This window comes from Streptacidiphilus sp. PB12-B1b, from assembly GCF_014084125.1.
Lineage (GTDB): Bacteria > Actinomycetota > Actinomycetes > Streptomycetales > Streptomycetaceae > Streptacidiphilus.
Genome location: NZ_CP048405.1, coordinates 400,962 through 510,692, shown reverse-complemented (window position 1 = coordinate 510,692; position 109,731 = coordinate 400,962). Strand labels below are relative to the sequence as shown.

The 109,731-nt window shown below is 69.8% G+C and carries 121 protein-coding genes, 1 tRNA gene and 7 pseudogenes (1 of these 129 cut by a window edge); 58 read left to right on the top strand and 71 right to left on the bottom strand.

What is annotated here, in order from left to right; genetic code table 11:
* From GXW83_RS02440 to GXW83_RS02430, 3 genes are all read right to left on the bottom strand, one after another.
* On the bottom strand, positions 1–431 hold the 5' portion of the coding sequence (locus tag GXW83_RS02440; RefSeq protein ID WP_225446703.1) for a copper chaperone PCu(A)C. The gene continues 43 nt to the left of window position 1, outside the view; only the first 431 of its 474 coding nucleotides appear in the window; its start codon is at positions 429–431; the stop codon falls past the left edge of the window.
* Complete coding sequence (locus tag GXW83_RS02435) at positions 428–1,096, bottom strand: SCO family protein (RefSeq protein ID WP_182441218.1); 669 nt, start codon at positions 1,094–1,096, stop codon at positions 428–430. The genes GXW83_RS02440 and GXW83_RS02435 overlap by 4 nt, the downstream gene beginning before the upstream one ends.
* 256 nt (positions 1,097–1,352) lie before the next feature.
* Complete coding sequence (locus tag GXW83_RS02430) at positions 1,353–2,006, bottom strand: hypothetical protein (RefSeq protein WP_182441217.1); 654 nt, start codon at positions 2,004–2,006, stop codon at positions 1,353–1,355.
* 326 nt (positions 2,007–2,332) lie between these two features.
* On the opposite strand from GXW83_RS02430, the gene GXW83_RS02425 reads away from it, so the two are divergent.
* The 3 genes and pseudogenes from GXW83_RS02425 to GXW83_RS02415 all read left to right on the top strand — a co-directional run.
* The gene (locus GXW83_RS02425; protein ID WP_182441216.1) at positions 2,333–2,848 is read left to right on the top strand and encodes a nitroreductase family deazaflavin-dependent oxidoreductase; all 516 of its coding nucleotides are present in this window, start codon (positions 2,333–2,335) and stop codon (positions 2,846–2,848) included.
* A gap of 180 nt (positions 2,849–3,028) precedes the next feature.
* On the top strand, positions 3,029–5,266 hold the full coding sequence (locus GXW83_RS02420) for a (Fe-S)-binding protein (protein ID WP_182441215.1): 2,238 nt from the start codon (positions 3,029–3,031) through the stop codon (positions 5,264–5,266).
* A 366-nt stretch (positions 5,267–5,632) separates the two neighbouring features.
* Positions 5,633–5,821 (top strand): annotated as a pseudogene (locus tag GXW83_RS02415) (IS982 family transposase); the annotation flags it as partial.
* 79 nt (positions 5,822–5,900) lie between these two features.
* Here GXW83_RS02415 and GXW83_RS02410 read toward each other — a convergent pair.
* The 4 genes and pseudogenes from GXW83_RS02410 to GXW83_RS33695 form a co-directional block, all read right to left on the bottom strand.
* Positions 5,901–6,416: pseudogene (locus tag GXW83_RS02410) on the bottom strand (transposase); the annotation flags it as partial.
* Entirely contained in the window at positions 6,370–8,721 is a 2,352-nt protein-coding gene (locus GXW83_RS02405; RefSeq protein WP_225446702.1) for a site-specific integrase, read from the bottom strand. The pseudogene GXW83_RS02410 and the gene GXW83_RS02405, both read right to left, overlap by 47 nt.
* A complete protein-coding gene (locus GXW83_RS02400; RefSeq protein WP_182441214.1) occupies positions 8,718–9,776 on the bottom strand; it encodes a site-specific integrase in 1,059 nt (352 codons plus the stop codon). The genes GXW83_RS02405 and GXW83_RS02400 overlap by 4 nt, the downstream gene beginning before the upstream one ends.
* A gap of 75 nt (positions 9,777–9,851) precedes the next feature.
* Positions 9,852–10,585 (bottom strand): annotated as a pseudogene (locus GXW83_RS33695) (IS3 family transposase); the annotation flags it as partial.
* Between the two features lie 162 nt (positions 10,586–10,747).
* Here GXW83_RS33695 and GXW83_RS02385 point away from each other — a divergent pair.
* Positions 10,748–11,533, top strand: coding sequence for an SDR family NAD(P)-dependent oxidoreductase (locus GXW83_RS02385; RefSeq protein WP_225446701.1), 786 nt, complete (start codon positions 10,748–10,750; stop codon positions 11,531–11,533).
* A gap of 543 nt (positions 11,534–12,076) precedes the next feature.
* Complete coding sequence (locus GXW83_RS02380; protein ID WP_225447417.1) at positions 12,077–13,783, top strand: chloride channel protein; 1,707 nt, start codon at positions 12,077–12,079, stop codon at positions 13,781–13,783.
* 408 nt (positions 13,784–14,191) lie between these two features.
* Here the strand turns inward: GXW83_RS02380 and GXW83_RS02375 are convergent, their stop codons facing one another.
* Complete coding sequence (locus GXW83_RS02375) at positions 14,192–14,401, bottom strand: hypothetical protein (protein ID WP_182441211.1); 210 nt, start codon at positions 14,399–14,401, stop codon at positions 14,192–14,194.
* A gap of 518 nt (positions 14,402–14,919) precedes the next feature.
* On the opposite strand from GXW83_RS02375, the gene GXW83_RS02370 reads away from it, so the two are divergent.
* The gene (locus tag GXW83_RS02370) at positions 14,920–15,255 is read left to right on the top strand and encodes a hypothetical protein (RefSeq protein ID WP_182441210.1); all 336 of its coding nucleotides are present in this window, start codon (positions 14,920–14,922) and stop codon (positions 15,253–15,255) included.
* 56 nt (positions 15,256–15,311) lie between these two features.
* Here GXW83_RS02370 and GXW83_RS02365 read toward each other — a convergent pair whose 3' ends face one another.
* The 5 genes from GXW83_RS02365 to GXW83_RS02345 all read right to left on the bottom strand — a co-directional run bounded on the left by GXW83_RS02365 (position 15,312) and on the right by GXW83_RS02345 (position 18,265).
* Positions 15,312–15,746: a universal stress protein gene (locus GXW83_RS02365; RefSeq protein ID WP_182441209.1), complete on the bottom strand. Its 435-nt coding sequence runs from the start codon at positions 15,744–15,746 to the stop codon at positions 15,312–15,314.
* Between the two features lie 67 nt (positions 15,747–15,813).
* Positions 15,814–16,248 (bottom strand): nuclear transport factor 2 family protein, encoded by a 435-nt coding sequence (locus GXW83_RS02360; protein ID WP_182441208.1) that lies wholly within the window; start codon positions 16,246–16,248, stop codon positions 15,814–15,816.
* A gap of 56 nt (positions 16,249–16,304) precedes the next feature.
* Complete coding sequence (locus GXW83_RS02355) at positions 16,305–16,664, bottom strand: hypothetical protein (RefSeq protein WP_182441207.1); 360 nt, start codon at positions 16,662–16,664, stop codon at positions 16,305–16,307.
* Positions 16,665–16,922: 258 nt separating this feature from the next.
* The gene (locus GXW83_RS02350; RefSeq protein WP_225446700.1) at positions 16,923–17,435 is read right to left on the bottom strand and encodes a vitamin K epoxide reductase family protein; all 513 of its coding nucleotides are present in this window, start codon (positions 17,433–17,435) and stop codon (positions 16,923–16,925) included.
* Positions 17,432–18,265: a DUF929 family protein gene (locus GXW83_RS02345; RefSeq protein WP_182441206.1), complete on the bottom strand. Its 834-nt coding sequence runs from the start codon at positions 18,263–18,265 to the stop codon at positions 17,432–17,434. Before GXW83_RS02345 ends, GXW83_RS02350 begins: the two co-directional genes overlap by 4 nt.
* Positions 18,266–18,499: 234 nt before the next feature.
* Here GXW83_RS02345 and GXW83_RS02340 point away from each other — a divergent pair, with 234 nt between their 5' ends.
* On the top strand, positions 18,500–19,864 hold the full coding sequence (locus GXW83_RS02340; protein ID WP_370466853.1) for an IS4 family transposase: 1,365 nt from the start codon (positions 18,500–18,502) through the stop codon (positions 19,862–19,864).
* Between the two features lie 137 nt (positions 19,865–20,001).
* Positions 20,002–20,508 (top strand): MarR family winged helix-turn-helix transcriptional regulator, encoded by a 507-nt coding sequence (locus tag GXW83_RS02335; protein ID WP_182441205.1) that lies wholly within the window; start codon positions 20,002–20,004, stop codon positions 20,506–20,508.
* A gap of 510 nt (positions 20,509–21,018) precedes the next feature.
* Here the strand turns inward: GXW83_RS02335 and GXW83_RS02330 are convergent.
* Positions 21,019–21,091, bottom strand: a tRNA-Arg gene (locus tag GXW83_RS02330).
* A 164-nt stretch (positions 21,092–21,255) separates the two neighbouring features.
* Here GXW83_RS02330 and GXW83_RS02325 point away from each other — a divergent pair.
* On the top strand, positions 21,256–21,744 hold the full coding sequence (locus GXW83_RS02325) for a hypothetical protein (RefSeq protein WP_182441204.1): 489 nt from the start codon (positions 21,256–21,258) through the stop codon (positions 21,742–21,744).
* A gap of 4 nt (positions 21,745–21,748) precedes the next feature.
* Here GXW83_RS02325 and GXW83_RS02320 read toward each other — a convergent pair whose 3' ends face one another.
* On the bottom strand, positions 21,749–21,925 hold the full coding sequence (locus GXW83_RS02320; RefSeq protein WP_225446698.1) for a hypothetical protein: 177 nt from the start codon (positions 21,923–21,925) through the stop codon (positions 21,749–21,751).
* Positions 21,926–22,234: 309 nt separating this feature from the next.
* Here GXW83_RS02320 and GXW83_RS02315 point away from each other — a divergent pair, with 309 nt between their 5' ends.
* The 5 genes from GXW83_RS02315 to GXW83_RS02290 all read left to right on the top strand — a co-directional run bounded on the left by GXW83_RS02315 (position 22,235) and on the right by GXW83_RS02290 (position 24,561).
* Positions 22,235–22,582 carry a DUF317 domain-containing protein gene (locus tag GXW83_RS02315; protein WP_182441202.1) on the top strand — a complete coding sequence of 116 codons (348 nt, stop codon included), beginning with the start codon at positions 22,235–22,237 and terminating at the stop codon, positions 22,580–22,582.
* 212 nt (positions 22,583–22,794) lie between these two features.
* Complete coding sequence (locus GXW83_RS33690) at positions 22,795–23,274, top strand: hypothetical protein (RefSeq protein ID WP_225446697.1); 480 nt, start codon at positions 22,795–22,797, stop codon at positions 23,272–23,274.
* Between the two features lie 347 nt (positions 23,275–23,621).
* Positions 23,622–23,951, top strand: coding sequence for an esterase (locus tag GXW83_RS02300; protein WP_182441201.1), 330 nt, complete (start codon positions 23,622–23,624; stop codon positions 23,949–23,951).
* A 107-nt stretch (positions 23,952–24,058) separates the two neighbouring features.
* Positions 24,059–24,295, top strand: coding sequence for a MarR family transcriptional regulator (locus GXW83_RS02295; protein WP_182441200.1), 237 nt, complete (start codon positions 24,059–24,061; stop codon positions 24,293–24,295).
* Positions 24,296–24,327: 32 nt separating this feature from the next.
* Entirely contained in the window at positions 24,328–24,561 is a 234-nt protein-coding gene (locus tag GXW83_RS02290) for a hypothetical protein (protein WP_182441199.1), read from the top strand.
* 201 nt (positions 24,562–24,762) lie between these two features.
* On the opposite strand, the gene trxB is transcribed toward GXW83_RS02290, so the two are convergent.
* The 4 genes from trxB to GXW83_RS35005 are packed head-to-tail and all read right to left on the bottom strand — an operon-like array spanning position 24,763 to position 26,843.
* Positions 24,763–25,734 (bottom strand): thioredoxin-disulfide reductase, encoded by a 972-nt coding sequence (trxB, locus tag GXW83_RS02285; RefSeq protein WP_182441198.1) that lies wholly within the window; start codon positions 25,732–25,734, stop codon positions 24,763–24,765.
* Between the two features lie 5 nt (positions 25,735–25,739).
* The gene (locus GXW83_RS02280; protein ID WP_182441197.1) at positions 25,740–26,162 is read right to left on the bottom strand and encodes an arsenate reductase ArsC; all 423 of its coding nucleotides are present in this window, start codon (positions 26,160–26,162) and stop codon (positions 25,740–25,742) included.
* Between the two features lie 40 nt (positions 26,163–26,202).
* Positions 26,203–26,424 (bottom strand): hypothetical protein, encoded by a 222-nt coding sequence (locus GXW83_RS35010; RefSeq protein WP_304940948.1) that lies wholly within the window; start codon positions 26,422–26,424, stop codon positions 26,203–26,205.
* On the bottom strand, positions 26,406–26,843 hold the full coding sequence (locus tag GXW83_RS35005) for a low molecular weight phosphatase family protein (RefSeq protein WP_304940947.1): 438 nt from the start codon (positions 26,841–26,843) through the stop codon (positions 26,406–26,408). The genes GXW83_RS35010 and GXW83_RS35005 overlap by 19 nt, the downstream gene beginning before the upstream one ends.
* A 92-nt stretch (positions 26,844–26,935) precedes the next feature.
* On the opposite strand from GXW83_RS35005, the gene GXW83_RS02270 reads away from it, so the two are divergent.
* Entirely contained in the window at positions 26,936–27,250 is a 315-nt protein-coding gene (locus GXW83_RS02270; RefSeq protein ID WP_182441196.1) for a helix-turn-helix transcriptional regulator, read from the top strand.
* A 63-nt stretch (positions 27,251–27,313) separates the two neighbouring features.
* A complete protein-coding gene (locus GXW83_RS02265; RefSeq protein ID WP_370466852.1) occupies positions 27,314–28,057 on the top strand; it encodes an aquaporin in 744 nt (247 codons plus the stop codon).
* Positions 28,058–28,145: 88 nt separating this feature from the next.
* On the opposite strand, the gene GXW83_RS02260 is transcribed toward GXW83_RS02265, so the two are convergent.
* Positions 28,146–28,442, bottom strand: coding sequence for a hypothetical protein (locus GXW83_RS02260; protein WP_182441194.1), 297 nt, complete (start codon positions 28,440–28,442; stop codon positions 28,146–28,148).
* Positions 28,443–29,024: 582 nt separating this feature from the next.
* Positions 29,025–29,387: a metalloregulator ArsR/SmtB family transcription factor gene (locus tag GXW83_RS02255; protein ID WP_182441193.1), complete on the bottom strand. Its 363-nt coding sequence runs from the start codon at positions 29,385–29,387 to the stop codon at positions 29,025–29,027.
* Between the two features lie 125 nt (positions 29,388–29,512).
* On the opposite strand from GXW83_RS02255, the gene GXW83_RS02250 reads away from it, so the two are divergent.
* From GXW83_RS02250 to GXW83_RS02240, 3 genes are all read left to right on the top strand, one after another.
* Positions 29,513–29,695 carry a hypothetical protein gene (locus GXW83_RS02250; protein ID WP_182441192.1) on the top strand — a complete coding sequence of 61 codons (183 nt, stop codon included), beginning with the start codon at positions 29,513–29,515 and terminating at the stop codon, positions 29,693–29,695.
* A 67-nt stretch (positions 29,696–29,762) separates the two neighbouring features.
* Complete coding sequence (locus GXW83_RS02245; RefSeq protein WP_182441191.1) at positions 29,763–31,142, top strand: NAD(P)-binding domain-containing protein; 1,380 nt, start codon at positions 29,763–29,765, stop codon at positions 31,140–31,142.
* 8 nt (positions 31,143–31,150) lie between these two features.
* Entirely contained in the window at positions 31,151–32,374 is a 1,224-nt protein-coding gene (locus GXW83_RS02240; RefSeq protein WP_182441190.1) for an MFS transporter, read from the top strand.
* A gap of 115 nt (positions 32,375–32,489) precedes the next feature.
* Here the strand turns inward: GXW83_RS02240 and GXW83_RS02235 are convergent, their stop codons facing one another.
* The 10 genes and pseudogenes from GXW83_RS02235 to GXW83_RS02190 form a co-directional block, all read right to left on the bottom strand.
* On the bottom strand, positions 32,490–33,308 hold the full coding sequence (locus GXW83_RS02235) for a hypothetical protein (RefSeq protein WP_182441189.1): 819 nt from the start codon (positions 33,306–33,308) through the stop codon (positions 32,490–32,492).
* 211 nt (positions 33,309–33,519) lie between these two features.
* Positions 33,520–33,915, bottom strand: a complete 396-nt coding sequence (locus GXW83_RS02230; RefSeq protein WP_225446696.1) for a hypothetical protein — start codon at positions 33,913–33,915, stop codon at positions 33,520–33,522.
* Positions 33,916–34,029: 114 nt separating this feature from the next.
* Positions 34,030–35,802, bottom strand: coding sequence for a mobilization protein (locus GXW83_RS02225; RefSeq protein ID WP_182441188.1), 1,773 nt, complete (start codon positions 35,800–35,802; stop codon positions 34,030–34,032).
* Positions 35,802–36,458, bottom strand: a complete 657-nt coding sequence (locus GXW83_RS02220) for a hypothetical protein (RefSeq protein ID WP_182441187.1) — start codon at positions 36,456–36,458, stop codon at positions 35,802–35,804. The genes GXW83_RS02225 and GXW83_RS02220 overlap by 1 nt, the downstream gene beginning before the upstream one ends.
* The gene (locus GXW83_RS02215; RefSeq protein ID WP_182441186.1) at positions 36,455–36,679 is read right to left on the bottom strand and encodes a hypothetical protein; all 225 of its coding nucleotides are present in this window, start codon (positions 36,677–36,679) and stop codon (positions 36,455–36,457) included. The genes GXW83_RS02220 and GXW83_RS02215 overlap by 4 nt, the downstream gene beginning before the upstream one ends.
* Positions 36,680–36,782: 103 nt before the next feature.
* Positions 36,783–37,886, bottom strand: coding sequence for a DUF2637 domain-containing protein (locus GXW83_RS02210; protein WP_182441185.1), 1,104 nt, complete (start codon positions 37,884–37,886; stop codon positions 36,783–36,785).
* A gap of 358 nt (positions 37,887–38,244) precedes the next feature.
* Positions 38,245–38,448: pseudogene (locus GXW83_RS35230) on the bottom strand (WhiB family transcriptional regulator); the annotation flags it as partial.
* 113 nt (positions 38,449–38,561) lie between these two features.
* Positions 38,562–39,269: an ATP-binding protein gene (locus GXW83_RS02200; RefSeq protein ID WP_182441184.1), complete on the bottom strand. Its 708-nt coding sequence runs from the start codon at positions 39,267–39,269 to the stop codon at positions 38,562–38,564.
* Complete coding sequence (locus GXW83_RS02195) at positions 39,269–40,288, bottom strand: hypothetical protein (RefSeq protein ID WP_182441183.1); 1,020 nt, start codon at positions 40,286–40,288, stop codon at positions 39,269–39,271. Before GXW83_RS02195 ends, GXW83_RS02200 begins: the two co-directional genes overlap by 1 nt.
* A 1-nt stretch (position 40,289) precedes the next feature.
* Positions 40,290–40,616: a transcriptional regulator gene (locus GXW83_RS02190; protein WP_182441182.1), complete on the bottom strand. Its 327-nt coding sequence runs from the start codon at positions 40,614–40,616 to the stop codon at positions 40,290–40,292.
* Positions 40,617–41,017: 401 nt separating this feature from the next.
* On the opposite strand from GXW83_RS02190, the gene GXW83_RS02185 reads away from it, so the two are divergent.
* The 4 genes from GXW83_RS02185 (at position 41,018) to GXW83_RS02170 (ending at position 44,146) form a co-directional block, all read left to right on the top strand.
* Complete coding sequence (locus tag GXW83_RS02185; protein WP_182441181.1) at positions 41,018–41,473, top strand: transcriptional regulator; 456 nt, start codon at positions 41,018–41,020, stop codon at positions 41,471–41,473.
* A gap of 244 nt (positions 41,474–41,717) precedes the next feature.
* Positions 41,718–42,293: a hypothetical protein gene (locus tag GXW83_RS02180; RefSeq protein WP_182441180.1), complete on the top strand. Its 576-nt coding sequence runs from the start codon at positions 41,718–41,720 to the stop codon at positions 42,291–42,293.
* A 6-nt stretch (positions 42,294–42,299) separates the two neighbouring features.
* Complete coding sequence (locus GXW83_RS02175; protein WP_182441179.1) at positions 42,300–43,532, top strand: MAB_1171c family putative transporter; 1,233 nt, start codon at positions 42,300–42,302, stop codon at positions 43,530–43,532.
* Positions 43,529–44,146 (top strand): hypothetical protein, encoded by a 618-nt coding sequence (locus GXW83_RS02170; protein WP_182441178.1) that lies wholly within the window; start codon positions 43,529–43,531, stop codon positions 44,144–44,146. The genes GXW83_RS02175 and GXW83_RS02170 overlap by 4 nt, the downstream gene beginning before the upstream one ends.
* A 22-nt stretch (positions 44,147–44,168) precedes the next feature.
* Here the strand turns inward: GXW83_RS02170 and GXW83_RS02165 are convergent, their stop codons facing one another.
* Genes GXW83_RS02165 through GXW83_RS02155 form a run of 3 tightly spaced genes read right to left on the bottom strand, consistent with a single transcriptional unit; the run spans position 44,169 to position 47,956 of the window.
* Positions 44,169–45,359 (bottom strand): glycosyltransferase family 4 protein, encoded by a 1,191-nt coding sequence (locus GXW83_RS02165; RefSeq protein ID WP_182441177.1) that lies wholly within the window; start codon positions 45,357–45,359, stop codon positions 44,169–44,171.
* Positions 45,356–46,660 carry a hypothetical protein gene (locus GXW83_RS02160; protein ID WP_182441176.1) on the bottom strand — a complete coding sequence of 435 codons (1,305 nt, stop codon included), beginning with the start codon at positions 46,658–46,660 and terminating at the stop codon, positions 45,356–45,358. The genes GXW83_RS02165 and GXW83_RS02160 overlap by 4 nt, the downstream gene beginning before the upstream one ends.
* A 39-nt stretch (positions 46,661–46,699) precedes the next feature.
* The gene (locus tag GXW83_RS02155) at positions 46,700–47,956 is read right to left on the bottom strand and encodes a nucleotide sugar dehydrogenase (protein WP_182441175.1); all 1,257 of its coding nucleotides are present in this window, start codon (positions 47,954–47,956) and stop codon (positions 46,700–46,702) included.
* Positions 47,957–48,028: 72 nt separating this feature from the next.
* On the opposite strand from GXW83_RS02155, the gene GXW83_RS02150 reads away from it, so the two are divergent.
* Positions 48,029–48,802 carry a glycosyltransferase family 2 protein gene (locus GXW83_RS02150; RefSeq protein WP_182441174.1) on the top strand — a complete coding sequence of 258 codons (774 nt, stop codon included), beginning with the start codon at positions 48,029–48,031 and terminating at the stop codon, positions 48,800–48,802.
* Here the strand turns inward: GXW83_RS02150 and GXW83_RS02145 are convergent.
* The 11 genes from GXW83_RS02145 to GXW83_RS02105 form a co-directional block, all read right to left on the bottom strand.
* Positions 48,799–49,683: a TauD/TfdA family dioxygenase gene (locus tag GXW83_RS02145; protein WP_182441173.1), complete on the bottom strand. Its 885-nt coding sequence runs from the start codon at positions 49,681–49,683 to the stop codon at positions 48,799–48,801. The genes GXW83_RS02150 and GXW83_RS02145 overlap by 4 nt on opposite strands.
* A gap of 59 nt (positions 49,684–49,742) precedes the next feature.
* Positions 49,743–50,234 carry an NUDIX domain-containing protein gene (locus GXW83_RS02140; protein ID WP_182441172.1) on the bottom strand — a complete coding sequence of 164 codons (492 nt, stop codon included), beginning with the start codon at positions 50,232–50,234 and terminating at the stop codon, positions 49,743–49,745.
* On the bottom strand, positions 50,234–50,461 hold the full coding sequence (locus GXW83_RS02135; RefSeq protein WP_182441171.1) for a helix-turn-helix domain-containing protein: 228 nt from the start codon (positions 50,459–50,461) through the stop codon (positions 50,234–50,236). The genes GXW83_RS02140 and GXW83_RS02135 overlap by 1 nt, the downstream gene beginning before the upstream one ends.
* Positions 50,462–50,534: 73 nt before the next feature.
* Positions 50,535–51,236: a M15 family metallopeptidase gene (locus GXW83_RS02130; protein WP_370466536.1), complete on the bottom strand. Its 702-nt coding sequence runs from the start codon at positions 51,234–51,236 to the stop codon at positions 50,535–50,537.
* Positions 51,237–51,293: 57 nt separating this feature from the next.
* Positions 51,294–51,797, bottom strand: a complete 504-nt coding sequence (locus GXW83_RS02125) for an NUDIX domain-containing protein (protein ID WP_182441170.1) — start codon at positions 51,795–51,797, stop codon at positions 51,294–51,296.
* Between the two features lie 111 nt (positions 51,798–51,908).
* Positions 51,909–52,427, bottom strand: a complete 519-nt coding sequence (locus tag GXW83_RS02120) for an ATP-binding protein (protein WP_182441169.1) — start codon at positions 52,425–52,427, stop codon at positions 51,909–51,911.
* A gap of 20 nt (positions 52,428–52,447) precedes the next feature.
* Complete coding sequence (locus tag GXW83_RS02115; RefSeq protein ID WP_182441168.1) at positions 52,448–52,750, bottom strand: hypothetical protein; 303 nt, start codon at positions 52,748–52,750, stop codon at positions 52,448–52,450.
* 213 nt (positions 52,751–52,963) lie between these two features.
* A complete protein-coding gene (locus GXW83_RS34740; RefSeq protein ID WP_255431273.1) occupies positions 52,964–53,092 on the bottom strand; it encodes a hypothetical protein in 129 nt (42 codons plus the stop codon).
* An 80-nt stretch (positions 53,093–53,172) separates the two neighbouring features.
* Positions 53,173–53,415 carry a hypothetical protein gene (locus GXW83_RS02110; protein WP_182441167.1) on the bottom strand — a complete coding sequence of 81 codons (243 nt, stop codon included), beginning with the start codon at positions 53,413–53,415 and terminating at the stop codon, positions 53,173–53,175.
* Positions 53,412–53,615, bottom strand: a complete 204-nt coding sequence (locus tag GXW83_RS33680; protein WP_225447415.1) for a DUF5999 family protein — start codon at positions 53,613–53,615, stop codon at positions 53,412–53,414. Before GXW83_RS33680 ends, GXW83_RS02110 begins: the two co-directional genes overlap by 4 nt.
* 362 nt (positions 53,616–53,977) lie before the next feature.
* Positions 53,978–54,514 (bottom strand): ATP-binding protein, encoded by a 537-nt coding sequence (locus tag GXW83_RS02105; RefSeq protein WP_225446695.1) that lies wholly within the window; start codon positions 54,512–54,514, stop codon positions 53,978–53,980.
* Positions 54,515–54,841: 327 nt separating this feature from the next.
* Here GXW83_RS02105 and GXW83_RS02100 point away from each other — a divergent pair, with 327 nt between their 5' ends.
* Positions 54,842–55,651 carry an SDR family NAD(P)-dependent oxidoreductase gene (locus tag GXW83_RS02100; protein ID WP_182441165.1) on the top strand — a complete coding sequence of 270 codons (810 nt, stop codon included), beginning with the start codon at positions 54,842–54,844 and terminating at the stop codon, positions 55,649–55,651.
* 10 nt (positions 55,652–55,661) lie between these two features.
* Here the strand turns inward: GXW83_RS02100 and GXW83_RS02095 are convergent, their stop codons facing one another.
* A complete protein-coding gene (locus GXW83_RS02095; protein WP_182441164.1) occupies positions 55,662–57,050 on the bottom strand; it encodes a hypothetical protein in 1,389 nt (462 codons plus the stop codon).
* Between the two features lie 210 nt (positions 57,051–57,260).
* Here GXW83_RS02095 and GXW83_RS02090 point away from each other — a divergent pair, with 210 nt between their 5' ends.
* The 7 genes from GXW83_RS02090 to GXW83_RS02060 all read left to right on the top strand — a co-directional run bounded on the left by GXW83_RS02090 (position 57,261) and on the right by GXW83_RS02060 (position 62,992).
* The gene (locus tag GXW83_RS02090) at positions 57,261–58,781 is read left to right on the top strand and encodes a radical SAM protein (RefSeq protein ID WP_182441163.1); all 1,521 of its coding nucleotides are present in this window, start codon (positions 57,261–57,263) and stop codon (positions 58,779–58,781) included.
* A complete protein-coding gene (locus tag GXW83_RS02085) occupies positions 58,762–59,475 on the top strand; it encodes a hypothetical protein (RefSeq protein WP_225446694.1) in 714 nt (237 codons plus the stop codon). Before GXW83_RS02090 ends, GXW83_RS02085 begins: the two co-directional genes overlap by 20 nt.
* Positions 59,472–60,296: a hypothetical protein gene (locus tag GXW83_RS02080; protein ID WP_182441162.1), complete on the top strand. Its 825-nt coding sequence runs from the start codon at positions 59,472–59,474 to the stop codon at positions 60,294–60,296. Before GXW83_RS02085 ends, GXW83_RS02080 begins: the two co-directional genes overlap by 4 nt.
* A gap of 17 nt (positions 60,297–60,313) precedes the next feature.
* Positions 60,314–61,132 carry a PfkB family carbohydrate kinase gene (locus GXW83_RS02075; RefSeq protein ID WP_182441161.1) on the top strand — a complete coding sequence of 273 codons (819 nt, stop codon included), beginning with the start codon at positions 60,314–60,316 and terminating at the stop codon, positions 61,130–61,132.
* Between the two features lie 23 nt (positions 61,133–61,155).
* Positions 61,156–62,109, top strand: a complete 954-nt coding sequence (locus GXW83_RS02070; RefSeq protein WP_182441160.1) for a nucleoside 2-deoxyribosyltransferase — start codon at positions 61,156–61,158, stop codon at positions 62,107–62,109.
* Positions 62,106–62,606, top strand: a complete 501-nt coding sequence (locus GXW83_RS02065) for a hypothetical protein (protein ID WP_182441159.1) — start codon at positions 62,106–62,108, stop codon at positions 62,604–62,606. The genes GXW83_RS02070 and GXW83_RS02065 overlap by 4 nt, the downstream gene beginning before the upstream one ends.
* An 80-nt stretch (positions 62,607–62,686) precedes the next feature.
* Complete coding sequence (locus GXW83_RS02060; RefSeq protein WP_182441158.1) at positions 62,687–62,992, top strand: MazG-like family protein; 306 nt, start codon at positions 62,687–62,689, stop codon at positions 62,990–62,992.
* An 88-nt stretch (positions 62,993–63,080) separates the two neighbouring features.
* Here the strand turns inward: GXW83_RS02060 and GXW83_RS02055 are convergent, their stop codons facing one another.
* Positions 63,081–63,368 carry a hypothetical protein gene (locus GXW83_RS02055; RefSeq protein ID WP_182441157.1) on the bottom strand — a complete coding sequence of 96 codons (288 nt, stop codon included), beginning with the start codon at positions 63,366–63,368 and terminating at the stop codon, positions 63,081–63,083.
* Between the two features lie 91 nt (positions 63,369–63,459).
* Between GXW83_RS02055 and GXW83_RS02050 the strand changes: the two genes are divergently transcribed.
* The 3 genes from GXW83_RS02050 to GXW83_RS02040 all read left to right on the top strand — a co-directional run bounded on the left by GXW83_RS02050 (position 63,460) and on the right by GXW83_RS02040 (position 66,590).
* Positions 63,460–64,119, top strand: coding sequence for a helix-turn-helix domain-containing protein (locus GXW83_RS02050; RefSeq protein ID WP_182441156.1), 660 nt, complete (start codon positions 63,460–63,462; stop codon positions 64,117–64,119).
* A complete protein-coding gene (locus GXW83_RS02045) occupies positions 64,116–65,720 on the top strand; it encodes a tyrosine-type recombinase/integrase (RefSeq protein ID WP_182441155.1) in 1,605 nt (534 codons plus the stop codon). The genes GXW83_RS02050 and GXW83_RS02045 overlap by 4 nt, the downstream gene beginning before the upstream one ends.
* Positions 65,721–66,308: 588 nt before the next feature.
* A complete protein-coding gene (locus GXW83_RS02040; protein WP_182441154.1) occupies positions 66,309–66,590 on the top strand; it encodes a hypothetical protein in 282 nt (93 codons plus the stop codon).
* Between the two features lie 78 nt (positions 66,591–66,668).
* On the opposite strand, the gene GXW83_RS02035 is transcribed toward GXW83_RS02040, so the two are convergent.
* On the bottom strand, positions 66,669–67,160 hold the full coding sequence (locus GXW83_RS02035; protein WP_182441153.1) for a DUF6069 family protein: 492 nt from the start codon (positions 67,158–67,160) through the stop codon (positions 66,669–66,671).
* A 190-nt stretch (positions 67,161–67,350) separates the two neighbouring features.
* On the opposite strand from GXW83_RS02035, the pseudogene GXW83_RS35225 reads away from it, so the two are divergent.
* A pseudogene (locus tag GXW83_RS35225) lies at positions 67,351–67,482 on the top strand (IS5/IS1182 family transposase); the annotation flags it as partial.
* Between the two features lie 309 nt (positions 67,483–67,791).
* Here the strand turns inward: GXW83_RS35225 and GXW83_RS35220 are convergent.
* Positions 67,792–68,070 (bottom strand): annotated as a pseudogene (locus GXW83_RS35220) (MucR family transcriptional regulator); the annotation flags it as partial.
* A 2-nt stretch (positions 68,071–68,072) separates the two neighbouring features.
* A pseudogene (locus GXW83_RS02025) lies at positions 68,073–68,677 on the bottom strand (superoxide dismutase).
* A gap of 354 nt (positions 68,678–69,031) precedes the next feature.
* On the opposite strand from GXW83_RS02025, the gene GXW83_RS02020 reads away from it, so the two are divergent.
* The 13 genes from GXW83_RS02020 to GXW83_RS01960 all read left to right on the top strand — a co-directional run bounded on the left by GXW83_RS02020 (position 69,032) and on the right by GXW83_RS01960 (position 80,986).
* Positions 69,032–69,862: a hypothetical protein gene (locus tag GXW83_RS02020; protein WP_182441151.1), complete on the top strand. Its 831-nt coding sequence runs from the start codon at positions 69,032–69,034 to the stop codon at positions 69,860–69,862.
* 477 nt (positions 69,863–70,339) lie between these two features.
* Positions 70,340–71,383: a hypothetical protein gene (locus GXW83_RS02015; protein ID WP_182441150.1), complete on the top strand. Its 1,044-nt coding sequence runs from the start codon at positions 70,340–70,342 to the stop codon at positions 71,381–71,383.
* Entirely contained in the window at positions 71,380–72,120 is a 741-nt protein-coding gene (locus GXW83_RS02010) for a DUF5134 domain-containing protein (protein ID WP_182441149.1), read from the top strand. Before GXW83_RS02015 ends, GXW83_RS02010 begins: the two co-directional genes overlap by 4 nt.
* Positions 72,121–72,375: 255 nt before the next feature.
* Positions 72,376–72,558: a hypothetical protein gene (locus GXW83_RS02005; RefSeq protein WP_182441148.1), complete on the top strand. Its 183-nt coding sequence runs from the start codon at positions 72,376–72,378 to the stop codon at positions 72,556–72,558.
* Entirely contained in the window at positions 72,555–74,882 is a 2,328-nt protein-coding gene (locus tag GXW83_RS02000) for a cation-translocating P-type ATPase (RefSeq protein WP_182441147.1), read from the top strand. Before GXW83_RS02005 ends, GXW83_RS02000 begins: the two co-directional genes overlap by 4 nt.
* A gap of 186 nt (positions 74,883–75,068) precedes the next feature.
* Positions 75,069–75,998, top strand: a complete 930-nt coding sequence (locus GXW83_RS01995; protein ID WP_182441146.1) for a DUF929 family protein — start codon at positions 75,069–75,071, stop codon at positions 75,996–75,998.
* Positions 75,995–76,513 (top strand): vitamin K epoxide reductase family protein, encoded by a 519-nt coding sequence (locus tag GXW83_RS01990; RefSeq protein WP_182441145.1) that lies wholly within the window; start codon positions 75,995–75,997, stop codon positions 76,511–76,513. Before GXW83_RS01995 ends, GXW83_RS01990 begins: the two co-directional genes overlap by 4 nt.
* An 82-nt stretch (positions 76,514–76,595) precedes the next feature.
* Complete coding sequence (locus tag GXW83_RS01985; protein WP_182441144.1) at positions 76,596–77,258, top strand: sigma-70 family RNA polymerase sigma factor; 663 nt, start codon at positions 76,596–76,598, stop codon at positions 77,256–77,258.
* Positions 77,259–77,494: 236 nt separating this feature from the next.
* Positions 77,495–77,713, top strand: a complete 219-nt coding sequence (locus GXW83_RS01980) for a hypothetical protein (protein ID WP_182441143.1) — start codon at positions 77,495–77,497, stop codon at positions 77,711–77,713.
* Between the two features lie 187 nt (positions 77,714–77,900).
* Positions 77,901–78,731 (top strand): IS5 family transposase, encoded by an 831-nt coding sequence (locus tag GXW83_RS01975; RefSeq protein ID WP_182441142.1) that lies wholly within the window; start codon positions 77,901–77,903, stop codon positions 78,729–78,731.
* Positions 78,728–79,216 (top strand): hypothetical protein, encoded by a 489-nt coding sequence (locus GXW83_RS01970; protein ID WP_225446692.1) that lies wholly within the window; start codon positions 78,728–78,730, stop codon positions 79,214–79,216. Before GXW83_RS01975 ends, GXW83_RS01970 begins: the two co-directional genes overlap by 4 nt.
* Before the next feature lie 242 nt (positions 79,217–79,458).
* Positions 79,459–80,298 (top strand): IS5 family transposase, encoded by an 840-nt coding sequence (locus GXW83_RS01965; protein ID WP_182441141.1) that lies wholly within the window; start codon positions 79,459–79,461, stop codon positions 80,296–80,298.
* Between the two features lie 175 nt (positions 80,299–80,473).
* The gene (locus GXW83_RS01960; RefSeq protein ID WP_182441140.1) at positions 80,474–80,986 is read left to right on the top strand and encodes an RICIN domain-containing protein; all 513 of its coding nucleotides are present in this window, start codon (positions 80,474–80,476) and stop codon (positions 80,984–80,986) included.
* A gap of 98 nt (positions 80,987–81,084) precedes the next feature.
* On the opposite strand, the gene GXW83_RS01955 is transcribed toward GXW83_RS01960, so the two are convergent.
* The 12 genes from GXW83_RS01955 to GXW83_RS01900 all read right to left on the bottom strand — a co-directional run bounded on the left by GXW83_RS01955 (position 81,085) and on the right by GXW83_RS01900 (position 92,416).
* The gene (locus GXW83_RS01955) at positions 81,085–81,813 is read right to left on the bottom strand and encodes a VIT family protein (protein ID WP_182441139.1); all 729 of its coding nucleotides are present in this window, start codon (positions 81,811–81,813) and stop codon (positions 81,085–81,087) included.
* A 413-nt stretch (positions 81,814–82,226) separates the two neighbouring features.
* A complete protein-coding gene (locus GXW83_RS01950) occupies positions 82,227–82,679 on the bottom strand; it encodes an FMN-binding protein (protein ID WP_182441138.1) in 453 nt (150 codons plus the stop codon).
* 14 nt (positions 82,680–82,693) lie between these two features.
* Entirely contained in the window at positions 82,694–84,100 is a 1,407-nt protein-coding gene (locus GXW83_RS01945; protein ID WP_225446691.1) for a ferric reductase-like transmembrane domain-containing protein, read from the bottom strand.
* A 790-nt stretch (positions 84,101–84,890) separates the two neighbouring features.
* Entirely contained in the window at positions 84,891–85,595 is a 705-nt protein-coding gene (locus GXW83_RS01940) for a hypothetical protein (protein ID WP_182441137.1), read from the bottom strand.
* A 101-nt stretch (positions 85,596–85,696) separates the two neighbouring features.
* Positions 85,697–85,906 carry a ferredoxin gene (locus tag GXW83_RS01935; RefSeq protein WP_182441136.1) on the bottom strand — a complete coding sequence of 70 codons (210 nt, stop codon included), beginning with the start codon at positions 85,904–85,906 and terminating at the stop codon, positions 85,697–85,699.
* Entirely contained in the window at positions 85,903–87,243 is a 1,341-nt protein-coding gene (locus GXW83_RS01930; RefSeq protein ID WP_182441135.1) for an NADH-ubiquinone oxidoreductase-F iron-sulfur binding region domain-containing protein, read from the bottom strand. The genes GXW83_RS01935 and GXW83_RS01930 overlap by 4 nt, the downstream gene beginning before the upstream one ends.
* A complete protein-coding gene (locus GXW83_RS01925; protein WP_182441134.1) occupies positions 87,240–87,971 on the bottom strand; it encodes a ferric reductase-like transmembrane domain-containing protein in 732 nt (243 codons plus the stop codon). The genes GXW83_RS01930 and GXW83_RS01925 overlap by 4 nt, the downstream gene beginning before the upstream one ends.
* Positions 87,968–88,915, bottom strand: coding sequence for an FAD:protein FMN transferase (locus GXW83_RS01920; RefSeq protein WP_225446690.1), 948 nt, complete (start codon positions 88,913–88,915; stop codon positions 87,968–87,970). Before GXW83_RS01920 ends, GXW83_RS01925 begins: the two co-directional genes overlap by 4 nt.
* Entirely contained in the window at positions 88,912–89,313 is a 402-nt protein-coding gene (locus GXW83_RS01915; RefSeq protein ID WP_182441133.1) for a hypothetical protein, read from the bottom strand. Before GXW83_RS01915 ends, GXW83_RS01920 begins: the two co-directional genes overlap by 4 nt.
* Positions 89,314–89,577: 264 nt before the next feature.
* Positions 89,578–90,993 (bottom strand): HAMP domain-containing sensor histidine kinase, encoded by a 1,416-nt coding sequence (locus GXW83_RS01910; RefSeq protein ID WP_182441132.1) that lies wholly within the window; start codon positions 90,991–90,993, stop codon positions 89,578–89,580.
* Positions 90,990–91,706 (bottom strand): response regulator transcription factor, encoded by a 717-nt coding sequence (locus GXW83_RS01905; RefSeq protein ID WP_370466534.1) that lies wholly within the window; start codon positions 91,704–91,706, stop codon positions 90,990–90,992. The genes GXW83_RS01910 and GXW83_RS01905 overlap by 4 nt, the downstream gene beginning before the upstream one ends.
* Positions 91,707–91,801: 95 nt before the next feature.
* Positions 91,802–92,416, bottom strand: coding sequence for a hypothetical protein (locus GXW83_RS01900; RefSeq protein WP_182441131.1), 615 nt, complete (start codon positions 92,414–92,416; stop codon positions 91,802–91,804).
* A gap of 1,836 nt (positions 92,417–94,252) precedes the next feature.
* On the opposite strand from GXW83_RS01900, the gene GXW83_RS01895 reads away from it, so the two are divergent.
* The gene (locus GXW83_RS01895; protein ID WP_182441130.1) at positions 94,253–94,822 is read left to right on the top strand and encodes an RICIN domain-containing protein; all 570 of its coding nucleotides are present in this window, start codon (positions 94,253–94,255) and stop codon (positions 94,820–94,822) included.
* Between the two features lie 710 nt (positions 94,823–95,532).
* Here the strand turns inward: GXW83_RS01895 and GXW83_RS01890 are convergent.
* The 4 genes from GXW83_RS01890 to GXW83_RS01875 all read right to left on the bottom strand — a co-directional run bounded on the left by GXW83_RS01890 (position 95,533) and on the right by GXW83_RS01875 (position 97,783).
* Entirely contained in the window at positions 95,533–95,718 is a 186-nt protein-coding gene (locus tag GXW83_RS01890) for a hypothetical protein (protein WP_182441129.1), read from the bottom strand.
* A gap of 80 nt (positions 95,719–95,798) precedes the next feature.
* Complete coding sequence (locus GXW83_RS01885; RefSeq protein WP_182441128.1) at positions 95,799–96,431, bottom strand: DedA family protein; 633 nt, start codon at positions 96,429–96,431, stop codon at positions 95,799–95,801.
* Between the two features lie 19 nt (positions 96,432–96,450).
* On the bottom strand, positions 96,451–97,125 hold the full coding sequence (locus GXW83_RS01880) for a DedA family protein (protein WP_182441127.1): 675 nt from the start codon (positions 97,123–97,125) through the stop codon (positions 96,451–96,453).
* A gap of 13 nt (positions 97,126–97,138) precedes the next feature.
* Positions 97,139–97,783, bottom strand: coding sequence for a phosphatase PAP2 family protein (locus tag GXW83_RS01875; protein WP_182441126.1), 645 nt, complete (start codon positions 97,781–97,783; stop codon positions 97,139–97,141).
* Between the two features lie 216 nt (positions 97,784–97,999).
* On the opposite strand from GXW83_RS01875, the gene GXW83_RS01870 reads away from it, so the two are divergent.
* From GXW83_RS01870 to GXW83_RS35215, 7 genes are all read left to right on the top strand, one after another.
* Positions 98,000–98,395 (top strand): BlaI/MecI/CopY family transcriptional regulator, encoded by a 396-nt coding sequence (locus GXW83_RS01870; protein WP_225446689.1) that lies wholly within the window; start codon positions 98,000–98,002, stop codon positions 98,393–98,395.
* A gap of 7 nt (positions 98,396–98,402) precedes the next feature.
* Positions 98,403–99,377 carry a M56 family metallopeptidase gene (locus GXW83_RS01865; protein WP_182441125.1) on the top strand — a complete coding sequence of 325 codons (975 nt, stop codon included), beginning with the start codon at positions 98,403–98,405 and terminating at the stop codon, positions 99,375–99,377.
* A 91-nt stretch (positions 99,378–99,468) separates the two neighbouring features.
* A complete protein-coding gene (locus GXW83_RS01860) occupies positions 99,469–100,248 on the top strand; it encodes a COG4280 domain-containing protein (RefSeq protein ID WP_182441124.1) in 780 nt (259 codons plus the stop codon).
* Positions 100,248–100,460, top strand: coding sequence for a hypothetical protein (locus GXW83_RS01855; RefSeq protein WP_225446688.1), 213 nt, complete (start codon positions 100,248–100,250; stop codon positions 100,458–100,460). Before GXW83_RS01860 ends, GXW83_RS01855 begins: the two co-directional genes overlap by 1 nt.
* A 62-nt stretch (positions 100,461–100,522) precedes the next feature.
* Entirely contained in the window at positions 100,523–100,906 is a 384-nt protein-coding gene (locus GXW83_RS01850; RefSeq protein WP_182441122.1) for a hypothetical protein, read from the top strand.
* Positions 100,907–101,328: 422 nt separating this feature from the next.
* Entirely contained in the window at positions 101,329–101,718 is a 390-nt protein-coding gene (locus GXW83_RS01845; RefSeq protein WP_225446687.1) for a DUF202 domain-containing protein, read from the top strand.
* Positions 101,719–101,871: 153 nt separating this feature from the next.
* Positions 101,872–102,408: a YidH family protein gene (locus tag GXW83_RS35215; RefSeq protein WP_370466533.1), complete on the top strand. Its 537-nt coding sequence runs from the start codon at positions 101,872–101,874 to the stop codon at positions 102,406–102,408.
* Positions 102,409–102,509: 101 nt separating this feature from the next.
* Here the strand turns inward: GXW83_RS35215 and GXW83_RS01835 are convergent, their stop codons facing one another.
* From GXW83_RS01835 to lgt, 5 genes are all read right to left on the bottom strand, one after another.
* Positions 102,510–103,844 carry a SulP family inorganic anion transporter gene (locus GXW83_RS01835; RefSeq protein WP_182441121.1) on the bottom strand — a complete coding sequence of 445 codons (1,335 nt, stop codon included), beginning with the start codon at positions 103,842–103,844 and terminating at the stop codon, positions 102,510–102,512.
* Positions 103,845–104,147: 303 nt separating this feature from the next.
* A complete protein-coding gene (locus GXW83_RS01830; RefSeq protein ID WP_182441120.1) occupies positions 104,148–104,366 on the bottom strand; it encodes a hypothetical protein in 219 nt (72 codons plus the stop codon).
* 324 nt (positions 104,367–104,690) lie between these two features.
* Entirely contained in the window at positions 104,691–106,382 is a 1,692-nt protein-coding gene (locus GXW83_RS01825) for a penicillin-binding transpeptidase domain-containing protein (RefSeq protein ID WP_182441119.1), read from the bottom strand.
* A gap of 241 nt (positions 106,383–106,623) precedes the next feature.
* The gene (locus tag GXW83_RS01820) at positions 106,624–107,568 is read right to left on the bottom strand and encodes a phosphatase PAP2 family protein (RefSeq protein WP_182441118.1); all 945 of its coding nucleotides are present in this window, start codon (positions 107,566–107,568) and stop codon (positions 106,624–106,626) included.
* Entirely contained in the window at positions 107,565–108,425 is an 861-nt protein-coding gene (gene lgt, locus GXW83_RS01815; protein ID WP_182441117.1) for a prolipoprotein diacylglyceryl transferase, read from the bottom strand. Before lgt ends, GXW83_RS01820 begins: the two co-directional genes overlap by 4 nt.
* 248 nt (positions 108,426–108,673) lie before the next feature.
* Here lgt and GXW83_RS35000 point away from each other — a divergent pair, with 248 nt between their 5' ends.
* Positions 108,674–109,690: a MarR family winged helix-turn-helix transcriptional regulator gene (locus GXW83_RS35000; protein WP_304940946.1), complete on the top strand. Its 1,017-nt coding sequence runs from the start codon at positions 108,674–108,676 to the stop codon at positions 109,688–109,690.
* Positions 109,691–109,731 lie beyond the last annotated feature (41 nt).

The following is a 109,731-nucleotide window of genomic DNA, read 5'->3' as shown; positions in this document are numbered from 1 at the left end:
ACGGTGATCGGGGCGCTGGTGGTGAAGTGCAGCTCCAGCGGGACGGTTTCGCCGACCACGGGCTTGTGCCGCATGCCCATGATCATCAGATGGTCGGCGCCGGTGCGGAACACCAGCGTTCCGTGGGCGGGGACGGTGAACGAGGCGGCGGCCAGCATCTGGCCCGTGGCGTTCGTGGTGTTCATGGATATATCGGAGGCGAAGCTGCTGGTCACCCCGGTGAGCTTGTCGGGGGCGGCGCCGGTGTTGGTCAGGGTGAAGTAGCCGGCGGTCATGTCCGACATCGGGGGCTGGGTCACATACGCACCGCTGATCTTCAACCGCGGTGCGGCCGAACCCTGGTGGGCCGACGGCGAACCGGAGCACCCGGCCAGTGCGGCGGCCGTCAGCAGCGCGCCCAGAACAACGGTGGTCAGGGTCGGGCGGTTCACAGGGTGCCTCCCTTGATGAGCGTGGGCAGCGCGGCGGCGTACTGCTGGGCGGAGACCCCGGAGGGGAACAGCAGGTGGGCCTTGTCGTCCTTCGGGGAGAACACCAGCACCTCGGCCCCGTGCGTGACGGTGTAGCTCCCGTCGGCGTTCTTGACCGGCGGCGAGACGGCGACCCCGACGCTGCGGGCGGCGGTCTGGATCGTGGCGAAGTCCCCGGTCAGGCCGATGAACGCGGGGTTGAAGGCGTCCAGCCACTGGGCGAGCCGCTGCGGGGTGTCACGCACGGGGTCGGTGCTGACGAACACCACCTGCAGCTCCTGCCGCTCCGCCTTGGGCAGCGACTGCTCGGCGACGGCCAGGTCGGCCATGGTGGTGGGGCAGATGTCGGGGCAGTGGGTGTAGCCGAAGTACAGCAGCAGCGGCTTGCCCGCGGTCTCCCGGTCGAGGTTGTAGGGCTGGCCGTGCTGGTCGGTCAGGACCAGGCTCGGCTTGGCGAACGCCGGGGACAGCGGGATCGCGCCGTCGGCAGCGGTGGACGGTGCGGAGTCCACGACGGCAGCCGGGCCGGTCGGGGAGGAACCGCAGGCGGTCAGGGTGAGGGCCGCCATGGAGGACAGGGCCGCAACAGCGGCCAGACGGCGTGCCCGTGGCAGGGGGATACGCATGGAGAGCTCCGGTTTCGAGTGTGCTCCACCGCGCCGCGGCAACCTGCGGATGCGCGGCGTGGCGGGACTACTGCGTGTGGGTTCGGGCGGTCGAAGGCAGCTGCCGACCCGCGGGCGACTTCGCGGCCCGGGGTGCCGCACTGCGGCAGAGCGGGGTGACACGCGGCGCGACGCGGCAAGAGCCGGCGAAGGAGGCGTGCCGACCGGTCGCCGCTGCGGCGGGCCCTGGTTCACGGCGGGCACGGGCAGGCGACGCTCAGAGCGTCACGCACATCCCTACCGGTGGACCACGGCGGATGACGCTGTAGTGCAGACCCGGTGACGGCAGCCGCCGGGGCGCCCAGTCGGCGCGGTTCCACCGCCGGGCGAGCCCTTGCTCAAGGCCCAGCAGCCTGGTCATCCGCGCCAGCGCGTGGAGTGCCGCCAGCACACCGGCCAGCGGCAGCAACGCGGTCACCTGCTCGGCCCCGTAGCGGGCGAGCCGGACAATGCGCCACAGCGCGGACTCTCCGCAGCGCAGCAGCCAGCCCATGAGCAGGGCGGCGGCCAAGTGCGCACCGAACATCGCCGGGGTGAGCATCATGCCCACCCCCATCGCGTGCGCCGCCCCCGCTGTGCTGCCGCCCATACCGGGCATGCCGCCGGACAGTTGGGCCTGGCCCAGACCGGAGGCGTGAACGATCCGGGCCAGATCGGCTTGGCTCAGGTGGGCCAGATCGAGGTTGCACAGCAGCCGTCCGGCCGCCGTGTTCAGTGCCACAGCGCCGTCGGACTGGGTGACGGACTGCACCTGCCCCAGACAGAACACCAGGTGCAGGCCCAACTCCCCGCCCAGCAGGGCAGTGGCGATCTGCGGCAGCGAGCGCTCGCGCCCGGCCAGCGGTACCACCAGCGCCAGCACGCCGGCCAAGCCGATCGCCAGAGCCCACAGCGGTATCGGGGCACCCGAGGCCACCTCATGCCCGGCAGCGGACAACGTGACACAGACCCCGGAGAACGTCACAGCCCTCAGCAGCCTCATGTCCACGCCGGCGCGCGCCGCCACGCTCATCGCGCCCGCCGTCCCCGCACGCCGCCCACAGGCCCAGGAAGCGACCGGTCCAGCGGTCGCCCTCCCCGATCCCTTTGCATGGTGCAACAATAGATGGGGGTCGGTCGGCCCGTGCCACCGGGGTGCCGCCCGCCCGCGCAGGCGCGTCACCGGGCCCAAGCATCCTCGGCGTCCAAGGGAGTCCGATGGCGAGCAAAGCCAAGAACGTACCGCCTCCGACAGGGTGGCGCCGTCACCTGTTCCGCGCCCCGGTGCAGTTGTACCGCTGGCACCTGGGTTGGGTCCTGGGCGGCCGGTTCTGTCTGCTCGGCCATACCGGCCGGATCAGCGGACAGCCGCGGCAGGTCGTCCTGGAGGTCGTGGACCGCGACCCGGCGACTGGACAGTGCGTCGTGGCCTCAGGCTTCGGCCCCACCTCGCAGTGGTACCGCAACATCTGCGACAGCCCCCGGGTGACCCTGCAGATCGGGCGGCGGCGCACCCCGGCCACGGCCCTGGCCCTGGCCCCGCCGGAGTCAGGCCAGGCCATGGCCCGCTACGCGCAGGAGCACCCGCGCGCCGCCCGTCGACTCATGGGCCTGTGCGGCATCACGACCGACGCGAGCCCGGACGACTACTACCGCGTCGGCCACGACTTCATCCCCTTCGCCGAGATCATCCCCGTGGCCGGAGCCAAGGAGCAGGCACGCCGCGGCCCCTGACGCCCCCACTCCGACGGAGGGCGTCTTCGCCGTCCGCATGGCCTTCGTCGGGGCAGTGGCGGCACCCCCCACCAAGTCAAGTTACCAGCCAGTATTATTGGCGGCCGTCAGGACGCGCCCGGGACCGAAGCGTCACGCGCCGTGTGCACCATCCGCCCGCAACCCGAGGGAAAAGCGCCGATGCAGCTCGCCGCAATCGTGATCTCACTGGTCACGACACTGGTCGGAACCGCGCTCGCAGCGCGCGCCGCCCTGTACATCTACACCTTCGTCAAACTCGGCGCCGACGAACCGGCCGGAGCCCGCACCGGGAACCCCGTGGAGCGCGTGAAGACCGTCGCCAAGGAGTTCTTCGGCCACACCCGGATGACCACCTGGGGCGTCGTCGGCGTGGCCCACTGGTTCGTCGCCACCGGCTTCTTCTGCCTGATCCTGACCCTGGTCACGGCGTTCGGGCAGCTCTTCGACGCGAGCTTCGCGCTGCCGATCATCGGGCACTGGTGGCCGTACGAGCTTTTCGAGCAGGCTGTCGGGCTGCTGACGACGCTCGGCATCCTGGTGCTGATCGTGGTCCGGCTGCTGTCGCTGCCCGGGCGGGCCGGGCGCAAGAGCCGCTTCGCCGGCTCCATCGCCTGGCACGCGTTCTTCGTCGAGTACGTCGTCCTGAGCATTGGCATCTGCATCCTGGTGCTCGGCGGCCTGGAGGGCGCACAGGAAGGTGTCACCGGCTACGGGCCGGCCTACGCGGCCAGCTACCCACTGGTCCTCGCCTTCACAGGGCTGAGCACGCAGGCGCTTCACAACCTGATCTGGCTGTTCGCGATGCTGAAGATCACGATCTCCTTCACCTGGGCGATCACCATCGGCCTCAACCCCTCGATGGGCGTGGCCTGGCACCGCTTCCTGGCCTTCTTCAACATCTTCTTCAAGCGCGAGCAGGACGGCGGCGTCGCCCTCGGCGCACTGCGGCCGATGACCTCCGGCGGCCAGCCGATCGACTTCGAGGACCCGGCCGACGACGCGGTCTTCGGGGTCTCCCAGGTCGAGGAGTTCTCCTGGAAGGGCCTGCTGGACTTCTCCACCTGCACCGAGTGCGGACGCTGCCAGTCGCAGTGCCCCGCCTGGAACACCGGCAAGCCGCTCTCCCCCAAGCTGCTGATCATGAACCTGCGGGAGCACGCCTACGCCAAGGCCCCCTACCTGCTGGCGGGCGGCGGCAAGGACGCCGAGGGCAACGAGAAGGCCACCGCCGAGCAGCTGGCCGGCGTCCCGGCGGCGGCGCTGGCCGAGGCCGAGCGCCCGCTGATCGGCACCGCCGAAGAGAACGGCGTCATCGACCCGGACGTGCTGTGGTCCTGCACCACCTGCGGCGCCTGCGTCGAGCAGTGCCCGGTGGACATCGAGCACATCGACCACATCGTCGACATGCGCCGCTACCAGGTGATGATCGAGTCCTCGTTCCCGACCGAGGCCGGGACGATGCTGAAGAACCTGGAGAACAAGGGCAACCCGTGGGGCATGGCCACCAAGGCCCGGCTGGACTGGGTCAAGGAGCTGAAGAAGGAGACCGGCATCGAGGTCCCGGTCATCGGCGAGGACATCGAACCGGCCGAGGTCGAGTACCTGTACTGGGTCGGCTGCGCCGGCGCGCTGGAGGACCGGGCGAAGAAGACCACCAAGGCCTTCGCCGAGCTGCTGCACACCGCCGGAGTGAAGTTCGCGATCCTCGGCAAGGAGGAGTCCTGCACCGGCGACTCCGCCCGCCGCCTGGGCAACGAGTTCCTGTTCCAGATGCTCGGCGCGCAGAACGTCGAGACCCTGAACACGGTGCTGGAGGACGCCCCGGTCAAGCGGATCGTCGCCACCTGCCCGCACTGCTTCAACACCATCGCCAACGAGTACCCGCAGCTCGGCGGTCACTTCGAGGTGATCCACCACACCCAGCTGCTGCAACACCTGGTGGACGAGGGCAGGCTGGTGCCGGTCAACCCGGTCGAGGGCCTGATCACCTACCACGACCCCTGCTACCTGGGTCGGCACAACAAGGTCTACACCCCGCCGCGCGAGATCATCGCCGCCGTCCCCGGACTGCGCAACGAGGAGATGCACCGCCACAAGGAGCGCGGCTTCTGCTGCGGCGCCGGCGGAGCGCGGATGTGGATGGAGGAGCGGATCGGCAAGCGGATCAACACCGAGCGCGTGGACGAGGCGCTGTCGCTCAACCCCGACATCATCTCCACCGCCTGCCCGTTCTGCCTGGTGATGCTCTCCGACTCGGCCAACGGCAAGAAGAGCGAGGGCGCCGCGAAGGAGACCCTGCGGGTGGTCGACGTGGCCCAGCTGCTGCTCGACTCGGTCAAGGCCATCCCGGACGCCTCGACCGCGGACACCGCACAACCGGAGACTGCTGTCGGCTGACGACCGGAGACCGGAGAGAGGTGAGCGGCGCCGGTCACCAGCAATGTCGTCCGCCGACGTGGTCCGCGGATTCCTGGATGAGCTGATTGCCCGCGGACAGGGAGGAGGGATCAAGGCCGAAGGCCCGGACGAGGTGTCCCCAGCGCAGCCGGGGACAGCTTCGTCTGATCGAGGCCGCACAGCGGTCGCGCAGCCAATGAGCCCATTGCGGCGCGGCTGGCCGCCGATACGGGTGATGCCTTCAACTGCCCGAGGCAGAAGGGCACATGCAGGCCCAAAGCGGTGCCGAGCAGGGAGCCGGGGATCGCGACGAGCGAGCGCGAGATGATCGATTCCAAGGCCTGCGCGCATGAGACGAGGGAGTCCACAGTCAACGAGACCTTCAAGGGCCAGCTCGACCTCGAACGGCATCGCGGCCGAAACCCCGGCGGCGTGATCGTCCGCGTGCTCCAGCGGATCCTCGCGCTGACCGCCGCCGTCTGGCACAACCAGCACACCAGCCAGCCCGTCCTGCGATCACTGACCGCCTACGATTCCACCGACCTGTGCGGCTGATCATCGGCTCGACAGCGGTTCGGGCCGGCCGGCTTCACTTCACCACGGGGGCTTCACCCTTGCTCGAGGACACCGGGCGTCATGCGGCGAGGGTCAGCGTAGTTGATCGTTGTTCGTAGGTGACCGGGCTCTGCTGGCCAAGGGCGGAGTGCCGTCGCCGGGTGTTGTAGCGGGTCAGCCAGCGGAACACGTCCAGGCGGGCGGCGCGGGCACCGGGCCAGCGTTTGGCGCCTTTAAGGGTCTCGCGTTTCAGGCTGGCGTTGAACGACTCCGCGGCGGCGTTGTCCGCGCTGGTGCCGACGGCCCCGCGTGATCGGACCACGCCGAACTCGCCGCACAGGGCGGCGAACTCCTTGGAGACGTATTGGGCCCCGTTGTCGCTGTGGAAAATCGCTCCGCGCAGATCACCGCCGCGGGTGCCGGCGGCGGCCCGCAGGGCGTCGGCTATCAGCCCGGTGCGCATGTGGTCGGCGATCGACCATCCCACCAGGCGCTTGGAGTAGAGGTCCAACACCGTTGCCATTCTGTGGAATCTGTGACCTGTGGTTTCATCGTTGGGTGCCTTGTCGGACTTCGATGATGGGTAGCAGTCGGGAGGCGGTCGGTCGGTTCAGCTCGAGAGGGCTGGGGCCGGCGGGGGTAGGGGTCTCGGCGAGGCGGTCGAGGAGTGCGTCCAGAGCGGCCTGTCCGTCGTCGACGGCGGCGCGTTCGTCGTCGGTCAGCGGGATAGAGACGAGCATCCGCTGCAGGTTGGCCTTGGCTTCCAGGAGTTGGGCCTGGGTGGAGTCCTTGGGGGTGTAGAAGTCACAGCGTGCGCAGGCCATGCGGTGCTGGCACTGCTCGAAGAAGCTGTAGGTGCAGTAGCCGTGGCCGAGGTCGTAGTGCTGCCAGGGCACCCCGCCCGCGGCGGCGCCGGAGGCGACGGCGTCGCGGTCGACCAGGACCTCGATGGTCCGCAGGTTGCGGGAGAAGTACCCGGCTTCGGTGTAGGCCCTGGTCAGCGTGTTCGGGGTGATCTTCGCGTAGTGCTGGGTGCTGACCGGGCTGCGGTGGCCGAGCCATGCCTGCAGCTCGAAGAGGGTCATCGGCTCCTTGGCGTTGTAGAGCTGGCTGGCGATGGTGGATCGGGCCCGGTGGCTGGTGATGTTGCCGCGGACGTCGGCGGTGGGCACTCCGGCCTTCTCGCAGAGCGAGGGGATCAGGGTGCGGTTGATGTAGTTCTTCGCGACCGGGTGGGCTCGGATGGAGAAGAGCAGGTCGACGTGTTCGCTGGTCTTGGCATCGAGGCGCTTCGGCTGGGCGGGCCGCAGGGCCTGCCAGGCTTCGATGGCCTGGCCGACGATCGGGTCGACGGGCTTGGTGAAAGCGGTGTTGGTCTTGTTGACCGGGACGTCGAGCAGGCAGACGGCCTGGTCGGCCAGGACCTCGCGGGAGGCACCGTCGATGGGCTGTCCCTCGTGCTGCCAGCGGACGCAGCCGACCCGCAACCGGGAGATCTCATCGCTCCTCAGACCGGAGAACAGCCAGGTCAGTGCGAGCGAGCGGATCAATTCGAGGGGGTAGTAGCTGCCGGCGGAGGTGCCCGGCAGGTCCGGGGCCTGGAGGTTGAGCCCGGCCCACAACAGCTTGGCCCAGATCTCGTCGGCGATGACGCGGGGATCGGTGGCGATCAGCGCGGCGATGGTGCGGGGCACCGCCAGTGCCCGGGCGGTGTCGAACCGGCGGGGCATCCATTCCCATTCCTGCAGGTCACGCAGGAATGTGCGGGTGCCCATGAGGATGTGGGCCTTGGTGCGCGGGGCGATCGGATCGCCGAGGCGGTCGTGGAGGTGGTCACTGCGCTGGACGTAGTCGCCGACGGCCATCCTGTCGACCGCGGCGACCCAGTCCGCGCAGGTCGCCCGGGTCCAGTGGGCCGGATCGACGGCCTCGGGATGCTCGGCGGCCAGCCAGCGGCCGGCCTTGGCCATGTTCGTGCGGATGTTGTTGCGGACGTTCGCGGTCAGGACGGAGGTGTCGTACCAACGCTGCAGATAGCCCGACCACGGCTCGGGGACCCCGGCCAGGGTCGGGGCGTGGTTGAAGCCGGGGCGGACGGGGGCATGGCAGTGCCCCAGGTCGGCCAGGATCTTCTGCAGGGCAAAGAACCCGGACGCATACCGGGTGCCGGTGGCCGGGTGCGCCTGCAGGCGGGCGAACACCTCGGTGGTCAGGTCCTCCAGGCGAGGGCTGCGGTTGATCAGCAGGGCCTGGGCCAGGACCCCGGGCAGCCGGTAGCGGCCGTCGTCACGATTGTGGCTGCGGTATCCCCAGCGGTCCGCGACCACGGCGACCTCGCCCATCGCCGCCTCGATGGCTTCGGGGCCGAAGAGGAGCTGGGCCAGGTGGAGCCGGTTGAAGTGGCCCAGGTGCTGGAAATCGGTGAAGCCGCCGAGGAGATAGCCCAGGGAGATCAGGAACGGGCGGGTCGCAGTGTCTGTCGGGAGTTCCTGTGCTGTGCGGAACGCGGTGCTGCCGGTGGAGCACAACCGTGCCCAGTCCCAGGGTGTCCAGCCCCACCACGAGCGGTTCATTGCACGGCAGTTGGCCAAGACGACGGCCGCAGCCTGTGCCCCGGCCCGGCGAAGATTGACCTCATCGTCGTGGTGCAGGGCGTGAAGGGCCTGGTCGAGGGGGTCGACCAGGCGGGTCAGTGCTCTCCAGTGCACAGCGGTCCGTCGCGGGATGCCGCCGTGGGCCCGCTGACGACGCAGGGCCCGCAGGTCCAGCGCTGCCAGGGCGGCAGCCTCCTGGTCCAGCAGCCCCGGGCGCTGGTCGAAACGGTCCAGGGCGAACAACTGCGGCCGGCCGTCTGCGGCGACCGGGCCGGCGGCAAGCGGGCCGATCTTCGGCAGGGTCACCTCGCGTTCCTCTCCGTGCCGGTGAGCATCTCGATTCGCCAGGCGTGCAGATGCGACATCGAGGCGTTCAGCCGAGCCGACAGTTCACGGCCGGACAGATGGATGTAGCGCAGGGTCGACTCGGGGCTGCGGTGTCCGGCGAAGGTCGCGATCGCGTGCAGTTCCCAGCCCATCCGGGCCAGGTCCGTCAGGCACAGATGCCGGGTGGTGTGGGTGGAAAAGCGCGGCACCTCGGCGTCCAGCGCGATCCGGCGCACGACCTTCGACCAGGTCCACAAGGTCAGCGGCTGTGCCGCATTGCGGCGCGACTCCGAGAGGAACAGCGGTCCCCGGGCCCGCGACAGCGTGGCACGGTGGCGCAGGTACTCGCCCAGCAACACCCCGGTGGACGCCGAATAGGGCACCATCCGCTCCTGGCGGGTCTTGGTGGTCTCCGCCCGCACCCGCAGCATGCGGTGGGCCGGATCGATGTCGTCCGTCCGCAGCGAGCACAGCTCCTCCCGCCGAAGCGCCGCATCGTAGGCCACCGCCAGCATCAGCCGGTTGCGGATCGGCTCGGCCCGGAAGACGTCCAGGACCTGCAGCCACTCGGCCTCGGCCGGGATCCACGGCAGCTTGACCATGCGCGGCACCAGCCCCCGCGCGACCCCGGTGCCGCCTGCCCGCCCCGGTGTGTAGCGGCCACGGCCCACCGGATTCGACTCGCGCACCCCTTCCTCGACCAGGAAGTCGAAGAACAGCCTCACCGGCACCAGCCGCTGCTGCAAAGTGGCATTGGACAGACCCGCCCCCGAGTCCAGGGCCAGGACATTCGATCCGCCGCGACTTGGCCTGGTCCTCAACTCCCGTACAAAAGCAGCGATATGGCTCCGATTGACTCTCTCCGGATCGTTCCCGTCCCGCTCGCACGCCAGCAGGAACTCGCCCAGACCACGGGCGTACGCATCGATCGTCCGGGGCGCCCGGCCCAGGTCCGACCAGATCTGCAGCCACTCGGCCGCCCGCGCATGCCGGTCCAAGACCGGCCACTTCTCCGACAACACCGTCACGAACATGCTCAACGCGACAGCAGGCCCGCCGTGCCGCCCCAGACGGCAGATCCATCCGTCAGCGTGATTCCACGTAACTTATAGGTAGAGGAAGCGGCCCTCGCCGACGGGGAGATACGTGATGTCTCCGACGTATCTCTGGTTCGGTCCCGACGCGGTGAAGTCGCGCTGGAGCAGGTCCGGCACCGGGACCGCGTCGGGTGCGGGGACGGTCGTGCGGACCTTCTTCCGCAGATGGATCCCGACGATCCCGCTGTGGCGCATCAGCCGTGCGACGCGCTTGTGGTTCACTGGCCGGCCCTCCTCGCGCAGTTCGGCGGTGATCCGGGGACTGCCGTAGGTGCTGTCGGACTCCTGGTGAATCTCGGCGATGCGAACCGTCAGTGCCAGGTCGGCGTGCTCGCGCTCGGCGCGGGCCGGGGCGGCCCGCAGCCAGCGGTAGTACCCGGAACGGGAGACGTGCAGGAGCCTGCACAGCCGCTTCACGCCGTAGGCGCTGTGGTGGTCGGCAACGAACGTGAAGCGGCTCACCAGTTCGTCTCGCCCGCAAAATACTTCGCTGCCCGGTGCAGGATCTCCCGTTCCAGCTCGAGTTCCTTCACCCGGGCCTTGAGCTGCCTGTTCTCCCTCTCCAAGGCGCTCGCCTCCGCGGCGCCGGGCACGGCGGCCTGCTCGGCCTCACGCACCCACACGCGCAGCGTCTCGTGGTTCACTCCCAGGTCCCTGGCCACCGCGGCATACGTACGCCCGGGGCTGGCCCGGTACAGCGCGACGGCATCGGCCCGAAACTCAGGCGAGTACTTCGACGTTCCCAACGGGAACTCCTGTCCTATGGATCTTCACGATCCAATGATCAGGGTGTCCTCGGTCAAGGGCAAAGCCCCCGGGTCCGGGCCGCTCTGCTGTCGGCCACCGGATCGCCTGAGCTTCGCGGCGCCCGGCGATTCGCCGGGCGTGGACAGGGGCAGGATGACCCGGTGGGCAATCGTGATGAGGTGATCCGCGACGGCGCGCTGCCGGTCGCACTCGTGACAGGCAGTTCACGAGGACTGGGCCGCGCCATCGCCCGACGACTTGCCAGGGACGGGTACGCGGTCGCTGTCAACGGGCTGCCCAGCCCACCGCACGACAGACAGGTTCGGCAGGTTGCGGACACCATTCGCAGCGAGGGCGGGGTCGCCGGCACCTTCTGCTTCGACGTGACCGACGAGCGCCAGGTCACTGCGCTGGTGGCCGCGATCACAAGCGAGCTCGGCCCGGTCCAGGTGCTGGTACTGAACGCGACCGGACCACAGCCCGAGGCCCCGCTGGGCGAGGTGGCCTGGCAGCAGCACCTGGATCAGCTGGACTTCTTCGTCAGGAGCCCGGTACTGCTTGGACGCGAAGTCATCCCGGGGATGCGGGCGCGGCGGCACGGCCGGATCGTGTCGATCGATTCCGAAGTCGTCGACCGGCCACCTGTCGGCAGATCCGCCTACGCCACCGCCAAGAACGCCCAGATCGGCCTCACCCGCAGCTGGGCCCGCGAACTCGCTCCCTTCGGCATCACGGTGAACACGGTTGCACCCGGGTTCATCCCCGTCGAGCGCCATGCTGACGTCACAACGCAGGACAAGGACGCCTACCTGGCCTCAGTGCCCGCGGGCAGGATGGGCACACCCGAGGACATCGCCCACGCGGTCAGCTTCCTGGCCTCTCCAGGCGCGGGCTTCGTCACCGGTCAGCGTGTCCTCGTAGACGGAGGACGCGCACTGAACAGCTGACGAACACCGCAAACTCGGCACGAGCATGTCTGCCGGCACAACAAATCCGGGCCCCGCATCGCACACCACCTACCGACCGGTGCGCTGCGCTGCGCTGGATGGTGGCACCCATCAGTGTCGGTCTGACGTTCCGGCTGCAGATCAACCCAAGTGGCTGATCCCCTCCGACCCCTTGGAATCGATCATCTAGCCTCCGGCCGACGGCGCCACCATCACTGTGACCCCGGCCCCACTCGCGAGCAGCACCCACGGCTGTACGCGGACACCCGACGCCATCGTGTGACCGGCGGCGGACAGCGTGACGCAGACCATCGAGAACACCAGGGCTCTCATTCGGACTCCGGGCACGCGTACCCATGGTGAGCAGGGTCTCATCTGGTGAGCGGGGCTTGCATCGACACCCCGATCTATTTGCATAATGCAAAGGTGACTAGCCCCGGAACCACCTCCGCCGTACCCATACCCGCCCCCCCGTCCGCCGCACGCGTGCCCCGTGGCCTGTCGGCCGCTCTGACCGCGCTGCGCGAGTCCAAGGGCGGCCTGCTGGTCCTGGCCCTGCTGGTGGGGGCGGGCGCCGGGCTGGGAGCGGTCGCGTTCCGATGGATGATCAAGGGCTTCACCCTGCTGCTGTCCGGGCACGAGGACTACTCGGCCGCCGGGCACGCCGCCAACCCGTACGTCCCGTGGCTGGGGCGCTTCTTCGTCCTGCTCGCCCCGGTACTGGCCGGACTCGTCTACGGCCCTCTCGTGCAGCGGTACGCCCGTGAGGCACGCGGCCATGGCGTGCCCGAGGTGATGTTCGCGGTGGCCCGGCGCGGCGGGAAGATCGCCCCGCAGGTCGCCCTGGTCAAGTCCCTCGCCTCGGCGCTGTGCATCGGCGGCGGCGGCTCGGTCGGCCGCGAGGGCCCGATCGTGCAGATCGGCTCCGCGCTCGGCTCCAGCCTCGGGGGCTGGGTCAAGGTGGCTGAGGACCGGCTCAAGGTCCTGGTCGCCTGCGGCGCGGCCGGCGGCATCGCCGCCACCTTCAACGCCCCCCTGGCCGGGGTGTTCTTCGCGATGGAGCTGATCCTGCGGGACTTCACCGCCGAGTCCTTCGGCATGGTGGTCCTGGCCTCCGTGACCGCCTCCGTCATCGGGCGGGCGTGCCTGGGCAACAACCCCTTCCTGCACCTGCCTGCCTTTCAGGTCCAGCACCTCAGCCAGTACCTGCTGTTCGCCCTACTGGGCCTGCTCGCCGGGGCCCTCGGCGTCGGCTTCACCAAGGTCCTCTACCGGATCGAGGACCTGTGCGACGCCGCCTGGCGCGGACCCGAATGGGCCCGCCCCGCCATCGGCGGCCTGCTGCTGGGACTCCTGCTGCTGCTCCTGCCCGAGATGTACGGGGTGGGCTACCCGGTCCTGGAGAACGCGGTCGGGGGCAAGTACGTGATCGGGTTCCTGATCGTCCTGCTGCTCGGGAAGATCGTGGCGACCAGTCTGACCATCGGGATCGGCGGCTCCGGCGGCGTGTTCGCGCCCTCGCTGTTCATGGGCGCGATGCTCGGCTCCGCCTTCGGAGCAGCCGCGCACGACCTGGTCCCCGGCGTCGCCGGGCCGGTCGGCGCCTACGGGCTGATCGGCATGGGCGCGGTCTTCGCCGGATCCGCGCGAGCACCGATCACCGCCGTGATCATCCTGTTCGAACTCACCGGCGAGTACAGCATCATCCTGCCGCTGATGACCGCGATCGTGCTGGCCACCGGCGTCTCCCGGGCGCTGACCCGCGACACCATCTACAGCCTGAAGCTGCGCCGGCGCGGCATCGACCTCGACGAGAAGGCCCCGGGCGCGCACTTCGCCGGGATCAAGGTCGGCGCGGTCATGGAACCCGTCCCGCAGGCCCTGCCCGCGACGATGACGCTCGCCCGGGCGGCCGACGTCCTGGCCGCCTCACCGCACGGCGTCTTGCCGGTGGTCACCGCCGAGGGCCGCTACCTGGGTACGGCCACGGCCCGCACCGCCGCCGAGACCCTGGCCGACGGCACCCACGACGCCGCTACCGTCTCCACCATCACCCACCTGCCGAGCACCGTCACCACCGAAACCGACCTCTCCGACGCCCTGGACTCCCTGGTCGGCGGCAACGGAGCCGGCCTGCCCGTCCTGGACACCGACCGCACCACCCTCGCCGGATGGATCACCCACCAGTCCGTCCTGGCCTCCCTGCACCACCGGCCCACCCAACCGCAGACCGCCGTCGCGTCGGTCTGACCGACGTCTGGCCCCGGCCAAACCGGGGCCAGACCAGGGCAACCGAGGGGTGAACGCGCCCCACGGTTGTTCCGCAGGGCTGATGCGGCCCTGCGGGCGGGGCGCGGTGACCCCGGGCACGGTGCGTCCACACGCGACGCCGACCACCTGCCTTTGCATCATGCAATGGATTGCTCGTAGCATGGTGGAGACAGGGATCCGGCTGCTGCCCTTGTCGCTTTCTGTGTGCTCGCCGCAGCGGAGCAGTTCCCTTGCATCGGGCCCGGTGCCCCGGGCGCCTGCCTGTCCCGCCCCTGGAGTGTCGCCGTGCCCGCCGGTTCCTTGTCGATCTGTGCGCACCTACGTGCTGCTTTGGCGACCGGACTGCTGACGCCGCTGCTTGAGTTGGACTTGCTGACGCCTTCGGTCTCACTGCAAGCCGTCCCCCAGGGGCCCGAGCACCCGTGCAGCCGCGCGCAGGCCCTCGTCTGGCTCGGCCGCCTGCACGAGCAGGGTCTGCGCGCCCATCCCGAGGAGGCCGTGGTCCGCCCGGGTGCCGTCACCCTGGGACTCGTGCAGCCGACGCCCCAGAGCGGCCGCGCTCCACAGCTCCGCTACGCGGTGTTTCACCTCCGGCATAGCCGGATCACCCGTATCCGCACTCACACCAGCCGCGATTCGGCGCTGCGAGACGCACTGCCGCCCGCCGCCGCGACCTGACCCTGCCTCTGCCTCTGCCCCGACGTGGGTCACCGCCGGCCGCCCCTTGCCGCACAAGCGGACCGGCCCGGGACGCTGCTCCCGACCGGCCCGGCGACGGCATTCCGGCTGGCTCACAAACCGGATGACGGGTACTCACATGGCAACCCGGTCCGAGACAGGGCGGGGACAGGGGGCAGTGGGGCGGTGGAAGGCCACGAAGACAGACATTGCATAATGCAAAGATGATGTCGAATCGCGAGTACCCGGGCTTCTTGCGCACCGCCGTTGTGTCCGCTGTCCTCGTGGGCGCGCTGGCCACGGGATGCGGAGCACACGGGGCGGGCGCCACTGCGGCAGCGCCGTCGACCACCGCGGCAACCCCTGCCGCGGGGGCCACGAGTGCGCCCGCCACGGCGGCGTCCACCCCCGGGCGGCTGACCGTACGAGGATCCGGCGTGGTGCTGGAGATCACGGGAGCGGTGGTCGATCCCGCCACCGGGGCATTGCGCATGACGGTCCGCAACGCCAGTTCCATTCCGGAGCAGCTGGCCATGGTGGAGGCGCCGGGTGGTGTGCAGGGCACGCTGACCGGCGACAGCCGCGACGACGGTTCGCTGTCGCCTGCCGGGATCGAGCTGGACCCCGGCTCGACGACGGTTTTCGGCGGCAAGGGCGGGCCGCGGGTGACGCTGCCCGACCCCCGGCGACTGTCCGGAGGCAGCACCGTGTCGCTGCTGCTGGAGTTCGGGGTCGGCGGCCTGGTCCACCTGACGGCCGAGGTGTCCGGCTGACCGCACCGCCTGCCCGTCGCGGCCGGCAGCGTCCCCGTGTCGGCGGTTGCGTGCGCTCAGGGGACGATGACCACGATGGGGGTGTCGTGGCGCAGGGCGAGTCGTCGGCCCAGCGCTCCGGCGAGGCGGTGCCGGATCTTGGTGGATCGGCCCACGACGAGAAGGTCGGCCCTCACGGCCCGGGCCTGTCCGGCCAGGACACGTGAAACCCCGCCGAGTTGTTGGACGAAGGCGACGGGTACGCCGAGGTCGTCCGCGCGCTGCTCGGCCCCGGCCCGCAGCGTCCGCGCCACCTCGTCCTCGGCCTCCTGGAGCGTGCCGTAGTCGATCTGCCCCGCAAGGGAGGCGACCGCGACCGGGTTGACGGCCGGCGTCACGAAGACCGCGACGAGGCGCCCCCTGGAACGTGCTGCCTGCCCCAACGCCCAGCAGTAGGCATCCCAACTGCTGGGCGAGCCGTCGAGACCCACCACGATCACCGGCGCAGCCATCCGGGCACCTCCGCCTCCTGTGCGGCGCGTGGGTGGATCCGCCGCAGCCGCCTGCGGGCCGGGCCGGTCACCGGTCGCCCTCGCGCGGGCGCTGACGGTGCGGGGGGCGGGTGAAGTCGGCGTAGGCGGCGTCCAGTGCGGTGTAGCGGTCGCTGAATCCGTCGATGTGGGTGATCAGCCCGTCGGCGATGTGGAAGACCTGGTAGAGCAGCAGGCCCTCGACGGTCGGCGTCGGCTCTGCGTCCGGGGCAGGGTGGGCACGCAGGCCCAGGACGACGGCCTGGGGGTAGGTGAAGGTCTCCTCGACGGCGGTGCGGGTCCCCTGGGCGTGCAGGCGGGCGTAGCACACCAGGACCTGGGTACGCCCGTGGTAGTCGGCTCCCTGCCCGTGGGGGTTGTGCCAGTGCACGTCGGGGTGCAGGTAGTTGGTCAGGCGCAGGCGTTCACCCTGGTTGAGTGCGTCGCGCAGGAGCGCGGTGATGGTGCTGGGGCTGGTGGACACGAGTCCTTCGTCGGTGGTCGCGGGCTGGGAGGGAACCGGCGGCGCGGGCGGGACGCTCACAGCGGCAGACCCCTGCTGTGTGCGTCTCCGACCCGGGACAGGACCTGGGCGAGTCCGCCGCGCTGGGCGGCACTGAGGTCGCCCACGCGGGTGTCGTCGCCTATGCCGGCGCGCCGGAGCATGTCGCGGGCGGTCAGCCAGCCCACGTCGGGCAGGGCGCGCAGGAGTTCGCCGACCGTCATCGCGGCCACGACCGGATCGCCCGCACGTGCCCGGATCAATGCGATATCCAGGGCCGGCGTGCCCCCGGTGCTCACCGCGCCCAGAACCAGGGCGCGGGCATGGCGATCGACTTCCTCGCCAACGGGGCCCGCATGGGGCCGGGTGTCACGATTTCGAGTGGTGGACGGGAACACGTGCACGCACCTCCGGCGGTGGAGGCGGCCATGGGCGGCCGTCGGACGCTGGGGCCGGTACCGGCTCCGGGATCCATCATAAGCCCTTAATTGCAGTATGCAAAGATTGGATAGGGATCACATATCCCAGGATCGAGGACGCGCGGTACCGCGCGCCCCGCCACCGCGTGCAGCAGCTCCCGTACCGCGCGGGCGGCACCGGGCTCCGGTGGTACGACCCCCGCACCCGGTGGCCCTGGCGTGCCGCAGGGTGGCGCGTCAGCCGGCCCGGGTCGGTGGCCTGCTGGTGAGGGCGGTGCCGAAGGCGGTCAGGGCGAAGAGCAGCGCGGAGATGACGTGGACGGCGGTGCACCACAGGCAGATCGCGTTGATCTCGAACAGCTCGGCGTAGACCAGGTACAGGGCGGTGGCGATCCCGGCCGTGGCCAGCAGCATGCGCCCGGTGCGCAGGGCGCGGTGGCGGCTGCGCCAGGCGGCCGGCACGCAGGTGGCGGTCATGGCGGCGAAGTAGGCGACGCCGAGCCAGACCACCGGGACGCCGGCGATCGCCGACTGGGGGCTGCTGGTGACCTTGCGGCAGTTGATGACCGCGTTCTCGGGGCAGGCCAGCAGAGCGGGGCTGGTGTAGTGCTCGACGGTCAGGTAGGCGGCGATCGCCAACCCTGCCAGCGCCAGGACCACCCCGAGCATGGGGACAGCCGCGGGCACCCGGGGCGCACCGTCGGCAGAGGGTGCCGGTGGCGCGGGGTTGCGGGTGGTCGGGTTGCTCATCCCAGCTTCCCCTCGAAGGCGGTGGCGGCGGTGGAGGTGCACACACTGGCGGGCTTGCCGCCGGTGAGCTGGCACAGTGCCGTGGTCAGCGCGTTGGCGGTGCCGTCGACCGCCTGGGCGATCGGACTGGCGGGGTCGTTCAGGGTGTCGGCGACCTGCTGCTGGCTCTTGCCCGCGAGCAGCTGCGGGGAGTAGGAGGCGCCGGAGACCAGGAACCTGCCGCCCAGGTCGGCGAACGGGATGGATCCCGCACTGGACGCCGAGACATACGGGGCCGCGTCGTAGGTCGACAGCAGCTGCTGCTCGGCGGCGGTGGGGGTGTCCAGGGGCGCGTAGCCGCTGCCCTGGGGCTGGTTGGTGTTGGTCTCCACGCCGGTGAAGGACAGGTAGGCGCTGGTGTAGGTGGATCCGTGGAAGGAGAAGGTGGGGGTGTTCGGGTCCACGTCGCCGGAGGCGGAGTGGGTGAGCTGGAGGTTGTGGAATGTGCCGAAGCGCGAGAGCGCGAGGACCATAGGCCAGCGTTCCGCCGCGCAGTAGGGGCAGTACTCGGCACCGATGTAGAGGACTTCCGGTTTTCCGTCCGTGCTCAGGGCGGGCGCGTTCTTGATCGCGATCGGGGGCTGGTCGACCTGCCCGGTGCCGATCCGGTCCAAGGTGGTCGCGCTGACACCGGTCACCTGGGCCAGCAGTGAGGCCGACGCTGCGCCGGACCCCGCGACGGCCGAGGAGGGTGGAGTCGCGGCCGCAGTGGTGCGGGTCGCGCGGGCCGCCACCAGGCCAGTCACCGCCAGTACGACCACGGCCACGGCCGCCGAGGCCATAGTGACCATGCGCCTACGGTGGGCCTCGGCCGCGCGCTGGGCCGCTATTCGACGGCGCGCGTCACTACGCGCGCTGAGGGAGGACTTGCTCACACGGACTCCTTTAGGCCAAGGCCATGAAGTTACGGTGCTGTGCCTGATGGCAAGGGCTGCTGTGAGTCCTGCGGTCGACCGGACGCAAGAAGCGGAGCCCCGGTAGAACGGCTTGTCCGCCAAGACGAGTCGTTCACCACGGGAGCTCCGCTGTCCGGTCATTTTGTCATCACCCGCGAGATCGCGGTAGCCGAAGGTCTCTATGCCCCTGGCCACCTGGGCGAGTTGACGCAGCTCGTGCCCTTCGAGATGGTCGACGCCGCGCTCGTCGAAAGCGGGGCGGTCCAACGCAGGCTGCGGAAGCTTCCGGCCCGTGTGGTGGTCTACCTGCTGCTGGCCGCCGCATTGTTCGAAGAGTGCGGCTATCCGAGAGTGTGGTCAAAACTCACCGCCGCCCTGGACCGCCTGCCGCTCCCCAAGGTCACCGCCACCGCGTTGTGGCACGCCCGCGCCCGGCTCGGCGTGCGCCCCATGCAAGCCCTGTTCGACCTACTGCGCGGACCGGCGTCGACCATCCGCACCGCCGGGGCCCGCTGGGCGGGACTACTCGTGGTCGCGATCGACGGCACCTACCTCGACATTCCCGATGATCCGGCTACCCAGTCCCGGCTGGGCAAAGTCACCAACCAGTACGCGACCTCGGGCTACCCGCAGATCTGCCTGGTCGCCCTGGTCGCCTGCGGCACCCGCGCCGTCATCGACGCCGTCTTCGGCCCCCGCAGCCTCGGCGAGACCACCCACGGCAGGCGCCTGTCCCGCTCCCTACGCGCCGGGATGATCGTACTGCTGGACCGGGGCTTTGCCTCCAATGCCTACCTGGCCACGGTCGCCGACACCGGGGCGGCGTTTTTGGCCCGGCTCTCAGCCAACCGCAAGCCGCCGGTCCTGCGCCGCTTCGAGGACGGCTCGTTCCTTTCCAGGATCGGCGCGTTGGAGGTCCGCATCATCGAATGCGAGATCACCATCGCCACCACCGCCGGGCGCACCACCGGCGTCTATCGGCTCGCCACCACCCTGCTCGACCACCGCAGCCACCCGGCATTCGAGCTGGTCAAGCTGTATCACGAGAGGTGGGAAGTGGAATCGACCTTCTTCGCGATCAAGAAATCCATGCTCGGCCGCCGGGTCCTGCGCGCCCGCACCATGGCCGGCATCGCCCAGGAGGTCTACGCCCTCCTCGCTGCCCACCAGCTGATCCGCACCGCGATCGCCGACGCCACCTCCGTGCCCGGGGCCGACCCGGACCGCGCCAGCTTCAGCATCGCCCTCCAGGCCGCCCGCGACCAGGTCGTCCAAGCCGCGGGAGTCATCGCCGACACCGTCATCGACGTCGTCGGCGCGATCGGCCGCGCCGTCCTTGACCAGCCGATGCCCGACCGTCGCCTGCGCGTCAGCCCACGGGCCGTCAAACGCCCCCTGTCCCGCTACGCGTACAAGAGCCTGCGCGTCGACCGACGCACCTACAAGGCCACCATCAGCATAGACATCCTGTTGACAGAGCCGATCAGCCCGTAACTTCATGGCCTTGTCCTTTAGGCGGGATCGACTCTCACAGCCCCATCAAGATTGCAGTATGCAATGTTTGCATGGACGGAAGGAAGGGGGTGGCGTCCGACTCCACAAACACGGGTCCGAGCAGGTAGAACTGCTCTATGCCCGATGCCCTGCCGTCCCAGGACCCCGCCACCGTCAACGAGATGGTCACCTCGGTGCTGACCGCCTCCCGTGTGCTGGTGGCGATCAGCGCCCGCTCGCTCGCCGCGGTCGAGGACACGCTGACCGTGCCGCAGTTCCGGATGCTCGTCGTCCTGGACACCAACGGCGCCACCAGCCTGTCCCGCCTCGCGGAGCAGCTCGCGGTCAACCCCTCGACCGCGATGCGGATGGTGGACCGCCTCAGCGCCGCCGGCATGGTCGAGCGCACCCCCGATCCCGAGGACCGCCGGGTGGTGCGGCTGGTCGCCACCGAACCGGGACGCCGGGTGGTCCACGCGGTCACCGAGCGCAGGCAGGCCGAGATCACCCGCATCGTCGCCACCATGCCCCACGAGCACCGCAGCGCCATGGTCCGAGCCCTCCAGGCATTCGCCGACGCCGCCGGAGAGGCCCAGGTCGACCCCACCGCCTACGGCTCAACGGGCCTGCCCGGCTGGACCTGAGCACAGCCTTGAAGGCCACCCAGGCCAGGGCGAGCAGGCCGCCCGGGCGGGAGCCGCGGCGGCCTGCGGCAGCGGCCAGGCCATCCGCCACCCCCGACCCGGGTCGACGTGGCGGGCGCGGACGACGGCCTCCGCGGCACCGGCGGCGAGGAGGACCAGGACCATCCAGGGGCCGATCAGCGCTGCGGCGAGCGCGCCGCGAGCACGTAGGCCGCCAGCGGGCGCGGGCGGCGCGCTGGGTTCCGGCCCGCTTCCAGCCCGCCGGGGCCAGCGAGGCGGCGGCCTGGATGGCGACAGCCGCGACGCTGCCCCGGCTCCGGCATCGGCGCTCTTGACCCACAACGGCGGGCTGCCCGCGAGGAACAGGGCCGCCTGGACGAGGATCATCGCCAGGCCCGGGACCATGAAGGTACAAGCAGCCTCGTATCCACAGGAGTTGTCCACAGGCGTGGAAAAAAGGATCTATGGCGACGCGTCGCCGCGGCGGTACCGGAGCGACCCCTCGTTGCGTGTCCCCGGCAGGATTCGAACCTGCGACCCTTCGCTTAGGAGGCGAACGCTCTATCCCCTGAGCTACGGAGACAACGCTTCGTCACCGAAGCGCCCAGCGGAGCCGAAACCCCGCTCGTTATCTTCCGCAATGCGGGCGTACTGCGGATTCTGCCATCCCCACCCGAAATCACACAGGCCGCTGACCTGGGCTTTCTCTCCCATAGCTCTGGGATGAGTCAGGCTCGCAGTGAGCCCGTGTCCACGTCCACCGCACTCGAACAGGCCGACGCGCTCATCGAGCAAGCCTGGGGCCAGCCGATCGCCACTCTGGAGGCCGCCGCAGTCCAACGACCCGTGAAGGACCCGCTCCTGCGCTCGGCCATGCACATCCGCTCGACGCTGGTCGTCACCGACAACGCCGTCGCCGTGTACCAGGACCGTCTGCACGCCCTCACGCGGCCCGGTCAGGTGCCGGCCTTCTACGACCTGGAGCGGATCACCAGCTCAGCAGCGGACCTTCGCGTCGCCCAGGCCGAGAGCCGTACCGCCCTGCAGGCCATCGGCCACGTGATCGAAGCGCGTGCAGCCACCGTGACCGCCGACCGGGCACCGGCGGTCCGGCTGGCCCAGGCCGCTGTCGCCCGCTCCGGGCACGCACCGCGCGCCCTGGGCCAGGCACCCGACCAGCCCGCCCCGTCAGCCGCTGTCGGCCCGTCCGGGGTCGGACTGGGGCCAGGCCGCTGACCGGTCAGGCGAGGTCCTCGTCGCGGTGGGCCTCCCCGATTCGGGAGCCCACCGCGCGGGCCAGCTCCTCCAGCGTCAGCTCGACGCGACGCCCGTCGGCGATCCGGCGCTCCACCACCGCCGCCTCGTAATCCCGTCCATCGGAGTGGGCACCGACCGCCCACTGCCCGTCAGCGATCATCGCGATGTCTCCGACAGTCCACTGCCGCCCGGCCGCCCGGATCTTGCGCTCCAGTCCGGCTCCGTCCCAATGTCTGCTCGACTCCGCCACGCCTGGTCCCCCTCCGGCTCCGTGCGACCCAGCGCCGCAACCCCTGTACGACAACCGCGTCCGCTGATCCATTCCCGGGCTGCCGGTCGTGCACCTCGGGCGGCCGGTTCGCCCACGGCAGACGACCTCTCCCGGGAAACGACTACGTACTTCGGCACACTGCATGCCAACGTACGGATGTCGGGAAAAACCGCAGGTCAACGAAGGGAACGTTCAACCGTGAACACCTCCGCCGCCCTCCTGCCCGCCCTCGTCCGCCCCGCCGTGGAGGAGCGCTCCTGGCTCTCCTCGGACCACTGCGCGGGCCCGGTGCTCGACCTCCTCATCGCCCTCGGCTGGGCGATCTTCGCCACCCCGGAGGCGAACGTCCACATCACAAGTCCGGACGGTCGCGTCTACGTCGGCTGGCTCCCCGAAGACTCCGACGCCTGGAAGCGCGGCATCGTCTGGCAGATCCGGGTCCAGCCCACCGAAGGCGACCCGTGGGTCCAGGAGTTCGGCCTCCACACCCCCTCCGAGGCCGTCGCCGGATTCCTCGCCGCGATCATCGCCAGCCCTGGCCACTGAACCCCGGATTCGCAGCCAACCCCACGAAAGGCACGTAGTTGAAGCACATCCACAACCTCCAACTCATCGATACTGCCGCCCAGATATCGGCCGGTGCCTCCCTCGTTCTCGCCTGAATCACTCCCTCGACGTTCGCCGTCGTTGCTGCCAGCGTCACCGTTGCTGTCGCGCACGGCCACCGCGCCGTCGGCGACGTCCACATGCTGCGAACGATGGCCGACCTGAACGCCCACGCCGCGTCAACGGCCGACGAGATCCGGGACCGGCTGGGCATGAGTTCCCATTCCACCGTCTGCGCCCTCTCTCGCCTCCTGCACCTCGGGATGGTCACCCGGACCTCGCACAACGACACGGGCCTGTTCCACCCGACCCGACCTGACCAGACCGGCCCGGCGGCGTGCCAGCCGCCGGGCCCTCCCGAAAGGGATGCCATGTCCCACAAGGCTCCGCTCACCAACCACCACGCCGACGGAAGTCTCTGCCCGGCCGAGCACAGGCACACCAGCTCGGGAAAGCCGCTCCATCCCAACTGCCCCGGCCGCGCGTACACACAGGCCATCTGCTCGTGCGGCGGCTGGCAGATGAACGACCCCGGCAAGGGCTACGTCAACGAGACCCGCAAGCGACACCTCGCCAGCCACCCCAAGGACTTCAAGGCCCTTCGCGACCTGCTCCGCCTCGACGGATCCTGACGCACCATCACCCCTGCCCGTCATCCCACTCCCGGAGGTTCCCATTCCCCACTACCTGACCGTCGGCCAACTGCTCAGCAAGCTCCAGAGCCTCGACCCCAGCCTGCCGATCCGCCTCGCCATCAACCCCGATTTCCCCTTCACCCACTACGTGGGAGCCGAGGTCGTCGTCCGCGACGGCAAGGCGTTCATCGCCGACGACGGCCAAGAGGGCTACCTCCCGGCGGAGGTCAGCGACGCCCTCGCCTGGGCCTGACCCAACCCCACCGACCAGCACCGGAGGCCCCATCTCACCGCACCCCCTTCCCCCGCCCCTCCTTCCCCTGCTGGGGCTCGCCCTGCGGCCCATGCCGAACGGCGTGAGCGGCGCGCTGGTCCAGCGTGTCTCCGCCCAGCCCGACGGGCCGCTCGACGTCGCCTGGCTCGCCGCCGACGCCCCCAGACTCCCCCTCGGCCGCGTCCGCCTGCACTGGGAGCCAGCCCCCATCGCAGGCTGGGACGTCACGGCCCACCTGGGCCTGGCCACCACCGAGGTGCACCTCGCCTCCTGGCCCGCCGCCCCGGACGACTGGCCGCGCCTGATCCGACCGACCGTCCACGAGGTCCTCGGCCTGTGCGCCGCCCTCGCGGTCGCGACCGCCGCCCTCGACCTGTCGAACCGCCTCGCCCAGGTCTGACCGAATCCGCAGAAGGCCGCCCCATGCCGAACAGGTATGGGGCGGCCTTGCCGTATGTCCAGCCGCGCGTTGCGTACGCTCATCACCGACGAACGACGGAGGACACGATGGCAGACGACCAGCAACTCTGGGGGTATCCGGAGGTCGCCGCTCACCTGGGCATCAGCGTCCGCGCCGCCCGCAGCCGCAAGAGCAGGGGCGCCCTGCCGGAACCCGACGACACCACCGTGCCGGACCGGCCGCGCTGGAGGCCCGCCACCTTCCGGAACTGGCGGCCCCTCGGACGAGGATTCCGCAGCGACCTGCACGGCACCGCTCTCCACGAGATCGAGCCGACCGGCTGACCAGCAGTCATGCCCGCCCCTATTCTGCGTTCATGACGTCTGACTCTCCGATGCCGTCCCCTCCATTCCCTTCGCCCGACAACGCCGCGCTCCGGGTGATCGTCGGCAACGCCATCGCATCAGTCCAAAGCGGCGAAGCCTCGGTGCAGGACGCGATCCTGCACGCTGCCGTCCACGGCTGGTACGAGGGCCACATCCAGGGCGAGGATCAGTGCCCCGGCTGCGACTTTCGAGGCGCACTACCCAAAGGCGACATCCGCGGTTGACCGCTGAACAGCCGAGAAGCGGCACCGACATGTCGGTGCCGCTTCTCGGTGTTGGTACTTCGCTCCCCTGGAGTGGCGAAGGGGCGATATTCCGGGCGTGCTGTATTCCTCGGCGTCATGTTCACGGAGGTGCTCTGCTGCCGGCTCACTGGCCCGAACGTGCAGGTCATCCTCTGGCGAAGGCGCAACAACCTGGGAGGTTCAGGCTGTGGTGAGACTCGCGGTCGCGCTCTCGTGGGCGAGGGTGGCGAGGTGCCGTTCGGCGTCGAGGGCGGCTTGGCAGCCGGATGCGGCGGCGGTGATGGCCTGGCGGTAAGTGTGGTCGACGACGTCGCCGGCACCGAAGACGCCGGGGAGGTTGGTGCGGGTGGAGGGGGCGTCGACCTTGAGGTAACCGGCGTCGTCGAGACCGAGCTGCCCGGTGAACAACTCGGTGCGCGGGTCGTGGCCGAAAGCGATGAACATGCCTTCGACGGCCAGGTCGCGGGAGGTTCCGGTGAGGGCGTCGCGCAGGACGACGCCGCTGACACGGTTGGTGCCCTGGATCTCGGTGATCTCACTGTTCCAGGCGAAGCTGATCTTCGGGTCGGCCTGGGCGCGGGCCTGCATGACCTTCGAGGCCCGCAGGGTGTCGCGGCGGTGGACGATGGTGACGGAGTTGGCGAAGCGGGTCAGGAAGGTGGCTTCCTCCAGAGCGGTGTCGCCGCCGCCGACGACCACGATGTCCTTACCGCGGAAGAAGAACCCGTCGCAGGTAGCGCACCAGGACACGCCGCGTCCGGAGAGCTCGTCCTCGCGGGGCAGGCCGAGCTTGCGGTAGCCAGAGCCGGTGGCCACGATCACGGTCTTGGCCCGGTGGACGGCGCCCTCGGTGTCCGTCAGTTCCTTGATGTCTCCCGTGAGGTCGACGGCCACGATGTCGTCGTCGATCATCACGGCGCCGAATCGTTCGGCCTGGGCCCGCATGTTGTTCATGAGGTCGGGGCCCTGGATGCCGTCGGGGAACCCGGGGAAGTTCTCAACCTCGGTGGTCGTGGTGAGCGCGCCGCCGACGAAGATGGCGCTGCCGAAGACAATGGGCTTCAGGTCGGCGCGGGCGGTGTAGAGGGCGGCGGTGTATCCGGCGGGGCCGGACCCGATCACGACGACCTCGTGCACTATCGGCTCGGTCATAGCGGTCAGCTCTCCTGCTGCTTGGCGTCGATCTCGGCGACCAGGCCCTCGATCAGCTTCCTGATCTCGTCGCGGATCGGGCGCACGGCCTCCACGCCCTGCCCGGCCGGGTCTTCGAGTTCCCAGTTGAGGTACTTCTTGCCGGGGAAGATCGGGCAGGCGTCGCCGCAGCCCATGGTGATGACGTAGTCCGATGCCTGGACGGCCTCGGTGGTCAGCACCTTGGGGGTCTGGTGGGAGATGTCGACACCAACCTCGGCCATCGCGGCGACGGCGGAGGGGTTGACCTGGTCACCGGGGACCGACCCGGCGGAGCGGACCTCGACGCGGTCGCCTGCGAGGTGGGTGAGGAACCCGGCGGCCATCTGGGAGCGACCGGCGTTGTGGACGCAGACGAACAGGACCGAGGCGGCGGGGGCGGCAGTCATCGCAGACGGGTGCTTTCTGATCGGGTGGTGACGGAGGAGTTCAGGAAGTGGCGGAGGCGAGTTCGGCGACCAGGTCTGCGACGTGGTGGGCGATCTCGTCGCGGATCTGCCGGACGGCATCGAGGGTCTGGCCGTGCGGGTCGGGGACGGGCCAGTCCATGTAGCGACGGCCTGCCGGGATGGGGCAGGCGTCGCCGCAGCCCATGGTGACCACGATGTCGGCGGCGGCCACGACCTCCTCGGTCAGCGGCTTGGGGAACACTCGACCGGAAGGTTCGCGCCGACCTCGGCCAGGACCTCGGTGACGAAGTCGTCCAGGACCCCGGCGGGCCGGGTGCCGGCCGAGGAGACCTGGAGGCGTCCGTTGGCGGCGTGGGCGAGCAGGGCGGCGGCCAGCTGGGAGCGTCCGGCGTTGCCGGTGCACACGAACAGCACCCGCGGTATCCCGCCCGGTAGGTCCTGGGTGTGGGCCAGCGCGGCGAGGCGCTCGTCGGCCAGCCGTTCCGCCAGCACCACCAGGTGGGTGCGGACCGCAGCGGCTTCGGCGAGGCGCTGGTAGGAGTCGACCAGGAATTGCTGGACGGTCTCGGGGGCGAAGGTACCGCCGTAGCGCAGGGCCAGGCGGGCTGCCCCGGACAGGAGTCTGGGGTCGGGCAGGATCGGGAGCGGCGTGTCTGACATGGGTGTCTCCAGCACAGGAAGGCGCCACCGACCAGGACCGGTGGCCGCTCGGGGGTCGCGTGGCGGCCCCGCAACCGGTAACGTATCAGCCCATGGTGATATCAGTCGATACTGAAGCGTTGAGGGTTCTCGCCGATCCGCTGCGGATGCAGATCGTGACGCTGCTGGCGGCCGAGTCGCTGTGCGTGTGCCACCTGGTCGAGGAGACCGGTGCCAAGCAGACGAACCTGTCCAACCACCTGCGGCTGCTGAGGCAGGCCGGACTGGTGGAGACCGAGCCCTGCGGACGCTTCCTGTACTACAAGCTCCGCCCCGCCGCCCTGGAAGCAGTCGCCGCCCACCTGGGAACGCTGGCCGAGACCGGCCGCGCCACCGCCGAGGCCGCCCGCAAGCGCCCCTGCACCTGACCCGCCCGCGTCACCCCCGCACCCATCCTTCCCGCCCTTCCTGGAGTGTTCTTCGTGAGTGCCATAGACGAGGCCAGACCCACCGATCTGACCGAGCCGCTCGTCGCCGACCTGGGCCCCGACCCCCTGTTCCGCAAGGTCGCGGCCGAGCTGGTCGGCACTGCCGCGCTGGTCGCGGTCGTGGTCGGCTCCGGCATCCAGGCCACCGAGCTCACCCAGGACGTGGGCCTGCAACTGCTGGCCAACTCCACCGCCACCGTCTTCGGCCTGGGGGTGCTGATCCTGCTGCTGGGCCCGGTCTCCGGCGCCCACTTCAACCCGGTCGTCACCCTGGCCGATTGGTGGACCCGCCGCACGCAACGCGACCACCTGCCCGTGCGCGAGGTCGCCGCCTACATCACCGCGCAGACCACGGGCGCAATCGGCGGCGCGGTGCTGGCGGACGCGATGTTCGGCAAGGCCCTGGTGAAGTGGTCCACCCACGACCGCTCCGCCGGGCACCTGCTGATCGGCGAGGTCGTGGCCACCGCCGGACTGGTCCTGCTGATCTTCGGCCTTGCGAAGAAGGACCAGCTGCGGTTCGCACCGGTCGCGGTCGCCTCCTACATCGGCGCCGCCTACTGGTTCACCTCCTCCACCAGCTTCGCCAATCCCGCCGTTGCCATCGGCCGCGCGTTCACCGACAGCTTCGCCGGCATCGCCCCCTCCTCCCTGCCCGGCTTCATCGGCATGGAACTGATCGGCGGCGTCGTGGGCCTGGCCCTGGTCGCCCTGCTCTTCGGCCGTGACCGCACTGACCACGGCTGAGTCGGCAGTGAGCGGCCGGTGCGGCTGCCCCGGCGCGGAACGGCACCCCGATGGTCGGGCTGATACGCCGTCCCGCACCGGGCGGGGGTCAGGATGCCTGTGCGTGGCCGGGCAGGACGCCGGTCTCCATCAGGTGCATCCGGATCTCCTCGACGCTGGCGGCCTGGCAATCCAGGGCCTGCTTGAGCGTCAGTTTGCCTTCGTGCTGCGCCTTCCCGGGGATCCGGAACGGCCGCAGGAGCACGTCGGGGCCGATCCCGGCCGAACGGCACTGTGCTGCGGTCTGCGGGTCCAGGACGCCGATGGCCAGCCAGGCCGCTGTCTCGTAGTCGTCGAAGAACTCGCCGCCCCAGCTGCGCGCTTCGTGCTGAACGCGAAAGTGCACGTCCGGCGGCAGCCGGTCGGGGTTGATCCGGCGCAGGGTTGTCGTCTCCGCCTCGACGTAGCGCCGGGCGAAGAGCCGCTCCAGGCTGGGCAGGTCGGCGATGCGTACCCACGGGGTGCGGCTGCGCGGACGCGGCGGAGGTTGGGGGAAGGGGGAGTTGGAGCCGATGGCCGCCGGGCGGCGGGGCGTGTTCTCAGCGGTGGGCGGCGCAACGGCGGCGGTGCCCTGGTTCTGGTCGGCGAGCCTGGTCCGGATCGTGTCGGCGACGTGGTTCGGGACTCGCAGGTACCCTGCGAGGTACCAATCGCAGTGGTCGCGGGCGACTTCGATGACCCTCTGGACGGGAACGCCCAGTTCGCGGGCCAGGTCGCTGGTGGTGATGTCCGTCGTAGTCCTCCTGACGGCTGGGGACGTCTAGTTGACCTTCCATATGATGATGCGCTAAGCGTCCGCCAAAAGGGAAATCTAGGCGACTGCCCGACATACCCCTCCCGCCGCCGGGGGGCGTTCCAGGAGCCGCGTCGCCCAGGGCGCCTGCGGAAAATCGACGGGCCAGTGCCGCCTGTCCCGGGGGTGTCCGGGCTACCGGCTGGAGCCGAGCAGGGTCGCCATCGCGGCGAGTGCGCCGGGCTCGACGCGGTAGTAGACCCAGGTCCCGCGCCGTTCGGAGGCCAGCAGGCCGGCCTCGCGCAGCTTCTTCAGGTGGTGGCTGACGGTGGGCTGGGCGACGCCGACATCCTGAATGTCGCACACGCACGCCTCTCCGTCCGGATGCGAGGCGACCTTGGAGAATAGGCGCAGTCGCACCGGGTCAGCCAGGGCCTTGAACATCGCGGCCATCGTGACCGCGTCGGCCTCGGACAGCTGGGCCGAGGTGACCGGCGGGCAGCACGGCACGGCCTCGGGCTGGAGGACCGGCAGCTCCGCGATGCTCTGATTCGACATGTGTCTATCTTGACATCCATCGAATCAGTCGGCAAGCTCGATTGTATCGACGGACGTCGAAGCAAGGCGTGGGGTAGATGAGCCACCTCCACGAGCATCCGCATGACCACCATGAGGAGCACGCCATGAGCGAGAGCACCGGTACACCCACCACCGCATGTTGCGGCACCGCCCCCGCCGAGACGACCGCCCCTGCTGCAGCGGCAAGCCCGTGCTGCGGCACCGCTCAGGCCGCCGAGACCGCCTCGGCCTGCTGCGACCCCGCCGCGAAGACCGAAGCCGTCGCCGCCGGGGCCGACTGCTGCTGACCAGCCCCGCAACACCCTCATCCACTGGCCACCCACGCACGATCCGAACCACACGGAGACGAAAGCCATGAGCGAGAACAGCAACCCGACCACCGCAGCCCTGCCGATCGCGGTGGTCGGAACGGGCCCGATCGGACTCGCCGCCGCAGCCCACCTGCTGGAACGCGGCCTGGAGCCCATCGTCCTGGAGGCCGGGCCCTCGGCCGCCTCCGCCGTCCGGGCGTGGGGCCACGTCCGACTTTTCTCCGCCTGGTCCGAGCTGGTCGACCCGGCCGCCGCCCGCCTGCTGGAGCCCACCGGCTGGACCCGCCCCGAGGCCAAGCGCTATCCCACCGGCGCCGAGTGGGCGACGCTGTACCTGCAGCCACTGGCCGACGTCCTCGGTGAGCGCGTGCGCTACAACACCACCGTCACCGGCGCGGCCAGCCGGGGCCGGGACCGCATCGTCGACTCCGGCCGCCAGGACCAGCCCTTCACCCTCCACACCCGCGACGCGGACGGCGTCCAGGCACGCCTCCAGGTCCGGGCGATCATCGACGCCACCGGCACCTTCACCTCGCCCAACCCGCTGGGCAGCGACGGCCTCCCGGCCGCAGGCGAGTACGCCCACGGCGACCGGATCACCTACCTCGCCCCCGACACCGCCGACCCGGCCATCGCCGCCCGGCACGCGACCAAGCGCACCGCCGTCGTGGGCTCGGGTCACTCCGCCCTGACCGCCCTGCTGACCCTGGCCGAGCTGGCCAAGGACGAGAGCGGTACGCGTGCGGTGTGGGTGTTGCGGCGCGGACAGGTCGGCAACGCCTTCGGTGGCGGCGAGTCCGACGAGCTGCCCGCCCGTGGCGCGCTGGGCCTGCGAGCGAAGGAGGCGGTGGCGGCCGGGCACATCGAGGTCGTCCAGGGCTTCCGCACCGAACGCGTCGAGGAGTCCGGCGGCCGGTTGGTGCTGGTGGCCGACGACGGCCGCCGCATCGAGGACCTGGACCACGTGATCGGCCTGACCGGGTTCCGCCCCGACCACTCCTGGCAGAGCGAACTGCGCCTGACCTTGGACGAGCGCCTCCAGGCCCCGGTCAAGCTCGCCCCGCTGATCGACCCCAACCAGCACTCCTGCGGCACCGTCTACCCCCACGGCGCGAACGAGCTCGGCCACCTGGAGGAGGGCGTGTACCTGGTCGGCATGAAGAGCTACGGCCGCGCCCCGACCTTCCTGGCCATGACCGGCTACGAGCAGGTCCGCTCGGTCGCCGCCGCCTTGGCCGGCGACCACGAGGCCGCCGCCCGCGTCGAACTCACCCTCCCCGACACCGGGGTCTGCGGCGGAGCCGGACTCTTCGACGACCCCGACGCCGCCCAAAGCGAAGGCGGAGGCTGCTGCGCGGCCCCCGCGCCCGCACTGCTGAGCGTCGGCCTCGGCGCACCATCGCCCTCCAGCAACAGCTGCTGACCGTCCCGGTGACGACCCTTCACACCGACGCGGCCGAGACCGGGACACTCCCGGCTCGGCCGCGCGCCGCGCTGCCCGCGCTCTGCGTCACCCAGGTCACCGGCTGGGGTGCCCTGTACTACGCCTTCCCGGTCCTCACCTCGCACATCACCGCCCAGACCGGCTGGTCCAGCTCGCAAGTGACCGCCGCGTTCACCACCGCCCTGCTGGTCTCCGCCGCCGTCGGCATACCCGTCGGCCGCACCCTGGACCGGCACGGTCCACACATCCTGATGACTGCGGGCTCTTGCCTGGCAGCCGTCGCACTGGTCGTTGTGGCCACCGCGCCGAACCTGTCGGCCTTCACTGCCGGATGGCTCCTGGCTGGGACCGCCATGGCCGCCACCTTCTACCAGCCCGCGTTCGCCGCCCTCACCCGCTGGCACGGCTCCGACCGCGTCCGCGCCCTGACCACCCTCACCCTGGCCGGGGGCCTGGCCTCCACCGTCTTCGCGCCCCTGACCGCGACCCTCGCCACCCACCTGACCTGGCGCGACACCTATCTCGCCCTGGCCGCGATCCTGGCCGCTATGACCATCCCCGCCCACGCCCTGGCCCTGCACGCACCCTGGCCACCAGCGGACAAGCCCACCACCGACTACCACGAGCACCCGGGCCGGATCACGACCAGCCGCCCATTCCTGATGCTGACCGCCGCCTTCGCCACCTCCGGCTTCGCGCTCTACGGCGTCATCTTCGGCCTGGTCCCCCTGCTCACCCACCGAGGCGTCAACCCCACCCTCGCCGCCTGGGCCCTGGGCTTGGGCGGCCTGGGGCAGACCCTGGGCCGCACGCTGTACGCCAACTTCGCCCGCCGCACCAGCGTCCGCACCCGCACCGTCGCCCTGATCGCCGCAGGCGGAGCCACCACCGCACTGCTGGCCGCCGTCCCAGGACCCGCACCCCTGCTGATCGCCCTGGTCATCCTTGCCGGAGCCGTCCGCGGCAACTTCACCCTGCTCCAGGCCACCGCCGTCACTGACCGCTGGGGCACCACCGCGTACAGCCGCACCAGCGCCCTCCTGGCCGCGCCGATCATCATCGCCGAGGCCCTCACCCCCTTCGCTGCAGCCGCTCTCGTCCACCCCCTCGGCGGCGACCCACGACTCTTCGCGGCCCTCGCCGCGCTGTCCGCCCTCGCAGCCGCACTCGCCTGGGGTACCGAGACACACCGGACCGCGCCCACTGGGTGAAACAGAATGGCCTGAGCGGGGAATGCAACTCCGCTGGCCAAGTTGGCGGATCAGTCGCATTCCGAAGTGGCCTATTCGTGGGTGTTGGCAACCGACGGATCGCCTCAGCAATGGGCTACCGCTGCCATGGCGCTGCGCAGCGCACCTTGTGGAGTTTGATAGCGAAGTCGAGCATCCGGACCGTGTGGTCAGTCATCCAAAGGAGAACACGGTGGTCAGCTGTCAGCCGAGTCTGGTGAACCGTACCCGTGCTGCTGACGATCTCGCGCTCCAGGAAGGTCATACTGGAGATGTCGCCGTGAGCAAGGGAACTGCACGCGCTCCACACGGCCTCGGCCGTATCGGCCCCAACGTCGGCCAGTTCTTCCCCAGCGCCACGAACCATCTGCTTGAAGCCGATGAACTTGATCGCCTTGGGAAGACTGCTCTCCTCTATGCCGGCAGCTGCAGCCAGGTCGACCAGCTGCTGCTTGCGAACGTCGGGGGTGCGAGCTGGGGCCTGGCCCATGAGCTCATGCATCCGGTCCGAGTGCGTGTTGTCGTCCATGTGGAGAGACAAGCGACGCTGGATGCGCGTGAGGCGCGACGTGGGAGCGAGTAGCCATACAGCGCGGGCCGCGTTTTCGTATGCCCCGCGAAGCAGGGTGGCCTGCGCGTAAATGTGCATCGTGACGGTGATCTTCTTGCCCTGCTGGTCGCCGATAAGGGTTCGGCGCAGGCAGTACAAGTGGTCAGAGGACACGAGAAGCGCCTGCCAAGCCAGTTGGGATACCTGGTAGGGCGCGGTCTTGGCGTCGTCACCTGCAAGCGGGCTGCCCGGCTCGACTGTCCAAGCGGGCGTGGGTGTGCTGGTCAGCTCCTGAAACGCCTTCACTGTCTCCAGTCGGCTCAGCAGCGCTCGCAGGTACTCTTGCTCGTCAATCTCGGCAGTCACCTGGCAAGCATATTCAGGTGGTTGTTACCCGTCGTCCCAATTTTCGTCGCGCGGTTCCTGCCAAGACGGCGCCTGGCGAGGGCCTGGTCAGAGATCGACGGCCTCACATGGTCGTCGCCTCCACGTACGTAACGACAGACGGCATCGCTGCGTTGGGTTGTGGGAGAAGGTCGACGACCGCAGCCGGGACGAAGGCTGAATCTGCGGCTTGTTACCCCAGATAGATGCCGGCGAAGGCGCCGTCGAAGCCGAGAGCAGCGAGCCCGTGCTCGACGCTGGGATAGATCGTCCCGTCTGGGATGTCGATCAGGGCGTCGAAGTCGGCGCGGCTGATCTCGGGTTCGAGCCACTGGTTGCTGCATCGGCAGACGATCCAGACGTTGCGGCTGTGGTTGATGAGCAGCCAGTCGCGTCGGGCGCGGCAGACCGTGCACATCGCGGGGATCCCGCGCAGTGACAGCTCGTGTGGGTGGCGGAGGCAGCGTGTCGCTCCGGGTCCGCTGGGCAGTTCGGTCTGGTACTCGAGTTGGAGCAGGGGGTCGGTTCCGGCGGGGAGGGCGGGCAGCACGGGGGTCGGCTCTGCGGGGCGGTCGGTGGTTCTGTGCACGAGCTTCTTCTCCCGGTCGGGGCTTCTGCTTCTATCCGTAACAGCCGGTGGAGCCGGTTGTCCAGGGGGTTCGCGGTGTCCGGCAGGCTGGTGGTCAGCCTGCCGGAGTGCTGGTCAGCGACGCGGTGGGCGGTTGTGCGGGTCGGTGCCGGTGGGGCGGGCTGGGGTCGGGGGTGCCGTTCGGGTGGTGGTGGTGCGGTTGGCCGCAGGGTTGGGCTTTCGGGTGGTGGTCTGCGGGCGGCGGGTCGCTTCGACTGGATGGGTGGGGAGTTGGGCGAGGCGGATCAGTCGCCAGACCAGGACGTCGTTGACGTTGTCGGCGGTGTCGAGTTCGCGCATGTCGACGGCCTGCTGCAGGAGGGCCTTGGGGTCGTGGCCTTCCCGCTCGACCTGGGCGAGGGTGGCGGCCAGGGCATCGGTCCTGGGTGAGCCCTGCGTCTGCGGCGGGGCTTGCGGCAGGGTCGCACGGATGGTGGCCTCGTGGGTCCGGCGTTCGGCTGCGGGCAGGGCGCGGCCCTGGTCGCGTAGGGCCTGCATGGGTGTGGCGGCGGCCTGGCGGTAGGCGGCTCGCAGGTGCTGGGCGGTCTGCTGGGAGGCGGCGGCCTGCTGAGCGTGGCCTCGTGCGGAGTGCCAGCGGGCGGCGGCGAGGGCGACCAGGACCAGGGTGGACAGGAGCATGGCGGTGGTGCCGCCGCCTTCGCCACGGCCCAGTGCGCTGCCGGCCTGGATGATGCCGCGGGCCGCCGAGCGGATCGCCCGGGTGTCGGCGCGCTCGGCTCGGACGTGGCTGCGGGTGGCGCGTTCGAAGGCACGAGCGGCTGCGCCCAGCTCGGCGCGGGTGGCGGCCGGGGACGTCTGGGCGACCGCGTCCAGGAGTTCACCGAAGCCGACGAGGTGTGCTGCGGCTTCATCGTCGTCGCTGTCGAGAAGAATGGCGGCGTGCTCGGCGACTGCGGTGGCGCTGCGTCGTTCCCGGGCGGGCGGCGACCAGTCCGGTCGGCCGCTGGTGACGGCCGGGGGCGTCGTAGGGTCGGCCATCGCGTCGGCCAGACGCGAGCGGATCTTCGGCAGGGACAGGTCGGGGGCGAGCTTGGAGCCCGGGAACCAGATCGGCTGGCCGTCGCGGTTGCGGTCGCCGGGTAGTGCGACGTTGTATCCGATGGCATCGCCGGACGGGCCGTTGCGTATCCGGACGCGCAGGCCCGCCTCGTGCAGCCGGGTGAAGAACTCCTCTTCGGTGGCGGCTCCGGCCAGGGCCTGGCGGACGGCTTCGCGCAGTGTTTCGCGTGGTGGTTCGGTGCGTCCGGTGCGCTCGGCTTTGAAGCGCTCGGCGCTGGTGGGGGTCTTGGCTCCGGTGCCGTCGCCGGGCTTGAGGTGGCGCAGGCCCATCTCTTCTTCGATGCGGCGGCATTCGGCCTGGGCCTTCTTGAAGTCGTAGTTCATCCTGGGGCGGCGCAGGTCGCCTCGGACCATGGTGACCAGGATGTGGATGTGGTCCTCCGCGTGGCGCACCGCGATCCAGCGGCAGCCATCCGGGTCGCCCTCGGGGGCGAGGCCCGTGGCTTGGACCAGGCGGCGGGCGACGGTGTTCCACTCGGCGTCGGTCAGGGTGCGGTCGCCGGGGTCGGTGCGGACCGAGCAGTGCCAGACGTGCTCGGCCGGTGCCTTGGTGCCGGCCTGCTTGACCCGTAGGTCCAGGGCGGCGGCGAGCCGGGCCAGGGTGACCTTGGGGTCGGGGTCGGGGCTGGTGTCGCGGCCGGGGTCGGGGGCAAAGCCGTCCCAACTGCCGACGAGGTGGGGGTCAGTGTGCTCGTCGCGCTTGCCGGGTCCGTACAGGTAGACCAGGAGGCCATGAGTGCGGGAGCCGCGTCGGATCTTGGGGACCATCAGAGTCGTTTCCTAACAAGGGTGTCGGAGGTGTTGTCGATGCGGGACAGGAGGGTGGTCAATGCCGTGAGTGAGTTGTCGAGTTCGCCGGGGAGGGGCTGACCTCCGGCGTTGTGGATGAAGGCGATCTGGTTGATGTTGTTGCCGACCCTGGCCAGGGCGGTTCGTAGGGCGGCCAGCTCGTCGATGGCGGCGTCGAGCTGCTCGTTGGTGTGCACGGTGGTCGAACCGCGGGCGGCGGCGAGGCCGGCGGCGGCGAGGAAGCGGGCGACGGTGACGGCGCGCTGTTCGGCGGCGGCGGTGATCTCGGCTTGCTCGGTGTCGGACAGGCGGGTGGTGGTCTTGTGGGTGCGCTCGCTGGGGTTGCGGGCGCGTCGTCGCGGCTTGCGGTCAGGGAAGGCTGGAGCGCTCGGGCTCGGCTGTTCGGGCTCGGTTGCTTCTCCTGCTGCGAGTGGCGCCCCCTGGTGCCGCGAGTCCTGCTGGTCCCCGGGCGCCCTCGCTCGGGGACCAGCAGGACCTCCCCCGGCCTCTGGGGCGGGGGCAAGTGCGTACGACGGGCCGTAGGACCGTCGTAGGCGACAACTTGCTCCGTCAGGAGCCGTCGTGGGGTCACGCTGCTGTCCGGACGTGGTGGCCGTGGGGTCGTTGGCGGTCACCGGCTCGTCTCCGGATCGTGCTGGTGGACTTCGCGGACGACGTCCTCGATCCAGTCCATGGCCAGGACCGGGTGGTGCAGGGTCCAGGGGCGGCTGTGTCGGCGTCGTTGCACGGTCCAGGTGCTGTCGGGCCCGGATTCGGCCCGGTAGAGGTGACCGCGCTGGTGCAGGACGGTCAGCCAGGAGTCGACCTCGGCCGGTGTTGCGGGACGGGTACGCATGGGACGTGCTCTCCGGTTCGCTCGGGAGGGGAGTGGGGTGACGGTGCGGGGGCGGGTGACCGGCCGAGGTGTCAGGCTCGGTCACCCGCTTCGTGCTGTCCGGTCAGTTCCGCGTGGCGGTGACCGGCTGTCCGTGCTGCTCGCGGAGCTGGGCCATCAGGGCGGTCAGCGTGTCGCTGGACAGCGGGATCTGCTGACCCCGGATCGCCTGGGCGACCACTTTGCGGGTCAGCTTGTCCTGGTCCCTGACCGCTGACCGGGCGATCTCCAGCAGTTCCTCGGTGTCCGGGTCAGCCCGCCGGTCACCTGTGACCGGCGTCTCGGGGTCACTGACCGGCGGCGCGGTGACCGGCTGGTCAGTGACCGGCACGGGGCTGTCCCGGTGACCGGTGACCGGCTCGGTACCGACCGGACAGTCAGTGACCGGCAGCGCGGTGTCCAGCTGTTCGGGCAGGTCAACGGCCTCCTGCGGCCAATCTTGGCGACGGGTGATCGGGTTACGGGTGCTCGCCGGGTCACCGTCCCCGGTCAGTGACCGGGGCGATGAGGTCTGCTCGTCCAGGGACAGTCGGGGCAGGTCGGTCAGGTCGGTCAGGTCGGTCAGGGCGGTCAGGGCGGTCAGGGCGGTGACCGGCTGACCGGCGCTGACCTGACCGGCCGGGGGCTGCTGCTGACCGGGTCGGTCAGTGCGGGTGACCGCGATGCCCTCGCGCCGGTCAGCCTGACCGGGGTGACCGGCCTGTCCGAGGTCACCTCGGTCACTGTCCTCAACCGGTCCCCGGGCGATGAGGATGTAGAGGTGGACTGCGCCGGCCAGAGCGAGCGGGGCGATGGTCGACAGCACCGCGACCACCGTGTTGCCCAGCCGCAGGCCGGTGCCCGGGGCGGACTCCTGGTTGAGCCTGACTGCGTGTAGGGCGTTGGCCCAGATGCTGGCTGCGGTGGCCGTGCCGAAGAGCGTCCAGACGTAGAGCCGCGCACGCAGCGCGGCGGCGCGCAGGACCAGCAGGGCCCGGATGCCGTAGGCGATGAAGCCGTCGAGCAGCAGCGGGAAGAGGTAGGTGAGGAAGCCCCGGACGTGGATGGCGACGGCCATCTGCTGCAGCGCGTCGTAGGACAGGGCGCAGCCCGCGCCGCCCAGGGCGATGACGACGGCGCGGTCCCAGCCGGTGACGTGCGCGGCTGTGGGCGTGCTGGCGGTGCTCACGCCGCCGTCCCGAAGTCGTCGCGGCCCAGGGGCTCGGCGTCGGTCTCGGGGGTGGTGCGGTGGTCGCGGTCTGCTCCAGGTGTCGGTTGCGCAGGGCTCGGCGGGTCTCGCGGTAGAGCTTCTGGGCGTGCTCCTCGGTGATCTTCAGGAGCCAGGCCAGGCGCTGCTGGTTCACCCCGTGGCGGTAGGCGGCGTGGACGACGGCGCGGCGCTCGGTCTTGGTGAGGTGGATGTCGCGCCCGGCGACGGTGGCGTTGACGCGGCTGTAGTCGAGGCGGTTGGCGAGCTTGTCGTGCAGCGGTTCGCGTTCTTCCTGGGTCATGCCTCCCCGGATGCCGTGGGTGTCGCCGCCTTCGAGGGCGGCGTCCAGGCAGGTGCGGCGGACCGGGCACTGGGCGCACAGCGCCTTTGCGACTGTGATCTTGTCGGTCTCGTCCGGCTCGGGGAAGAAGGTCTCGGGGTCCACCGGGTTGTACTCGGTGCGGTGGCAGACGGCGTCGTCCTGCCAGGTGTGGTCGCCGAGCGACCGGTGGTGGGCAGGGCTGATCGTCGTGTTGGTCATGCGAGGTGGCTCCGATCGCTCTCCGCGCGCAGGGGCGTCGGCGGAGGGGTGCGCTGGGTCGGGAGGCGAGGCGGCGCTCTGGGCGCGGCCCGGCATGGGTGGCCTGCGGTGGGTCAGGCTGCGGTGCGGTGGCGTCTGCGGTCGACCGGCTCGAACTCGACCCGGGTGGTCATCTCCACCAGGCGGGACGTGACCCGGTCGCCGAGGTAGGCGCGCAGGTCGGCGATGCGCAGGTTGGTGGTGATCAGCGTGGGGAGCATGTGGGTGTACCGGCGGTTGATCAGCCGGTAGGTGATCTCCTCGGTCCAGTCGCTGGCCTTGGCCGCGCCCAGGTCGTCCAGGATCAGCAGCGGGCACCGGGCCACGGCTGCCAGCTCCCGCTCGCTGTCCGTGCCGGGGCGCGGGCGCAGCTCGGCGTACAGGTCGGCGGCGGTGGTCGCGCGCCAGCGCACCCCGACTCCGCTCTGCACCAGGTGCCTGACCGCGCCGTACGCCTGGTGGGTCTTGCCCGCGCCGACGACCCCGGCCATCAGCAGGCTGGGCCCGGTGCTGACCTGCCGTCGGGCTCCCACGCTGGGGGCGACCGCTGCCTCGGCCACGTCCCGGGCCCAGGTCAGGACCGTCGGGTGGTCGGCGACCGCGCCCTGGTAGCGCGGGGGCAGCCCGGCAGAGAGGAGGTCCAGCAGCGAGAGGGGCTCGGTCTCGTCGGGCAGCGCTGCGACGGAGGCCGGGTCGATGTTCCGGTCGGCCAGGATGCGGGCCATCCGGTCCAGGGTGCCCTCGCTGCCGAGGGTCTGCGGTTCGCGGGTACGGGTGCGCATCACAGCTCCTCGGCGTAGGCGGAGAATGCGTCGACCGGGTTGGTCCACGCCTGGTGAGGGGGCACGTTAGGCCGGATTCCCGGCCGCGCCAAACCGGCGGATCGTGCGTTCATGGCCTCGTTGACCATGCTGGTCAGCACGCTCGGGTGCATCGGGTTGGCCGCGAAGTTCGCCAGCCCGCCCCGGATGTGCGCCGGGGCGATGCCCTCGCCCAGGAGCTTCTTGGTGATCCGCCCCAGGTGGCCGATCACGTCGCTGGGCGGTCGCTCGTCGCAGGCAGCGATGTACTCGCCGACGAGCTGGTTGGCCGACACCGTGGCTGCGGGCGCTGTGCGCCCCGTAGGGAAAGAAGATCCAGGATCCAGGATCCTAGATCCAGGCGCCGAGCCCTCGGCGAGGCTTCGGGGAGGCTTCGGGGAGCCCTCGGCGAATGCCGTTTGACCTGCATCTTTCTTGCCCTGTTGGTCAGGGGTGCCTGCGATGCTCACGAGGGCGTCCTGCTGGGCGGTCAGAGCCTCGCTTCGGCGGCCGGGAGGAGTCGCGGCGGGCTGCGCGGGCAGATCGAGGGCTCGGGGAGTGTTCGGCGAAGCCTCGGCGAGCCCTCGGGTAGGGGTGGGCGACTCCTCGGTGGGCTTGGCGCAGGTGCCCTTGCAGGGGGCGCACCGCTCGGCCGCGTGGTGCCGGGTGCAGGCGGGCAGGCGGGACTGGCTCGGCTTGTCGATCTTCTGGTGCTCGGTCCAGGTCACGATGTGCAGGTAGCGGCGGCCGTCGCAGCCGGTATAGCGGCAGATGAGACCGGCGTTGGCGAGCTGCTGGAGGTCGTCCTCGACGTGGACCGAGGTGTGCTCGGCACGCAGGGGCCAGAGCAGCCCGGCGATGATGGCAGCGTTGTCGCGGTGACGGCCGTGGTCGTCGGACTGGGTGAGCAGGCCGAAGAAGGTTCGCTCGGCCGCGATGCTCACCTCGGCGAGCGACTCCGATATGAACGCCTCGGGCTTGATGGTGCGGATACGCGCCATGTCAGCGGCTCCGACCAGCGGCGAGCAGGTCACTGCGGGTGAGGGTAGCGCTGGCGAGGTCGAAGGTGTGGGCCCGGTTCCAGTCCAGGTCCGGCCAGACCCGCAGGATCCAGCGGGCCGCGATCCTGTCGCTTGTCCGGTTCAGGTCGATCGTCTCCCCGGCCGCGTTCTTCACGACAGCGTGCGGGTGGGGCCACTGCTGCTTCGGGTCGTTCAGGCTGACCCTGATGGTGGCTGCACCGGGAATCATGTCGGCGAGTTGGGCTGCGAGGCGCTGGTAGCGGGCGACGTCCCGGCCGGCCAAGGTTTCGCTCGGCATGGCGTGCATGCGATACTCCGTTGTTCGTAGGAGTGCGGTGTGGCGTTCTCGTGCAAAAGGCACGCCGCCCGCGAGATGTGAATCGGTGCCCTTCGGGGCGCTGGCCCGGCGTCCAGGAGTTGGTAGCTCCGGGACGCCGGACTCTTTTCCGGTCATAGCTATGTCATCGATCCCCCTCTCGCGTCCTGCCGTCGTTCGCGGCTGGACCAGAACCATAGGGCGATCCAGGGCCACACATCCACCCCGTTTACCCCACCTGACCAGCAACTTCGGACTTTAGTGCGCCCTCTGGCCGGGAACAACGTACACCAAAGTACGCCGCATGGGGAGACTAGAGTGTGCCCACTTGCCACGGGGAGCCACGAGACGCACTAGAGTGTGCTTATCGCCGCACCCTGATGGAGCATGCCTTGGGAGAGATCAAGTCCAGACTGAACCACCTGTTCGACACCCGTCCGCACCCGAGCGGTCGGCAACTCACGAACCAGGAGGTGGCTGACCTCACGACAGCTTGGGCAACCGAGACTGGCAACCCGTCGTCGAGCGTCAGCGCGAGCTTGATCCAGAAGCTGCGCAGCGGTGCCAAGGGGAATCCGACCGCAGGCACGCTCAAGTCCCTGGCGGCGGCTTTCAAGGTGCGGGCGAGCTACTTCATCGACGACGAGGCCGCCGAACCCGAGGGCGATTCGCCAGCCACCCGGCAAGACCTTGAGCAGCTGATCAAGGACGAGGATGTCCGAAACCTTGCGCTCCGCGCCGACGGCCTGTCCAAGGCGACTCTCTCGGCTCTCGCCGGCTTCATCGAGCGAGCCCGATCCCTGGAGGGGCTCGAAGATGAAAAGACGGAGAGGCCGCCAGGGTCCTGACCTTCGGCCGTGATCATCTAATTCGCCATCAGATCAAGTTTCGATAACGCGATTCATCACCGTAAGTGATCTATCGACACCACCGCGATAGACCCCTTCGAATGCCTGCGCTTCACTCCCTAACGCTCCGTAGTCGAACGACCACGAGTAATGGTCCAATTACAGCAGGTGATGCGTCGCTCACCTATGCTTTGGAATCCGAACCGAGTGGGCGCGGAAGGAATTTGGAGCGGGGAGTAGATTCATGCGGAGCTGGCAGAGGAAGGGTGGCCAGGCCAGCGGAGCGAGCAACGACTTCTCCGCCATTGCGGCAACCCTGGATATACCGGTCCCGTTCACTGCCGAGAAGCTGTGCGAGAGTATCGCTTCGGGGCGCGGCCGACCTATCCATATCCATGCGATAGAACACGAGAGTTCATCGAATAAGGCACCGTGCGGCGCGTGGATCGCGCTGGATAAAGCGGATCACATCTTCGTGGAAAACGCGACGAGTCCACTTCATCGCTCCCACATCATCCTTCACGAGCTGTGTCACATGCTGCTCGGGCACTCCTGTCTTCCGGCTGATGAGCATGAGGCCCCAGCTGTGAGCGCCCAGCATCGCAGCCTCGCAGAAGTCCTCTCAGTCGAGGAGTGGGCCGGGTTCCCGATCAATCGGATCGTCAGTCTTCTCGGCCGCACGAGTTACACGCATGTCGACGAGAAAGCCGCCGAAGGACTCGCAGGAGTACTCGCCCGCCGGATTCGCCAGGCAGAGGAGGCAGCCCGGGGACCGGCTGACCCACTGTCAAATCATCTTCTGAACGCCCTGATCGAGTAGACGAACATGAGCGTAATCGATCTGAGTGTGGGAATCGCCCTGTGGGCGATCACGATCTGGCGAGCGCCGGGGGCCTGGCGGAGCAAGGAGAAGCGGTCTTTGTGGGCAGCCTTCTTCGTGCTTGCCCTAGAAATGTGCTTCGCTACGGATCCCGCTTCGCGGTGGCTCGACAGAACCGTCGGTGTCAACAGCTTCTCTGCGCTTCTTAAGCAGGCGGCTGCGGTTGCTGCTGCCGCTTTCGTGGTGGATTTTCTGGCTGCCGCAGCGGCGAGTTCACGACCGTCCACCACAGCGGTCCGCCGACGGCTGATGCGTATCGGCGTCGTCGTCCCGACAGTCACGCTCGCGGTGATGGTCACACTGTTCGCTCTAGCCGACCGGCCGCACGAAGCCGTCGACCTGTTGACGACCTATCCGCACGACTCCACGCTGCTGGCATACGTCCTCGCTTGGACGACGTACTTCGGCTGGGCCATGCTGACCGCTTCACGGCTCTCGTGGCTGTGGTCACGCAGGCCAGGGCCCGCGCTGCTGCGCCGGGGACTGCGGCTCATCTGCCTCGGCACAAGCATCGGCATCGTCTACGCGGCGCACCGAGCGTCCATGCTGATCTTCGCGAGACTCGACGTCCACCCGGTGCCCGCGAAGGCGGACACCGCGTTGAACGGCCTCCTCGCTCTGGTTCCCCTGCTCCTGATCTCCGTCGGGAGCAGCATGCCGGCCTATCCGAAGGCCAGGACCGCGGTACTTCAATACCAGTGTCTGATCAAGCTCTACCCGTTGTGGGACCACCTCAGCGAGGCCGCTCCACAGATCCGCTACAGGCCCAGGCGGCATCGACTGCACGACGCCCTGGACATCCGCGGAGTCCGCGACCGCCTGTACCGGCGCACCATTGAGATCCGTGACGCCATGCTCATCCTGAACGGCAACGCGCCCGTCTCCGTGCGGTTGCGGGCAGCGGACCACGTCGAGGATGCGGGGCTGGTTGGCAAGGCAGCCGCCACGGCCGCTGACGCATGCTGGCTCCGGGCCGCCCGCGAGGCGCACTCCGCCGGTCTCTCCCGAGCAGGCAATCCCGAGGCACCCTCACAGGCCGGAGACGACCTCGACACCGAGGCCCACCTGCTGCTGGAACTGTCCGACGCCTACTTCTGCGACATCGCCACCACCTTCGCCCGAAACCATGTCGAGCGCCTCAGCGCCACCCGTTCTACCGTCTCTGGAGCCACCCCGTGACCTTCGCACCGCCACCGCCGCCTGCCTTCTCGGACTGCACCCCAGCACAGAAGTCCGCCAAGATCATCACGGATATCCTCGCCCCTGCCAACCTGGTCATCGCACTCCTGCTCCTCGTCGGATGGCACAGCACTCGCTCCTGGGCCGGACTCGGCTGGGGCCTTCTGGCCGCCCTCTTCTGCGGCATCATCCCCATCAGCATCGTGCTGCTCGGGGTCAAGCGCGGTGGGCTCACCGACAAGCACATCCGGGTCCGTCGCCAACGGGTCGTCCCTATGGCCCTCAGCCTGGTTTCTGTCGTAGTCGGCATCACCCTGCTCTACGTACTCGGCGCACCCGCGGGCGTCTCCGCACTGGTGGTCGCCATGCTCGTCGGCCTCGTGTCCTCCCTGCTCGTGACCGTCAAGTGGCAGATCTCAATCCACAACTCGGTAGCTGGCGGAACCGTGATGATTCTGCTGCTGGCTTTCGGCCCCTGGATGCTGCCCACCGCCCTCGGCGCCGCCGCGATCGGCTGGTCTCGCATCGTCCTCAAGGCCCACACAATCGCGCAGATCCTCGCTGGTACCGCGCTAGGAGGTATCGCAGCTCTCACCTTCGCCTTGATGCGATAGGACGCCGCGTTCGGCCATGTCGTCACGGCCTTCGGTTCGGTGTCTGGGGACGGCGGGCGGCTGTCCGGTTCAGCAGCAGGGTGTGCCAGCGGGGCGGTGACCCTGGGCTGTTTCCCCGGAGCGTCAGCTCGCGCAGTCGGCGGCCGGTGGTCGCGATGTCGTACCGGCGGGCGTTGTCGAAAGCCGCCTTGGCCAGGGTGTCGTGCCGATGGACGTCGCGGCCCAGGTCGTCCAGAGCTGCGGCCAGCGAGTGGGGGTCGCCGGGGATGTAGGGGACGCCGCCGATTCCGAGGATTTCTCTCGCACCAGGAAGGTCGGAGTAGACCACGGGAAGTCGGTGGGCCTGGGCCTCGACGGCGACGAGGCCGAAAGCCTCCAGGCCCCGGGTCGTGAAGACGAAGGCGTCGAATTCCGGCAGGCGGCGCCATAGTTCGGCGCGCGGCAGGAACGGGATGAAGTGAACGCGGTCGCTCAGTCCGAGTTCGGCGGCCCGCCGCTCCAGGTGCTGCCGCAGGATTCCGTTGCCTATCACGGTCAGGTGGTGCGGCTGGTCGGTCAGGGCGAGGGCCTCGACACCGGTGATCGTGGCCTTGTTCTCGTCCAGGCGGCCGGCGTGGACCAGGGACAGTGGTCCGGTTCGGGTGGGCGGGTGGTCGCAGACCTGGACGTCGCCCAGCGGGATGCCCCAGGGGATGACGTTGAGGCGGTCGGTGAGGCGGCGGCCGGTGAGTCGGTCGATGCGGTCGGCGAGGGCGTGGGTCGGGACGATGATCACGGCGCTTGCGGCGGCGACCTCGTTCAGGGTCTCGTTCTCCCACCGGCTGCGCTCGGCGACGATCACGTCGGGGCCGTGGGCGATGGCTGTGACGGGGATGGTGCCCGCTGCCCGGGTGAGCGCGAGGCTGAGGGCGAAGCCGAGATACTGGGCGTGGATGGCCGCCGGCCGGATCTTGTCGATGAGCGCGGCGACCTCGTCCGTCAACGCGTCGACGTAGGCGTCGTAGTGCGGTCCGTGGGGGCGCTTGACCGTGGTGAGGGTGATCAGCTGGTCGAACGAGTGCGTCCAGGTCTGGTCGACTGGTGCCCTGCCCAGGAAGGTCGTGTGGAACTCGGGTATCGCGCCGTAGAGATCGTTGACGAGGATCGCGCTTCCGGACGAGGGCGCGGCGGGGCGGTTGATGCCGGTCAGGATGTTCACGTGCTTGGCGGTCATGCGGAGACTCCGTCCTCGCGCTGACGGGGAGGTGCCCACCAGGTCGCCAGGTGCGGCGTGAACACCGCCTGGACCTCCTCGGTCGGGTGCAGGTAGCCCTTGCCGTCCCGTTCTGCCGTCCACACGCGGACAGGCGCTCGGGGGTAGACGGGGTGAATTCCGATCTCTCCCTTGGGGAGGGTTCCGTTGAAGGGGGTGGGTATCCCCTCGCTGTTCCAGTAGGCCCATGCCTCCAGTGCCTTGGCCTTCTCGAAGCAGTGGTAGAGCTGCGCGTAGCGGGCCATGTACCGGATCTCGCGGAAGACGATCTGGCCGATCAGTCCGGGAGCGGCCTCCAGGATCGTGTCGAGGTCGGCGCCCTGGAAGGTAACGGATGCCGCGTCCTGGGACGGGTGCAGTGCGGTGCGGGCGAGCAGGTGGGACAGCCGTCGCCGGACGTACTCGGCGGCTCCCGGGCTGAGGTCCGGTTCTATGCCGTCGATGAGCTGCACGAGCCGGTCGTGGCGCGGTGTGAAGCGGGCCAGGTCGAACAGTTGGTCCATGGTGTCCACGGCGGCGAAGGCGAGTCTCTTGTAGAGCCAGTTGTTCAGCTCTCCCGCCTGGGCGTAGGTCTTGGTCTCGGGGGTGACGGAGTGGAGCATCAGGTACTCGGACAAGACCTCGAAGTACAGGTAGCCGAGGAACGGGACCGCAGGCACGGCGGCGGAGAGCTGGTCGATGAAGTCGGGTGCCGCGGTGGCGTGACCGGTGGCGTTGCGCAGCGCGACGTCCAGGAACGGGGCGGCGGCGCGCAGGCCGGCCAGCACGGAGCGGACGAGCTGGTCGTGCTCGACCGGGGTGAGGAAGCTCTGGTAGCGCTGGTAGGTGCGCAGGTGGATGGGACCGAGATGCAGGTAGTCGATTCCCTTGGGCCGGATCGGGGCATCCGGGGCGACCTCGAAGACCAGGGGCCGGGCGAAGGGCTTGGTCTTCATCAGGTAGGCGCCGAGGTTGTGCGGGCGCAGCCCTTGGCGCTCGGCGGCGAGGGGTGAGCAGTACAGGGCTCCGACCAGGCATCCGGTGGAGACGTGCAGTTGCCCACTGGCGCGGATGGCGTTGATGTCCCTGGTGGTGTGCAGCAGGTACATCGGCTGTCCGCTGAGCAGCGCTTCGGTCATGGCGTTGTTCCGTAGGAGCCAGCCGTTGGGCGTCGCCTCCAGGTGCTGGCGCCAGTCGCTCTCGCTGTCGGTCAGCGACGCGGGAGCGCGGTGCTGCACGGGCATGGTGTAGTCCGTGTGGGCGTCTTCCCATTCGTCGCGCACGAGGACTCCCGGGGGCATCGGGTCGGTGGTTTCGAGGAGCTAGAGGGTCTCGACGTTCGGTCCCGACAGGCGGTTTCGGCAGTCGAGGACGTAGCGAGCGTGGCTCTCGATCGCCGGGAGGTCGAACCGGGCGTGGTCCATGAGGAGCACCACCGCATCGGCGGCGGCGATCTCTTCGGCGCTCGCGTCCACCAGGGGCACCTTCAGTTGGGCGGCCTGATCCTCGGGGACGTTCGGGTCAGCGCCGCGGACCTCGGCGCCGAGGCCGGCAAGCAGGTGGGCGACGCGCGCCGAGGGCGACGCGCGCAGGTCGGTGGCGTTGATCTTGTAGGTGAGGCCGAGCAGCAGGATCCGGGATCCCGCGACGGGTATGCGGCGCCTGTCGAGTGCGTCGGTGACCCGCTGGACGACGTAGAAGGGCATGCGGCGGTTCACGTCGATGGCGAGTTCTACGAACCGGAACGGGACGCCGAGGTCGCGCTGGACCTTCCAGGACAGGAACACCGGGTCAACGGGCAGGCAGTGGCCGCCGACTCCCGGGCCGGGGGTGAACCGGGTGAACCCGAAGGGCTTCGTCGCGGCGGCGTCGATCGCCTCCCAGACGTTCACGCCGAGGGGAGCGGCCAGCGTCGCCAGCTCGTTGACCAGGGAGATGTTGACGAGCCGGAAGACGTTCTCGATCAGCTTGGCCATCTCGGCGACCTTCGGCCCGGACACAGGCACCGTGGTCTGAAATAGGGTGTCGTAGAACCCCTTGACCGCGTTCAGGGATTTCGCGTCGATTCCGGAAACCAGTTTCGGTGTCGCGTCGAACGAGAATTTCTTGTTCCCGGGGGCGATGCGCTCGGGACTGAAGCCGGCCATGAACTCCGCTCCGCCGGTCAGCCCTGAAGCCTTCTCCAGGATCGGCAGCAGCACCTCTTCGGTGGTGCCGGGGTAGGACGTGGACTCCAGGACCACCGTCGCGCCGGGGCGCAGGTGCCCGCCCAGTACCTGGGCGCAGGACTCGACGTGGGTCAGGTCGGGCACGCCGTCGCGCAGCGGAGTCGGGACGGTGATCACCGCGATGTCGAAGCCGGCCAGCGCGGCGGGGTCGGCCGTCGGGGTGTAGGCACCGGATTCCAGTACCGCGAGGAGCTGTCGGGAGGGCACGTCCTCCACGTACGACTCAGCGGCGGTGAGCCGCTTGATACGGTGCAGGTCCACGTCGTAGCCGACGACGCGATGGCCTGCCTCGGCGGCGCGCACGGCCAGCGGCAGCCCCACGTATCCCTGCCCGGCGACGATGACCTTCATGAACGGCTCCTAGGGTGCGAGGGGTGCTCGATTACAATCCGTGCTGTTTCCGTCGTTACTGGGAGGAGAGCCGTGCCGCTCGTCTCTGTCGTGATGCCCGTGCACAACTCGGCGGCGACACTCGGCGCGTCGGTACGCTCCGTGCTCGCGCAGACCCACTTTGACGTGGAGCTGCTGGTCACCGACGACGCGTCCACTGACGGCTCCATGGACCTGCTGCGCGACCTGGCCCGCCAGGACGAGCGGGTGCGCCCGCAGGCGGCGCCCGAGCAGGGCGGCGCGGCCAGGGCCCGCAACCTCGCCCTGGCACGGGCGCGGGGCGAGTACGTGGCGTTCCTGGACAGCGACGACATGTGGCTACCCGGCAAGGTGGAGCGGCAGCTCGCGTTCGCCGCCGAGGGTGACGCGCCACTGACGTTCACCTCCTACTACCGGGTCGATGGCGACTACGTGGGTGAAGCCGCCGACTTCACGCCGAACGGGCGGGTGGTCGCCGCGCGGGCGATCGTGACGTACCGCGACATGTTGGTGCAGGACCACATCGGGGCGCTGACCGCGATGTACGACCGGACCGTGCTGGGCACGCGGCTGATGCCGGACATGCCCAAGCGGCAGGACTACGCGCTGTGGCTGTCGATCATGCGCGGGGGGCACCCCGCCCGGGGCCTGGAAGAACCGCTGGCGGTCTACAGGGCCGGGCGGGCGGGGTCGCTATCCTCGAACAAATTGGCGTTGGTGGAGCACAACTGGCGGCTGTACCGGAAGCACGAGCACCTGTCGGTACCGCGGTCCGCGCTGGCGCTGTACGGGGCAGCGTGGCACTCGCTGCGCAAGTCCCGGATCTAGGGCTGGGCGCTGCTGCGCAGAAAGAGCTGCTGCAGCAGGCGGCGCTCCGGCTCGGGGACTCTATCCTGGCCGTCGGCGAGCGGTTCACGGCCGTGAACGTAGCGGTGCTGGTTCACGATCAAGAGGTCACCGCGCTGGAGCATGACGGACTCCTGCCCGGCGGTCATCTCGTCCGAGAGTTCCTGGGCCGCGCGGGCGTGCGCCTCATCCGCGCCGGGCTCGCTGAGCATCTTGGCGGTGAACCGGACCCAGTCGAGGTCCTCGGGGTCGCCGTCCAGGACCGGGAACGGCCTGTACTCCTTCCCGACGTCGGACAGCTCGAAGAACCGCCCGTAGCTGTACGCGGGCTCGGCCAGCAGGGCGCGGCTCGCGGGCGACAGGCGCGAGACGGCCGCGTGGGCATCGGACAGAATGCTCGCCCCAGCACCGAGCGAGTCGGGCCGGACGCAGAGGAGCACGGTGTAATCCGGCGGGCGGGTGGCGTTGACCAGGTCGATGTGGAAGGCGTTGTAGCCGGTACCGCTGGTCATGCCCGGGTTCTTCTTGAGGTTGGTGCCGATCGGCTTCCACAGCGAGAACCGCTGTATGGGCTGGAACGGGGTTGCCACCTCGGTGAGGATCGCCGTCACCAGCCGCAGGAACTGGTCGCCGGTGTCCAGCGCTTCGGCGATCTTCCCCAGGCGCACGATCGCGTATCCGTCGCCGAGAGCGTGGCGAAGGCTGCTGGTCGTCTCCTTGGACAGCGGGGCCGAGGCCAGCTCGGCGCCGTAGCGCTCAATCGTGGAAGCGGACAGGAACGTGCCCTCCATGCTCCAGGCGGGCAGGGTGCCGGCGAGGGCGGTCAGTGCGCCCTCAAGCTCGTGCGGCAGATCGACGAACATGCTGATCCTTTCAATTGACGTCCGCTCCGGCCGGGTGGCGGAACCGGTGAGGAAGCAGCTCACAGGCCGAGGTAGTAGGGCACCCCGGTCCGCCGCGCCTGGTCCATCAGCACGGTCTGCTGGTACGTCTCCGGTCCCATGGGCTGCTCCCAGTGCTCTAGGGGCAGGACGCGGAACTCGGAGTGCTCGTCGGGGTCGAGCCGGATCGCGTCGACCTGGTCGGGGGTGAGGATGCCGCCGTCGAAGCACACGCCGATCTTCAGGTACGGCCAGCTGTCCCGACCGGGCGGCGAGATCTGAAGGCCGAGAAAGACGGGGTCGCCGGTGAACCGGATGCCGGTCTCCTCGCCGGTCTCGCGGACGGCGGTCGCGAAGGGCTCCTGGTCGGCGTGGTCGTACAGGCCGCCGGGCATCTGCCAGCCGAGCTCCTGGCGGGCGGCGAGCATCGCCAGCGGCCAGCCTTCGGCGTTGGTGAAGTACAGCCAGCTGTAGAGGTTGGCCGGCGGAAGCTGGCGGGCGAACTGCTGCGGCGGGATCCATTCCCTGGCCATCAGCTCTTCCTCCTCACGTTGTTCTTGCCGCCGCGCGGGCGCAGCGTGACGTTGTTGTCCACGAGTACGCGGTAGATCGCTCCGTACGAGCGGCCGGTCTCCTTGCAGATCTGGCGGATGCTGGCCGGGTGGCCATACGCCTTGATCACCTGTTCCACGAACTTCTCGCGCTCCTCGCCCTTCAGCTGGGTGCGGGGCTTTATGCGCGGCAGGTCAAGGTCCACCATGTCCTCGTCTCGTTCGTAGTTGTGCGGGGGAAGTCGGTGCGAACAGGTCCGGTGAGCGGTCCGGTCCTGGCCGTCAGCGCCGCTGACCGGTGCTGTCGTGAAGGCTCGGGGTGGGTCCGTAGATCGCTGCGCGCCGGTCGGTGGCCATGGCCCAGTAGGGGTCTCCGTAGCTCCACTGCCACCACTGGAGGCCGTTGTTGACCAGCCCCGCGCTCTCCAGGACCCGGCACAGCAGCGCCCGGTTGGTGCGGGCCCGCTCGGTCAGGTCGGCCGCGCGGGTGAAGCAGTCCCCCTCGCTCTCCTCGGGGGTGGCTCCGACCCGGCTTCCGAGGTCCAGCTCGCGGCCGTTGGCGGTCACCAGGGTCACGTCGACCGCAGCGCCAGCTGTGTGGGGTTCGATCTCGGACGGGCTGACGAAGCGGCTGGTCGCGGCGTGGAGCTGTTCGTCGTCCCAGTGCGAGTTGCGGGCGCGAAGTGCGTCGGCGTACTCGCGGAAGTACCGGTCCTGGAGGCCGGGCGGCCGGTAGCCCTCGATGACCAGCAGCAGGGTGCCCGACGGGAGCGCAGCCTGGGCCGCGAGGAGCAGGCCCGCGACGCTGGAGCGGACGTGCGCGTAGGCGCCGGACAGGTCCTGCCTGCGCGGGTCCACGGTGATGGAGTTCTCAAGCCGCAGGTCGACCAGGCGTTCCCCGCATTCCTGGACGGGGATCGCGGTGATCCGCGGGGCAGACATCAGGATGGCCCTGGTGCGGCCGACGGCCGGCGCTGTGCTCACTTCTGGCTCCCTTGGGCGGTCGTGGTGAACAGGACGGTTCGGTGGTGGGCTCGGGCGCTACAGAGCGACTCCGTCTTCGAGGTAGACGACCTGCCGGGCGGCGACGACGGCCAGGAGGTGGGCGGCGTTCGCGCTCTCCATCAGGGCCGGCCGGGCTACGTCTCCCGGCTGCCACCAGGCGTGCCCGAGGAGTTCGTCCTCGGGCACGGTGATCCGTTCGGCGTTGTCCCTGGTGACCGTGGCGCCGAAGGTCGTGAGGTGGCAGGGGTAAGCGTTGTCGGGGGCACCGGGCCACAGGGCGGACTTCGCCGTCAGCCAGTGAACGCTGAGCAGCGCCCCCATCACGATGGGCACTCCGAGTTCCTCGGTCCCTTCGCGGTAGGCGCAGGCCATGGGCGACTCCCCGGCTTCGGTCGTGCCGCCGGGGAGGACCCACAGGCCCGAGCGCCGGTGGTGGACGAGGAGTACGGTGCCGTCCGGTCGGCGGATCAGCACGTTCGCGGCGGCGGGGAACAGGGCGCGCTCGCGGGTCTGCTCGGGGTTCGGGGTGGGCTGGGGCACACGGCTCTCCGGAGGATTCGGAGTCGGCAGATGCCGACTGGCTGTCGGTACGGGGGAAGTGGGGTGTCCGGTACGGGTCACGGCCAGGCGGGCCGCACCGGACTCCCCGGCTCAGGTGGCCATCGCCAGTGGTCTGCTGTCGATCGGCGTCAGGGGCCAGTTGGCGTAGAGCTGGGCCTGGAGCTGCGCGCGGTGCCGCTGGCGGGCTTCTCGGTCGGGGCGGTGGCGCCGCAGCGCGCTGGGGCGCGGGGGGATGCGTAGCAGCGTCCAGACGCGCTTCCCGCCGTGGGGCAGGCGTTCGGCGCCCCACTTCAGCGCCATGCACTCGACGAGGAGCAGGCCCCGCCCGCCCTCGCGTTCGTCGTCGATGGGACGGACGACGGGCATTTCGTCGCTGGGGTCCGACACTTCGATGTAGACCTCGCCGCGGCGGGCGATGATCCCTATCTCGATGATCGGAGCGCGGTAGGTGCTGCGGCCGTGGACGATGGCGTTGGTGACCAGTTCGCTGACGACGAGGCGGATCGAGTCTCGGGTGTCCTCGTCGAGCCAGAAGTTCCAGGCCAGGAGCTGGAAGACGGTGCGGTCGCGGATGATGACGACGATGCCCTCGGCGGTGGTGTCGATCATCCAGCGTGCGCCCCGGGCCGTCATGACGCTGGCCGCGCGGGAGGGAAGGTGTCGCCGAAGTCCGGCGACCAGAAGGGGTCGTGGTCCGCGAAGACCGGCGGCTGGAGGCGGGGGGCGCGGGCGGGCGTGAACGCGAGCCAGCCGGCGAGGACCACGACGGCGGCCTGGAGGGCTTGGGCCCGTGCGATGGCCGAGCCCCTCCGGGATCGGCGCGGCAGCAGGCGGGGCACCTCCGCAACCTGACGGACCGGCAGGCGAGAGGCGGGGCGGGCCGACGAGGCGAACCAGTCGTACGGGGTGGTGATGCTGGGGGGATGGGTCATCGCTTCTCCTGGCAGAAGGCGGGGAGCTTGGTGCTGCCGCTGCCCGGCCCGGTTTGGGGGGTACCTGGCTGGGCCGGGCCGCGGGTCTTGGAGTGCCCAACCGGGGCGGGGCCCGGGTGGCACGGGGGTGCGGGTGGCGGGTGGCACGGGGGGCAGCGCGATCCGCTCCCGTGCCGGTCGCTCAGGCTGGACTCCCCAGATTCCGGTCCGGCCCTAGCGGCGCGCTGCCTGGTCAGGGGCAGGTCTGGGGTCGGGCGCGTGGCCCAGGAGCAGCTTCAGGTCGTCGCCGGTGGCGTAGGCGTTGCGGTACAGCGTCGCGGGCTGCCGGTCGGGGTAGGCCATGACCCGGTTGGTGCTGACCGGGGGCCTCACCGAAGACACGGGGGCTGCCGGAGGTAAGGGCTGGTCGGTCGACACGTCGTCTACTTCTCTCGGTAGGGGCTGTTCGGCCGGGCTTTGGCCGGGGCCGTGGTGCCGGACTGGGCGGCGTGCTGGAGGGTGTCGCAGGGCCAGTAGTCGCAGCCGGCCGAGCACCTGCGCGTTTCGGGGACGAAGCCGTGTACGGCGATCACCGCGTAGAACTCCGCGTCCGCCATCGGACTGCCCCTGTCTCGTTGTGCGGTGATGTTCGGGATGGTGGTGGGCCGCACAGGCAACTGGCTCACCTCGTCACCTCCGAGACGGCGCCGGCGGGACGCTGCGGGCCGATGACCCTGCCGTCCGGCAGGATCTGTCCGGTGTCCTCGAAGAGGACGATGCCGTTGCACAGCAACGACCACCCTTGCTCCGGGTAGCCTGCAATCGAGCGAGCGGCCTGGCCATCCGGGCAACACGCGCCGGGACACTCCGGCCTGTGCTGGCACATCGTCAAGTCCTTCTCCTAAAGGCACCCTCGCCGTCGGAGCCAGGCTCAGGACCCACGGGAGAGGTCCGTAGACGACGGCAAGGGTGCCGCTTTTGGTGGGTGATGATGATTCGTGGTGCTCAGCGGGCCACTGCTTCTCGTCGACCCGAGCACTGGAACTACCGCTTAGCCGAGCCAGATCACTGCGACTCATCGTTCGACGGGCCTCGGATAGCGACTGGGCGGTGGCGAGGCGACGTGGCTATCTCTTCCTGCTCGTCGGCACCTACCATCCGCACGCCATCGAACAGGCGACGCTCCCAGGACGACAGTTCCCTGGCGACCCGAGGCAGCGGTCTGATTTCCCCTGTCCCGTCCACGCCTCAGAGGCCCCTGACTCCGACGAGAACGCGGCCGATCACGTTCGGATTGACTCGTACGGCCTTCCCCTGACCGCTCACCGGAGGCCGACCAGGAGAGGGCGTCGGCCTCCCGTCGTCACCAGCTCGACTCTCTGGGACAAGCCCGACCTCCGCCCACACCACCTTGCCGGGCAGGCTGCCAGCCGGATAGTGGCCCCAACGCCGGCTCATGACGGCGACGATGAACACTCCCCGGCCACCAGTGGCCTCGACTCCGACCTCCTTCAGAACCGGCGGCCTCGTGTCGCGGTCCCACACCGACACCCTGACGGCGTCGCCGATGATCTCCAGGGCGATCTGGAAGGTCTGCACCTTGTTCCGCCGAGAGAACAAGGAGGCTTGCTCCTCGCCCTCCTTGGGGTGCCGCACAGCGTTGGTGGTCAGCTCTGACACGAGGAGTTGCACCATCTCGACGATGTCAGGGTGCACGCCCCAGCAAGAGAGGACATCGGCCGCGTGCAGCCGTGCCAGGCCGACGGCGGTGGGCGTGTCCGCCAAGGTGAGACAGTTGCGTGGGGGTGGTGCCTGGGACACGGTGTGCCTCCCGAGTTGGGAGAGGAGCGCGGGGTGCGTTCGCTGGCTCTCGCTCGCTTTGTGATGGGTACCGCTGGACCCGGCTTCAGCGGTTGAGCACTGGCAGAGGGACATCCCGGGTTCACGTCGTCTCCGGATCCGCAGGGCCGGTGCCGGCTGATTGCCGACTGCACGGGTTGCCTCCGGATCGGGTACGTCCATAAGAGAACCGCGCTGTCGTCCCGCTAAGAAGGGTGCAGGGAGGATGTCTACGGCCACACGGGGTGGCACGGTTGGCGGAGGGTTGTACGAATGGTGAGCGCAGGGCATGACCGCGGACAGCAAGCGATGGCGGGACGATTCGTAGGGCGCCGCATTGTGGTGACGGGCGGCTCCAGAGGACTGGGCGAGCGCGTCGTGCGCCTACTCCTCACGGAAGGAGCGCATGTGGCGACGTGCGCCCGGAGGGCGGAGCCGTTGGAGACGCTCCGCAGCTCGCTCGACTCCCCCGGCGCGCTGTTCACCCGCGCTCTCGATGTCTCCGTCCCGCAGCTTCTGGAGCAATTCGTGGAGGACGCCGCATCAGCACTGGGCGGCCTCGACGGCGTTGTTGCGTGCGCGGGCGGTGCACGTGGTCAGGGAATCACCGAGGCAACGGCCCAGGACTGGTCGGCGACATGGGAGATGAACGTCGGCCATGTAGCCCGGCTAGTGGCGACGAGTACACCTCACCTGCGGACGGCCGGTGGGGGGTCCATCGTCGTGGTGGCCTCGGTATCCGGGTGGAAGCCATCACCGCAGGCCCAGTACGGCGCCGCGAAGGCCGGCCAGATCCACATGGTGTCCTCCCTCGCGAGGGAGCTGGGTCCGGAAGGCATCCGCGTGAATGCGGTCTCGCCGGGGTCGATGCTCATCCCTGGCAAGCGGTGGGACCGGATGCGCCAGGACGACCCGCCCGCCTTCGACCGATTCCGCGCTGAGTTCCCGGGGCGGGAGCTGGTGCTGCCAGAGGAGGTCGCGGACGTGATCGCCTTCCTGCTCTCGGATCAGTCGCGAGGGGTGACTGGGGTCAACCTTCCCGTCGACAAGGGGCAGAACGCGCCGACGCCTGGAGGGTACTGAGGCGAAGCGATCAGGCCGCTGTGCCGAGTATCGGCCGCGCCTTCCGGTCGAAGTCGCGGACGACTGGTTCGGCTCGATGCGGGGCGAGGCGCGCGCGGAAGTCACGCAGGGCCTGCACACTGCGCTCGCTGTGAACTCCAGCCAGCAGATCCAGAGAAGTACTCGCCGTGCCGACTGCCTCGTCCAACCGGCCCTGCTGGAGGAACGCCGTCGCGAGCACCGAGCGGCTGATCGCCTGGCGACGGCGACGTTCACTGTTCGCCTCGACGGACGCCATGGCGAGTCGCTCGGCCTGTGCCGCCTCGCCGAGGTCGCGGTGGACCAGGGCGGCCTCGGCTTCCAGATAGTGGTGATCCAGAAAGCGGACCCAGGGGGATTCCTCGGCCGGTCCCCGGCTGATCTCCAGTCGTCCGCTGGCCGCGTGCAGCGAGGCCGTAGCCTGGCGGGAGTCTCCGAGAACCGCGTAACCGCGGGCCGCCATGGCGTGCAGGCGCATGAGCCCGAGAGGACTCCCCGCCGACCTGGCGGTCGCGATACCCGCCCGTGCCAGCGAAACCCCTTCGGTGGGATTCCCCAGGCTGGTGGCGAGGTGGGACATGCCGGCCAGAATCTGACCACCGAGCACTCGGTCGCCGCCCTCGGCACACAATCTGAGCGCCTGGATCATGTAGCGCTCGGCCAGTCCGTAGTCTGCGGAGTCGTACGAGCACCAGCCAGCCATCGCCGCCAACTTCGCGGCCGAGGTGTACAGCAGTCGACGCTGGTGAGTGGGCAGGTTGCGCTGCTGCAGCATGGGCACGAGCTTGGTGCTCAGGTAGTGCACGATGCTTTCCCGGACTCCGCCGCCGCCGAAGCGGTTGTCCATCTCGTCGAACATCTCGATCATCGCCTGGACCTGCTCGACGGGACCACTACCCGCGACTGCCGCGAGCCGGGGAGCCTGTTCGTCCTCCAGTAGCCACAGCAGCCATTGCCGTTGCGGGTCCAGGAGAGCAGTCGCGATGTATGGCACCGCGCCGAGGAGGCTGCGCCGAGAGACGTCGGTGGAGCCGAGCTCCGCGAGCGTGTGCAGTGTTTCACCCACGTCTTCACGGTACGTCAAGGCCCTTGCAACCACCGGCTTCTGGGGCTGCTCTGCGTAGCCGATGTCAACGGGGGCAACGGGACGACCTAAGAAGCCTGCCAGCGCGGCGGCGATGAACTCAGGGGTGCGGCCCTTCGGCGTCATCCCTTGCAGCCATCGCGTCACCGACGCCTTGTCGTAGCGGGTCACGATCCCCTGAAGCGAACCGAGTTCGTTGACTTTGCGGGCCAGGGCCGCGTTTGAGCAACCGGCCTCCGAGAGGACGGCCGTAAACGCAGCGGTATTGGACTCGCTGGTCCCCCTCGCACTCGCCATGTGTAGATGATGCCTTGCGGATCACCCTCTGTCCCAGGGTTTGGACGCAGAGCCATGAGTGTGCAACCCCCGTACAACCGAACAACCCTGCCGCCCTCTCCTCCGGAGCTCTGCCTGCACTGAGACTGAGAGAGCTGCGGGCTGACAGCACTTCCGGCGAAGACACCACTGGAACATCGCCGACGCCCTCAGTACCGGAGGGAGAACACCATGCAGCCTGTAGTGATCTTGGACTGCTTCACCGTCGAGCCGAGTGGCCTCGGCGTGCCGCCGTACCTGTCGACCTACGTCCGGAACGCCTGGTCGGCGCTCAGGCGCGCGCGGCCGGAGGCGGATGTGCGGTACTTGACCATCGACGACGTTCGCTGGTGTCTGGCCGGCGGCAAGCCCGCAGTCGAACCGCCCCAGAGCGATCCGTTGACTTATTCGACTACCGCCAATCGCGACGCTGCCATTCGACTCCTGCGAGATGCGGAGATCGTGGTTGTCGTAGCCGGAGACGCGGTTCCGTCTGTCCACCTGCACGCCGTGAACGGGTCTCTGGAGGAGATCGCCCGCGCGCTCGCCTGTACGCGAGGGCGCCGGTACCTGCTCGGACCCCTGTCCACCTACGCTCTCGCCGCTCCTGCGGAGTACGCCGGACTGTTCGACGCCGTCCACACCCACACCGTGACGTCCGGCGACCTACTGCTCGGCAGTCAACGCCCGGCCGATTACGGGCAGATGCAGCGCGACCGCGAGTCGTTCACCGGCCTGGTCGAGCAGATGCCCTGGCGCCCCATCGCCGAGCTGGAGTTGTACCGCGGCTGCACCCGGAGGAAGTTCTGCGACTTCTGCAACGAACCGGCGAAGTCCCCCATGGTCGCCTTCCGCGAGGTCGACGACGTCGTCGCCGAGGCCGCTCAGCTCTACGCGGCAGGAGTGCGGAACTTCCGTCTCGGCCAGCAGACCTGCTTCTTCTCCTACCGCAACCGGGACGAGGACGCGATCCGCGCCCTGCTCGGCGGAATCCGGGAGCACTGCCCTGAGCTGGAGGTGCTCCACATCGACAACGCGGACCCCCTCGCTGTCGCCGCGCCCGTGGGCCTTCGGATCGCGAAGCTGGTGGCGGACTACTGCACCGAGGGCAACTGCGCGCCGATGGGGATCGAGAGCTTCGATCCGGTGGTCATCGAGCGGAACACCCTCACCTGCACGCCTGAGATCCTGGTGCGTGCCATCGAGCACGTGAACGAGGCGGGTGCCGCCCGCGGTCCTGGTGGTCTGCCGATGCTCCTTCCGGGCCTGAACCTGATCTACGGCCTGCCCGGTGAGACCCATGGCACCCACGTGGCGAACCTCCGGGGCCTGGCTGGAATTCTCGATGCCGGCCTGCTATGCCACCGCACCAATGTCCGCCTGGCGAGGGCCTTCCCCGGCACCCCGCTGGCAGCGCTCGGCGAACTGGAACCACTGCCCTCGGCTGAGCACTTCCCGTCATGGAAGGCCGACATCGACTTCACCTGGGATCAGCCGATGAAGGAGCGGGTCTATCCGACCGGGCTGCGCGTGCCTGGCCTCCACTCCTACTTCATCGGCCAGGGCGGCACCTGGTGGAGGAGGCTGGGCTCGTACTCCATCCAGATCGTCGAGCGCGAGGCAGCGGTTCCGCTCGGCACAACCGGCGACCTCGTCGTCACCGGCCACGCACCCCGCATGATCTACGGAGAGCGTGTTGCAGCAGCTTCCTGACGGCACACTCGCCACGCTGGCCGCCCTGGACGCGGCGGCGGACCGCACCCTACGTACGGGGCTCCTACTGCCTTGGGCCAACGTGGCGGTGGAGACTGAGCTGTCCCGCCTCGGTCTGCGCCACACGGTGTTCCACCACGCTCGGCTCGTACCCGCGTCAAGGACGACTGCGGTCGACGCCTCGTTCTGGCACGGGCTGCGCGAGGCGTCAGCGCAGGCCATGGATTCCTTGTCGCACATTTCGCTCGACACAGTGGTCCTGGCATGCACGTCGGCGGGCTTCACCGACGGCCCGCCGCTACCGAGCGGCCTGGTCACTGCCTTCGACGCCCTGCTGCAGGCTCTCGCCGAGGCAGCCGCGCGGCGCATCGTGCTGGTCACGCCCTATCCGGCTCCGGTGACCGCGGCGGAAGCGGTGGCGCTCTCCGAGGCCGGCGTCGAGGTGTTGGCGTACGTGAGCCTGGGGCTGGACGACGGCTATGCCCAGGTCACACCGGACCAGGTTCTCGGCCTGGTGCAGCAGTTGCCGAAGGAGGCGGTTGAGTCGGCCGACACGATAGTGCTGTCGTGCACCGGGTGGCACACGCTGCCAGTGGTGAGCGAGTTGGAGCGCCGACTCAGAAAGCCGGTGTTCTCGTCCAATCTCGCCATCGCGCTTCTGGCCGCCCGAGCCTGTGCTGGAGTCGCTTCATGACGACTGAGCGTGCGAAGACGACAGCTCTTGAGATCCGGCGCGTCCACCGGCTGGTCGCTGCTGCCGCGAGCCTGCCTGACGTCCAGGCGGCGGTCGAGGCCAACCACGACGAGAACCGGTGGTGGCCGACCTCGATCAGCGACCCTCGGATGCGTATGCTCGCCGCAGGCTGGTCCACCCGCGTCTCCTACCGGATGGTGGAGACCTACGCGCGGGTCATCGCCTCGGCAGACGCACTGGGATTCGACAGCCTCGTCACCGCCGAAGACGCTGAAGTGGCTGCTCTGGCGAGGCCCATCGGCCTGCCACAGTCCCGGGTCGACTACCTTCGGTCCCTTGCCGAGCTTCTCCGTAACTGGGACAAGGAAGGCGTCGACCCGACCGCCGACCTGGTCGACTGCGACGATCTCGTGGGCGACTTTGCGGAGCGGGTCCGGGGCGCGTCGTACAAGGTGGCCCAGTGCGCACTGCTCACCGCACGCGGGTACCACTGCGGGATCATCCCGGTGGACTCCGGCATGGTCACGAGGTTGGCACCTGCGCTGGGCCTTGTCCTTCCGTCCGGCTCCATCGCCCACGAGCGCATGCGCTATGTCCTTGAGGCAGCTGTGCGCGCTCGCTCCGCCGAATTCCGCGCACTGATCGCCGAGCACGGGTACCGGGTCACCGTCCCCGACGGGGTGGAACCGACCTGGTGGGTGCACCTTGTGCTGATCTACTTCAAACGCCTGTACCTCAACCGCCCAGCTCCGCAGGTCTGTAGTCGGCGGCCAGTGTGCACCAGAGTCGTCGACTGCCCGCACTGCACGCGTCGTGCATGAGCTTCTGGGGGGGGACCGTGGAACGGCTCGATGTGATCGGCAATATCAGCCTCGACGTGACCCACTACCCAGACCACCGGGGTGGGTCTCGGCTCGGCGGGGCAGCTGTGCTGCTTGCGGTGGCCGTCGTGAGTGCTGGCGGCCGGGCTGCACCGGTCTGCGTTCTCGGTGACGACCTCGCTCACCTTCCGCTGGCCCCGGAGTTCGAAGGGGTCGACTGGTCCGCCAGCGTCCAGGGTGACGGAGCCTCCACCACCTTCGACCTGCAGTACGACCTGGAGGGCGACCTGGTGGCCGTCCGCTCCAACTACGGAGTGGCCGACGGCCTGACTGCGCACGCGCTCAGGCATATCGGCCGGCATCCGCGCGATACCTACCACGTCTGCTGCCGCCGACCGCTGGACGTGGAGGCGATCCTGCGTCAACTCGTCCAGCGCCGCTGCGCCTTCAGCGTGGACTTCTTCCTGCCGAGCGCGGAGGCAATGATCCGCGCAGCCGCCGCCTGGCTGCCGATGGCGAAGACGTTGTTCGTCAACGCAGCCGAGTACCGGCTCCTGGAGCAGGTAGTCGACACCAGCACCCTTCGGGAAGTGATCGTCACCGACGGGCCGCGCGCCGCCGTGGTGCGGCACCTCGGGCAACAGTCTGCCTCCGCCGTTCCCCCGCCGCATCCTCCACGCGAGGTCGCGGGTGCTGGAGACACCCTGGCCGGTACCTTCCTGGCCCTCCGTGCGCAGGGCGCGACGACTGCCCTGGCGTTGGCAGAAGCGACAGCAGCCGCATCCCGGCACGTCGCCGCCCCTCCGCTTCCGATCCCCGCGCCTCGCCGCGCCTGACCACCGACTTGGGGGCCTTTCCGGTGTCCGTCTACATAGCCCACCGGCTCTTTGCCGCCCACGACCGCGCTCTCGCCGCTGACCTCGCCCAGCGAGTCGCCGCGAAGGTCGGCCCCGACCGCGTCTTCCTGCCGTTCTGCGACACCGACGAGGAGGACCTGGTCGCCGAGGTGAAAGGGCGCCGCCTGTTCGAGCTGGATCGCGAACGCCTCGGACGTCTCGACGCTATGGTCGCCCTCCTGCACGGCCCGAGCCTCGACGACGGGGTCTGCATGGAAATCGGCTATGCCGCCGCCTCCGGCATCCCGGTCATCGTGGTCACCACCGACTTCCAGACCTACTCTCTGACCGAGGCCGGCCCCCGGTTCGAATTTCCCGACCCCATCCTTCAGGCCGTGGCCACCAGCATCGTGCGCGTCACCCGTCTCGGCGCACCTGCCCTCCCATCCGTCCCGGCCCACTCCCGGTTCACAGGGTTCCAGTCGCGCAACACGGCCCAGACCGGCACAGCCCTCGACGCTGCCGTCGACGCCCTCCTCGACCTGCCCGATCGTGCTCCCCAGCTCGTGGGGGCGCCTGCGGTTATCGGTGCACCGGTCTACGTCGAGGCGTCGCCGTATACGGCATGGGGCCGGGACCACCTGGCGAAAGCCTGTGTGGATGCCGGGCACACCGTGGTGGTGCCGGCGCGGTTCACCGCAACGGACCCGATCGCCGGGGCTCTGGCTGACCTGACCGCGGTGTGCACTGCTGCCCGGTTTCTGGCCGACGTCTCCGGCCCGGAAGCACCTCCGGGAACCGCCGTGCTCATCGGCGCGGCCGTGGCAAGCGGCGTACGGATTGCGGCCTTCCAGCCGCGCCCGACGTTCACACACGCGCATGGCCGCGAGCCCAACTGGCGAAACCTCATGATCCAGTACGCGGCCGAGACCCACCTCGACAACGGCGACGCCGTCCTGTCCTGGCTTGCCGCATGAACCTCGACGAGATTGCCGGCGAGCACCAGACACTGGTCCTCGAAGGCTGCGACGGGGTCGGCAAGAGCACGCTCGCCGAGCGCTTATCCACCCACCACGGCTTCGCCGTGGTGCACTCACCCAAGACACCGGACCACCTCGACCTGGCCAGCCGCTATCGAGGCATCCTCGCCGGGACCGGACCCATCCTCTTCGACCGGTGCTTCATCAGCGAACTCGTCTACGGCCCACTTCACCGAGGCCGGTCCCGAATCAACTGGAGCCAGGCCATCGATCTCGCCGAGAGCGTGATCGAGCGTTCCGGAGTGCTCGTTCACCTGACCGCACCTCCAGCCGTCATCCGCCAGCGGCTTCTCTCGCGCGACGGTGAGGCCGTCAGCCTGGACGAAGTGTCTGCTCTGGTTACCGGCTACGAGCGCGTCTTCTCCACCCTCGCGGACTACGCCCGTGTGCTCACTGTCGACACCACAACCCTCGAACTCCCCTCGACCGGGTGACTGCGCGGAGAAGTAGACGCGCCGGCAAACTGCTCCCGCTAGGCTTCGGGAGCACCAGCTGCACCGGCGCCGGAGGAGTCTTGGAGATCGGATCCGCCCAGAAGCTCGCCTGGGAAAACAAGAACCTCAAAGGGTTCAACACCACAGACGTGGCCTTGGAGTTCGGCCTTCTCAGCGCCGAGGTAGGCGAAGCCTTCACCGCCTGGCGCAAGGGCTTGCCCGACCTTGGGGAGGAACTGGCCGACGTCTTCCTCTACCTGACGGCGCTGGCCGAGATGAACGGCGTGGACCTCGCTTCCGAGGTAGCCCGGAAGATCGAGAAGAACACGCGACGTACGTACGAGCGCAACCAATACGGAGCACAGATTCGAACCAGCGAGGCGTAAGCCCTCGCCGATCTGCGGTGCTCTGCGTGAACCCGCATAGATGCGGGCCCCGGCATCCGCCGGGGCCCGCATCCGTTGTTCGCCAGGGCTACGCGGCCAGGCTGTGGTTCTCGTTTCTGCCACCTCCCTGGTTCCCAACACCCTGGTGACGCTCCACTCCCAGCAGCTTCAGCAGGTCTGCCGTCACCACTCGATAGGCGTTTCCGAGCCGAAGAACCTTGACCGGATACTGCCCCAGCTTGGCGAGTCCGTAGCCGGTGGACCGGCCGATCATCAGTGCCCGGTTCGAGGTGTCGAGGTCGATCACGGCGGGGAGGGCGAGCAGCTCGTCGCCTGTAAGCCCTCGCCCCTCATCGGACGACTCGGATGCCTTCATGATGCCCTCCTGGGAGATCCTGATGTCATGGTGACGCCACATGTGTATCACGGAGTTGCGGCAGCACCTTTGGGCCACCTAAAGTGTCACCATGACATCTGATCAATGGCCGACAGCGTTCACCGGTCGGATCGCCCAGCGACTGCGGGACTCGCGCAAGGCCGCCGGCCTCACCATGGCCGAGGTCGCCCAGGGGTGCGCCGACCGCGGCTTGCCGGAGTTCACCGAGCACTCGATGAAGAACCTGGAATCCGGCCGCAAGACAAGCATCACCATCGCCGACTTCTTCGTCCTGGCGGACGTCCTGGGCGTCCCGCCAGTGACCCTCCTCTTCCCGCTCGGCACCTCAGCCACAGTCGAGGTTCTCCCGGGCAAGGAGGTGTCCACCTGGGACGCCGTCGCGTGGTTCACCGGTGAGACTCCCCTGGATGAGGCCGCCCCCGAAGGCACCGCGCGGGACACCCTCGACGCCTTCCGCCACCACGGTGACCTAGTGGCTGCCGCGACGTCCTCCTACACCCTGGCCAAAGAACGGCGGCGAGCGGCGAGCACCACCTTGGACCGGGCTCGTAGAGCCACCCTCCTCCAGCGCGCCGAGGGCTACGAGGAGCACGCATTCGAGGACGCCAAGGAACTGCGGACGTTCCGGAGCCGGATGGGCGAGCGCGGCCTTACGCCCCCGGCCCTGCCCGACGAGCTGGCCTTCGTCGACCAACCTGAAATACCTAACCACCCGGAAGATGGCGAATGAAGAACGGCACCACAACCCGGCGGTGCCGGTGCACGGACCCGGAGACTGGCAAGGATCTCGGTGCCTCGTGCCCCAAGCTCACGTCGCGGCGGCACGGGGTCTGGACGGTTTTCCAGGAGTTGGACCCGGCCCAGGACGGTCGCCGACGCCGGTTCCGTCGCGGCGGCTTCGACTCCTCCACCAAGGCTCAGGAGGAGCTGGACAAGGTCCGCGCTCTCATGGCCATCCCCGAGGAGGACGACCCCTGGGGCAAGACCCAGATCAGCGACCTCATAGAAAGCTGCCTCAAAGAGAAGGAAGCGCTCCCGGACTACGACGAGACCCGTCGCCGGTTCCAGTCCGGGCAGACGCTCAACTCCAAGACGACCATCGGCGAGTGGCTAGACACCTGGCTCGCCGGACGTAAGCGCCTCCGTCGGGGAGGAGTGACCCGCTACGAGTGCGACATACGCGTTCACCTCAAGCCGCACCTCGGCCACCTGCGGCTGGACAAGCTGCGGGTGCACCACATCAACACGATGTTCGACTCGATCAACGAGCGCAACATCGAGATCCAGGAGCAGAAAGCCCAGCGGCGCGCTGTGCGCGATGAACTCAAGGCCACACCGAACAAGGGCGCGGAGAACAGGGCCCGCCGCAAGTGGCTCCAGGCTCAACTCGACGCGATGCCGCCCTTCCGGCGCATCACAGGTCTCAACACGCAGCCGCACATTCGCGACACCCTGCGAGCCGCCCTGAACATCGCCATAGCCCAGCAGGTGATGCCCGCCTTCAACCCCGCAGCGCACGTCGAGCTGCTGCCGGGCACCAAACCGAAGGCCCTCATCTGGACCGAGGAACGGATCGCCCACTGGCGCGAGACCCGCGTCAAGCCCTCGCCGGTCATGGTCTGGACCCCGGAGCAGACCGGTCGGTTCCTCGACTATGTCGCCGAGGACAGGCTGTACCCGTTCTGGCGGCTGATCGCCTTCCGTGGCACCAGGCGCGGCGAGTCGTGCGGGGTTCGCTGGGTCGACCATTCGGCCTCCGCGAAGTCCCTCGCCATCGCCACCCAGCTCGTGCAGGACGGCTGGGAGATCCATGAGGGCGCTCCCAAGACCGACTCCGGCATACGCCTGGTCGCCCTCGACGACGAGACCGATCAGCTACTGCTCGCCCACAAGGCCCGTCAGCAGCAGGAGCGGCTCGAATGGGGTGACGGGTGGGTCGACACCGGCCGCATCTTCACCCAGGAGGACGGCTCGATCCTCCACCCGGGGAAGGTGTCCGATCTCTTCGAGCGCCTGGTGGAGGCCGCAGGGCTTCCACCCATTCGCCTCCACGACCTTCGCCACGTGGCGGCCACGCTCATGCTCGCGGCGGGGGTCGACATCAAGGTCGTCTCCGAGACGCTCGGACACTCGGACACTCGGGTGACCCGGGACATCTACCAGGCTGTCCTGGACGACCTCGCGCGCGACGCCGCCGAGAAGGTCGTGCAGCTCGTGCCTCGGTCCCGGAAGCCCCTCACGGTGGTCAAGGACGCCGAGGCCGCGCCTGCCCGCCCGAGGATGTCCCCGCCCCGGAAGGCGAAGGAATCGGCCGAGGAACGCTCTGCCTGAGTGAGCGATCGAGTGGAGCCCCGGTCAGCTGGAATCTGACCGGGGCTCCGGCATATGGGCCGCCGAGTGCCGAATCCGGCGGGGTCCGGGTGCCGGTGATCGCTCAGCTGGCGCAGGCCGACGAGGACTTCGTCGTCCAGACGGCCACCACCCGCCCGGCCAAACTCTGTCAGCCGTACCCGCTAACCCTCCTGGAGATCCGTCGATGAAGCCGAAGTTGTGCGCCATCGACACGAGTGCACGGGTGACCCAAGTACGGCGGGCCGCTTCGTCGAACTTCACCGGAGCGATGACCGCGGTCGACATCTGAGACACGCCGCTGGTCGGGGGTTCGCCGAACGCTGACAGGTCGACGAACGTATCGAGATGCGGGTCTGCCGCATCTGTCTCCCTGGAGGTGGACTCCAGCTCGACACTGGTCGTAACCACGGCCCGCATGGCGTTCGGACAGCTTAGCGTCACCTGCACCGCCAGCGCGGGCCGGCCCTCAGAGCCTTCCACCATGGTGATGTACTGGGCGGACCTGCTCGACTGGTAGGACCCGGGCGCACCCGCCACGGCGACACCTGGCTCAAGACCGCCCTGTTCATGGCCGGCGCCAGCGTGGCCCGCAGCAAGCACACCTACCTGGGTGCGCAGTTCCGGCGGCTGGTCCCGCACCGGGGCGCGAAACGCGCGACGGTCGCCGTCGGGCACTCCATCCTGGTCGCCGCCTGGCACATCCTGCACGACCTCGTCCCCTACCGAGATCTCGGCCCCGACCACTTCACCAACCGGCTCGGCAGGGAACGCCAGACCCGACGCCTGCTCGCCCAACTCGCAACCCTCGGCCTGGACGTCACCGTCACCCAACGCGAAGAGGCCACTTGACCTGCACCGACGCGCATTGGCTCAGGTAATTTTCAAGAGAGTTCGTACGGGCGGGAGCACTCAATCAGGCGGAAGATGTCAGCGGTCGCTGGTTACCGCGGCCCGCTGCGGTGTGTGCTGCGGCAGGATCACGCGGGCCGGGGCGAGGCGCACCAGCGCTTCGTAGGTCACCACGCCGATCGCGATGTGCATCACCATCAGGACGGCTACCGCCTGCCCGGACTGACCCTGTTCCCAGATGTAGACGTCCGGCAGCAGCAGGACCAGGGTGACCAGGACAGCCATGCGCAGGAACAGCCAGCGCGGATCCGAGCTGATCCTGGTGGTGGCAGGCCAGGCGATGCAGGCGATAACCACGCCGATCACGGTCAGCTTGCTGTAGTCGGCGAACTGGAAGTGTACGTACCCTTTGGTCGCGGGGAACACGGCCTCGCTCACCACGACCAGCAGCGCGTCGACGGCCAGCGAGCCGACGATCGCCAACAGGCTCGCCAGCACGAAGCGCATAGTGCTGGGCTGACGGTGGGCCGGTGCGCAGTCCAGACGCAGACGCGCGGCAAGAGTGTTCATGGGGAGTGTCCTTCCTTGAGTGCTGGGGAGGAATCCCACGACGGCTGATGCTCGGGATTGCGGAGCATTCTGCCGCACCAGGGCTTAAGAGGGCGGTATGTGACCTGATGTCGCATCTGTCGTCGCTGGAACGTGTGGGATCGCCGTATCTCCGCTGTTCGGGAGGCTTGGGGGTGCTGGAGTGTCATCCGTGAGCGACCGCCAGTCCTACAAGAGCGACTTATCCGACGAACGCTGGGCTCTGATCGAGCCGGTGATCACCTCGTGGAAGGCCCGGCACCCCTCTGTCAGCGGCCACCAGGGCAACTACGACATGCGGGACGAGTTGGACGGCGGTGTTCTCGATGCTCAGCTCGTGCTCCACGTAGAGCGTCCGCAGGGCCGCCTCCACGGAGCGAAATCCCAGTGCTTCGATGGTCGCGGTCAGGTGCTGTTCGGCGGTGGCCTGCTGGGTGCGGCGGCCGGCGGCGAGTCGTTCGAGGCGTTCGCGTTCCAGTTCCAGGGAGACGCCGTGATCGGTGAAGGCCGCCCGGGAGCGGCGGGAGAGCGCTCCGGTGCGGGCCATGTTCTGGCCTTGGGCGAAGTCGGTGCGCATGCGCTCGGAGGCGGTGTACGCCTGGCGTTGGGCGGTGGAGCGGGCCTGGGTCAGTTCCCGGGCGCTGAGGGCTCGGCTGTGCAGGAGTCCGTACTGCTGGCGGTACTGGTCGGCGGTCATGCCGTGGGCGCGCAGGTGGGAGCCGAGGGAGCGGAATCCGCGTCCGCACAGGTGGCAGATGACCAAGTCGGCCTCCTCGTCGCGTAGAAGCCGCCCAGGCAGTGGCTGCGGACGCCGTAGGACGGGCCGGAGCGGCTCGGCCTCGGTGTGGCCCGGGGACGGTGAGTCGTCCCCGGACCGGTCCTGCTGGCGCATGCTCAGCTGCCGTTGAGGGCCTTGGTGTAGCGGGCGGTGACGTCGTTCCAGTTGACGAGGTCCCAGAGCTTGGTGACGTAGTCGGGGCGGACGTTGCGGTACTGGAGGTAGTAGGCGTGCTCCCAGGCGTCGAAGACTAGGAGCGGGGTGACGCCCTGGCCGACGTTGCCGTGGTGGTCGTAGACCTGGGTGACCACGAGGCGCTTCGCGAGGGGTTCCCAGCCGAGGATGCCCCAGCCGGAGCCCTGGACACCCACGGTGGCGGCGGTGAGCTGCTTCTTGAAGGTCTCGAAGCCGCCGAGGTGCTCGTCGATGGCGGTGGCCAGGGCGCCGTCGGGGCGGTCGCCGCCCTCGGGGAGAGGTTCTGCCAGAACTGGGAGTGCAGGACGTGGCCGGACAGGTTGAAGGCGTAGGTCTTCTCCAGTCCGACCAGGCCGCCGAACTCCTCCTGGTCCTGGGCTTCGGCGATCTTCTCCAGGGTGTCGTTGGCGCCCTTGACGTAGGCGGCGTGGTGCTTGGAGTGGTGCAGTTCCAGGATCTCCGGGGTGATCGCCGGAGCGAGCGCGGAGTAGTCGTAGGGCAGGTCGGGGAGGTTGTACAGGGCCATGGATTGGCAGCCTCTCGTCGCGTGCGGTGTCTGATCGATCTTCCGACAACACTATTGCGAAGAGGTTGCAATAACTTCAAGTATGCACGAGCATGTTTTGCGGGGTGGGGCGGCTGGTCAGCCTCACCGCTGAAGCCCGGCCCGGTACCGGTTCGGGAGTCCGTGCGAGTCCGCTGATCGTCTTCCCACCCGGCGCCTGCCGGGCCAGATGGCCGACCCACCCCACTTCACCTCGCTTACTGCCTCATGCTCCTTACGGCGAAGGACGACGTTTCGCGGGTCCGAGGGAGTCGGGGCTTTAGAGTGGCTACCCCGGTTACGGTGCCTGCTCGGTGGGTGGGAGCATGGTGAGCTGTGCCGCTTGGATCGGATCTGCGCCTGCTGCGTGCCGTGGCTTTCGCCGTGGTGTGCCTGGTGCTGTCCGCCGTCGGTCACGCGATGATGTCGGGCGCGGGTATCCCGGCTTGGGCGCTGGTGGTCGGCTTCGCTGGTGTGTTCGCGGTGGCGATGGGCCTGACCGGGCGCGAGTGCTCCTATCTCGGCATCGCGGGCGCTGTCCTGGCCAGTGAGCTGGCCCTGCACTTCTTCTTCTCCGCGGCCCAGGGCACCGTTCAGACTGCCCCGTCGGCTGCGAGTGCGGCTGCACTGTGGGTTGCCGCGCTGCTGTGCGTGCCGGGTCAGCACGGTGTGGCGCTGCCATCTGGGATGAACGCGGAAGCGTTCCTGCGCTCGGTCGGTCTGGACCCGGCGCTGACCGCGCGCGCGCCTGCGGGCTCGGCTTCGATGTCCATGGCGATGTCGATGGGCTCGCACTCGATGGCCGGGATGGCCGGGATGAGCGCGTCCATGCCGGTGGGAACAGCCACCGGTGCGGGCATGGGCGGTATGGGCCACGATCTGTGGTCCATGGTGGCCGCGCACGTGATCGCCGGGCTGCTCAGTGCCTGGTGGATGCGGCGCGGCGAGGCGGCGGCGTTCTCGCTGCTGCGCACGATGGGCGCGGTGGCGGTCGGCTACCTGCTGCGGCTGACGCTGCTGGTGCTGGGTTTCGTGCGTGGCCCGTGGGCGCCGCCCGCCCCTTGGCGGCGGTTGGACGGCACCTGGCTGCTGCCGCAGGCCGGCCGGTGCTCACTGCTGCACGTGGTCATCCGGCGGGGTCCTCCGCTGTGTCCTGTCGTTGGTTGAACACCCTGTCACGTCATCACCTGCGCTGATCTGAAAGTGCCATGAGGACGGTCTCCTGAGCGTGTCCGGACCCGGTCCGGTCGCGACTGCGGCCGTCACGGGCGCGGATGCGCGTGGGGATGTGACGGGTGGCGATGGTGTGTGCCCATCGAGCCGGTCCGTGCCCGTGTCCTTGCGGGCGAGTCGGACGGCTGGTGGGCCCCGCGATCCAGACACGCCCTGCGGTCGGGCCCCGCGCCTGGCCGAGGGTGCCGGTGGCACGCCCGCCGACCCAGCTGGGACCGGGTGCTCCCCGGACGGCCGGGCGTGTCCGCGACCCCTTTGAGCCGGACCCCGTTGCGGCGGCCCGGCCCCATGACCGCGTAAGGACTCCTGCCGTGCATGACTTCCGCGCGCCCACCGGGCGCGAACCCTCCCACCACCCTGATATCCGCCGTCCCATCCGGGCGGTCTCCTCGACCAGCCCCGGGAGTGGAGATGAGTGAGGCCACCGCGGGCCGAGCCGCCGCCGTGTGGCTGCGCCGTACACCGGCCGAGCGCGTGAGCGAGCACCAGCCGGCCGACGTGCGCCGGTTGCTGCAGCTGGCTCTGGCGGCGATCTGGCTGCTGGACGGGGTATTGCAGTTCCAGCCGTTCATGTTCACCAAGGCGTTCGCCACCCAGATCATCGTGCCCACCGCTGCGGGCAACCCTGCTGTGGTGGCGCACTCGATCACCTGGGCGGCCGGGATCATCGCCCACCACCCGGTGGGCACCAACGCCGCGTTCGCCCTGATCCAGACGCTGCTGGGGCTGGCCATCGCCTGGCGGCCCACGGTCCGCGCGGCACTGGCCGCGTCAGTGGTGTGGGCGCTGCTGGTGTGGTGGTTCGGCGAGGGCCTGGGCGGCGTGCTCACCGGCTCCGCCAGTCCCCTGTCCGGAGCACCCGGTGGGGTGGTCCTCTATGCGCTGCTGGCGGTCCTGCTGTGGCCGACCGACCGCGGCGGCCCCTTCGAGGCCGCCCGCGCCGTGGGCGTCAACGCCGCGCGGATGCTGTGGCTGGTGCTGTGGGGCAGCCTGGCGTACTTCACCCTTGCGGCCGACACCGGCCCGCAGGACCTGCACGACATGATCGCCGGGATGGCACAGGGCCAGCCCGACTGGCTGAGCGCGATCATGAACCACTCCGCCGCCCTGGTAGCCCACCGGGGCTTGGCCTTCTCGGTCGCGCTCGGCGTGGTGCTGGCGCTGATCGCAGCGGCGGTGCTCCTGCCCAGGGCGGTCGCCCGGGTGCTGATGGTGGTGGCGTTGGTGGTCTCCGCCGTCGTCTGGTTGGTCGGCGAGGCGCTGGGCGGCGTGTTCGGCGGCCAGGGCACGGACCCCAACTCCGGTCCGCTGCTGGCCCTGTTGGCCCTCGCCTACTGGCCCACCGGTACCGGCCTCACCCGCACCGCAACCCCGTCGGAGGCGGCGGTGCGGGAATCCCTGCCCGGTCCCGAGGGCACGACAGCCGACGCGGACACCGAGAGGACGACCTCGTGAACAGCCCTTCCTGGCTCAGCGACAGCCTGGCCGCGATCATGCTGGCGACCGCCGCGTACTGCGCCGGCCGCTTGGTCGTCTCGCGGCTGTGGCACCGCCGTGTCGAGCACGACGTCGACGCCGTCCACCTGGTGATGGGGGTGGCGATGGCGGGCATGCTGGTGCCGCGCCTGAACCCCCTGGGCGACACCGTCTGGGAGACGGTGTTCGCGCTGACGAGCCTGTGGTTCGCCATCCGGGTGATCCTTGCAAGGCGTGCTGCCCAGGTGGACCGCCGAGCAATCGGGCACCACCTGGCGCACCTGGTCCTGTCCGGCGCGATGCTCTACATGTACCTGGCCCAGTCCTCCGCCACGGGCGGCTCGGCGTCCAGCGGGGGTATGGGTGGCGGCATGGGCGGTTCCATAGCCGGCGGAGCGCGTTATCCGACCCTGGCGCTGGTCCTGGCGCTTGTGCTGTTCGGCTACGCGGTCTCGGTCCTTGACCGCACCACCCCGCTGCCGACCCAGGCCCAGCGGAACACCGAGCCTGGACACCGGTCCGGGGTGACCGGTGACGGGCGCGCGGAGCGCGTCGCCGACGTCCCGGAGACGGCTGGGCCGCAGACCGCTGTCGGAGAGAACTGCGGTTCGCCCGTCCACCGCACTGTGCGTGGCCTGCTGGCTCCGCGTAGCGCCAACTGCTGCGACATCGTCATGAGCGTCACCATGGCCTACCTGCTGATCCTCATGCTGTAGGCCGCAGTTGGCGGGTCGGGCGGCGTTACCACCGCCCGACCCGCCGACCCCCTGCCCGCCTCACCCGGTCCCTCTCACGCGGACCCCTGTGCTGTCGCGCTGTCGGCGACCCGCTCCACGCCAGCGCCGTTGCACCCCTGCCTTCCTGACCTGGAGTTGTTCCGAATGCCTCTCGCTCTTCGACCCGCGCGCCCCGAGCGCACGGCCACTTCCCCGTCGACCCCTGCCGGGCGCACCGCGCCTTGGCGGGCACTGATGGGCTTCACCGTGCTGCTCTGCGCACTGTTCGCCCTCTCGTTCGCGGTCGGCCACCTGGTCGGACCGGTGTCCGTCGGCCCGGGACACCAGGGCGGCGGCTCCATGCCGGGCATGCCCGGCATGGACATGAACGGCCTCGGAGCCCCGCTCCCCGCAGGTGCCACAGGGATTGTGCAATGACCGTCTCTCCCCTCGGTACTCCGGCCCACGGCGGCGCGGACGCCGAGCTTGTGACCACGGACCTGATCGTGGGCGGGATGACCTGCGCCGCCTGCGTGGCGCGGGTGGAGAAGCGGCTGGGCCGCCTGGAGGGGGTGACCGCCGGGGTGAACCTGGCGACCGGCCGGGCCCGCGTGCTCCATCCGGCCGCTCTGCCGGTGACCGACCTGGTGGCGGCGGTCGAACGTGCCGGGTACACCGCCGCCACCGCCACGGCCGGCACACCACCCCCCAGAGCGAACGCAGCCGACGACGACACCGACCAACTGCGCCGCCTGCTGGGGGTGGCGGTGCTGGCAGTGCCGGTGATCGTGCTGTCGATGCTGTCGGGCCTGCAGTTCCGCGACTGGCAGTGGCTGTGCTTCGCCCTGGCGGTGCCGGTCGTCTCCTGGGGCGCGCTGCCGTTCCACCGCCGCGCGTGGGCTGGTCTGCGGCACGGTGCCGCGACCATGGACACCCTGGTCAGCCTGGGCGTCGCCGCCTCCTTCGGCTGGTCGGCGTACGCCCTGTTCCTCGGCGGAGCCGGTGTCCCCGGGATGCGGATGGGCTTCTCGCTGACCGCCGACGCGTCCGGAGGCGCGCACCTGTACCTGGAGGCGGCGGTCGCCGTGCCGCTGTTCGTCCTGTGCGGACGCTACCTGGAAGGGAGGGCACGCACCCGGACCGGCTCGGCGCTGCGGGCCCTGGCCGAGCTGGGCGCCAAGGACGTGTGCGTGCGCGAGGACGGGCGCGAGGTCCGCATCCCAGTGGCCCGGCTGCTGCCCGGACAGGAGTTCGTGGTTCGACCGGGAGAGAAGGTCGCCACCGACGGGGTCGTGGTCGAGGGCAGCTCCGCGCTGGACCTGAGCCTGCTGACCGGTGAGAGCGTCCCGGTCGAGGCCGGGCCCGGCGACCACGTGGCCGGGGCGACCCTCAACGTCGGCGGCGCTCTGATCGTGCGCGCCACCGCGGTCGGCGCCGACACCCAACTCGCTCGCCTCACAGCCCTGGTGACCGACGCCCAGGCGGGCAAGGCGCGGGTCCAGCGGCTGGCCGACGCGGTGGCCGGGGTCTTCGTCCCGGCCGTGCTGGCGATCGCGGTCTGCGTGCTCGGATTCTGGCTGGGCACCGGAGTGCACCCCCAGGACGCGGTCACCGCCGCCGTCGCCGTCCTGGTCGTCGCCTGCCCCTGCGCACTGGGCCTGGCCACCCCCACCGCACTGCTGGCCGCGACCGGACGCGGAGCCCAACTCGGCATCCTGGTCCGCGGGCCCGAAGCCCTCGAACGCCTGCGCCGGGTCGACACCGTCGTCCTGGACAAGACCGGAACCCTGACCACCGGCCGCATGGAGCTGATCACCACCACGACCGCTCCCGGACACGACAGCCGCACCGCGCTGCGACTGGCCGGGGCCGCCGAGCAGCGCTCCGAACATCCCGTCGGCCGCGCGATCACCGCAGCGGCCCGACGAGAGGCCGACACCGACCACCAGCTGCCCCACGCACAGGACTTCCACGCCACCGCTGGAGTCGGCATCACTGCCCGGGTTGAGGGCCACCGTGTCCGCGTCATCCGCCCGGACAGCCACGAGGACCTGCCGGACGAGCTGCGCGCGGCCCTGAATCGGGCCCAACAGGCGGGCCATACCGCAGTGCTGGCCGAAGTCGACGGACAGCCGGCAGCGGTCCTGGCCGTCGGCGACCGTGTCCGGCCCGGCAGCTACCGCGCCGTGCACCGGCTGCATCGCCTGGGCCTGCGCACGGTCCTGCTCACCGGCGACCAGGCGGGCCCGGCGCAGGCGGTGGCCGCCGAGGTGGGGATCACCGAGGTGCACGCCGGGATCTCACCGCAGGGCAAGGCCCAGGTCGTCGCCGACCTCCAGCGGGCCGGACGGGTTGTGGCGGTGGTCGGCGACGGGGTCAACGACGCCGTCGCCCTGGCCGCCGCCGACCTGGGTATCGCCCTGGGCAGCGGCACCGACGCCGCCATCGGCGCGGCGGGGATCACCTTGGTGCGCGGGGACGTCGAGGCGGTTCCCGACGCAGTACGGCTTGCCCGGCGCACCCTGGGCACCATCCGCGCCAACCTGGTCTGGGCGTTCGGCTACAACCTGCTGCTGATCCCGCTGGCCGCACTGGGCTGGCTCAACCCGATGCTCGCCGCAGCCGCCATGTCCGCCAGCTCGGTCTTGGTCGTGGCCAACAGCCTGCGCCTGCGCACCTGGGAGCCGGCCCCTGCCCGCACCCGGGACCAGGTCCGTGGCCGCGACAGCCGCCCGGCCTTGTGGGGCGGCGCCGATGGATGAGCTCGCCTCAAGGGGTGCCCGCTGCGGCAGGTCGCCGCCGCTCAGCTGGTCCCGACCGGCGGCCGACACCGGCACGCGCAGACCAGTCGGCAGTCCTGCCGCGTCCGCCCGCTACCCCCGAGCCGCCCCGATCACCGCACGGTCGTGCCCGTCCCAAGTCCGAAGCAGATCAAGGAGCACCCATCCATGTCCGGGAAACCCAGCATCGACAGTAAGCGGCAGGCGCGTGAGCGCATAGCCGCGCAGCGGGCCGCCGCCCAGCACCGCCGCGCCATGATCCAGATCGCCAGCGCCGCCACCGCCGTCGTCCTGGTGGCCGTCGCGGTCCTGATCGGCGTGCGCCTCACTCGCCACACCAGCACCACTGCCGCCGGAAAGTCCTCCAGCACGGTGCAGGCCATGTCCGGAACAGCCCCCGCCTCGCTGGTGGCCCAGGTCACCGGCGTGAGCACGGCGACCCTGGACAAGGTCGGGGCGGGCCAGGTCGGCCAGATTCCGCTCGCCATCAAGGGCGCACCCGCCCTGACCAGTGGCGGCAAGCCCGAGGTCGTCTACATCGGCGCGGAGTACTGCCCGTACTGCGCGGCCGAACGCTGGCCGATGATCATCGCGCTGTCCCGATTCGGGACGTTCACCAACCTGGGACTGACCCACTCCGCCTCCGGGGACGTCTACCCCAACACCCCGACGTTCTCCTTCCACGGCGCCGCCTACACCAGCGCCTACCTGTCGTTCAGCGGGGTGGAGACCAACACCAACCAGCCCACCGCCAACGGCTACACCACCCTGGACACCCCCACCGCCGCCCAGCAGCAGCTGCTGACCACCTACGACGCCGCGCCCTACGTCTCCGCCTCCAGCGCGGGTTCCATCCCCTTCGCCGACCTGGGCGGCCAGTTCCTGATCTCCGGCGCCTCCTACTCCCCGCAACTGCTCGCGGGCAAGACCCAGCAGCAGGTCGCCGCCGTCCTGAACGACCCCGCCAGCCCGATCACGCAGGCCGTCGACGGCACGGCCAACGCCCTGACCACCGCGCTGTGCAAGCTCACCGGCGACAAGCCCGCCACCGTCTGCACCTCGGCCGCCGCCACCGCCGACCAGGGGAAGCTGGGATGAGCGGCAACCGGGCCACCCGCAGACCCGCAGTCCCGCAGCACCCGACACCGGCCGCGCACTCGACCGTGCCCCGGCCCCTGCCCCTGCTCGGCCTCGTCCTGGCCCTGGCGGGCCTGGCCATCGCCGCCTACCTCACCGTCGAGCACTACACCAGCCCCGCCCTGCTGGCCTGCCCCGAGAACGCGGTCATCAACTGCCGCAAGGTCACCACCAGCCCCCAGTCCGTCATCCTCGGAATCCCCGTGGTCTGGCTCGGCGTCGCGTACTTCACCGCGATGACCGCAGCCAATACCCCCGCCGCCTGGCGCAGCGGCCACCGCTTGCTGCGCGCGGGCCGGTTGGTGCTGGCCGTCACCGGGATCGGCGTCGCGCTCTACCTTGTCTACGCCGAACTCTTCGAGATCAACGCCATCTGCCTGTGGTGCACCGGAGTCCACGTGATCTCCGCCCTGATGTTCGTCCTCATCGCCTTCGGCACCGCACTCACCTCCAAGCCCACCAGCGCCGGCAGTTGACCACCCGGGTGGTGCGGCGTCCGGCCGACTCGACACCGGACATCGCACCACCGCACTGCCCGAATCGCGGTAAAGGCGGGCCGTGAACCAGTACGAGAGGCAGTCCGTGGACGACGAAGAACTCACCGCCCTCGCCCTGGCCGCCGGTCACGGCCACCCTCCGAGCATCGACGCCTTCGCCCGCGCCACCCGTCAGGACGTGTGGCGCTACCTCGCCCACCTCACCGACGCCCAGACCGCCGACGATCTCACCCAGGAGACCTTCCTGCGAGCCCTGGGCAGCCTGCCCGGCTTCGACGCCCGCTCCACCGCCCGCACCTGGCTCCTGTCCATCGCCCGGCGCACCGTAGTCGACCGCTACCGCCACGCCGTCGCACGACCCCGGATCGCGGAACTGCGCGACTGGCGTGAAGCGGCCGAGGCGCAACGGCGCGATTCACTGCCCGGCTTCGACGAGGGCATCGCCCTGGTCGACCTGCTGACCCGCCTACCCAGGACGCACCGCGAAGCCTTCGTCCTGACCCAGGTCATCGGCCTGCCCTACGCACAGGCGGCCCACGTGCTCCAGTGCCCGGTCGGCACCATCCGCTCCCGCGTCGCCCGCGCCCGCAGCCACCTGATCCGCCTCCTGCGTCAGGCAGAGGACGATACGGGGAAGCCGCGTCCGACGGCACAGTACGCAGACTTCCGTCGCCCAGGCCGTCTGCCCCTTCGGCCACTCGCGCCGGACCCGCTGACCGCATGAGGACATCGCCTCAGCAAAGGAGCCGGACCGCCTCTCGCAGCGGGCCAAGTCGTGTCTCTGGCATACCGGCCGACGCTGACCCCCCTTGTATTAGTCGGTACTGAATGCCTTCCAGTTCCCATCACCGACCTCCTATTTTAAGTGAATTGGGAGGGTTTGTCGGAGCTGCCGTGATGGGAATCGATGAGGTGTCAGACAGCCCGGACACAGCCCACGACACCCAAGGCGGTAGGACCATGAGCAACCTGAGCACCACCCCACTGGCGACGTTCTGCGGCAACTGCAACTGCGGCTGCCCCGAACTGTTCATCGACCCGGCAGCACCCGCCGACAAGCGCATCCGCATCACCGACGACTTCGGCCAGCACATCCAGATGAGCGCCGACCAGTTCCAGGACCTACTCGCCCAGGCGAAAGCAGGCATCCTCGACCTGCACGCAGTACCAGCAACCTGAAAAGACGTACATCGAACGGTCCGCAGATCGTATGCACTGGGTCACCAGACCCATGCCGATGTGTGGCTGCGTAGGTGAGTTGCGAGAGGGCTGTACGTGACCTTCTGTCCGCTTTCTGATCCCTCGATCGTGTGGGCTTGCCCGTAAGGCCGCTGTACAGCGCGTCGGGTGGTGGTGGGCTGACAGGGTGAGTGAGCGAAGGGGTTACCCGAGCGATTTGACGGACGAGCGGTGGGCGCTGATCGAACCGATGATCACGGCGTGGAAGGCGGCGCACCCCTCGGTGAGCGGCCATCAGGGCCGTTATCCGATGCGCGAGATCGTCAACGGCATCCTCTATCAGGGGCGGAGCGGCTGCCCGTGGTCCTACTTGCCCGGTGACCTGCCGCCGCCCGGCGCGGTCAAGTACTATTTCTACGCCTGGCGCAACGACGGCACCACCGAGGCGATCCACGAACTCCTGCGCTGCCAGGTCCGCGAACGGGCCGGGCGGACCGAGGATCCGAGTCTGGTGGTGCTCGACACCCAGAGTCTGCACGCCGCCGCCGGAGTGCCTGCCGCCACGACCGGACGTGACGCGGCGAAGAAAGTACCGGGCAGGAAGCGCGGACTGGCCGTCGACATCCTCGGACTGGTGATCGCGGTGATCGTGACGGCTGCCTGCGTCCACGACAACGCCATCGGCACCGCCCTGCTGGACAAGGTCGCCACCAGCACCTCCACCGTCCACAAGGCACTGGTGGACCAGGGATTCAAGAAGACCGTCGTCGCGCACGGTGCCGCCATGGGCGTCGAGGTGGACATCGTCGAGCGCAACCCCGACCAGACGGGCTTCGTTCCCCAGCCGATCCGCTGGAGAGTGGAACAGACCAACGGGATCCTGATGCTGCACCGCCGGCTGGTCCGCGAGTACGAACACAGCACCGCCTCCTCCGAGTCCCGCGTGTACTGGGCCATAAGCGATGTGATGGCCCGTCGGCTGACCGGCACTTCCACGCCGGCCTGGCGCGGCGCGTGAGCGGCGACGAACACCAGACCCTCGGCGCCCTGCTGGTGCGCCTGGAGGCCCAGGAGAAGCAAATCGCCGCGCAGGCGGAAGCCGCCCACGAGCAGATCACGCAGCTCACCGCGCTATTGGACGGGCTCGCCCAGGCCGCCGACCACATCGCGATCACCCGCAAAACACTCCTCAACCTGCCCGACGAAGTGCCGCCGGCGACGACGCCGACCGTGGTCGTCCCCGAGGGTCCCGCCTACCAGCAGATCCTGGCCGTATTCGCCGACACCGACGCTCCCCTGCGGGCCCGGAACGTCTGCGAGGCGATGGACCTGCCCCTCACACCGAACAACATCAACAACATCCGCACCAAGCTCAAGCGCCTGACCAGGCACGGAATCCTGACTGAGATCGCACCCGGGCAGTTCACCACCGCACAGCCCCTGCCGACCGGCGAGCCCACCGCCGCCCCACTCACTCCCGACAAGAGGATGAACCAGACATAGGCTCACTTACCGCCCTCTAAGTGGGCGTTTAGAGAGCTTTATTCCGGCAAGTGGCTTTTCTTCCTGTCGCATTTACTCGGTTCTGTCGAAAATGAGCACTCTGCAACCGCCCTGCCTGCCGGCACAGGCGCCCGTCTCGTCCGCTTCTATTCATGGAAGTCCGTCTGGTTTGAAGAAGTCATAGAACCGCCCAGTCGAGGGCGGAACGACAAGTTCCGTCATGCGCATGGCAATACCGTGCCGTGAGCCAGCGCAAGCCGTACCCCAGCGACCTCTCCGACGCCCGATGGGCCCTGATCGAGCCGAAACTGACGGCTTGGAGGAAAGCCCGGCTCGATCGCCGGCCCACCGGCCAGCCAGCGAAAGTAGACCTCCGCGACGTCTTCAACGCAATCCTCTACGTCAATCGCACCGGAATCCCCTGGAAGTACGTTCCGCACGACTTCCCCAACCACGGCACCGTCTATGCCTACTACGCCGCCTGGCGCGACGAAGGCATCTTCGCCGAACTCAACTACGACCTCACCGGACTCGCCCGCGTGAAAGAGGGACGCAGCCCCGAGCCGACCGCGTCCGTCATCGACACCCAGAGCGTCAAGACCTCCACTAACGTGCCCCTGAGCAGCCAGGGAACCGACGCCGCCAAGAAGATCGTCGGCCGGAAGAGAGGCATACTGACCGACACCGTCGGACTCATCCTCGCCGTCGCCGTCACCGCCGCGAGCCTGTCCGAGAACGCCCTCGGAATCCGCCTCCTCAACCAGGCCAAGAAAACATACCCAAGCATCTCCAAGAGCTGGGTAGACACCGGCTTCAAAAACGCCATGGTCGAGCACGGCGCCACCCTCGGCATCGACGTCGAAGTCGTCCACCGCAAGTCCGACATCCCCGGATTTCACGTGGTGAAAAGGCGGTGGGTAGTCGAACGAAGCCTGGGTTGGATCATGCTGCGCCGGCGCCTCGCCCGCGACTACGAGACCCTCCCCGCCAGCTCCGAGGCCATGATCCACATCGCCTCGATCGACAACCTCGCCAAGCGCATAACGGACGAGACCACATCAACCTGGCGAGGCACGTACTAGGGCATCAAGGACAAACTACTCACACGAGATGCCCTCTAAGAACTGGTTCAGCCCGACCGAGAACCTTGTCATGCATGCGGCAGCCAAAGCACTATGGAGAGCGCCGTCGCCGGTCACGGGGATGGAATTACGGGTGACCCGCGGACCTACTGCGGGCGAAGTAGGGGGACACATCGTGACGCCCAGGGCATTCGTGGTGGCAGCATCAGTCTTCGCGGTCGTCGGCGTGGTCACAGGGGCTCAGAGGGCCGCCGGCCCGTCCGCTCCCATCGCCACCATCTACTCGGCGGCGCAGAACAGCTGCCTGAACACCAGCACCACTGACCCCGCCCACTACTTCCTCGACACGTACGGCCACCCTTGCGACGGGTCGACGGCCCAGCACTTCGCCTTCCAAGGGGTATCCGGCGCCACCGCGACCTACCAGATCGTCAGCCAGGCGAATGGCCTGTGCCTCGCGAAGTATCGCCTCGGGGTTCGACAGGAAGCATGCAGCAGTTCCACCGCTTGGACGCTTCAGCAAGTCGACACGAACGCCGACCAGTACCAGTTCGTCGCCGCCGGCACGTCCAACGCCGACTGCATCCAGGTGTACCCGACGCCGAGCGGATACCCGGGCCCCCTGTTCGACCTTGCAGCCTGCGCCTCCATCCCGGCCCAGATCCTGACACTCAGCACCACACCGTAGTGTCGCGTGCTGCCCCACCGAAGCAACGCGTGGGCACTCCTGACCAGACAGCGGATGCAGAGCCTTGGGGCGGACTCACCGGCAGAGGGCGGCTGCCATCAGTGGCCGGTGGCTCCCAGCAGGATTCCGGCGAGATAGGTGACGCCCATCGCCAGGGCACCGCCGACGACATTGCGGAGCACGGCAGGCCGCACTGGGGCGTGTCCCAGCTGTGCGCTGACCTTGCCGCACAGGACCAGTGCCGCGAGTACGGCGGCAACGGTGATGTAGAGGCGGACCGAGGCCGCAGGCAGCACCATCCCCAAGAGCGGGAGCAGGGCGCCGACAGTGAAGGACAGAAAGCTCGCACCTGCCGCGTGCCACGGGTTGGCCAGTTGATCGGGGTCGATGCCCAGCTCGGTCTCGGCGTGCGCGCCCAAGGCGTCGTGGGCGGTGAGCTGGATCGCGACCTGGCGGGCGAGGACGGGGTCAAGGCCCTTGTCCTGGTATATGCCGGTCAGTTCGAGTAGTTCGGCTTCCGGCGTCGCGTCCAGCTCGCGCCTCTCCAATGCCAGAGCTGCTTGCTCGGAGTCGCGTTGGGTGCTGACCGAGACGAATTCCCCGGCTCCCATCGACAGAGAGCCGGCGAGGAGTCCGGCGAGTCCGGCGGTCAGCAGTGCCTGCGCGGAGCTGGTCGCACCTGCTACACCGACGACCAGGCCGGCCGTGGACACCACTCCGTCGTTCGCTCCCAGGACTCCCGCTCGCAGCCAGTTGAGGCGACTGCCTAAAGCATCATCGTGGGGTTCACCGTGGTCGGCGACGGTGGTCCCACCCGCGTTGGTCATGTCTGCCATGTTCCCCGGATCCGACAGCCCAGCCCAGGACTACGGGCTGTGTCGTGGCGCTTTTCAGGACAAACGCAGGGTGATAGTGAGGCCGCCGGTCTGACGGGAGCGGGCGGTGACTTGTCCGCACTGGGCGGTGACGATGGCCAGTGACGGGTGGTGACGCTGAGCAGGCCGCCCTCGTGGTTGTGGTTCACCGCGTTGTCCAGGAGGTTGCCCACCGCGATGGACAGCAGGCCGATGTTGCCGCGCAGCGGGGCAGCCGACAGGCTGCTCTCCAGTCGCAGGTGCCGGACCCGGGAGGCTGCCGCGACCCGGTCCAGGGCTTCGGCCATGATGTCCGTGAGGTCGTCGTCCTCGACCTCGCGGACGCCCTGCTCCGAGCGGGCGAGGGTGGGCAGAGGGCTCGTTGTTCACCGTGCGGCGGCATCGAGTGCGGCCTGGAGGGACTGGGCGTAGCCGGTGGAGGTGTAGGTGGCGCCGGAGACGACGTCGATGTCGGCGCTCTGTGCCTTCAGTGCCTCGGCGGTCAGCAACGGCAGGGCGTAGGAGTCGATCTGGCTGCTGCGTCCGCCGTCGGTCTGCTGGAGCACGACGACGTTGCTGAGTCTGCCGCCCTTGACGACGGCCTCGACCTGCACCGGGCCGTATCGGGTGTCGATGACGCTGCCCTGGAAGCTGCCGTTGGCCGCTGCGCTCTTGCCCGGTGCCGGAGTCTTTGCGCCTGTCGGGCCCTGCGGTACCGGCTGGGTGTTGCCCGCCCCGGCGAGGGCGGATCTGGGGGCGCTGGCCGAGTTGGCCTTCACGCCGATCAGCAGGGCGACGGCGGCGGCGGTGGCGGCCAGGCCCGCGGTGATTCTGCGCATGGGTAGCCAGCCTCCTAGAGTTCGAACGCCTCGATGTGGAGCCGCTGCTTGGGTACTCCGGCGGCGCGCAGGTGGGCGCTGACCGTGCGGGTCATCCCGGCCGGGCCGCAGAGGTAGACGTCGCGGTCGGCCACGTCCGGGACCATCGCGCGCAGTTCGCTGCCGCGCAGCGGGTCCTGGTCCGGGTGTCCGCGTGGGCCGACGCGGGCGAACAGGCCCAGGCCACGTCGGCGGGCGATAGCTTCCAGCTCCCGGTAGAGCACCAGGTCCTCGGCTCGGGAGGCGCGGTAGATCAGCACCAGGTCCGATCCGCGTCCGGGCAGCGACTCGTACAGCGCCCGGAGCGGGGTGATGCCCGCGCCCCCGGCGATCAGCAGCACGCGTCGGGCGGGGGAGCGGCGGCGGGCGGTGAAGGCCCCGTACGGGCCCTCGAACCAGACCCGGGTGCCGGGGGCCAGCCGGGCGAGGGAGGAGCTGGCGTCCCCGAGGTCCTTGACGGTGATCCGCAGGCCGTCCGCGGAGGGCGCGGCGGACAGCGAGTACGGGTGGGACTGCCACCAGTGCCCCCGGGCCAGGAAGCGCCAGCGCAGGAACTGCCCCGCCTCGGCGTCCAGCCGGTCCAGGTTCCGGCCGGTCAGGTGCAGCGAGACGACGCCCGGGCCCTCGCTGACGACCCGGGCGACCCGCACCCGGTACCGCAGTGAACGCCACAGCGGCAGCAGCACCCGGAACAGCAGGACGGCGGCGCCGACCACGAGGTGCGCGGCCGACCACAGCAGCCGGTTGCGCAACGAGGCGGAGAACTCGGTGCCGACCGCGAACTCGTGCGCGAAGGCCAGCCCGATCGCCGCGTACACCAGCAGGTGGACGTGGTACCAGGACTCGTACGACAGCTTCCGGCGCACCGCGCGCGCGGAGACCACGCCGACCAGCAGCAGCAGTGCCAGCGCGATCGTCGACAGCCATACGTCGGTGTAGTCGAACAGCAGGGTGACGCTCTCGGAGACCGGGTTCGTCCCGCCCTGCCAGGCGTAGCCGACGGTGAGCAGCAGCGCGTGGGCGCAGACCAGGATGACGGTGTACTCGCCCAGCGAGCGGTGGTAGCGGGCGATCACGTCCGAGCCGACCCGGTTCTCCAGCCACGGTACCCGTGCCATCAGCGCGACCAGCACCAGCAGCAGGTACGCCGCCAGCAGCCCGGCTATGCTCCCGGCCGCGATGAGGCAGGCGGACGGGCTGTCCAGCGATCCGGCGATGGTGTTCTGCCACCAGATGAACAGCACCGGCAGTACTCCGGCGCAGATCACCAGGAGCAGCGCCAGCGAACGGGGCGATCCCGTCGCCGACAGTGGGGAGGGCGGCGGAGGCGGGGCCGCGCGGTGCCTGGCCCGCTCGTGCGCGGACATGCTCACTGCTGGCATCAGCAGCCTTCCATCATGGTGCGGGGAAGTGGTGGCGCCACCTTCTCCTCTCGCACCTAACACTGAGGTCACAGGGCCGGCGGCCCTCGTCGATGTCGGCAGTGGGTGTTCCTCAGGAGGGCCAGGTCGACCAGAGCCACAGGACATAGGCCGACGCGGCGAAGAAGAGCACCGCCTCGACGTCCACCGTTCGCAGTCTCTTCCACGCTCGTCTCACCAGGTCGGCCAACACGGCGGTTCCGTCCCTTGAGCGCACCGTCGAAGCAGGGCGAAGGTGGACGGCCGGCACCGGGCTGGATCCCGCCTGCCGGTGCTGATCCTCATCACCGCCGCCGACCGTGCTCGCCGCAGAGCGGCAACAAGTCCCGTAGGGGGTTGCCGTGTGCCGGCTTCACGAGGCTCCGGAGACGGCCTGGCCCGTTCCCGATCCCGGTGCAGGGGGCTGCGCGGGGCTCTGGACCTGGCCGTGGGAGCCGTGCTGTCCGTGACCCGAGTCCCCCGAAGTCCCCGAGGCTCCCGAGGGCGACGTGCTCGGCGCTGCGGCCTGTCCGGGCAGGGCATGGGCGAAGAACGTGGCGAGGGCTGCGCAGAGCAGCCCTGCTGCGGCGGCGGTGCGTCGGGTCCAGGAGGCTGTTCGGGCCAGGCCCTCGTCGCGTGCGCGGGCTCGTGGATTCACCATGGTCGTCCCCACATCCGTGCCTCCCGCCGCATGGCGGGCATCCCGGTGTTCCTACCCTCAGTGTGCTGCGCTGGGGGTAGGCGGCGGGTGAGGAGAACCTGCGGATGCGGTTCAGCCGGCCTGGTGCTGGGCTCCGACGTGGACGCGGTGGTGGCCGTGGTGGTCGGCTCCGCGCCATTTGGACGCCAGGGGTGTGCCCAGCAGGGCGATGGTCAAGCCGATGGCGAGGGACCCGGCGAGCAGGGACCAACGGGCCCCGGCCCGCCCGGGCTGGGGCTCGCCGTGGCGGGCGGGGCGGCGGCTCAGGTCGGCGCCGATCAGCCGGGGCAGTCGCCAGACGTAGGCCAGGACATGAACAGTCATGACGGCGGCCCAGGCGACGAAGCTCGCCTTGTGCAGGAGCAGCAGCGGGAAGGGCCCGATCTTGTCGTCCGTGCCCAGGAGTCCCAGAGCGACGCCGGTGCCGATGACGGTGACGCTGGTGATCACCACGAACGGGCCCAGGACCCGCAGCAGCGGCATTGGCGGGCCCTTGCGCCGATAGTCGGGGGCGCCGCTGTAGTAGCGGGTGAAGCGGTAGAGGGTGGAGCCGAGTTTGAGTAGGACCGGCCCGATGAGCATGAACCCGAAGAAGTAGTGCCAGGTCAGCAGTCGGCTCAGCGAAAGGATGGTGACGCCCTCGGCGGCGAACAGCACCAGGAGCACCCCTCCGGTGCTCGCGGTGAGCCGCTCGTTGCCCTCCGGTCCACTGTCCGACGCGGGCACGGGAAGGTCCTGGGTGCGGGGATCTGCCGCGTCACTGCCGGTCAGGGGCATGGAGGGGTCCTTTCACTGGTGCCGTGCAGCCGTGCAGGGAGCAGTCTGGCCCCATCGTTCCTAAGAAGCGGTTCAGGGAAGCGACTCGTACCTGCTCCGCGTCAGGGACGGGAGCGTTCCAGGCGCAGGGCGAGGACGGGGCATCCGGCGACGGCGCGTCTGGCATGGGTGAGCAGAGGCCCTGGGATGGTTTGGTCAGGTATGACGGGGTATCCCCATTCGTCCAGGTCGATGCGTTCGGGCAGGAGTTCGGCGCACAGGCCGCGTCCTTGGCAGGCGATGCGGTCGATGCCGAGCGTGTGGCCGCTCATCGCCACCCCTCCTGTTCCGGTGCCGGCAGGTTGGGCACGGTGACGGTGGCCGGTTCATTCGCGGCGGCACAGGGCCGACCGTACTGGTGGTGGCGGACGTCGTCGGCGAAGACCTGCAGCGCGGTGGCGGCCAGGCGGGCAGCTCCGTCGGGGTGGCGGCAGGCACCGCGCCCGGGCAGCAGGCCGACGCGGCGGTGCAACCGGTCCATCAGCTCGCGGTCCGCGCCGCCCCAAGCAAGGGTGGCGAAGTCCTCGGCGACGGCGGGCAGCCCGAAGCGGCAGGGGCCGCACTGGCGGGCGCTCTGGGCGGCGAGGTAGCGCAGCACGTCGGCGGTCTCGGCCAGCCCGCAGGCGCCCTCGGCGAGGGCGATCAGCACACCGGCGCCGGGTCCGGCACCGGCGGCGGCCAGGCCGGGCTTGCTGAACGGCGTCCGGGCGGCGTCGGCGGCGGTCAGCCAGCTGCCGAAGAAGCCGCCCACCAGGACCGCGCCCAGTGGCTGGGCGGGTCCTCCGGCCGTGCCCAGGACCTGGCCGATCGGTGTGCCCAGCGGGATCTCGTAGACACCCGGATTGTGGACCGTTCCGGTGACGGTGACCAGAGTGGTGCCGGGTGCGTCGGCAGCGCCGGTGCTGCGGTACCAGCCGGGTCCGTAGCGGGCGATCAGGGCCAGGTGGGCCAGGGTCTCGACGTTGTCGATCAACGTCGGGCGACCGGCCACGCCCTTCTCGAACGGGCGCGGCGGGGTGGCCAGCGGCCGGGCGTCGCCGCCGTTGATCCAGTTCACCAGGGAGGTCTCCTCGCTGGAGACGTAGTGGTGCGGCAGCGTGTGGATCCGGACCGGTACCGGGTCAAGACCGGCGCGGCGGCGGGCAACCAGGGCAGCAGTGAGCGCCTGCCGCTGGTTGTCGCGGCTGCGGGGCAGGCACAGGTGGATCTCGTCGGCGCCGACGGCCGCGGCGGCGAGGGTCATGCCGTCCAGGACCAGGTGCGGGGCGAGGTGCAGCAGCAGCTGGTCCTTGCGGCTGGCCGGTTCGCTCTCCATGCCGTTCGCCACCACCACGGCGGTGCCGCGTCCCTCGGCGACGGTGCGCAGCTTGCGTCCGGTGGGGAAGGCCGCGCCGCCGCGACCGGTCAGCCCGGCCTCCTCCACCGCGCGGATCAGCACTCCGCCCTGGCGGCTGCGGGGCAGCGGGGGCGGGCCGTAGCGGTGCAGGTGCTGGTCGAGATCGGCGGGGCTGCCGGTGCTGAACCAGCCATCGAGCAGCCGACTGCCGTACGGGCCCATGGGGCCGTCGGCGGCCGGGGAGTGCGGGGTGGTGGCCTGGGTCGCGCTCATGAGGCGGCCTCCGTTCGGTCGGTAGTAGCCGTCGAGACGGCGGCCGGAGTGCGGCTGCCGTCGGCACGCTGCGCCCATCCGGCCTTGAGCGGGCCCGCCGCCAGGAACACCACCAGCACCACCGGGACGAGCACGCTGGCCGCGCCCGCCCACAGCTTGGCGGTGCGGTGTTCCGGACCCAGCCGGTGGAGCCGCCACCACACGGCGACCACGACTGCGGCCACACAGAGAGCGTTGAGGGCGAGTTGCAGCGAGAGCCGGGTGTCGGTGCCGGTGCCCGCGCCGTGGAAGACCGCCAGCGGCCAGGCCGCGTACGCCAGCCAGTGCACCGCCTTCCAGCGCCGCACGCCCAGCCGCAGCCGTACCGCGCTGGTGAGCAGGACCGCGAGCAGCAGGTCGAACGCGAGGGCGCCGAGGCCGACCCACAGCGGCCGGTACGAGGCGGCGAACGGCACCACCGCGTCCCACCAGGTCAGACTCACGAAGGTGTCGGCGATCGCGGTGGTGATGTGCAGCGCCAGGAACACCAGGGTCAGCAGCGACAGGTTGCGGTGCAGCGTGCTGACCTCGAACCGGGCGATCCGCTTGGGCGCCAGTTGGCCGCCACCCGCGATGCCGAGCACGACGGTGGCGGTGAGCAGTACCAGCGCGACGGTGCCGCTGGCCCGGGTGGTGTACCACAGCGGGCTCGGGCCGGCGGCGAGCTGGATCACGGTGCTGGTGCTCATCGGGGGTCGCCTTCGGTCGGCCAGCCGCTCATGGTGACCACGGTTCCATCGGTGCGGACCAGGCGCGCGGGCAGTGCGGCGGCGCTGAGCCAGGCGGGTGCCCGTTCGCCGAGGACGATCGCGGCGGTGCTGGCGGTGTTCGCGTCCACGCAGTTCGCGGCGGCGACGCTGACCGTGCGCCAGACCGGCGCGGGGACGTCCCCGGTGGACGGGTCGACGATGTGGTGCAGGGCCCGGTCGCCGCGCCGCCAGGCGCGGACGGTGGTGCCGGAGGTCGCCAGGCCGCCGGTCCGCAGCGTCACCACCGGTCCGGGGGCGGTGGGCGGGGCGGCGTGGTGGTCGGCGATCTTCACCTGCCAGCCCTGGTCGGGCACCGCTCCGGCGATGGACAGGTCGCCGCCGAGGCTGACCAGCACCCCGCATCCGGCCGCGCGAGCGGCCAGGTCGGCGGCCCGGTCGGCGGCCAGGGCCTTGGCGGTGGCGCCCAGGTCCAGGCCGGTTCCGGCGGGCAGCCGCAGCCGACGCGTCCGCGCGTCCCATTCGACGCCGCGCCAGCCGCCGGCCGGCACCGGACTGATCGGGGCGACCTCCTCCGGGCGCACTGAAGCGAATGTCCGGTCGTAGCCGAGCGCGACCAGGGAGGGGCCGACCGTGGGGTCGACCACGCCGTCGGTGAGCTCGGCGGCCCGCAGGGCGGCGTCCAGTGCCTCGGCGAAGAGCGGGCCGACGGTCACCGGGACGCCCGCAGCGGCGTTGGCGCGCGAGAGTTCCGAGTCCGGGCGGAACCGGCTGCACGCGGCGTCGATCGCGGCCAGCTCGGCCACCAGCACCGCGCGCGCCGGCTCCAGCGCGGCGGGGTCCTCGACCAGCAGCACCGCCGTGGTGCCCAGGGCCGGGAAGACCAGTCGGACCGGCGCGGCCGCCGGTCCGGCCAGGGCGGTCACGATCCGCCCGAGGTGGCCTGCGCGGGCTGTGGTGCCTGCGTGGTCGGGGCCGCCGCCGGGGCCTGCGTCGGCGGTTGCAGCGCGGTGCTCGGCGCACTCGACGGCGCGGCCTTCGGCGCCGTACTCGGAGCGGCCTTGGGCGCTGTCTTCGGTGCCGGGCTGTGCGCGGGCGTGCTGTCGTTCGAGGGGGTGCGCGAGGGCTGCGCGGCAGCGGCATGGGGCGCCGGAGTACTTGCTGGGGAAGATCCGGGCAGGGCCGAGGCGTAACCGGCACCCAGCACGACGGACCCGGCGGCGGCGGTCGCGGCTATGGCGATGGTGGTCAGCTTGACCCGTCGCAGTCCCCTGTCACGCCGACGAGCCGAGGCAGCGTCGTGGACCCGATCGGTGTGGGGCATCGTGGAGCTCCTCGCGCGTCGGTGAACCAGAGCCGCTGCACCGTCCGGTGGTGCGGCGGCCCGGCGGACACGCCCGAAACGCGTCCGGTCTACAGCCTCCGGGACGAGGGGTCGGGAACCCGTTCAGAAATCCTTCGGAACCCGTAAAGCCCGAAGAAAGACCAGCTCAGAGCAGATCCAGGATCCGAAAAGACCAAGGCGCGGGCGCGGGCGCACGCGCCGGTACGGCAGCGTTCCTCGCCTTCGCCGGTCTGATCGTGAGCTTCACCGTGGGGTCGGCGACTCACCGGTCGGCGGCTGCTGACCGCTGCCGCGACCCTGGCCACGCGGCCGCCGTGGGAGGTCCAGGACCACGGTCAAGCCACCGCCCGCGCTGTCCTCCAGACGGGCCGTGCCACCGTTCGCGGTGACCAGCCGGTGCACGATCGCCAGCCCCAGGCCGGTGCCGCCCGCTTCCGGATTGCCGAAGCGGCGGAACGCCGACTCCCGCGCCCGCACGCTCATCCCAGGACCGTTGTCGACCACCCGCAGTTCCACCGCCGCCTGCCCGGCCAGCCCCGAGCCCGCCTCGGCCCGGATCCGCACCGTGCCGCCCTCGGGCACCGCGTCGAGGGCGTTGGCCACGAGGTTGTCCAGCACCTGCTCCAGGTCACCGGCGCCCAGGAGCACCGTGAGCCCCTCGCCGCCGCGCGCGGACAGCGACACCTGGCGCTCGGCTGCGACCGGTTCCCAGGCGGCCAGCCGCTCGGCCACCACCTGGTCCACCCGGACCGCGACCGGGCGCGGTACCGCGCCCTCCGCCCTGGCGACCGCCAGCAGCCCGTCCACCAGCCGCGACAGCCGGGCGATCTCCTCCTGCGCCCCCGCGAGCTCCTGCGCCGCGTCCCCGTCGACGTCGGCCGCCAGCAGGTCCAGCCGCAGCCGCAGTGCGGCCAGCGGCGTCCGCAGCTGGTGCGAGACATCGGCCAGGACGGTGCGGTGACCGTGGACGAGCGCTTCGGTGCGTCCGGCCATGGTGTTGAAGGTCGCCGCCAGCCGGCGGACCTCCTGCGGGCCCTGCCCGGCGGGTGCGCGGACCTCCAGCGCGCCCTCGCCCAGGTGCTGCGCGGCCTGGTCGAGGGTGTGCAGGGGGCTGCCGACCCAGCGGGCGAGCCGGACGGACACGAAGGTCCCCGCGAGCAGCGCGGCCACCGCGATCAGCGCGAGCCAGCCCCACACCGCCCAGATCCGGTCGTTCAGCGGGTCGGCGGACCGGACCAGGACGGTGACTCCGGAGATGTCCTGGATGTCGCCGACCGGTGTCGCGACGGTGAGCCGCTCCCCCGCCTGCCTGGCGCTGGTCTGCGGATGGGCCAGCGTGGCGGTGACCAGGGCCGGGGCACTACCGCCGGTGGCGTCGTCGCAGGGGGTCCGTGCGACCAGGCGGGAGGCGGAGTCGTAGACCGCCGCGCAGTCGCCGCGGGCCTGGGCCGCCGCCAGGAGTTGCAGCATCGAGGTGTCGGACCGGTGGTCGGACAGGTTCTCCTCGGCGGCGGCGGCCAGCTGCTGGGCGTCCGCCTGCGCTGAGGCGCGGAACGAGGTCTGCTCGCGGTCGGTGAGCAGTACCCCGAGCGGTACCACTGCCAGGGTCAGGAGCACGGTGACCAGGGCGAGCACGGTCAGTGCGATCCGCCGGGTCACGGGGACTCCGCCGGGTCGCTGAGCCGGAAGCCGCGGCCGTAGACCGTCTCCACCAGCCCCGGGACGCCCAGTTTGCGGCGCAGGGCCGCCATGTGGACGTCCAGGACCTTGGTGGGGCCGTACCAGTGGGCGTCCCAGGCGCGTTCCAGGATCTCTTGCCTGGTCACCACCCGTCCCGGGTCCACCGCCAGGCACTCCAGGATGTCGAACTCCTTCGCGGTCAGCACGACTTCCTGCTCGTTGACGGTGACCTTGCGGGTCCTCGGGTCCACCGAGAGGGGTCCGTGCTGCATCAGCTCGGTGATCTGCGGGCGGGTCCGTCGCAGGACCGCGCGGACCCGGGCGAGGAGTTCGGCGAGGCCGAACGGTTTGACCAGGTAGTCGTCCGCGCCCTCGTCCAGGGCCGAGACTCGGTCGCCCTCCTCGCCCCGCGCGGTCACCACGATCACGGCCAGGTCCGAACGCCGCCGCAGCAGCCGGCAGACCTCGACACCGTCCAGGTCCGGCAGGCCCAGGTCCAGCAGCACCAGGTCCGGGGCCGGCTCGACGGCCAGTGCCGCCCGGCCGGTGTCGACGCTCCGCGCCAGGTAACCGGCCCGCTCCAGCCCGCGCACCAGCGACCTGGCGATCCCCGGGTCGTCCTCGACCACCAGCACCCGAACCCTCACGGCGTCCACGCCCGTCTTCTGCATGGCGCCAGAGTAGGCGACCACCGGGGCAGCATCGCTGCGGGACAGCGCGGCGACCGGGCCGCCTGCCGGCGGCCCGGTCGCCGGATACCTATAGGCACAGCTGTGGACCGTATTCCTCAGACCGCCGATGTGGGGGCGGGGTGGGCGGTACGCTGCTGGATCTCCTCGGGCGTGGGTCCGGCCAGCCAGGCGAGGCGGCCGAGGCGGGGACGCAGGCGGGTGTCGAGGCTCCAGGTGGAGCCCGCGTAGGCGTGCATCAGCGCGAGAGACGCGAAGATGTAGGCGACCGAGGGGCCCACATCGGTGATGCCCGGGGTGTTCCAGGGCAGCCCGAACGCCTCGGCAGAGGACCAGATGCCGAGCGAGTAGACGGCGCTGCCGATGAAGACCAGGTTGCTGAAGGCCCCGAAGACCAGTCCCAACGCGATCAGGGTCTCGATCACGGCGGTCCCCACGGCGAACGTCCCGGGCGAGGTGGTGGCGATGCCGTGCCACATCTGAATCCACTGGTGGATCACCGGAGTGTGGACCGCGCTGCCCTGGCCGAGCTCGTCAGAGATGGTCTGGCCACGCAAAAAACCCGGCAGCCACTTGAACGACGCGTCGATCGCCCAGACCAGCCCGAAGCCGATCCGCACCACCGCCGCCCGATGCAGCCTGCCCGTCACGCCGCCGGACAGGACCGTTCCTCTGGCCCGGGTCAGAGGCCCGAACTCCGCTTGTGTCGCCATGATCTGCTCCTCGCGTGTGGGGGAATCACTCAGTGCTCAACCGGCTCAGCAGGGGCAGGTCACCGGGAGCAGCCGGTCCGGGCCGGGTGACCAGCCCAGGTGATGGGGCCGTGGCCCCAAGCAGCCAAAGCGGCCGACACCGCTCACGCGCCAACTACCACCGCTCAGGCGCGAAAGAGCTCGCCCCTGCACAGTCCACAAGACGCACACATAGGACCACGCCGCGCAGCAGCAAGGCCGATGACCGGCCCGCCGTGCACCACGGCGACTCCCTGGGACCGGAAAGGCTCGTGCATCTCTGTCAAGGAGATCTCCACCCGCTCCGCTGAAAGGCTTTCCCTGTTTCCTGCCGTGCAATGAGAACGACAGCCGAGCGACACAGAACAGCCCCATACTGGAGGGCAGTTCTGAGCACCTCTGCGCGCCGTCCAGATTCCGCAATCCGACCACGCGGCTGGGGAGCCGGCCAGAACGAGCAAAGCAGGATTGGCATGATCAGGTCAAGAATTTTCTGAGAGCACCAACCTCGACGAATACTAAGAACCGATAAAGATGGCAGGCCATAGCCGACACGGAGGACAAAGAATCTTGCTTCCTCCCCGCACGCCGCAGGTGTCGCGAGTTCCACAATGCCAGGACGCAGTGGTGCAGCAGGAAGAGCGGGTCCGCCTGCCCGCGCAACAGCATCCGGACCACAGGGCACACGAACCTCGCCGCAGCAACGAACAGCCCCCACCAGCAGGGGGTTGACATTCATCCACGGACGACTATCGGCCAGCCCCAGGAGAAGACGCCCGAGCCGCGCGCCTCAGGTCGCACCGAAAGCGCAGCTGGCAAGCCGCCCGTCCGGAGGCCGATGTCACTTTTCCGCCTTCCAGGTGAACCAGCACCATGGGGCAGATGTCCACCGAAACAGTTCGCAACACTCCAGGCCACATTTAATTCGACTGTCATCGAAGCGACACCAGGAGCAGCCTCGCCCCTGCCAGACAGGACGATGAGAGATAATGAATCTTCAATCATTTTCCGCTGCCCGGTCGCCGCCCTAGCGCCGCCGATGCCATGGGAACCGGAAACACCGTCCCAGATCAGCTCCGGCCGCCTGAGCGCGGGTCGGGACGCACTTTCTCCAGCACCATGTACTCCGCTGCCAGCGGAGCGCGCGCAGGCATTCCGACCGTGACCGAGGCGTCAACACCAAGGCGGTGGGATCGGCCTGATCGGGTGCCACCGAGCCCAGCCGCGAGCACCAGCGCTGCTGCCCCTGTGCTCACCCGTCGCAGGAGGGGCCGACCGTCCCGAACCGTGTCTCCTCCGCCGGACCCGGCGGGTGCCAATGTCTCACCCCGCCCCATCCTGAAACGGGCCGCACCTACGCCACGCCCTGCACAAGTTCGAGACCCACCGCAACACCCACCGGCCCCACGAACGCACCGCAGGCCATGCCGGCCCGCCACCACCCCGACGGGACAACCCTGGACTGGAAGCACACGACATGACGAACCCCATCCGCGGAGCGCACACACCACCCCACCACCCCCGAGCGACACCGCTATCCAGCGGCAACCCGCGCCACCTGGCCCGACGTCACCAGCCGTGCGTGGAAAGGCAGCAGACGCTGCCCGCCCGGGCGGCGAATCAAGCCACGCGGCCGATGCGCCGAAAGAGATTCCTGCGGTCTGGACCCTCTTGCGGCAGACACTAGAATTCGACGTGCTCATGCCATCAGGGAGGCGATGAGGCGGTGCACGGAGCAGATGCAGCCAATCGCACAGCACCCCGGACGACTTCCATGATCGCCCTCCCGCTTCTGCCGAACAACGCACGAGGAGATCCATGAACCAGCGATCCCTGACCGCGACGCTGACCGCAGTCGGCGCCCTGCTGCTGTTCGCCACGCCTTCGGCCAGCGCCGCCCCGTCGCACGGTGCCAGGGCAGACACCGCTCTGGCGACGACCTTCACCAGCACCATCTACTCGGCTGCCACCCACTCCTGCGTCGACGTGCCGGGCGGGACTACGAACATCAACACCAACCTGGTCGGCTCGACGTGCTCGGGCGCCACCGAGCAGCAGTTCACCTTCCAGCCCGTCGCCGGTCAGGCGTCCGGTACCTACAACGTGGTCAACGCGGCCAGCGGCCTGTGCCTGGCCCAGTTCCGCTTCGGCATCCGCCAGAGCGACTGCCTGCACACGACACCCGAGAGCACCGGGCAGATGTGGACCCTGCCGCCCGTCAACGCCGCCGCGAACCAGTACGCCTTCGAGCCGACCAACCAGGTCGGCGACACGCCGTACCGGGTCATGGACGCCACCTTCAACTCCGTGGGCCAGGTCGTGCTCGGCAAGCCCTTCTACGTCGCCGGCACAGCTACGGACACCTTCACCCTCGCCAGCATCGGCTGACCCACCCCACAGCGTCTCGGCTGCCACCGAGCCCAGCAGTCGAGACGCCGCCCTCCGATGTTCAAGTGGCCCAAGAGCACCGACGACGTCAGCGCACATCGTCCCGAAGACGCCGACCATGACCCCGGCGAACCAATACGTCCACGCCGTGTAGCGGGCCGCCTTGAACTCCAGGGACAGCGCGACCACGAAACCAGCGAAACCAGCAGGAACGCGAGCTGCGGGGCCATGCGTTGACGAGGTAGTCTGAGGTCGCCTCACCCATCGCGGTCGACAGGCCCTTGACGACCCAGAGCGCTGCCGTGAGCTCCAGGGCACGCAAGGCCCCCGCCGAGGTAGGCCAGCAGCGGGAATGACGCGCTTGTGGGCTCGTCCGGACACGATAGGGCTCCGCCACCCCCGACGCGGTGCCCCCGCCTCGCGCAGCCCTGCCCTCCATTCAGCTCAACACAGGAGGCGGGTCGCATGGGCAGCAACCTCCCCGTGCCGACCGGAGCCCTCCCGAACCCGCCCGGAGCGAACACGGGAGACTTCTTCAGCAAGCCGAACCTGGGGCAGCCGCCCAGCAAGCCCCTTCCCCTGACGCAGATCCGCGTCGCCCAACTGGTCCACGCCGTGTTGCGCCGACGACGCGAACACCCCGAACTGGCCGGTAAGCATGAGGTCCCAGACAGCGGACGACTTCGGATATGCCTGCAGCCGCAGCACTGTCACCCGCCGAGCAGGGTGAACAGCACAGCGACCAAGCCGAGGCAGAGGCCGGCCAGGAGCAGGGCGATCGGTGTGGTGATCAGGGCCAGGACGAGCAGTTGTCCGGCGCGTATCGCTGCGGTGCGGGCCCCGTTCGGGGCGACGCCCAGCGGTTCCGCGGCACGGCGCGTATCGCGGCGGCGCACGCCTGGCCAGGCCGCCTCCGGGTCCCGGAGTTCGCTCCCGGTTGAAGGGCTCTGCGGTCCACCTTGCCTCCTGGCCCCCGTCATTGGCGGGAGCCGGTGGTAGGTGCGGCGTGGCGGGGCTGGTTGCGGTGACGGCGGGTGTGCAGGACTGTGGCGCAGGCGAGGGCGGCCGCCAGGAGGGCGGCGATAGCGTAGGTGGGGCCGTGGAAGTCGTCGGCGATGGTCTGCCAGTGCGTGCCGACGGCGCTGCCGACCGACGCCAGGATGCCGATGAACGGGACGCAGCCAGCGGCGGTGTAGAAGCCGAACCTCAGTGGGGGCATCGCGGCGATCCCGGCGGGCAGCGAGATGAAGGTGCGCACGACAGGGAGCATGCGGCCCAGGAATACCGAAGCTGCGCCGTGGCGGGCGAACCAGTCCTGTGCGCGGTCCAGGTCGTGTTCGCGCAGCCACACGTAGCGGCCGAAACGGCGCACGGCGGCCGGCCCCGCGTAGCGGCCTACGGCCCAGGCCAGGAAGCTGCCAGTCAGGTTGCCCGCGACGCCGGCCGCGAAGACCCACACCAGGGCGGGATGCGCGCCGGGCACGGCTCCGGCCGACAGGGCCCCGCCGAAGAGCATGACCAGTTCGGAGGGGATGGGGATGCACGCGGACTCCGCGGTCATCAGCAGGAACACGGCTATGACGCCGTAGCTGGCGATGAAGTGCTGCACAAGGACTCCATTCTTCCGGTCAGGAACGCGGAGGGTTCACGGGGGTGTCCTGGCCGCCTTCACCCGGGCCGGCGTGGGTGCGGCGGCGGCGCAGGCCGCGGGCGGTCAGGGCGACGGCCGCCACAGCGACTGCGGCAAGGAAGTAGAGCTCGTAGCGCTGAATGGCGAGGTAAAGGGTGTTCAGGTGCTGTCCGGCCAGGTCGCCGACGGTGACCCAGGCACCGACCCACAGGACGGCGCCCAGGGCGTTGAACGCCAGGAACCGGCGCCAGGGCATCTCGGCAAGGCCCGCGATGATGCCGTTGGCCTGGCGCAGACCCTCGATGAACCGGGCGGCCACGACCACCTTGCCGCCGTGGCGGGTGAAGAACGCCTCGGCCTTGGCGATCCGGGCAGGAGTGAGCAGGACGTAGCGGCCGTAACGCTCGATCAGGCTGTGCCCGCCGAAGCGGCCGATCGCATAGCCGACGTTGTCCCCCAGTATCGCCGCGATCATCGCGATGGCGGCGACCGCGACGATGTTCAGCCGTCCGGTGCCGGCGTAGACGGCGGCGGCGATCATCACGGTCTCGCCCGGCACGGGAACGCCGAAGTCCTCGACGAAGACCAGGAAGGCGACCGCCAGGTATCCCCAGTGGTCGAGCAGCGGGGCCAGGTCACCTAGCACGCCGGGCAGCGGCGGTGGCGGAGTCATCGCGTGGTCCTGGTCAGCGTGCTGCGTGGGCCGCCGGGGTGGCGGTCAGCACGGGTTCCAGAACGCCGGTGCGCAGGCGCGCGACCAGCGGTACGGCGATTCGGCCCAGGACCAGGCTGGAGACGAAGGCGACGGGCAGGGCGATCAGGGCGGCGCCGATGACGTCGTGGGGGTAGTGGGCGCCCACGTAGACCCGGGTCAAGCCCTCCAAAAAGGCGAAGGCAGCCGCGATAGCGGAAAGGCGCCGGTCCAGCAGGAACAGGGCGGCGACGGTTCCGGCAGCGACGGTGGTGTGGCCGCTGGGGAATGCGTAGTCGCTTGGCGCGGGACAGGAGGCAACGAAGTAGTCGTGCGGCAGCGAGTAGCACGGCCGCACCTCCGCGACCAGCTTCTTGGTCACCTCGGCTACCGCGAACGCGACCACTACGGCAACCGGGGCCCCCAGCGCCAGGGTCATCGCCCGGGTGTCGCGGCGACGCGCACGCCACCAGCCCATCAGCATGAGCACCGCGAACACGCCCAGCCCGGCGTTGGTCCACAGCGCCACAGGGGTGTTGAGCCACTTGGTGTCGCGGGCGAAGTCGGTGACGCTCGTGAACCAGGAACCGTCGATGCCCGAGCCGTTGAACGCCAGCTGGACCGCGGGGTGGACTGTCATCAGGCGGGATCTCTCAGACTCGCTGGGGCCTGCCGCACAGGGCACCCGCACGGCGCGGTAACATCTACAACTATGTAGAAGTTCAGGCGCCAGGCGTGCCGTGGGACAGGAACTCGGGATCGGCGTGCGCCAACCCTGGGGTGTGGCACACTCTACTTCTACAGCGATGTAGAAGTTCTATAGGACTGTAGACGATGAACGGAAGGCAGCCAACCAGTGAATACCGACGACGTCTCGGGTGTCGCGGGTGAGCGCAGGCCGGTCGGCGGCCTGGAGGGCGAGGTCCTGGCCCTGCTCCAGATCAGCCGCGAAGCCCTCACCCCCGGCCAGGTCCTGGAACAGCTGGGGGGCGCACTGTCCTACAGCACGGTGGTCACCGTGCTGTCGCGGATGCACGACAAGGGCCTGCTGTCCCGCACCAAGCAGGGCCGCGCCTACACCTACACCCCGGTCGCGGACGGCCACGGGCTGACTGCCCGGCGCATGCGCCAGGTCCTGGAGTCGGACCCCGACCGCCAGGCCGTGCTCTCGCGCTTCGTCGAAGACCTGCCCGCCGGCGACGAGCAGCTCCTGCGCCAACTCCTCGGCGCCGACCTGCCCGAAGGCCGGTGACCTGAAGGTGACGGTGCTGCACCTGCTGCCCTACTTTCCGCTGCTGCTGCCGGTGCCCGCCGCGCTCGCGGCCCGGCCGCTCGCCCGCCGTCTGGAGCCGCGTGCGGCCACCTGGCTGCTGACCACCGCCGCGCTCGCGTTGGCTGCGCTCAGTACGGCCGCTCTCGGCATCCTGGCCGGGGCAGGGCTGATCCGCCTGTCCCTGGCTGCCTGGGCCGGGCACTGGTCCGCGGCCACCGTGCGCGCGGGCGACCCCGTCACCTGGGTCGAGGCCGCCCCCGCTGCCCTGCTGCTGTGCGCCGCCGCCTACGCGGCCGGACGCCTGCTTTGGCGCCGGGTCCGGGCCCTGATCGCCGCCGGTACCCAGGCCGCCTGCCTGCCGGGCATCGACCAGCTCGTCATCGTCGACGACCCCGCGCCCGACGCCTACGCCCTGCCGGGCCTGCCGGGGCGGATCGTGGTCTCGACCGGCATGCTCAACGCCCTGGACCACGCCGACCGCGACGCCATGCTCGCCCACGAACGCGCCCACCTGGACGGCCACCACTACGCCTTCCTCGCCGCCGCCCACCTGGCCGCCGCCGCCAACCCGATCCTGCGCCCCCTGGCCACCGCCGTCGCCTACACCATCGAGCGGTGGGCCGACGAGAACGCCGCCCACGCCTGCGGCGACCGCCGCCAAGTCGCCCGCGCGGTCGGCAAAGCCGCCCTGGCCACCAGGCGCAGCCCCGACCGCCGACGCCTCCCGGTCGCAGCGCTTGGCCTGCTGGGCCTGCGGCGCGACCCCCTGCACCGGGCCGGGCCGGTCCCGCGCCGCGTCGCGGCCCTGCTCGCCCCGCCCCTGCCCCGCCGCTTTGTCCCGCCGCTGGACTGGTCACTGGTCCCGTTCGCCGCGACCACCTGTGCGGTGGCCGCCAGCGGCCTGTGCGCGTTCGCCGCCGCCCACGACTTCCACCTCCTCCTCAAGATCGCCGGAGCCTGATGACCCACAGCCGCCGACCACCAGAACGCAGGCCCGGCAACGCAGGACCCGTGACCCACCGCCAACCGCATCCCCTGGCGGAGCGCACCGCATGAGCGACCTGGTCCTGCTCCTGACGGTGTTCCTGGCCTGCACGGTGGAAGCCGTCGAGGCCCTGACGATCGTGCTGGCCGCCGGCACCAGCCGCCACTGGGGCTCCGCCCTGCAGGGCACCGTCGCCGCCCTGCTCGCCCTGGCCGCAACCGTCGCCGCCCTGGGACCGGCGATCGGCCTGATCCCACTGGGGACGCTGAGACTGGTCGTCGGCGCGCTGCTGCTGGTCTTCGGCCTGCAATGGCTGCGCAAGGCGATCCTGCGCGCCTCGGGCCACAAGGCCCTGCACGACGAGACCACCGCCTACACCAAACAGGTCGCCGCCGCCGGCAAAGCCCAGGCCGGTGGCCGGGGCCAGGTCCGCGACTGGTACGCCTTCACCCTGGCCTCCAAGGGCGTCTTCCTGGAGGGGCTCGAAGTCGCGTTCATCGTGGTCACCTTCGGCAACAATCAGCGCGACCTCCCCCTGGCCGCCATCGGCGCCGCCGCGGCCGTCCTCGCCGTGACCGGCGTGGGCTTCGCCGTGCGCGCACCCCTGGCCAGAGTCCCGGAGAACACCATGAAGTTCGCCGTCGGGGTCATGCTCACCTCCTTCGGGACCTTCTGGTCCGTCGAGGGCACCGGCGCCCACTGGCCCGGCTCCGACGCCACCCTGCTGGCCCTGATCCCCGCCGTCGCCCTGCTCGCCACCGGCTGCACCGTGCTGCTGCGGCGCGGGTCGTCCCCCCTCCCTCCCAGCACCTCGACCGGCGGGATCCCGATGGAAGGCACCTCGTGATGACCTGGCTTCGCTCATTCACACGGTTCTGGTACGACTTCGTCATCGGCGATGACTGGCGTGTCGCCGTCGGCGTCACCGCCGCGCTTTCCGCCACCTGGGGACTGGTCCAGGTCGGAGTCGACGCCTGGTGGCTGCTGCCCGCAGCGGTCGCGGCCCTGCTCGCCCTGTCCCTGCACCGCGCCGTGCGCCCAACGCGTGAGCGGGACTGAAAACGCTCCGCAGGCGGCAGGCCCGTAGGACACTTGGTCGTCAGCAGCTGAAGGGAGCCCCGTTGGCCACCACCCGCAAGCAACACAAGCGGCAGAATCCGCGCCCATTGACCGCCAAGGACATCCTGCGAGCCGCAGCGAAGCTCCTGCCCGAGGGCGCGGCCACGAGCGGGGGCATCACACCGCAGGGGGTGCTTGCCCAGTTCGACGTGTGCGTCCCGGACTACCTCCTGGACTGCCTCGTCGAACTGGGACGCACCAACCCCGTGTCGGCTTCGTACTGGGCACTGCTACGCCAAGCAGCGTGGCTGTTGCCGGATGTGCCCGCGGGGGCTTACCACCGCCTCCACGCCATACCCCGTCCCGATGCCATCCGCCGCGATCCCTTGCCCGGAACCAGCGCCCAGTCCCTGCTGCTCGCCCGCCGCCGCAGCGAAGGGGCCTGACCGCTCCGGATCAGCACCTATGAAAGCGGGCCCAGCTGTCCATGCCACCCGTTCGGGGCATGCACCACGTGGCCTGGCATCGCCGATCCGTCCCCTGGATTACGTTGCGTACGTGCACGGAGTGATCGGCTCGGGGAGTCAGGTGTGCCTGTAGACGTGTTGAGCACAGCCGAAGCTGACCGCAGCCGTGCCGCCGCTGCCCCAGCCCAGGGCAGCAGGCGGTGGGCCAGGGTGGCGGCGAGGGCGAAGCCGGCCGTCAAGTGCGGTGAGCACCAGTCCGGGCTGGAGTGCGCCCATGGCGTGGCGGCCAGGGCTACCGGGACCAGGGCGTGGGTGGTCGGCTCGGGCCCCTGCAGTCAGGAGTGGAGCGGGCGGGCGTGAGCCGGAACGCGCCCGCAGATGCTTAAGGAAGGGTCACCCGCGTGGCGGACGAGGAGCACACGAATGACGCCTGCGACCCCCAGGGGCCTCCGCCCCACTTGGGGAGCAACGATGCCACCGGCTATCTCACGCACTTTGGCAATGAACGAACCTTCCTGGCCTGGATCCGCACGTCCCTCGCCCTACTGGCAGGCGCACTAGCGGTCGCGCAATTCCCGCGGGTGGCCCCGCCCGGCCTTCGGGCCGCCGTGGTGTACTACCTGATCGCTCTGGCAGTGGGGGCAGCGGGAGCGGGTTACTGGTTCTGGAGGCTTCGGCAGAAGGGTGCGCGCAGTGCGGGAAGCAGAATGCCCGTTCAGGCGATCCTGGCGCTCGCGCTCTTGGCGCTCGTAGGGCCGGTGGTCATTGTCATTGCCGTTCGGCTTCTCTGACACCTCGGCTGCCGTTCGGGATCGGCTGCGGGCCATGCAGACCGCTGGCGCAAGTCCAGGGTCTGCTATGTCCTGGTGTCACCCGTTCGGAGGATGAGTCAGGTGACCTAGCGTCGCGGATCTGCGCCCTGGACTACGTTGCGTGTTTGCGCGGTGTGTTCGGAGGAGTGGGAGACGGATGTGGCGGTGGGCGTGGTGGGCAGCGCCGAAGCGGACGGTCGGCCGGGTGCCGCGCCATCCGGTGACCCGGGGCGCAGGGACGTACTGGCGGCCGAGCGCACGTTCCTTGCCTGGGTCCGCACCTGTCTGGCTCTCATGGCGGGCGGCGCTGCCCTTTGCACGCTTCCTGGCCTTCCGCATCGACTTACCCGGACGGCTATTGGGATTCTCTGCATCTTGGCAGCCGGACTGTTGGCGGGGATGGCTCACCGCGACTGGAGCCGCGTACGCAGGTCCGCGATGGGGGACCCTCTCACTCCGGGCCCCCACGCTGCGGTCGTTCTCACTGCGGCGGTCATGTCCGCCTGCCTGGCCCTTGCTCTGCCTGCTGCAGCGCGGGTGCTGTTTGAGGAGGGCCGATCGCGTCCGGCGGGGCCGCCCGTGATCACGGCTCACCATCGGAACGAGATCAGTACCCAGGCCAGCACATCCTCACCGCGTCCGATGGGACTCGTCCGTGCGGGCCTTTGACTACTCGGCAACGACTGGTTGGCCGCGACGCCTCACCACGATCTCCGGCAGGGGCGGCAAGACCGAACCGGGGCCCGTCGATTTCGGCCCGGAACGCAGCATCAGCTCGGCGGCACCGCGTCGACCACACCAGTCGGTGCTTGCGTGCGTCGGAAGCGGACTGCCAGACGGAGTGCAAGCGAGAGGATCAGGCCGGTCAGCAGTGCTTGCGGCAGGGCAAGTTCCGTGGTGGCCAGGAATGTAGCCCCCATCACGGCGCTGTTCGCGGGTCCCAGGCTCCAGACGGCGCGGATCTGCGATGCGCGTCCCCGGATGAGTTCGAAGCCGATGATGATGAGCAGGGCGCCGATGGCGGGCAGGGGGATGTGTCCGGTCGCGCCGCCCAGCGTGGAGACGATCAAGGCCATCAGGACTCCGGACAGGACGCCTGCCCAGCGGCTGCCGGCTCCCGCCGCGACGCTGACGCCGGTGCGTGAGAGCGAGCCGCCGACGGGAAGTGCCTGGAAGAAGGCCCCGGCCACGTTGGCCGCCGCCTGGGCGACGATGTCGCGACCACCGTCCCGGGGAGGTCCGCTCGTCGCGTCCGGCGCCCCCGGGGAGATGCTGGCGGCTTGCGCGAGTGCCACCAGCGCCACGGCACAGGCCCCGGGCAGCAGTCGGGGCATCACGGCCCACGCGGGCAGGGACAGTGCGGGCAGAGCCGCAGGAACGGCGCCGAGCGAACGAGCCAACGGCACCGGCAGCGAGAACGCCCACACTCCCACGCTGACGGCCGCCAGAGCCACCAGCAGCGCAAGCCGCTTCGTTCGTCGTCGCGCGTGCGCTGTCGCCCACACCGCGAGTGTGGCCGCGGCCACCGTCGCCGCCGCGCCCGACCAGGCGCCGGGGTGGCTGGCCCACCCTGCGATCCGCAGCAACCGGTTGTGGTGCTCCACCCGGTAACCGGTGGCCTCGCCCAGGGCCCCGGCGATGATCTGGACGGCGATCCCCACCGAGAAGCCGGTCATCGCCGCCGGGGAGACAGCCCGCAGCACCCTGCCTACGCGCAGCAGGGCGAAGAGGGCCATCGCGACGCCGACCAGCAGCGTCAGCGCGGCCACGTTGGCCGGGTCCGCGGGCGAGAGGCGGGCGTGGAGGAAGACACCGCGCGAGGTCAGGGCGATGGCGCTGGTCAAGGTGGTGACCATCAGCACGCTACGGGCCAGCAGAGAGCCCACCATCGTCGGCACGATCCCCGCGCACAGGCCGGCGAACGGCCCGAAGCCCGCGATCGAGGCGTAGGCCATGCTCTCCGGGACACTGAACAGCGCCGTCACCACTGCCGCCGGGATGTCCGCGACGGTCGCGCGACCGCCCAACCACCCACCGGCCAATCCGACGGCTTGCGCGGTGCGGTCTGCGGGCCGACTGTACGGTGCGGTGCTGACGGGCTCCACGTGATCCCCTTGAACGCCCAGAGTGCGGTGAACGAACGCCGCACACAGAGGCACACGTCCACCCCGGATCCCTCAAGCGTCCTCGGGCAGTGCGCCTTCCCCAGATCGACACTCAGGTTGAGCACACCATTTATTGGCAAAATAGGTGACATTCCGTCACCAAATGAGAGTCGGCACCGGTGCCGGATCCCATGGGTACGCAGAATCCGCCTGGCTTGAGCTCAGGGCACTTCGGCGGTGCGTCCAGGTCCGGCACTGGCGGTGGACAGCGACTGCCCGCCTCGTGGCTTCGGGACGGGCTCCTCAGCGGACGTGCCCGCCGCACACGATCGCGGCGTAGGTGGCGGCCAGGGGCAGGAGGAAGCAGACCGCTGCGAAGGCGGTCCCGCGGCCGAGATGTCGGCGCAGTGTGGTGGACAGGAGCAGGGCCGCGATCAGTAGGACTGACAGGGGCAGCAGCGGCAGTACTGCGTGGTCGGCGAGGGCGGTGAAGGTCAATGCCAAGGGTTCACGCGCTGTCATGGTGACTCTTGGTCGTTGCCTGGGAGTGCGGGCAGGCTGTGGTGGCCCGGAGCGGGATCGGGTGCGCTGGACCGGGGGGTGGGGGCGGGCATCAGGCTCTCTCGGTTCAGACGCGGAGGCGGTGTGGTCTGTATGAGCTGGCTGCTCCGGATGGTGGCGATCGCCCGCAACAGCATGGAGCCCGGGTGGGTGGGGATCGGTCGGCGGGAGGGTTGGGGCGGCTGCGTGGATGGCGTCGCCGCCGTCCGGCGCGAATGTCGGCGGGCGCGGTCGGCTTCAGCGCTGTGGCGTTCCCTGCGTCTCTGCCGCCGTGCCCGGGCGGGGTCAGTGGTCGGCGTTGAAGAGGCTCTGGACGATGTAGCCGGCGGTGCCGACGCCCGTGGTGCCGCCTTGGACCAGGGCAGCGGCCGAGATGTTGTCGTCGTAGGCGGCGAACCAGCCGTTGGTGGTGACGTGGCCGGTGGGGCCGACTTCGGCGGTGCCGGTCTTGCCTCCGCTCCCGGGGATCGAGTTCATCCGCGGTTCGGCGGTGCCCGCGAGGTTGTGGGCGTCGAAGTCCATCATCTGCTGGAGGTACTTGTCGGTGGTGGGGTTCAGCGCCTGGGCGGCGGGGGGCTGCGGCTGGTCGGGCAGGATGATCGGCTGGTGGAACGCGCCGTCGCGGACGGTGGCCGCGATCGAGGCGAGGATCAGCGGGTTCATGGTGACGGTGCCCTGGCCGATCAGGTCGGCGGCGGCGTTCGAGCCCACGGGGTTCATCGGCACCTGAGGGTTGGCGGTCTGCACGCCGCCACCGATGTCCCAGTTGCCGAGCCCGAAGACGTTGTCGGCCTCCTTGGCCAGGTCGGTGGCGTCGCTGCCGTGGACCAGGTTGTCGTAGCCGTCCTTGATGAAGGACGCGTTGCAGGACTCCGCGAAGCCCTCCTCGACGGTGGTGTTGGGGTTGGGGACGATGGAGTTGTCGTTGTGGAAGACCTGGCCGTCGGCCACCACGTCGGAGGTGCACGGGGCCGGGCTGGACGGGGTCAGTCCGGCGTCGTCGAACAGCGCCGCCGAGGTGATGATCTTCATGGTGGAGCCCGGGGCGAGTTCGGCGTTGATGGCGGTGTCGCCGCTGTGGCCGCTGAAGGCGATGGCCAGGATGTGGCCGTTGGTGCGGTCCAGGGCGACGACCGAGCCGGGCAAGCCGTCCAGGACTGGGGCGATGACCGCCGCCTCCGCTGTGGCCTGGAGTTGGGCGTTGATGGTCGTGCGGATGACACCGCCGGTGGCCGGGACGAAGACCTTCAGGGTGGAGACCGGCGCCCCGGTGCTCGTGGTGATCTCCACGCCGCTGCCGCCGGTGCTGCCGGTCTCGGCCCGCATTCCCTCGGTGCTGCTGGCGATGGTGGGGATGACGCCGGCCAGGGAGGGGTACTTGCTCGCTGTCAGGACCGTGCCGTCGGAGGCTTCCACGGTCGCCCGACCGGGACCGGCGGGTATCGATCCCGCTGCCAGTCGCTGACCGGCGGCCAGCTTGGGGTAGAGCACACTGGGGGCCCAGCGGACCTCGTTCAGGCCGCTGTTGGTCTGCACGACGTCCATCGCGTCGGGGTAGGACCAGGAGCCGCCCGATGCGCCGCCCACCTGGGCGGTGACGGTGAAGTCCACTTTGGTCGCTCCGGCGACAGCTGTGTCCGGGCCCTGGGCCACGACGTTGCCGAACGCTATCGAGGAGAGCTTGAGGCCGCTGCTGTAGCCGTTCAGGTCCTGCTGGGCGCTGGCCGGGGCATCGGTCTGGGCGGCGGCCTTGGTGTACGGGGCTGTTCCCGTCTTCCAGGCGTCCAGGAACGACTGGGCCAGTTTCAGGGCCTGGGGATCGCTCGGCGGGGTGGTCGATATCGCGGTGGCGGAGGGGTTCGCCACCGGACGGCCGCTGACGCTGCCGGTGCTGACGAGGTTGTACCCGCCGTATCCGCCGGCTGCCAGCAGAATGACGCAGGATCCCGCGATTCCGGCTTTTGCTCCGCCGTTCATACCCATCCTTGTCGGTTTGCGCCCGTGTCGGGTCTTGGAATTGGCGGCAACCCTACGCATCATCGGTGCGCCCTGGATCGGATCGGGCGGCCCGTGTTCGGGAGTTCCCTGAGAAAGGCGGTCGGGACATGCCCCGCTCCCGCATGTGCGAGCCTTTGCAGGGCAGGGCAGTGCAATCGCTGTCGGCAACCGCCCCTGTGGCCCTCCGGGTGCCTGCGTAATTTTGAGGAAATTCCTCACTTCAGCTGTCGGGTGCGGCCACCGACCTCGCCTGGGGGAATTCGCCGGAATCGCTATCTGTCATCGGGGATGCGGCGGTCCCAGTGACCGGCCCCGCGAGAGGAGTCCGCGCCGGCCGGTCCGGGGACAGTGATCCGTCGCAGCCGGGCCCGGTCGCGGTCGACGCCGCGGCGCGGGGGAAGGCCCGCTGCCCGGTGAGCAGCCGTTGGAAGGCGAAGCCCGCGGCGATGGTGAGCAGGCCGGCCAGGGCGTCGGTCTCGAAGTGGTTGGCGGTGGCCAGGATTACCACACAGGTGGCGCACGGGTAGAGCACGGCGGCGACGCGTATGAGCCGGGGTTTGGCGAGCTTGTACAGGACGACGGCGCACCAGGTGGACCAGGCGATGTGGATGGAGGGCATGGCCGCGAACTGGTTGGAGACGTCGGTGACCGGCCCTGACGCCCACGAACCCCAGGTGTGGTGGACCACGACGGTGTCGATGAAGCCGTCGCCGGTCAGGAACCTGGGCGGGGCCAGGGCGTAGGCGTAGAAGCCGACCAGGGCCAGGGCGGTGGCCGCGTACAGGGCGGTGCGGGCCGCGCGGTAGGCGCCGGGGCGTTTGAAGTAGAGCCACAGCAGCACGGCGATGGTGACGATGAAGTGCAGCGTCGCGTAGTAGTAGTCCATGCCGACGATCAGCCAGGTGACATGGTCGGCGGCGTGGTTGAGGGCGAGTTCGAAGCTGACGTGCAGTTCGCGTTCCACGTGCAGGATGGCTTGGGCGCGGTGCAGTGCTGCGGTCTGGTGGTCGGGTACCGCGTTGCGGGTGATCGAGTAGGCGCCGTAGCCGATCGCGGTCAGCAGGAGTTCGGCCCACCAGGCGGGGCGCCCGGCGCGGCGCAGCCTGGCAGGTAGCAGGGGCGGGATACCCCTGCGGGTCGATCGGGTGGTGGGGGCGCTGGTCACGCGCGCTCCTTCGAGCGGTGCTCCGCCGCGGTGCTGGCGCCGGTCGCCGGGGAGATCGGCGGGGCGGGTCGGTTGCGGGTGGCTATCAGGTAGGCGGTGGCGGCGAGGAAGCAGATCAGCGAGGTCCAGTCGTTGACGCGCAGGCCCAGGATGCGGTTGGCGTGGTCGTCGCGCAGTGCCTCCACCCATCCGCGGCCCGCGGTGTAGGCGGCGGCGTAGAGCGCGAACAGCCGTCCCGAGTGGAAGTTCCAGCGCCGGTCCGCCCACAGGAGCAGGGCGACGCAGGCGAGGTCCCAGAGCGACTCGTAGAGGAAGGTCGGTTGGTACAGGGCGATGTTCGGGGTCGCAGGGGGCCGGTGGGCGGGGTCGATGAGCAGGCCCCAGGGCAGGGTGGTGGGGTCTCCGTAGAGTTCCTGGTTGAAGTAGTTGCCCCAGCGGCCGATCGCCTGCGCCAGGATCAGCCCGGGGGCCAGGGCGTCGGCGAAGGCCGGGAGCGGCACTCCCCGCTTGCGGCAGCCGATCCACGCGCCGACCGCGCCCAGGGCGACGGCGCCCCAGATACCCAGCCCGCCGTCCCAGATGTAGAACGCCCGGACCGGGTCCCGGCCCGGCTTGAAGTACAGCTCGGGGTCGGTGGCCAGGTGGTATAGGCGACCGCCGAGGATGCCGAAGGGGACGGCCCACAGGGCGATGTCCACGATGTCGTCCACGTTGCCGCCCAGGCGGTTCCAGCGGCGGCGGGTCAGCCACAGGGCGGCGGCGATCCCCGCCAGGATGCACAGCGCGTAAGCGCGGATCGGCAGGGGTCCCAGATGCCACACGCCTTGCGAGGGACTGGGCAGGTACGCCAGTTCCATCGGGGCGGCTCTCCTTGCGGCCGGGCCGGCGGCGGACCCGCCTGCGAGGAAAACCACAATACATCTGCTACCGAACTTGTCGCATGCAGCACTACTTCTACCGCGCCGCCTCACGCCCAGCTGCGGATTCCTGGTCAGCTACGGCGACACGCCTGCCCACGCGCTACGGCTCCAGGCCGGGGGCGGCCACTATCGTGACCGAAGTGCCCACCCCCGCCACTGTCTCCGGAACTTCGACCGACGAGCGCGTGGATACCCAGTCGCTCTCCCGGACGGTCAGCGCACTTCGCCGGGCACTGCGCACTTCGCTGCGCTCCCACGGCACCCGGGAGCAGCTCACCGGCGCGCAACTGGAGGTCCTGCAGACGCTCGACGAAGCAGGCCACGCCTGCATCCGGGAACTCGCGGAGCGGCTCAGACTCGCCCCCAACACCGTCTCCCAGATCCTGAGCCGGCTACTGGAGACGGACCTGGTCGAGCGCGAACGCGACCCGCACGACCGCAGGGTCGTGGGCCTGGGACTCACGCCGCTGGGACTGCGCGAAGTCGAAGCATGGAAGCAGGCGCACGAGCGCAGCCTCGAAGGCGCGGTGGCACTGCTCTCCCCCGGAGAACGCGGATCTCTCGCACGGGCGCTGCCCGGACTCGACGCCCTGGTCAAACAGTTGCGCCCCGCTTCCGCGGCGGCAACGGCGCGGTCCTGGACGACTAGGATGAACCGCATGGCCGCACCGTCCCCCCGCGCCGACCCGATGCGCCCCGCAGACGACAGAGAGCCGGCCCTGGACACCCGGTTGCTGACCGAGGCGGTCACCGGGCTGCGCCGGGCGCTGCGCGCCTCGATCCGCACCGACTACCCGTGGGAGACGCTGCCCATCGCGCAGGTCGAGGTCATGCAGTCCCTCGCCGAGTCCGAACCCGCAGGCGCCGGCGAGCTCGCCACACGACTGCGCCTGGCTCCCAACACCGTCTCCGGCCTGATCAGCCGCCTGATGACAGCCGGACTGGTCGACCGGGGCACCAATTCGGGGGACCGCCGCAAGGCAGTGGTCCAGCTCACCGGGACCGGCCGCGAGCGCCTGGCCGCCTGGCAAGCAGCGCACGAGAACCGGATCGGAGCGGCACTCGACGCCATAGCACCCGAGGACCGCGCCGCCCTGAGCGCCGCACTGCCCGCCATGGGCGCCCTGGTCCACCACCTGTACGACGAACTCGGCGAACGACCCGACGAGAACACCGCAGCGCCCGCACAGCCGCCAGCCTGAGACCGCCAACAGACAGAACCCCCCTGAACACGACCGAACCG

Bases quoted from the DNA above. Each gene is read 5' to 3' on its own strand.
- GXW83_RS02290 (WP_182441199.1), top strand. From the start codon at position 24,328: ATGACGTCTGACTCTCCGATGCCGTCCCCTCCATTCCCTTCGCCCGAC.
- GXW83_RS02365 (WP_182441209.1), bottom strand. From the start codon at position 15,746: ATGGCTGCGCCGGTGATCGTGGTGGGTCTCGACGGCTCGCCCAGCAGT.
- GXW83_RS02280 (WP_182441197.1), bottom strand. From the start codon at position 26,162: ATGACTGCCGCCCCCGCCGCCTCGGTCCTGTTCGTCTGCGTCCACAAC.
- GXW83_RS01990 (WP_182441145.1), top strand. From the start codon at position 75,995: ATGAGCGGCAACCGGGCCACCCGCAGACCCGCAGTCCCGCAGCACCCG.
- GXW83_RS02295 (WP_182441200.1), top strand. From the start codon at position 24,059: ATGGCAGACGACCAGCAACTCTGGGGGTATCCGGAGGTCGCCGCTCAC.
- GXW83_RS01915 (WP_182441133.1), bottom strand. From the start codon at position 89,313: ATGCCCCACACCGATCGGGTCCACGACGCTGCCTCGGCTCGTCGGCGT.
- GXW83_RS01825 (WP_182441119.1), bottom strand. From the start codon at position 106,382: ATGAACGGCGGAGCAAAAGCCGGAATCGCGGGATCCTGCGTCATTCTG.
- GXW83_RS35005 (WP_304940947.1), bottom strand. From the start codon at position 26,843: ATGTCAGACACGCCGCTCCCGATCCTGCCCGACCCCAGACTCCTGTCC.
- GXW83_RS02255 (WP_182441193.1), bottom strand. From the start codon at position 29,387: ATGTCGAATCAGAGCATCGCGGAGCTGCCGGTCCTCCAGCCCGAGGCC.
- GXW83_RS02435 (WP_182441218.1), bottom strand. From the start codon at position 1,096: ATGCGTATCCCCCTGCCACGGGCACGCCGTCTGGCCGCTGTTGCGGCC.
- GXW83_RS02190 (WP_182441182.1), bottom strand. From the start codon at position 40,616: ATGCACGCCATGCCGAGCGAAACCTTGGCCGGCCGGGACGTCGCCCGC.
- GXW83_RS02375 (WP_182441211.1), bottom strand. From the start codon at position 14,401: ATGCCGGAGGTGAAACACCGCGTAGCGGAGCTGTGGAGCGCGGCCGCT.
- GXW83_RS01860 (WP_182441124.1), top strand. From the start codon at position 99,469: ATGAGCGACCTGGTCCTGCTCCTGACGGTGTTCCTGGCCTGCACGGTG.
- GXW83_RS02080 (WP_182441162.1), top strand. From the start codon at position 59,472: ATGACGACTGAGCGTGCGAAGACGACAGCTCTTGAGATCCGGCGCGTC.
- GXW83_RS01950 (WP_182441138.1), bottom strand. From the start codon at position 82,679: ATGCGCAGAATCACCGCGGGCCTGGCCGCCACCGCCGCCGCCGTCGCC.
- GXW83_RS02345 (WP_182441206.1), bottom strand. From the start codon at position 18,265: ATGGTCACTATGGCCTCGGCGGCCGTGGCCGTGGTCGTACTGGCGGTG.
- GXW83_RS02195 (WP_182441183.1), bottom strand. From the start codon at position 40,288: ATGGCGCGTATCCGCACCATCAAGCCCGAGGCGTTCATATCGGAGTCG.
- GXW83_RS02215 (WP_182441186.1), bottom strand. From the start codon at position 36,679: ATGCGTACCCGTCCCGCAACACCGGCCGAGGTCGACTCCTGGCTGACC.
- GXW83_RS01935 (WP_182441136.1), bottom strand. From the start codon at position 85,906: ATGAGCGGCCACACGCTCGGCATCGACCGCATCGCCTGCCAAGGACGC.
- GXW83_RS01900 (WP_182441131.1), bottom strand. From the start codon at position 92,416: ATGGCGACACAAGCGGAGTTCGGGCCTCTGACCCGGGCCAGAGGAACG.
- GXW83_RS02100 (WP_182441165.1), top strand. From the start codon at position 54,842: ATGGTGAGCGCAGGGCATGACCGCGGACAGCAAGCGATGGCGGGACGA.
- trxB (WP_182441198.1), bottom strand. From the start codon at position 25,734: ATGACCGAGCCGATAGTGCACGAGGTCGTCGTGATCGGGTCCGGCCCC.
- GXW83_RS01980 (WP_182441143.1), top strand. From the start codon at position 77,495: ATGAGCAACCTGAGCACCACCCCACTGGCGACGTTCTGCGGCAACTGC.
- GXW83_RS02040 (WP_182441154.1), top strand. From the start codon at position 66,309: ATGGCCGGCGCCAGCGTGGCCCGCAGCAAGCACACCTACCTGGGTGCG.
- GXW83_RS01955 (WP_182441139.1), bottom strand. From the start codon at position 81,813: ATGACCAACGCGGGTGGGACCACCGTCGCCGACCACGGTGAACCCCAC.
- GXW83_RS01830 (WP_182441120.1), bottom strand. From the start codon at position 104,366: ATGACAGCGCGTGAACCCTTGGCATTGACCTTCACCGCCCTCGCCGAC.
- GXW83_RS02015 (WP_182441150.1), top strand. From the start codon at position 70,340: ATGAGTGAGGCCACCGCGGGCCGAGCCGCCGCCGTGTGGCTGCGCCGT.
- GXW83_RS02250 (WP_182441192.1), top strand. From the start codon at position 29,513: ATGAGCGAGAGCACCGGTACACCCACCACCGCATGTTGCGGCACCGCC.
- GXW83_RS01895 (WP_182441130.1), top strand. From the start codon at position 94,253: ATGAACCAGCGATCCCTGACCGCGACGCTGACCGCAGTCGGCGCCCTG.
- GXW83_RS02200 (WP_182441184.1), bottom strand. From the start codon at position 39,269: ATGCGCACCCGTACCCGCGAACCGCAGACCCTCGGCAGCGAGGGCACC.
- GXW83_RS02115 (WP_182441168.1), bottom strand. From the start codon at position 52,750: ATGACCCATCCCCCCAGCATCACCACCCCGTACGACTGGTTCGCCTCG.
- GXW83_RS02120 (WP_182441169.1), bottom strand. From the start codon at position 52,427: ATGATCGACACCACCGCCGAGGGCATCGTCGTCATCATCCGCGACCGC.
- lgt (WP_182441117.1), bottom strand. From the start codon at position 108,425: ATGGAACTGGCGTACCTGCCCAGTCCCTCGCAAGGCGTGTGGCATCTG.
- GXW83_RS01925 (WP_182441134.1), bottom strand. From the start codon at position 87,971: ATGAGCACCAGCACCGTGATCCAGCTCGCCGCCGGCCCGAGCCCGCTG.
- GXW83_RS02050 (WP_182441156.1), top strand. From the start codon at position 63,460: ATGACATCTGATCAATGGCCGACAGCGTTCACCGGTCGGATCGCCCAG.
- GXW83_RS02005 (WP_182441148.1), top strand. From the start codon at position 72,376: ATGGGCTTCACCGTGCTGCTCTGCGCACTGTTCGCCCTCTCGTTCGCG.
- GXW83_RS02140 (WP_182441172.1), bottom strand. From the start codon at position 50,234: ATGGCCAGGGAATGGATCCCGCCGCAGCAGTTCGCCCGCCAGCTTCCG.
- GXW83_RS02245 (WP_182441191.1), top strand. From the start codon at position 29,763: ATGAGCGAGAACAGCAACCCGACCACCGCAGCCCTGCCGATCGCGGTG.
- GXW83_RS02270 (WP_182441196.1), top strand. From the start codon at position 26,936: ATGGTGATATCAGTCGATACTGAAGCGTTGAGGGTTCTCGCCGATCCG.
- GXW83_RS02065 (WP_182441159.1), top strand. From the start codon at position 62,106: ATGAACCTCGACGAGATTGCCGGCGAGCACCAGACACTGGTCCTCGAA.
- GXW83_RS02000 (WP_182441147.1), top strand. From the start codon at position 72,555: ATGACCGTCTCTCCCCTCGGTACTCCGGCCCACGGCGGCGCGGACGCC.
- GXW83_RS01855 (WP_225446688.1), top strand. From the start codon at position 100,248: ATGACCTGGCTTCGCTCATTCACACGGTTCTGGTACGACTTCGTCATC.
- GXW83_RS01940 (WP_182441137.1), bottom strand. From the start codon at position 85,595: ATGCCCCTGACCGGCAGTGACGCGGCAGATCCCCGCACCCAGGACCTT.
- GXW83_RS01880 (WP_182441127.1), bottom strand. From the start codon at position 97,125: ATGACTCCGCCACCGCCGCTGCCCGGCGTGCTAGGTGACCTGGCCCCG.
- GXW83_RS02135 (WP_182441171.1), bottom strand. From the start codon at position 50,461: ATGGTGGACCTTGACCTGCCGCGCATAAAGCCCCGCACCCAGCTGAAG.
- GXW83_RS02320 (WP_225446698.1), bottom strand. From the start codon at position 21,925: ATGATCGCTGACGGGCAGTGGGCGGTCGGTGCCCACTCCGATGGACGG.
- GXW83_RS34740 (WP_255431273.1), bottom strand. From the start codon at position 53,092: ATGGCCTACCCCGACCGGCAGCCCGCGACGCTGTACCGCAACGCCTAC.
- GXW83_RS02300 (WP_182441201.1), top strand. From the start codon at position 23,622: ATGCCGAACGGCGTGAGCGGCGCGCTGGTCCAGCGTGTCTCCGCCCAG.
- GXW83_RS02175 (WP_182441179.1), top strand. From the start codon at position 42,300: ATGAGCGTAATCGATCTGAGTGTGGGAATCGCCCTGTGGGCGATCACG.
- GXW83_RS33680 (WP_225447415.1), bottom strand. From the start codon at position 53,615: ATGTGCCAGCACAGGCCGGAGTGTCCCGGCGCGTGTTGCCCGGATGGC.
- GXW83_RS02425 (WP_182441216.1), top strand. From the start codon at position 2,333: ATGGCGAGCAAAGCCAAGAACGTACCGCCTCCGACAGGGTGGCGCCGT.
- GXW83_RS02400 (WP_182441214.1), bottom strand. From the start codon at position 9,776: ATGTTCGTGACGGTGTTGTCGGAGAAGTGGCCGGTCTTGGACCGGCAT.
- GXW83_RS02420 (WP_182441215.1), top strand. From the start codon at position 3,029: ATGCAGCTCGCCGCAATCGTGATCTCACTGGTCACGACACTGGTCGGA.
- GXW83_RS33690 (WP_225446697.1), top strand. From the start codon at position 22,795: ATGGCCGACCTGAACGCCCACGCCGCGTCAACGGCCGACGAGATCCGG.
- GXW83_RS02180 (WP_182441180.1), top strand. From the start codon at position 41,718: ATGCGGAGCTGGCAGAGGAAGGGTGGCCAGGCCAGCGGAGCGAGCAAC.
- GXW83_RS01875 (WP_182441126.1), bottom strand. From the start codon at position 97,783: ATGACAGTCCACCCCGCGGTCCAGCTGGCGTTCAACGGCTCGGGCATC.
- GXW83_RS02095 (WP_182441164.1), bottom strand. From the start codon at position 57,050: ATGGCGAGTGCGAGGGGGACCAGCGAGTCCAATACCGCTGCGTTTACG.
- GXW83_RS01930 (WP_182441135.1), bottom strand. From the start codon at position 87,243: ATGAGCGCGACCCAGGCCACCACCCCGCACTCCCCGGCCGCCGACGGC.
- GXW83_RS02035 (WP_182441153.1), bottom strand. From the start codon at position 67,160: ATGAACACTCTTGCCGCGCGTCTGCGTCTGGACTGCGCACCGGCCCAC.
- GXW83_RS02335 (WP_182441205.1), top strand. From the start codon at position 20,002: ATGCCCGATGCCCTGCCGTCCCAGGACCCCGCCACCGTCAACGAGATG.
- GXW83_RS02055 (WP_182441157.1), bottom strand. From the start codon at position 63,368: ATGAAGGCATCCGAGTCGTCCGATGAGGGGCGAGGGCTTACAGGCGAC.
- GXW83_RS02165 (WP_182441177.1), bottom strand. From the start codon at position 45,359: ATGACCGCCAAGCACGTGAACATCCTGACCGGCATCAACCGCCCCGCC.
- GXW83_RS02155 (WP_182441175.1), bottom strand. From the start codon at position 47,956: ATGAAGGTCATCGTCGCCGGGCAGGGATACGTGGGGCTGCCGCTGGCC.
- GXW83_RS02225 (WP_182441188.1), bottom strand. From the start codon at position 35,802: ATGGTCCCCAAGATCCGACGCGGCTCCCGCACTCATGGCCTCCTGGTC.
- GXW83_RS02045 (WP_182441155.1), top strand. From the start codon at position 64,116: ATGAAGAACGGCACCACAACCCGGCGGTGCCGGTGCACGGACCCGGAG.
- GXW83_RS02145 (WP_182441173.1), bottom strand. From the start codon at position 49,683: ATGTTCGTCGATCTGCCGCACGAGCTTGAGGGCGCACTGACCGCCCTC.
- GXW83_RS02090 (WP_182441163.1), top strand. From the start codon at position 57,261: ATGCAGCCTGTAGTGATCTTGGACTGCTTCACCGTCGAGCCGAGTGGC.
- GXW83_RS02350 (WP_225446700.1), bottom strand. From the start codon at position 17,435: ATGAGCAACCCGACCACCCGCAACCCCGCGCCACCGGCACCCTCTGCC.
- GXW83_RS01945 (WP_225446691.1), bottom strand. From the start codon at position 84,100: ATGCCAGCAGTGAGCATGTCCGCGCACGAGCGGGCCAGGCACCGCGCG.
- GXW83_RS01995 (WP_182441146.1), top strand. From the start codon at position 75,069: ATGTCCGGGAAACCCAGCATCGACAGTAAGCGGCAGGCGCGTGAGCGC.